This is a genomic window from Robbsia andropogonis, from assembly GCF_000970345.1.
In the GTDB taxonomy this organism is placed as follows: domain Bacteria; phylum Pseudomonadota; class Gammaproteobacteria; order Burkholderiales; family Burkholderiaceae; genus Robbsia; species Robbsia andropogonis.
Genome location: NZ_LAQU01000019.1, coordinates 1 through 98,583, shown reverse-complemented (window position 1 = coordinate 98,583; position 98,583 = coordinate 1). Strand labels below are relative to the sequence as shown.

77 protein-coding genes, 2 tRNA genes, 6 pseudogenes and 1 riboswitch are annotated in these 98,583 nt (G+C 60.2%); of the genes and pseudogenes, 43 read left to right on the top strand and 42 right to left on the bottom strand.

Going from position 1 to position 98,583, the window contains the following annotated elements:
* From WM40_RS17195 to WM40_RS17180, 4 genes are all read left to right on the top strand, one after another.
* Window positions 1–229: MaoC family dehydratase (locus tag WM40_RS17195; RefSeq protein WP_046153463.1), on the top strand; the 229-nt coding region annotated here is incomplete at its 5' end.
* A gap of 203 nt (window positions 230–432) precedes the next feature.
* Complete coding sequence (locus WM40_RS17190; protein ID WP_046153462.1) at window positions 433–1,266, top strand: ABC transporter substrate-binding protein; 834 nt, start codon at window positions 433–435, stop codon at window positions 1,264–1,266.
* A 95-nt stretch (window positions 1,267–1,361) separates the two neighbouring features.
* Window positions 1,362–2,039 (top strand): amino acid ABC transporter permease, encoded by a 678-nt coding sequence (locus WM40_RS17185; RefSeq protein ID WP_036008058.1) that lies wholly within the window; start codon window positions 1,362–1,364, stop codon window positions 2,037–2,039.
* A 132-nt stretch (window positions 2,040–2,171) separates the two neighbouring features.
* Window positions 2,172–2,261, top strand: a tRNA-Ser gene (locus WM40_RS17180).
* Window positions 2,262–2,275: 14 nt separating this feature from the next.
* Here the strand turns inward: WM40_RS17180 and WM40_RS31530 are convergent.
* The 4 genes from WM40_RS31530 to WM40_RS17165 all read right to left on the bottom strand — a co-directional run bounded on the left by WM40_RS31530 (window position 2,276) and on the right by WM40_RS17165 (window position 4,868).
* Entirely contained in the window at window positions 2,276–2,455 is a 180-nt protein-coding gene (locus WM40_RS31530; protein ID WP_157685830.1) for a hypothetical protein, read from the bottom strand.
* A 132-nt stretch (window positions 2,456–2,587) separates the two neighbouring features.
* Complete coding sequence (locus tag WM40_RS17175) at window positions 2,588–3,331, bottom strand: SDR family NAD(P)-dependent oxidoreductase (RefSeq protein WP_024902319.1); 744 nt, start codon at window positions 3,329–3,331, stop codon at window positions 2,588–2,590.
* Between the two features lie 8 nt (window positions 3,332–3,339).
* Window positions 3,340–4,086, bottom strand: coding sequence for an SDR family NAD(P)-dependent oxidoreductase (locus WM40_RS17170; protein ID WP_024902320.1), 747 nt, complete (start codon window positions 4,084–4,086; stop codon window positions 3,340–3,342).
* A 296-nt stretch (window positions 4,087–4,382) separates the two neighbouring features.
* The gene (locus WM40_RS17165) at window positions 4,383–4,868 is read right to left on the bottom strand and encodes a RidA family protein (RefSeq protein WP_046153461.1); all 486 of its coding nucleotides are present in this window, start codon (window positions 4,866–4,868) and stop codon (window positions 4,383–4,385) included.
* A gap of 1,013 nt (window positions 4,869–5,881) precedes the next feature.
* On the opposite strand from WM40_RS17165, the gene WM40_RS30195 reads away from it, so the two are divergent.
* Window positions 5,882–6,175: a hypothetical protein gene (locus WM40_RS30195; protein WP_157685829.1), complete on the top strand. Its 294-nt coding sequence runs from the start codon at window positions 5,882–5,884 to the stop codon at window positions 6,173–6,175.
* Between the two features lie 98 nt (window positions 6,176–6,273).
* On the opposite strand, the gene WM40_RS31525 is transcribed toward WM40_RS30195, so the two are convergent.
* Window positions 6,274–6,555 (bottom strand): hypothetical protein, encoded by a 282-nt coding sequence (locus tag WM40_RS31525; RefSeq protein ID WP_236693568.1) that lies wholly within the window; start codon window positions 6,553–6,555, stop codon window positions 6,274–6,276.
* Between WM40_RS31525 and WM40_RS31520 the strand changes: the two are divergent.
* Both WM40_RS31520 and WM40_RS17150 read left to right on the top strand, forming a co-directional pair.
* Window positions 6,491–6,930 (top strand): annotated as a pseudogene (locus WM40_RS31520) (chemotaxis protein CheB); the annotation flags it as partial. The gene WM40_RS31525 and the pseudogene WM40_RS31520 overlap by 65 nt on opposite strands.
* A complete protein-coding gene (locus tag WM40_RS17150; RefSeq protein WP_236693566.1) occupies window positions 6,922–10,479 on the top strand; it encodes a CheR family methyltransferase in 3,558 nt (1,185 codons plus the stop codon). The pseudogene WM40_RS31520 and the gene WM40_RS17150, both read left to right, overlap by 9 nt.
* A 48-nt stretch (window positions 10,480–10,527) precedes the next feature.
* Here the strand turns inward: WM40_RS17150 and WM40_RS17145 are convergent, their stop codons facing one another.
* The 11 genes from WM40_RS17145 to WM40_RS17095 all read right to left on the bottom strand — a co-directional run bounded on the left by WM40_RS17145 (window position 10,528) and on the right by WM40_RS17095 (window position 30,307).
* A complete protein-coding gene (locus tag WM40_RS17145; protein ID WP_024902326.1) occupies window positions 10,528–10,803 on the bottom strand; it encodes a hypothetical protein in 276 nt (91 codons plus the stop codon).
* Window positions 10,804–10,929: 126 nt separating this feature from the next.
* On the bottom strand, window positions 10,930–11,289 hold the full coding sequence (locus WM40_RS17140) for a hypothetical protein (RefSeq protein WP_024902327.1): 360 nt from the start codon (window positions 11,287–11,289) through the stop codon (window positions 10,930–10,932).
* 44 nt (window positions 11,290–11,333) lie between these two features.
* On the bottom strand, window positions 11,334–14,108 hold the full coding sequence (locus WM40_RS17135; RefSeq protein ID WP_157685828.1) for a bifunctional acetate--CoA ligase family protein/GNAT family N-acetyltransferase: 2,775 nt from the start codon (window positions 14,106–14,108) through the stop codon (window positions 11,334–11,336).
* Between the two features lie 144 nt (window positions 14,109–14,252).
* Window positions 14,253–15,005 carry a ligase-associated DNA damage response endonuclease PdeM gene (gene pdeM / locus WM40_RS17130; RefSeq protein ID WP_269083094.1) on the bottom strand — a complete coding sequence of 251 codons (753 nt, stop codon included), beginning with the start codon at window positions 15,003–15,005 and terminating at the stop codon, window positions 14,253–14,255.
* Window positions 15,006–15,020: 15 nt separating this feature from the next.
* Complete coding sequence (locus WM40_RS17125) at window positions 15,021–17,603, bottom strand: DEAD/DEAH box helicase (RefSeq protein ID WP_051504238.1); 2,583 nt, start codon at window positions 17,601–17,603, stop codon at window positions 15,021–15,023.
* Window positions 17,600–19,489, bottom strand: a complete 1,890-nt coding sequence (locus WM40_RS17120) for a cisplatin damage response ATP-dependent DNA ligase (RefSeq protein WP_082102879.1) — start codon at window positions 19,487–19,489, stop codon at window positions 17,600–17,602. Before WM40_RS17120 ends, WM40_RS17125 begins: the two co-directional genes overlap by 4 nt.
* Entirely contained in the window at window positions 19,486–20,613 is a 1,128-nt protein-coding gene (locus WM40_RS17115) for a ligase-associated DNA damage response exonuclease (RefSeq protein WP_036007977.1), read from the bottom strand. Before WM40_RS17115 ends, WM40_RS17120 begins: the two co-directional genes overlap by 4 nt.
* A gap of 116 nt (window positions 20,614–20,729) precedes the next feature.
* Complete coding sequence (locus WM40_RS17110; RefSeq protein ID WP_082102888.1) at window positions 20,730–22,046, bottom strand: NAD(P)/FAD-dependent oxidoreductase; 1,317 nt, start codon at window positions 22,044–22,046, stop codon at window positions 20,730–20,732.
* A 187-nt stretch (window positions 22,047–22,233) separates the two neighbouring features.
* Window positions 22,234–25,596, bottom strand: a complete 3,363-nt coding sequence (locus WM40_RS17105) for an efflux RND transporter permease subunit (protein ID WP_046153458.1) — start codon at window positions 25,594–25,596, stop codon at window positions 22,234–22,236.
* Window positions 25,593–28,802, bottom strand: coding sequence for an MdtB/MuxB family multidrug efflux RND transporter permease subunit (locus WM40_RS17100; protein WP_082102877.1), 3,210 nt, complete (start codon window positions 28,800–28,802; stop codon window positions 25,593–25,595). Before WM40_RS17100 ends, WM40_RS17105 begins: the two co-directional genes overlap by 4 nt.
* Window positions 28,799–30,307, bottom strand: a complete 1,509-nt coding sequence (locus tag WM40_RS17095; RefSeq protein ID WP_024902334.1) for an MdtA/MuxA family multidrug efflux RND transporter periplasmic adaptor subunit — start codon at window positions 30,305–30,307, stop codon at window positions 28,799–28,801. Before WM40_RS17095 ends, WM40_RS17100 begins: the two co-directional genes overlap by 4 nt.
* A 518-nt stretch (window positions 30,308–30,825) precedes the next feature.
* Here WM40_RS17095 and WM40_RS17090 point away from each other — a divergent pair.
* The gene (locus tag WM40_RS17090; RefSeq protein ID WP_024902335.1) at window positions 30,826–31,290 is read left to right on the top strand and encodes an Lrp/AsnC family transcriptional regulator; all 465 of its coding nucleotides are present in this window, start codon (window positions 30,826–30,828) and stop codon (window positions 31,288–31,290) included.
* Window positions 31,291–31,318: 28 nt separating this feature from the next.
* Here WM40_RS17090 and WM40_RS17085 read toward each other — a convergent pair whose 3' ends face one another.
* From WM40_RS17085 to thiC, 4 genes are all read right to left on the bottom strand, one after another.
* Complete coding sequence (locus WM40_RS17085) at window positions 31,319–33,949, bottom strand: FUSC family protein (RefSeq protein ID WP_236693565.1); 2,631 nt, start codon at window positions 33,947–33,949, stop codon at window positions 31,319–31,321.
* A gap of 142 nt (window positions 33,950–34,091) precedes the next feature.
* Complete coding sequence (gene arfB / locus WM40_RS17080; RefSeq protein WP_024902337.1) at window positions 34,092–34,511, bottom strand: alternative ribosome rescue aminoacyl-tRNA hydrolase ArfB; 420 nt, start codon at window positions 34,509–34,511, stop codon at window positions 34,092–34,094.
* A 169-nt stretch (window positions 34,512–34,680) separates the two neighbouring features.
* Window positions 34,681–34,941: a glycine zipper 2TM domain-containing protein gene (locus WM40_RS17075; RefSeq protein WP_157684930.1), complete on the bottom strand. Its 261-nt coding sequence runs from the start codon at window positions 34,939–34,941 to the stop codon at window positions 34,681–34,683.
* A gap of 248 nt (window positions 34,942–35,189) precedes the next feature.
* Window positions 35,190–37,136: a phosphomethylpyrimidine synthase ThiC gene (gene thiC, locus WM40_RS17070; RefSeq protein WP_024902339.1), complete on the bottom strand. Its 1,947-nt coding sequence runs from the start codon at window positions 37,134–37,136 to the stop codon at window positions 35,190–35,192.
* A 330-nt stretch (window positions 37,137–37,466) separates the two neighbouring features.
* A riboswitch (TPP riboswitch) is annotated at window positions 37,467–37,573 on the bottom strand.
* A 324-nt stretch (window positions 37,574–37,897) separates the two neighbouring features.
* Between thiC and WM40_RS17065 the strand changes: the two genes are divergently transcribed.
* A complete protein-coding gene (locus tag WM40_RS17065; RefSeq protein ID WP_024902340.1) occupies window positions 37,898–38,083 on the top strand; it encodes a hypothetical protein in 186 nt (61 codons plus the stop codon).
* Window positions 38,084–38,279: 196 nt separating this feature from the next.
* Here the strand turns inward: WM40_RS17065 and WM40_RS17055 are convergent, their stop codons facing one another.
* Complete coding sequence (locus WM40_RS17055; RefSeq protein WP_024902342.1) at window positions 38,280–38,420, bottom strand: entericidin A/B family lipoprotein; 141 nt, start codon at window positions 38,418–38,420, stop codon at window positions 38,280–38,282.
* Between the two features lie 440 nt (window positions 38,421–38,860).
* Between WM40_RS17055 and WM40_RS28860 the strand changes: the two genes are divergently transcribed.
* From WM40_RS28860 to WM40_RS17040, 3 genes are all read left to right on the top strand, one after another.
* Window positions 38,861–39,037 carry a DUF1328 family protein gene (locus WM40_RS28860; protein ID WP_024902343.1) on the top strand — a complete coding sequence of 59 codons (177 nt, stop codon included), beginning with the start codon at window positions 38,861–38,863 and terminating at the stop codon, window positions 39,035–39,037.
* 123 nt (window positions 39,038–39,160) lie between these two features.
* On the top strand, window positions 39,161–39,763 hold the full coding sequence (locus WM40_RS17045; protein ID WP_024902344.1) for a ferritin-like domain-containing protein: 603 nt from the start codon (window positions 39,161–39,163) through the stop codon (window positions 39,761–39,763).
* A gap of 164 nt (window positions 39,764–39,927) precedes the next feature.
* Entirely contained in the window at window positions 39,928–40,560 is a 633-nt protein-coding gene (locus tag WM40_RS17040; RefSeq protein ID WP_024902345.1) for a response regulator, read from the top strand.
* A 10-nt stretch (window positions 40,561–40,570) separates the two neighbouring features.
* On the opposite strand, the gene WM40_RS17035 is transcribed toward WM40_RS17040, so the two are convergent.
* Both WM40_RS17035 and WM40_RS17030 read right to left on the bottom strand, forming a co-directional pair.
* Entirely contained in the window at window positions 40,571–42,046 is a 1,476-nt protein-coding gene (locus WM40_RS17035) for an MFS transporter (RefSeq protein WP_046153457.1), read from the bottom strand.
* Between the two features lie 191 nt (window positions 42,047–42,237).
* Window positions 42,238–42,322: transfer RNA gene (locus WM40_RS17030), tRNA-Leu, on the bottom strand.
* 86 nt (window positions 42,323–42,408) lie between these two features.
* Here WM40_RS17030 and WM40_RS17025 point away from each other — a divergent pair.
* A complete protein-coding gene (locus tag WM40_RS17025) occupies window positions 42,409–43,071 on the top strand; it encodes a hypothetical protein (protein ID WP_024902347.1) in 663 nt (220 codons plus the stop codon).
* 25 nt (window positions 43,072–43,096) lie between these two features.
* Here WM40_RS17025 and WM40_RS17020 read toward each other — a convergent pair whose 3' ends face one another.
* The 4 genes from WM40_RS17020 to WM40_RS17005 all read right to left on the bottom strand — a co-directional run bounded on the left by WM40_RS17020 (window position 43,097) and on the right by WM40_RS17005 (window position 48,200).
* A complete protein-coding gene (locus tag WM40_RS17020) occupies window positions 43,097–44,068 on the bottom strand; it encodes a Csu type fimbrial protein (protein WP_024902348.1) in 972 nt (323 codons plus the stop codon).
* Complete coding sequence (locus WM40_RS17015) at window positions 44,065–46,533, bottom strand: fimbria/pilus outer membrane usher protein (RefSeq protein WP_162199088.1); 2,469 nt, start codon at window positions 46,531–46,533, stop codon at window positions 44,065–44,067. Before WM40_RS17015 ends, WM40_RS17020 begins: the two co-directional genes overlap by 4 nt.
* A 214-nt stretch (window positions 46,534–46,747) precedes the next feature.
* Window positions 46,748–47,641, bottom strand: coding sequence for a fimbrial biogenesis chaperone (locus WM40_RS17010; protein WP_081764805.1), 894 nt, complete (start codon window positions 47,639–47,641; stop codon window positions 46,748–46,750).
* 79 nt (window positions 47,642–47,720) lie between these two features.
* Window positions 47,721–48,200 (bottom strand): Csu type fimbrial protein, encoded by a 480-nt coding sequence (locus tag WM40_RS17005; RefSeq protein ID WP_236693567.1) that lies wholly within the window; start codon window positions 48,198–48,200, stop codon window positions 47,721–47,723.
* A 649-nt stretch (window positions 48,201–48,849) separates the two neighbouring features.
* Between WM40_RS17005 and WM40_RS17000 the strand changes: the two genes are divergently transcribed.
* From WM40_RS17000 to iscX, 11 genes and pseudogenes are all read left to right on the top strand, one after another.
* Window positions 48,850–49,032, top strand: coding sequence for a CsbD family protein (locus WM40_RS17000; RefSeq protein ID WP_024902352.1), 183 nt, complete (start codon window positions 48,850–48,852; stop codon window positions 49,030–49,032).
* Between the two features lie 476 nt (window positions 49,033–49,508).
* Complete coding sequence (locus WM40_RS16995; protein ID WP_024902353.1) at window positions 49,509–51,047, top strand: MATE family efflux transporter; 1,539 nt, start codon at window positions 49,509–49,511, stop codon at window positions 51,045–51,047.
* A 30-nt stretch (window positions 51,048–51,077) separates the two neighbouring features.
* On the top strand, window positions 51,078–51,818 hold the full coding sequence (locus WM40_RS16990) for an MlaC/ttg2D family ABC transporter substrate-binding protein (protein ID WP_024902354.1): 741 nt from the start codon (window positions 51,078–51,080) through the stop codon (window positions 51,816–51,818).
* Window positions 51,819–52,171: 353 nt separating this feature from the next.
* A complete protein-coding gene (iscR, locus tag WM40_RS16985; protein WP_024902355.1) occupies window positions 52,172–52,705 on the top strand; it encodes a Fe-S cluster assembly transcriptional regulator IscR in 534 nt (177 codons plus the stop codon).
* Window positions 52,706–52,855: 150 nt separating this feature from the next.
* Entirely contained in the window at window positions 52,856–54,148 is a 1,293-nt protein-coding gene (locus WM40_RS16980; RefSeq protein ID WP_390173989.1) for an IscS subfamily cysteine desulfurase, read from the top strand.
* 16 nt (window positions 54,149–54,164) lie between these two features.
* Complete coding sequence (gene iscU, locus WM40_RS16975) at window positions 54,165–54,590, top strand: Fe-S cluster assembly scaffold IscU (RefSeq protein ID WP_024902357.1); 426 nt, start codon at window positions 54,165–54,167, stop codon at window positions 54,588–54,590.
* A gap of 19 nt (window positions 54,591–54,609) precedes the next feature.
* Window positions 54,610–54,933: an iron-sulfur cluster assembly protein IscA gene (gene iscA, locus WM40_RS16970; protein WP_024902358.1), complete on the top strand. Its 324-nt coding sequence runs from the start codon at window positions 54,610–54,612 to the stop codon at window positions 54,931–54,933.
* 112 nt (window positions 54,934–55,045) lie between these two features.
* Window positions 55,046–55,576 carry a Fe-S protein assembly co-chaperone HscB gene (gene hscB / locus WM40_RS16965; RefSeq protein WP_046153471.1) on the top strand — a complete coding sequence of 177 codons (531 nt, stop codon included), beginning with the start codon at window positions 55,046–55,048 and terminating at the stop codon, window positions 55,574–55,576.
* Between the two features lie 58 nt (window positions 55,577–55,634).
* Window positions 55,635–57,516: pseudogene (gene hscA / locus WM40_RS16960) on the top strand (Fe-S protein assembly chaperone HscA).
* A gap of 1 nt (window position 57,517) precedes the next feature.
* Window positions 57,518–57,859, top strand: coding sequence for an ISC system 2Fe-2S type ferredoxin (gene fdx, locus WM40_RS16955; RefSeq protein WP_024902361.1), 342 nt, complete (start codon window positions 57,518–57,520; stop codon window positions 57,857–57,859).
* A gap of 76 nt (window positions 57,860–57,935) precedes the next feature.
* Window positions 57,936–58,133 carry a Fe-S cluster assembly protein IscX gene (gene iscX, locus WM40_RS16950; RefSeq protein ID WP_046153456.1) on the top strand — a complete coding sequence of 66 codons (198 nt, stop codon included), beginning with the start codon at window positions 57,936–57,938 and terminating at the stop codon, window positions 58,131–58,133.
* A 164-nt stretch (window positions 58,134–58,297) separates the two neighbouring features.
* Here the strand turns inward: iscX and WM40_RS16945 are convergent, their stop codons facing one another.
* The 5 genes from WM40_RS16945 to WM40_RS16925 form a co-directional block, all read right to left on the bottom strand.
* Window positions 58,298–58,939 (bottom strand): glycine zipper 2TM domain-containing protein, encoded by a 642-nt coding sequence (locus WM40_RS16945; RefSeq protein WP_024902363.1) that lies wholly within the window; start codon window positions 58,937–58,939, stop codon window positions 58,298–58,300.
* Window positions 58,940–59,179: 240 nt separating this feature from the next.
* On the bottom strand, window positions 59,180–60,718 hold the full coding sequence (lysS, locus tag WM40_RS16940; protein ID WP_024902364.1) for a lysine--tRNA ligase: 1,539 nt from the start codon (window positions 60,716–60,718) through the stop codon (window positions 59,180–59,182).
* Window positions 60,719–60,812: 94 nt separating this feature from the next.
* Window positions 60,813–61,938 (bottom strand): peptide chain release factor 2 gene (gene prfB / locus WM40_RS16935; RefSeq protein WP_096335527.1). Its coding sequence is split into 2 segments (ribosomal slippage): window positions 60,813–61,856 and window positions 61,858–61,938, totalling 1,125 coding nucleotides; the frame shifts between segments, so codons are not numbered across the junction.
* Window positions 61,939–62,029: 91 nt separating this feature from the next.
* Window positions 62,030–63,793 carry a single-stranded-DNA-specific exonuclease RecJ gene (gene recJ, locus WM40_RS16930; RefSeq protein ID WP_024902365.1) on the bottom strand — a complete coding sequence of 588 codons (1,764 nt, stop codon included), beginning with the start codon at window positions 63,791–63,793 and terminating at the stop codon, window positions 62,030–62,032.
* Between the two features lie 150 nt (window positions 63,794–63,943).
* Window positions 63,944–65,407 carry a hypothetical protein gene (locus WM40_RS16925; protein WP_024902366.1) on the bottom strand — a complete coding sequence of 488 codons (1,464 nt, stop codon included), beginning with the start codon at window positions 65,405–65,407 and terminating at the stop codon, window positions 63,944–63,946.
* A 286-nt stretch (window positions 65,408–65,693) separates the two neighbouring features.
* Between WM40_RS16925 and WM40_RS16920 the strand changes: the two genes are divergently transcribed.
* The 8 genes from WM40_RS16920 (at window position 65,694) to ftsB (ending at window position 76,858) form a co-directional block, all read left to right on the top strand.
* A complete protein-coding gene (locus WM40_RS16920; RefSeq protein ID WP_024902367.1) occupies window positions 65,694–66,947 on the top strand; it encodes a lipoprotein-releasing ABC transporter permease subunit in 1,254 nt (417 codons plus the stop codon).
* Window positions 66,940–67,710 (top strand): lipoprotein-releasing ABC transporter ATP-binding protein LolD, encoded by a 771-nt coding sequence (gene lolD, locus WM40_RS16915; RefSeq protein WP_024902368.1) that lies wholly within the window; start codon window positions 66,940–66,942, stop codon window positions 67,708–67,710. The genes WM40_RS16920 and lolD overlap by 8 nt, the downstream gene beginning before the upstream one ends.
* A gap of 142 nt (window positions 67,711–67,852) precedes the next feature.
* Entirely contained in the window at window positions 67,853–68,758 is a 906-nt protein-coding gene (locus tag WM40_RS16910; protein WP_036008123.1) for a TatD family hydrolase, read from the top strand.
* A 36-nt stretch (window positions 68,759–68,794) separates the two neighbouring features.
* Window positions 68,795–71,707 carry a DNA internalization-related competence protein ComEC/Rec2 gene (locus tag WM40_RS16905; RefSeq protein ID WP_052738378.1) on the top strand — a complete coding sequence of 971 codons (2,913 nt, stop codon included), beginning with the start codon at window positions 68,795–68,797 and terminating at the stop codon, window positions 71,705–71,707.
* A 511-nt stretch (window positions 71,708–72,218) separates the two neighbouring features.
* Entirely contained in the window at window positions 72,219–73,922 is a 1,704-nt protein-coding gene (locus tag WM40_RS16900) for a CTP synthase (RefSeq protein WP_024902370.1), read from the top strand.
* Entirely contained in the window at window positions 73,909–74,772 is an 864-nt protein-coding gene (gene kdsA, locus WM40_RS16895; protein WP_024902371.1) for a 3-deoxy-8-phosphooctulonate synthase, read from the top strand. The genes WM40_RS16900 and kdsA overlap by 14 nt, the downstream gene beginning before the upstream one ends.
* A gap of 162 nt (window positions 74,773–74,934) precedes the next feature.
* Complete coding sequence (gene eno / locus WM40_RS16890; protein ID WP_024902372.1) at window positions 74,935–76,227, top strand: phosphopyruvate hydratase; 1,293 nt, start codon at window positions 74,935–74,937, stop codon at window positions 76,225–76,227.
* Window positions 76,228–76,402: 175 nt separating this feature from the next.
* The gene (ftsB, locus tag WM40_RS16885; protein WP_024902373.1) at window positions 76,403–76,858 is read left to right on the top strand and encodes a cell division protein FtsB; all 456 of its coding nucleotides are present in this window, start codon (window positions 76,403–76,405) and stop codon (window positions 76,856–76,858) included.
* Window positions 76,859–76,936: 78 nt separating this feature from the next.
* On the opposite strand, the gene WM40_RS16880 is transcribed toward ftsB, so the two are convergent.
* From WM40_RS16880 to WM40_RS16870, 3 genes are all read right to left on the bottom strand, one after another.
* Window positions 76,937–77,410, bottom strand: coding sequence for a hypothetical protein (locus tag WM40_RS16880; protein WP_157685827.1), 474 nt, complete (start codon window positions 77,408–77,410; stop codon window positions 76,937–76,939).
* A 61-nt stretch (window positions 77,411–77,471) separates the two neighbouring features.
* Window positions 77,472–78,410, bottom strand: a complete 939-nt coding sequence (gene hslO, locus WM40_RS16875; RefSeq protein WP_024902375.1) for an Hsp33 family molecular chaperone HslO — start codon at window positions 78,408–78,410, stop codon at window positions 77,472–77,474.
* Window positions 78,411–78,437: 27 nt separating this feature from the next.
* Window positions 78,438–78,962 (bottom strand): gamma carbonic anhydrase family protein, encoded by a 525-nt coding sequence (locus WM40_RS16870; protein ID WP_024902376.1) that lies wholly within the window; start codon window positions 78,960–78,962, stop codon window positions 78,438–78,440.
* Between the two features lie 330 nt (window positions 78,963–79,292).
* Here WM40_RS16870 and WM40_RS16865 point away from each other — a divergent pair, with 330 nt between their 5' ends.
* The 8 genes and pseudogenes from WM40_RS16865 (at window position 79,293) to WM40_RS29605 (ending at window position 86,068) form a co-directional block, all read left to right on the top strand.
* Entirely contained in the window at window positions 79,293–80,174 is an 882-nt protein-coding gene (locus WM40_RS16865) for a ferritin-like domain-containing protein (RefSeq protein WP_024902377.1), read from the top strand.
* 4 nt (window positions 80,175–80,178) lie between these two features.
* Window positions 80,179–81,024: a 3',5'-nucleoside bisphosphate phosphatase gene (locus tag WM40_RS16860; RefSeq protein ID WP_024902378.1), complete on the top strand. Its 846-nt coding sequence runs from the start codon at window positions 80,179–80,181 to the stop codon at window positions 81,022–81,024.
* A gap of 12 nt (window positions 81,025–81,036) precedes the next feature.
* Window positions 81,037–81,696: an L-threonylcarbamoyladenylate synthase gene (locus WM40_RS16855; protein WP_024902379.1), complete on the top strand. Its 660-nt coding sequence runs from the start codon at window positions 81,037–81,039 to the stop codon at window positions 81,694–81,696.
* A gap of 166 nt (window positions 81,697–81,862) precedes the next feature.
* A pseudogene (locus WM40_RS16850) lies at window positions 81,863–82,524 on the top strand (site-2 protease family protein).
* A 124-nt stretch (window positions 82,525–82,648) separates the two neighbouring features.
* A complete protein-coding gene (gene dapA, locus WM40_RS16845) occupies window positions 82,649–83,587 on the top strand; it encodes a 4-hydroxy-tetrahydrodipicolinate synthase (protein WP_046153454.1) in 939 nt (312 codons plus the stop codon).
* Between the two features lie 22 nt (window positions 83,588–83,609).
* A complete protein-coding gene (bamC, locus tag WM40_RS16840) occupies window positions 83,610–84,749 on the top strand; it encodes an outer membrane protein assembly factor BamC (RefSeq protein ID WP_046153468.1) in 1,140 nt (379 codons plus the stop codon).
* A 67-nt stretch (window positions 84,750–84,816) separates the two neighbouring features.
* Window positions 84,817–85,593: an MBL fold metallo-hydrolase gene (locus WM40_RS16835; protein ID WP_046153453.1), complete on the top strand. Its 777-nt coding sequence runs from the start codon at window positions 84,817–84,819 to the stop codon at window positions 85,591–85,593.
* 160 nt (window positions 85,594–85,753) lie between these two features.
* Window positions 85,754–86,068 carry a hypothetical protein gene (locus WM40_RS29605; RefSeq protein ID WP_052738382.1) on the top strand — a complete coding sequence of 105 codons (315 nt, stop codon included), beginning with the start codon at window positions 85,754–85,756 and terminating at the stop codon, window positions 86,066–86,068.
* Window positions 86,069–86,610: 542 nt separating this feature from the next.
* Here the strand turns inward: WM40_RS29605 and WM40_RS16825 are convergent.
* Window positions 86,611–87,828, bottom strand: a pseudogene (locus WM40_RS16825) (cupin domain-containing protein); the annotation flags it as partial.
* Between the two features lie 185 nt (window positions 87,829–88,013).
* Here WM40_RS16825 and WM40_RS16820 point away from each other — a divergent pair.
* Window positions 88,014–88,562: an FKBP-type peptidyl-prolyl cis-trans isomerase gene (locus tag WM40_RS16820; RefSeq protein WP_024902386.1), complete on the top strand. Its 549-nt coding sequence runs from the start codon at window positions 88,014–88,016 to the stop codon at window positions 88,560–88,562.
* Window positions 88,563–88,569: 7 nt separating this feature from the next.
* Here WM40_RS16820 and WM40_RS28020 read toward each other — a convergent pair whose 3' ends face one another.
* The 4 genes and pseudogenes from WM40_RS28020 to WM40_RS16800 all read right to left on the bottom strand — a co-directional run bounded on the left by WM40_RS28020 (window position 88,570) and on the right by WM40_RS16800 (window position 95,690).
* Window positions 88,570–90,423 (bottom strand): hypothetical protein, encoded by a 1,854-nt coding sequence (locus WM40_RS28020; RefSeq protein WP_052738374.1) that lies wholly within the window; start codon window positions 90,421–90,423, stop codon window positions 88,570–88,572.
* Window positions 90,424–90,530: 107 nt separating this feature from the next.
* Window positions 90,531–93,620: pseudogene (mutS, locus tag WM40_RS31515) on the bottom strand (DNA mismatch repair protein MutS); the annotation flags it as partial.
* A gap of 293 nt (window positions 93,621–93,913) precedes the next feature.
* Window positions 93,914–94,819 (bottom strand): bestrophin family protein, encoded by a 906-nt coding sequence (locus tag WM40_RS16805; RefSeq protein ID WP_024902389.1) that lies wholly within the window; start codon window positions 94,817–94,819, stop codon window positions 93,914–93,916.
* Between the two features lie 103 nt (window positions 94,820–94,922).
* Window positions 94,923–95,690 (bottom strand): carbonic anhydrase, encoded by a 768-nt coding sequence (locus tag WM40_RS16800; RefSeq protein ID WP_024902390.1) that lies wholly within the window; start codon window positions 95,688–95,690, stop codon window positions 94,923–94,925.
* 920 nt (window positions 95,691–96,610) lie between these two features.
* Here WM40_RS16800 and WM40_RS16795 point away from each other — a divergent pair.
* On the top strand, window positions 96,611–96,856 hold the full coding sequence (locus WM40_RS16795) for a hypothetical protein (RefSeq protein WP_036008133.1): 246 nt from the start codon (window positions 96,611–96,613) through the stop codon (window positions 96,854–96,856).
* 72 nt (window positions 96,857–96,928) lie between these two features.
* Here the strand turns inward: WM40_RS16795 and WM40_RS16790 are convergent, their stop codons facing one another.
* The gene (locus tag WM40_RS16790) at window positions 96,929–97,279 is read right to left on the bottom strand and encodes a transcriptional regulator (RefSeq protein ID WP_024902392.1); all 351 of its coding nucleotides are present in this window, start codon (window positions 97,277–97,279) and stop codon (window positions 96,929–96,931) included.
* Window positions 97,280–97,623: 344 nt separating this feature from the next.
* Between WM40_RS16790 and WM40_RS16785 the strand changes: the two genes are divergently transcribed.
* Entirely contained in the window at window positions 97,624–97,902 is a 279-nt protein-coding gene (locus WM40_RS16785; RefSeq protein ID WP_157685826.1) for a hypothetical protein, read from the top strand.
* 335 nt (window positions 97,903–98,237) lie between these two features.
* Here WM40_RS16785 and WM40_RS16775 read toward each other — a convergent pair.
* Window positions 98,238–98,583 (bottom strand): annotated as a pseudogene (locus WM40_RS16775) (2-aminoethylphosphonate aminotransferase); the annotation flags it as partial.

Below are 98,583 nucleotides of genomic sequence, written 5' to 3'. Positions count from 1 at the left end.
GCTGTACGACAACAGTTCGATTGCGTCGCTAGGCTGGCAGGACGTGAAGTTCGTAAAGCCTGTTATTGCGGGCGATACTGTCCATGTACGTTTCACCTTCACTGACAAGCGTCCGACTTCCAAGCCCGGGCGCGGCATCGTCAACGAGTCGCTGGAATTGATCAATCAGCGTAGCGAGGTTGTGATCTCCGCAACGCACACTTCCTTGCTGTCCTGCCGCGGCCAGTGAGGATTTTCGCTTCGGCCGACTGTGGGCCGTGGTGTTCGGGCGGGCGGAATACGACAATGTAGTAGACCAAATTTTATTGTATCAAGCAGTATCCAGGCAGTTTTAGCAAGCAAGCGGGGCGCAATTTTAATACGGTGTCAGGCCCCAGGGAAATGTAGGGGTAGGCGCTGGGGACTCTCACCACACGTAGAAGGGAAGCAAACATGAAAGTCAGCAAGTTGTTGGGTTCCATGCTGCTGGGACTGGCTTTGCCGTTCGTCGCGCATGCGCAAAGCTGTGCGCCGAAAATCGCCTCGGATCACCTGGTCAAGGCTGGCGAGTTGCAGATGTCAATCAATCCCACATTGCCACCCCAGCAGTATGTGAATGACAAGGGTGAGCTGGAAGGACTGAACGTTGAATTGGGTAACGCGATAGCGAAAGCGCTTTGCTTGAAGCCGACCTATCTGCGGATGGATATGCCACCGATGATCCCGGCGCTGAAGACCGGCCGTTTCGATGCAATCGATACCGGCTTGTTCTGGACCGAGGAGCGTTCGAAGATGTTCTATATGGTGCCATACGCGCAACAGGCGATCAGCATCTATACGCTACCGGGCAGCAAGCTGGTCATTCATGGTTTCGATGATCTTGCGGGGCGTAAAGTGGGGGTTGAAATTGGTACGTATCAGGAACGCAAGGCCCGGGGTATCAGCGACGACATGGTGAAACGTGGCTTGCAGCCGATTCAGTTCCTGACTTTCGAGACGGTGACGGACACGTCACAGGCGTTGCTGGCCGGTCAGGTCGAGGCGGGGCTGAATATCGATGAAACGGCGCGATCGCTGGAAGATCGCAAGCTGGTCAAGGTCTGGGTAAGGGGGCAGCAGGGCACGGATATCACATTTGCCTTTCGCGACAAGGTCGTCGCGCAGGCAGCGGCCGATGCGATCACGAAGCTGAAGGCGGACGGTACTTATGACAAGTTGTTTGCGAAGTTCCGCATGACGCCATTGAAAGAAACCACGTTCTCGATCCGCGGTACGGGGCCGAACTAAGCAAGCATATCGGGCGATTGGTCATTGCGATTGAATGAGTGCGCGCTGGCGATAAGCGCACGGGTGGTAACGATCTAGGCAACACGGGAGCCGAGATGAGTCTGTTCAATGTGCCGGATTTTCTAGGCTATCTGGTCAATGTTTTTTTGATGGAGGGCGCGTTAATCACCCTCGCGCTGACAATCGCCACGGCCGTCGGAGGCATGATTGTCGGCATGGGGGTCGCCCTGCTGCGCATGTCTTCCAATCCGGTGCTGCGCGGTCCTGCGGCCTTTTATATTTGGGTCATGCGTGGTACGCCGCTACTGGTGCAATTGGTGATTGTCTTTACCGGATTGCCGCAGTTCGGAATTCGCTTGAACGTGCTGGAATCGTCGCTTTTCGCCTTGATCCTAAATGAAGCGGCGTACCTGGCCGAGATCATTCGTGCCGGTTTTCTCAGCGTACCGCAAGGGCAGCGCGAAGCCGCTGATGCGCTGGGCTTGCCCCGGTGGGTCAAGTTGTGGAAAGTGACGTTTCCCCAGGCGTTCCGCTTGATGATTCCGTCGCTTGGTAACTCGGTGAACGGCCTGTTGAAAGCGACGTCGCTCACGTCGGTGATCTCCATGGAAGAGTTGATGCGTCGCAGCCAGATGCTCATGCAGGCGAAGTTCGAGGTGTTGGAGGTATTTTGTGCAGCGGCTATCTACTATTTGCTGATGACCACGGCATGGGGCTTTTTTCAGCAGTGGTTGGAAAAGCGCTATAGCGCTGGGTTTGGGACCCGAAAGTAGGCGTGCCCGGTATGGGTTGATGCCCGTATTGATTCTTCCAGGGGGACGCGAAACGCCGATGAGACGTGGCTTGCCAAGTACTTCGGAAAAAACTCCCCATTCCTCAAAAGCTTCGCTATAATAGCCGGCTCCGGAGAGATGGATGAGCGGTTTAAGTCGCACGCCTGGAAAGCGTGTATAGGGTAAAACCTATCCGGGGTTCGAATCCCCGTCTCTCCGCCAGAATACCTTCACATTCAACTAGTTACGAATGCCAGCGTAATGACAGGGTGTGTATAAGGGGACAAAAAGGCGTCTAAATGACAGCTTTTTTGCCCCTTTTTCTTGTAATCCCCGAACATGGCAACCGCTTTGCCGCCTGCCGCTAGTGCAGCTTTTGTGATCCATCGCCCGTACCGCTCTTCCGGCATCTTCATCAAGGTAAGCGTCCATCGCCGGCATCTTGCGGGATGTGTCGTTACGGTGTGTGTCGGACTGTTGATCAGCGGCACGGCGGAAGTGCCTATTTAAAAAGTAGGTGCCCCCTAGAATAGCGACATCTTGCTCGATTATTCGAGGAAATTGCCTGCGTGGCGACCGGCAGTCCAGCCGCCGTCACATGTTAAAACACTGCCCGTGACCAGCGAAGCGTCGTCAGAGAGGAGAAACGCAACGACGGCCGCGATTTCTTCTGGACGGCCTCTTCGATTTGTCGCGTGAAACGACGTGATCTCGTCTCGCAAGAATTGCAACTCCGGCTGATTCAGATGACTAACGCCTTCTGTTTCGATGTATCCGGGGCATATCGCGTTAACACGAATGCCAAGCCGCGCATAATCAAGGGCCATTGTCTTGGTGAGACCTATTACGCCAGCTTTGGACGCGGAGTACTGCGTTGCTCCAGTCAGCGTCTGCAGGGCAACGACACTGGATAAGTTGCAAATGGCGCCAGAACGCTGTTCGACCATCACTTTGAGACAGTGCTTCGAAAGCAGAAAGGTGCCGGTCAAGTTCAAGTCAATAATCTTCGACCATTCGCTTAATTCCAACTGATGAGCATGGCCGCCACCGCCACGGCCGGCGCAGTTCACTAGTCCGTCAATTCGCCCGTACTTCTCAAAGACTTCCGCTACGCCCTTCGCCACTGAGGCTTCGTCCGTTACATCTACGGAGACATAATCGGTGGGCCGGTCTGGCGCCGGAGTGGTCAAGTCAAAATTGATAGCGCGCGTATTCTCAATCGCATTGAAGCGGTCCACGCATGCTTTTCCGATGCCGGAACTACCCCCGGATACAATGATAATCTTTTCCATTTCGCTCCTTAACGTGCACTAAATCCGCCGTCGACCATGACATTTGTTCCCGTGACGAATGTCGCATCGGATGCACTTAGCCAAAATACTGCACTCGCAATCTCATCCGGGCGTGCAATCCTTCCTAAAGGATGGCTTTGCGCCAGACTGGCCTCAAGATTTGGATCGTTTGCAATCATCTTTTCTTGCATTGGCGTGTACGTCGCACCGGGACTGACACAGTTCACTCGCACGCCGGCCGGCGCGACTTCGAGGGCAGCCGACTTGGTCAACCCTATCAAGGCGTGTTTGCTGGCGACATATGGCGCGATGCCCGGCATTCCGACTACGCCGCCGATTGACGAACAATTGACGATAGATCCGTGACCCTGCGCAGACATGATCCGCATTTGATGCTGAAGGCAGAGGAACGTCGCGCTCAAATTGACGTCAAGCACACGGCGAAGTTCAGCCAGCGATTGATCGGGGATATTTGCGGGCGTACCAAGAATTCCAGCACAGTTGAAGGCAGCGTCTAAGCGTGAGTACCGCGATGTGATATCGCCGAAAACTTGCGTGACTTGTTCCGGATCAGTGAGGTCCGCTTCATAGAAACTATGGAAGCCGCCGCAGCTGTTCAACTGGCCTTCGATGCGTTCGCCAGCCACTGCGTTGCGGCCGATGATTGCAACATCCCACTCGCGCTTTGCGAAATAGAGCGCCGTTGCTTCGCCGATGCCTGACGTCCCGCCTGCTACAACTAAAACGTTTCTCATTGCATCTCGTTTGAAAATATAAAGCCGGATTCAGTTAGCCTGCCTGTCGGCGTTAAATCTTATCGGTTTTCAACCCTGGTGTCGCGGTATTGAGAACGGTGGCGCGCAAACGCTCCCGACTTCCATTTGCGAAATGCTGTGTATTTATACAACATCATTCACTTCTTCATGCACATTTCGAATTTGCGATTGCTGGTCCGGCTTGGTTGGACAGGGACGCGTGACCGCGTGCGGTTTAGTGCGCACGGCGCGCGGGGACGACGATGACACATTGATCCATATCCGCAAAGTTTGATTTAGGCTGTGCACGAGCCGATCTTGAAAATACAGTCCACTTCGACCGAGGCGCCCTTAGGCAATTGCAAAACGCCGATAGACGTCCGTGTGTGCACACCCACGTCGCCCAGAACGGAATGCAGCGCGTCAGATGCGCCATCGGCGACTTCGCTTTGCATCGTAAAGTCCGGCGCGCTACGGACGCATACTGTAATACGTGGCACCGCGGATATCGCATCGAGCGTCCCCAAGGCTGCTTTTACAAGTGCGAGCGCCCGAAGCGTTGCCGTAGCGGCTGCCCGACGAGCGTCATCAAGCGAGATTGATTCGCCGACGATGCCAACAAAGTGAACGACGTCACCTATCCGAGGTATTTGACCGGCGACATAAGCGACGTTCCCATCGATCAACACCGGTGTGTACTTTCCCCCTACCTTGATTTGCTCCTTCAAATCGAAGCCAAGTTCGATTGCTAAAGCTTGTAGCTTTTCGTCTCTCGTTTTCACTTATCGTGTTCCTTTTCACACGCAAATAGAATGTTCCTGGACTTGCACGCGTGCCTAGACTGTTGTCGGCGGCCTGTTGACGGTCAACTATAACCGAAATCCCATAGCAATTCTGATCTGGCCGGCTGCGTAAGACCATTCAGCGCCAACAAGGGGATGGCTGCAATCACACATAATGGATGGCAGATTTAATTGCAGGAAGCGATTGCCGCGACAATGCCTCTCGTCTATACCGTGGGTGAATGCATCGATCTGCAATCGTCAACGCCAACCGTGTCATGACTTCGTTGCCGCTGGCTTGCCGCGTGGTCAAAGCACTTTTCTGAGGCCGGGTAGAGGACGTCAGCCGCAATTTGAAAGCATGCTTTGGCATGCCCAAAAACACCCATTGCGTGGAACCCGGTTCCATAAAAGGAAAGCCTATTTATCGACAGATAAGAATCGGAGCGATGATCGAAGAACTCAGCAAGTCGTGGTGAAAGAGGGATACGCATTTTGTCGAATTGGTACAAGACTGCTATTTCAAAAGCATTGTGGCATTAATGCTGCGTACCGGTGACGCAGCACCTATTAGCGAGCTATTTTGGGACGATGCGCCCAGGTTTGATTTTCGTATGCTTCGGTTCGTTGAGAATATGAAAGCGCTCAGTCTGTGTTAATGCAATGAAGTGATACACTTGCTTTGCATTACACGCGTTATCACAGACCAGTATAAGCGGCGGATAAACGGCTGCATCATCCGGAACATACCCCGCGTCACGGCGAGTAGATACATCTATCGCGCGATCCTGCGTGCCATCGACGGAGAATAATGCATGTTGCAACAGTCGCGGTTCTTCATACGTGCTGCGTTTATTGGAATAAACGCGGCATCTGCGATTACCATGGCGACGGCACAAGCCGAACCCATGAGTGCGTGGCGTGCATTTTCTGGTTCGGGGGTCGCATTTGTCTTACCTCCGACAGGCTCACGCCCCATCTTGCTGACGGCATCAGAGGGATCGAAAGGTCCGTTGATCTCGCTGTTGAATCTGGAGAGCGCACTTTGTGTCGCGCATGCCGGATCGTCTACTGCTTTGCCACCATTTTCGGTAAATGGTACTTTGTTGCCTTTCGTTGAGGACTGCATCAATGGTTCTACCGTCGAACGACCGGCAACCGATCAAGGTGAAGCGTTTTTGCGTGGCGCTGCTCGTAGCGGGGAGGCCATTACAGTTGACGATGGGCAGGGCGCAGTGTTGCATTACCCGCCAGCTGATTTCGCGCCTGTACAGCAGGAACTTCAGTTGCGAGCCTACGGATTCTAATCGCTTACCCTAACGTCTCGACATCCCTCTAGCAACACTTGCCGGTCCAATTTTTTGCATTGGACGATCTAGGCTGGTCGACCCTGCGTAAAGATTCATTAATCACCATAGCGGTATTGCGCTTGATACCGTTTCAGCGCATTCTGACCCCGCAGTTCAAAGGGTGTGCAATGACTATGTTCGTATTCGTTGCGCTTCGGCATCTCTTTCATGTGGTCATCCTCGATGAACGAATCTTCCAGAGAGGTCGATGATAGCGTGGCATCGTTAGCCGCGCCACACATCGTTGTCATCGGTGGTGGATCGGCCGGCGCGATGAAGTCGCTGAGCCTCTTTTTCCAGATATTCCCGATTACACGACAGGATTTTGCATTCGTCATTGCCTTTCATTTTGGTGCCGATGCAGAAACACAGATATCCGAATTATTTTCGATAAAAACGACCATGCCGTTGCAAATGGTGTCGGATGGCATGCCACTTCGCCCGGGAAACATCTACGTCTTGCCGCCCGACGTTAGGGTAGAGATGCACGAGGCAATATGCCGCTTGGTGTCGGACGAAGGGCCGATGTCAGTGACAACGTTTATAGATCGATATATAACATCACTCGCCAGCGATCAGCGTGAGCGCGTGATAGGCATCGTCATGAGCGGCGCCGATGGCGACAATACGGTGGGGCTTCGTGCTATCAAGGCGGAAGGGGGCTTGTCATTGCACAATCTCCAAATAGCGCGGAGGATCCCATCATGCCTCAAACGGCGATTGAGTCGGGATTGGTCGAATTTGTATTGCCTGTGCAAGACATGGCCGCCGCGGTGTTGGACTACGCGGATCAACTTCAGGGGTTGGCGCTACCTGAGCATGCTGCGCATGCGACGCCCGAAGCGGACGATCAGGCAGATGTGCCCGCGATGGATCTGGAGCCAGTTTTCAATGCTCTGGCAGGAGCTGGCACCGAATTTAGAGGCTATAAACACTGCACGTTGAGGCGTCGCGTCGCACGCCGGATGGCGGTCAACCGAATTGATCGTTTCGAGAAGTATTGCCAATTGTTGAGCACGCAGCTAGACGAGGTAGAGGCACTGAGTCAGGAAATGATGATTGGTGTGACCGCATTCTTTCGGGATGCGGAGGCATGGGATATGCTCGCGGAACGTGTATTGCGACCGTTACTCGATGCGCCCGAGGTGGCGCAGCCGTTGCGTATCTGGGTCCCGGGTTGCGCCACCGGGGAAGAAGCGTATTCGATCTCGATGCTGTTGACCGAGGAGATTGAAAAGCGCAAAAGCGGTCGCAGCTTCATGATCTTTGCGTCAGATGTCAATCGAACAGCATTGACGTGTGCGCGCCTTGGTATTTATTCCCCGGATGTTGCATTGCAATTGGGAGAAGCAAGGCTCTCGCGTTTTTTTCAGCCGTGCGAGCACGGCTATCAGGTGCGTCGGGAACTTCGCGAGTCGATCTTATTTACCTCTCAAAATTTGACGGCCGATCCGCCATTTTCGAGTGTGGACTTGATCAGTTGTCGCAATTTGCTGATATATCTGGAGCCGCTGGCGCAACAACGCGTTTTCACGCTCTTTCACTTCGCACTCAACCCAGAGTGCTATCTGTTCCTCGGACGTGCCGAAAGCAGTACTCCGGATGCAACGCATTTCCAGGAGGTATCCAAGAAATGGCGCATTTATCAACATGCACCGCTCACCATGCCAAGTGCGTCGATTCATCGCCATACATCGCGAAACGGGGGGCGCGGCGATTTCCCAAACGCAGGGCGGGTTGGCGGTCGTAATAAAGGGTATGCGGAATTAGTTAACGCGGCGTTGTTGTCGCATCATCAGGCCGCGGTTTTGGCCAATACCGCCCATCAGGTTATCTATGTTAGCGGCGCCGTAGATTGCTACTTGGGGCAGTCTGAGGGCGAGCCGACAAATAACATTCTGGACATGACCCGCGAAAGATTGCGAATGAGGCTGCGGATCGTCTTACGCCGCGCGTCTCAGAATCCGTTCGGTGATGCGGTAAGTGAAGCCGTGTTGGGCGACGGCGTGCCTGACGTGCAGATCACGGTTTCCCATATTACCGATCAGATCTATGCGGGTAGCTTGCTGTTGATCCTGTTTTCGCAATTACCATTCGTACAACGAATTATATTGCCACCGGTTGCAGAAGGAGGTGATTCCGATCTATGGCACCTTGAACGTGAACTTCGTACCACCCAGGCGGCATTGGGGTTCACGATCGGCGAATTAGAGGAAAGTAACAGCGAATTGCGCGTATCGAACGAAGAAATGCTGTCGATAAATGAAGAATTACGCTCGGCAAACGAGGAGCTGGAAACGTCGAAGGAAGAGTTGCAAGTCGTTAATGAGCAGTTGAATCAGGTCAATTATCAGCTAGAACAGAAAGTCCTGCAATTAGAGGCCCTGACGGACGATTTCACGAGTTTGCTCGCCAGTACTGAAATTGCCACCGTGTTGATTGACCGGCATGGTTTGCTGAAACGCTTCACGCCAAGTGCGGCGGCGATATTCGGTCTGGGGCCGACAGACATGGGACGTACGGTGCGGGAAACCCTGGTTGCACCGCTTGGCGATACGATGATGCCGGATGTCGAGCGCGTCTTGTCCGGCGCGATCGAGCAGGCGGAGAAGGAAGTCAAATCGGCATCGGGGCAGTGGTATGTCCGTCGCATCACGCCGTATATCGCCATTGTCGGCCAGTTTCCCGCCGGCACGGTGGTGACCTGGACGGATATCACACATATCAAGAAAGTAGACGAGCGTGCAGGGCGCCTCGCTGCCGTCGTGCAGGACTCCAATGATGCCGTCACGGTCTTCGATCTGAATGGGCGGTTTCTTGCCTGGAACAATGCCGCGACTGTGATGTACGGTTACACGGAGGCAGAAGCGTTATGCCTGTCGGTTTCGGATTTGCTGCCACCTGGCGCGCGGGAGGATCATCACGATTTCATTCTCCACGCACTGGATAACCAGGCACTGCATTCCTATGAAACGCGGCGCGTTGCCAAAGATGGTCGTGTATTGGAAATCTGGTTGTCAATGTCGATCCTGCTGGACGAGGCGGGCAACGCCGTGTCCGTGTCGTCGACGGAACGGGACCTGACGGACCGTGGCCTCAGCACGGCATTCCTGCGTCAACGTGCAGACCAGTTGGCGTTGGCGGATAGACGGAAAAACGAGTTCTTGGCGATGTTGGGACATGAGTTGCGCAATCCCCTCGCGGCACTGATCTCGGCTGGGCATTTGTTTTCGCTGTCATCGGTGGACGAAACAAAGAAGTCTTGGGCGGCAGGGGTGATACAGCGCCAAGGACGGGCCATGCTGCACCTCGTCAACGACATGCTCGATATCGCTCGCATCGCGGCCGGACAAGTGGAATTACATCAGCAGACGGTGGCGCTGAAGACCATTGTGCAAAGTGCTATCGATGTGTGTCAGCCAATCATTCAGGAGCGTCGACATCGCTTGTCGGTATCACTACCGGAGACCCCTGTGTATCTAAACGCCGACCCGACTCGCTTGTCTCAAGTGATGGAGAACATCCTGATCAACGCGGCGAAATTCACCGCTCCTGGAGGGTTGATCTCGTTGCACGCAGCCACCTCCGCCGCGCAGCGATTGACCGTGCGGATCAAGGACAACGGCCGGGGCATTTCCGCGGGCATGTTGAACCAGATCTTCGATATGTTCGTCCAGGCGCCTACATCCGACGGCCAACGATATAACGGACTAGGCGTGGGATTATCGGTCGTGCGCCGTCTCGTGGAGTTGCACGGGGGAACGGTCCGCGCGATGAGCGACGGCCACAGCGGGAGTGAGTTCGTGATTGACTTGCCACTGGAGACCGGTGCAATTCCGGCGAGTGTGATAGCAGACTTTCCCATGCCGGTAGTCACGCCGTGCAAGCGTATCCTGGTCATCGACGACAATCGGGATGCGGGCGAAGCGCTCGCGCTGCAATTGGCCCATGAAGGTCATGATGTACGGACTGCCTCTGACGGCAAGTCGGGGCTAACCATCGCACAGGCCTTCGTGCCGGAGGTTGTCTTGCTGGATATCGGCATGCCGGGGATGGATGGCTATGCGGTCGCAAAAGCCTTGCGCCAGTCCGATGTCACGCGCGGCGCCTGTCTGATCGCCATTACCGGATTCGGCATGCCGTCGGATCGCCTCCGCTCCGCCGAGGCGGGTGTGGATCAGCATATGGTGAAGCCGGTCGATCGCAACAAGCTATTGCACCTGTTGGCGGCCATTCCGGAGCGTCCGGCGTTGCCGGGGTAATCCGGGTGCGGAGATATCCGACAGCGCCATGTACGCGCTTACATTTATTTACGCACTACGGGCGCCCTGCAGTACGGGAATACACCGTTTTGCCCACTCAAGGCCCCCTTCGAGCGCGAAGTCGGCGCTTGCATAGGGGCCGCAAGGACTGATGCAGTTGCGAACGTCGAACGATACGTCGTCGCCGATGATTGGAAAGCCATCGGCGCGGGTGATGATTGCATCGAAGCCGAAACCGTCAAGTCCCGACGGCGCGACGCCCAGTACTTGTGGGATCGGTGTGACACTGACTAAAAAATCCTCGATTGGATAATTTTTTAGCATGACGATTCTCCGTGTGATGCAGTTAGTATAAACACGGATAGGGAAGACGTGTACCGCAAAAAATTTGCTGATTTTCCGATTCTGTTACAAATTTATTCAGGCTGCCGTACGGCTGTGGCGGGTGGTCTAGTCGGCGAGTGATGCCTCGCGAAGCAGTCGACCGCACTCATCCAGCAAGTCCATGGCGACCGGTGATGCGTGATTCGGGTCCAACGATTGGTTCATTTCGTGCGCCATGTAAAGTCCTGCCTCACGAGAAAGGCTATCGGCCAGTGTTTTGGCGAATTGTCCGCTGAGTTGCGCCAATTCCCGTATCAGCCGCGGCGGTCCGACCAGGTCTTGGCGCATCAGCCAGACTTTCGCGGTATCCAGTGCGCGATTATCGTCCGGCCAGACATCATGCTCGTAATACACGCTTAGCCGTTCGGAGGTCAGCGCGAACAGCAGGGCCTTGCGATTGTCGAAATTCAGGTCTACGTGTGTCATCGGAGCAGGAGGGAGCGAAACGGACAAGGGAAGCAGCCGTCATTCTACAAAATGGTGGCATCGATGGGCTGCAGCACCAGACGCAAGACGCGAATATCCGGTTCGTCGCTGCGTTCGACAACAAACCCCAGGGTACGGGCGAGCTTGATCATGCGGGTATTCTCCGCCAGTACTTCGCCAACAATGGCGCGCGTGCCGCGTGCCCGGCAGTAAGCGATGATCCGCTGCATCAAAAGCGCGCCCAGCCGCAGGCCCTTGCGGTCAGAGCGCACCAGCACCGCGAATTCTGCTGTTTCATTGTCGGCGTCGGCAACGGCGCGTACGACGCCCAATGTGACGCTCGTTGGCGCCCCACCATCGGCTTGCGCGATCTCGGTGGTGGCAATGAAGGCCATTTCACGGTCGTAGTCGATTTGCGTCATCCGCGCCAATTGACTATGTTCCGGCGCGTTCACCGCACCGAAGAAGCGCATCCGTAGATCGTCGTCAGTCATCGACTCCACCAGGATGCGATGCGTGTGCTCGTCTTGCGGACGAATGGGCCGTACGGTGATTGCCTGACCTTGCCAATGAACGGTGGATTCGAGTTCCGCAGGATAGGGACGCACCGTGAATCGATATCGTGCGCGTGGCGCATTGGTATCGGTCGACGCACCCGTTGTCGACAATCGGGCAAGGGAATCCGGTGCCGTGACGCGTAGTGTACAGTCGCGCATTACAATGCCGTCGTCATGCCGATGCGCAGCGCGCAACGACAGCCCCGCGATTTCAGGTACGGCAACGATCACATCGGACAGGCGCGCCAGAAAACGCGTGAACGCACGGAACGAGGCATGGCCGTGCGTTGGCGCGCTGGGAAGTCGGCCGACCAGGTCGCCAGACAGGACGGTGTTGATCGGCAGAATGGTCCATTCGGTCTGCTGCGTGGGTGCGCCGGGAAACGCACCGGGCGGTGTGACGCCCAACACCATGCCGAAGTGGAGATCCCGCTTGACCGTCAGCGCCATGAACGGACCGGTCCGTTCGTCGTTGCCCGTTTCTCTCGCCTCGGCAGAGCGGCTGGTAAGGTCCGGTGCGTGCGGCAGCAACGTCGCCAGTAATGCAAACGCGTCGTCATGCGTCAGCATATCCGATGGCGCACCCGACGCCAGGCGTTGTTGCAGGCCGGCCCTCGCGGCGGCGATCGCGTCCGCCTGGAGTTGGCCGATCGATTCCGGTGTTTCCGCCAGCAATACCTGGTTGCGTTGATATTCGCGCATTGCGGCAAACGCGCGGGCCAGGCGTTGTGGTGTGGGGAAGACCGCGATCTTATGCTGATGCAGCAGTGTGCGGACCGCGGGATCGAAATCACCGAGCCAGCAGGTCATTAGCGCACGCGGCCAGCGCGCGGCATGCGCTGCCACCGTCCGGGCCAGCGGCAGCGCGGGCGCATGGACGCTGGGCGTGTGGACGACAAAGAGCGCACCCGTCGATGATTGTGGCGCCAACGCGCGAATGGCCGCATCGTAGGCCGACGGATCGGCTGTTTCCCCGAGATTGATCGGGTTGCGGCCGTTGCGCCAGGGCAGCGCTTCCCTCGCCAGGGCGGGAGTGCTGGTTTCGGACGTCGATGCCGGCATGGCCTCGGGCTTGCCGCCATCCCGTACGGGATCATGCATCACTGCAAGGCGACCGCCAGCCGCATGGAGCGCATCCGCGGCCAAGGCACCGGTGAAACCGCCGTTTGACAGGATGGTGGCTGCGTCGCTGCCGGCGAAGCGGCCCACATGCAATGTCTCGATGGCGTCGAGCAGGTCCTCTATCGATTCCACCCGTACCATGCCCGCGCGTCGAAATGCCGCGGTGAAGAGGGCATCGTCCGCCCGTTCATGGCGGGCGCGCAGGACCAGCACCGGCTTATTGCGCGAAGCGGCGCGGGCTGCCGACAGAAACTTGCGCATTGCGTCCGGTGCGACGAAATCCATCGATAACGCAATTGCGCCGGTCTCGCCGTCGCTTGCCAGATAATCGAGTAGATCGGCGCTGTCGATGTCGGCTTCGCGCCCGCTTGTGATGACCTTCGAGAAACCGATGTGACGCGCGCTCGCCCAGGATACGGCGGCGTTGGCGAACGAACGCGATTGTGAAATCAAGGCGACCCGTCCTTCCAGCGCTGGTGTGTCGCCGGTACTCGCATGCAGTTTCGCGCGGCTCGACACAATGCCGCTGCTGGACGGGCCAAGAACGCGCAGCATGCCGCGGCGCGCGCGGGCGAGGACCTGGGTCATCAGTGCATCACTTGCGATGTCACCGCCGACGTCCGTGCTTGTCGTCTCGTCCAGGCGTCGATGCGGATCGCCATACAATACCGCCGCGCGCACGCCGGCATCCACCAGGGCGTCGATGACACTCGGCCAATCTTCGGGGGCGGTACAGACGAGTGCCAGATCGCAGTGCGCGGCGGTCGTCCGTAATGTGGCGGCATGGGCCACGCCAGGATGATCGCGAAATGCATCGCCATCGGTCGGATCGCCGTGCATGCCACCCTTTGCGTGGGCGTGGCGGCGCGCCTTTTCCATGCCGTCGCTGTCGATGCCCGGCAGAAACGCGTGCCGCCGTACCTGCGTGCCATCGGCGACAGAGCCGCCTTGCACCAATCGTGTCTCAAGCAGTGAAGCGGTATAGGAGAGGATCGCCGGTTGCCCTGCGATGATTTGGCCAACGGCGTCCGCATCTGATGTGGCGCGACCGCGTGGCGGCGTGTTGCCGGCCCCTGCGGACGGGGCCACGATCACGACGGAACGCGGACGAAATAAAGCATCCAGATGACGTATCGACACCAATCTCTCCGTGGACGGCACGCGCCGCGCGCGGCACGGCAACCCCTACAGCATAACGGCATGTAGTGACGCTGCCTATGTCGGGCGGTACAGGCATTGATCTGACCCCAGGTGTTGCGTCGACGGATGGGATGGATCGATCGGTCAGCGGTCGCCACGCGGCAGATCGAGCGTGTCGGCGATGACGGCGGATACCCGTTCACGCCTTGGACCGTGCCGTACCGGGACGGCCAGAACACGATCCTCTGCGATGACAAAGATGCGCTGACGCGCGCGACGCACGGGATGACCACCGGTGAAATCGCCGAACGCCGGCAAGACGCCGACATCGGCGCCAAAATGAAAACACGGCAGCCGCACCGCATCGGCGCCGGTGCGAACGGTGAACACCGGATGTTCATGGCCCGCGAGTGCATAGTGTCCGGGCGTTTGCATCGGATAATGACAACATGCCCACGGCGCGATCAGCCAAGGTTCATCATGTACGGCGATACCAAGCGATGTTGGCGGTAGGCCCGCATGCCGGTCATGGTTGCCGGTGATCAACACGACTTCCAGGGGGGCGTGCGCATCGCGCCAGAGCCGCATCGCATCCAGGATTTCGGGAGATTGCGCCTCACGGGCGTGCAGCAGGTCGCCTAGGAAAACAAGTCGTCTGGCCGGATACCGCAGCAACAGATCGGTCAACCGCGACAGCGTCGACGCGCTGACGCCGCGCGGCACCGGCACGCCGCGCGCGTGGAAAACAATCTCTTTGCCCAAATGCGCGTCGGCCACAAACAGCGTCGCGCTGTCGGGATCGAAAACTGCGCGTTCCGGGCAAAGCATCAACGGATGACCGGCGACATCGATGGTCAGCGGCTCCGGCGCATGGAGTGGAATGGACGTGGATGCCAAGGGTGGATAATGTGCTCAGGCAGAGGGGCGCCGATGATCCGCGGCGCGTTCCAGTGTCTTAAGCATACGCTGTACCCGCTCATGTAACCGCTCGCTACTGATTCTTTCCCTCAACCGGGCAATCATCAACGGAAAGGCGAAGGGGGTCGGCTTGGGGGGGGTCGTCTGAACAATCCGTCCACCATTGATGCGATGCAGCGCCAGACGCAAGCGGTCGACATCGAGTTCCTGCAACAGTACTTCGTCCCGCGCCTGCTGCAGCAGCCGGTTGTCCGGCTCGTGTTTTGCAAAGACCTGGTAAAAGAGGCCGGCCGACGCTTGCAATTGACGCGCACTGCGCTTTTCTCCTGGATGGCTTTGAAAGATGAGGCCACTGATACGCGCAATCTCACGGAATCGGCGCATCGCCAGTTCCGATGCGTTGAGGCTATCCAGGATGTCCTGCTCCAAGCCCGCTAGCGCGAAAATGCCGCTATCGATGAGCGCTTGCCAATCCAGTCGTTCGGGCGTGAGTAATTCGAAGCCGTAATCGTTCACGGAAAGCGACACCGTCAATGGACGGCGTTTTGCAGCGCGCCAGGCGCACAAGGCAGCCAGTCCGATATGCGCCGTACGGCCTGCAAACGGGTAACAGAAGTGATGCCAACCCTCGCGCGTCTTGACCGTCTCCAGCAGCAGGGCGTCTGGACGCGGTAACGCCGACCAGTCCCGCTGTAGCGACAGTAATGGCATGACGGCCCCTATCTCAGCGGCACGGATGGTACCGGACGCGGTGTCGGACGCATCGCGCATCGGAAGACATTTTTCATCGAATTTCAGGGCAACGGTTTCGAGCACATCGAGCATGGCGTCCGCCAGTTCCGACGACAACGGCATGCGTCCCCCTTGCCACTGCGGAATCGCGCCCCGCGCGCTATCCGAGCGGCGGACATAGGCGGTCATGTCCTTGATGCGGACTAGCGCGACAGTTCGTCCGGCAAAGGTAAACACGTCACCAGGGCGCAGGCGTGACACGAAGGATTCTTCAATCGTGCCGATACAGCCGCCACTGACCCATTCGATGCGCATCGCGGCGTCCGAGACGATCGTGCCGATGTTGGCGCGATGTCGCCGGGCCAAATCGGCGCGTGGGGCATGGTAGCGTCCATCGGCGGCGCGGGCGACGCGATGATATGTGGGATAACCCTGCAACGCGTTGCCGCCATGCTCGACAAAGGCGATGGCCCAATCCAATGTCGCGCGGTCCAGTGCCTGATACGACCAGGCCTGATGCAATTCATCAAGAAGAGAGGGGCCGGCGTCGAAGCCGCCACCCAGGGCCAGGGTCACCAGATGCTGCACCAATACGTCGAGCGGGCGTTCCGGCGGGCTACGAGATTCGATGTGGCCCGCGACGGCAGCATTGCGCGCCGCCACTGCTTCAACGAGTTCGAGCGCGTGCGTTGGGATCAGCGTCACCCGCGACGGGCGCCCGGGCGCGTGACCGGATCGCCCGGCACGTTGCAGTAATCGCGCGATGCCTTTCGGAGACCCGACCTGGAATACGCGCTCCACCGGGGAGAAATCGACGCCCAGGTCCAGGCTGGACGTGCAGACCACGGCCTTGAGCTTGCCTTCCCGCAGCGCATCCTCCACCCAGCGGCGCACGTTCGCGTCGAGGGAGCCGTGATGTAACGCGATCAATCCCGCCCATGCCGGACGGGCGGTGAGAAGCGCCTGATACCACAGTTCGCATTGCGCGCGGGTATTGGTGAACAGCAACGCGCTGCCGGCATCGTCGATTTCCCGGGCCACCGGTTCCACCAGGCGCGTGCCGAGATGACCGGCCCAGGGGAATCGTTCGATGGCGTCGGGGATCAGTGTATCGATCGTTACCTGTTTCGCCGTGTGCCCCTGCACGGTCCGGCGTCGCCGCTCCGGAACAGCGTGCAGCAGGACATCCTGTGCGAGCGCGAGGTTCCCGAGCGTGGCGGACAGTCCCCATACACGCAGGGCACGGTCGTCGCCGTATGAAGTGCGATGGCCTTCGCACGCGACAGTCGCCGGAGACCGCGCATTGGTGCGCCATCGTGCCAGACGGGCCAGTGCCAGTTGTACCTGCACGCCACGCTTGTTGCCTATCATCTCGTGCCACTCATCGACGACGATGGTATGCACGTGTTGCAACAGGGTTGCCGCGTTGGCGCGGCTGAGGAGTAGCGACAAACTTTCCGGTGTGGTGACCAGTGCGGTGGGTAGCCGCCGATCTTGACGTGCGCGCTCCGTGCCGGGCGTGTCGCCCGTGCGCAGGCCAAGGGTCCAATCTGGCCGGAGTGACGCCATAGGCGCGGACAAGGCGCGAAAGGTGTCCGCGGCCAGCGCGCGCATCGGCGTGATCCAGAGTATCGACAGCGGCGGTCCATGGCGTTGCTTGGGCTCGTCGTTGCCTTCGTTGCCGTTGCCTAGAATGCCGCCCCAGACGGCGAGCGTTTTTCCAGCGCCAGTGTTTGCGTGCAATAGTCCGCTGTCGCCAGCTTGCATGTGCGCCCAGACGGTTTCCTGGAACGGGAAAGGACGCCAGCCGTTATCGTTGAACCATTGTTTCAGCCGTGCGCTCATGTCTGGGGCCGGCGCGGTTCATCCGGACTGGCAGGCGATGGCGTGTCTTCGGCGCAAGGCAAGGCTACGGCGTCCGGCAACAGGGCTTGCAAGCTGGCCAGCGTGTCACCTTCCTCGATGGGTTTATCCTCTCTCCATCGCAGCATTCGCGGAAAGCGTACGGCAATACCGGACTTATGCCGCGGGCTGCGGGCAATGCCTTCGAAGGCGATTTCAAACAGCAATGTCGGACGGACGCTGCGGACGGGCCCGAACTTCTCGATGGTGGTGTTACGGACGATCGCGTCGACGCGCTTTATTTCAGCATCGGTTAAACCGGAATAAGCCTTTGTAAAAGGCACCAATGCACGACTGGGCTGTTCGGGCGGCCCATCCCACACGGCGAACGTGTAGTCAGTGTAGAGATTCGCGCGTCGGCCATGTCCGGCCTGGGCATACAGCAGCACGGCATCCACGGTATAGGGCGCAACTTTCCATTTGTACCACTCGCCATCGGCTCGCGTGCGTCCCACGCCGTAGCGGCTTTGGCGGTGCTTCAGCATCATGCCTTCCACGCCGCGGCTTCGGCTTTCCGCACGGAGCGCCGCAAGCGCCGCCCAGTCTGGCGCGGTCACGACAGAAGGCAGTGCGATGGCCCGTTGCGAGGGGCCGGCGGCGCGGCCGTCGGTCAGTAAAGCGGCCAGCAAGGTTTCCAGGGCTGCGCGGCGCGTGGCAAGCGGGACTTCTCGCAGGTCTTGCCCCGATTGTTCCAGCAAGTCATAGACGAGATAGCGTGCTGGCGCATCAGTGAGAATCTTCTTGCTGACCGTCTTACGGGTAATGCGCGGTTGCAATTGCGAGAATGGCGCTGGGCCGGGGGCATCGACCGCCCAGGCGACGATTTCGCCATCGAGGACCGTGCCATCCGGCAGTGCATCGGCCGTGGCGGTGATCTCGGGAAAACGATCGGTGATCAAGTCTTCACCGCGCGACCACAACCACGCTTGCCCACCGCGCTTCACCAGTTGCGTGCGGATGCCGTCCCATTTCCATTCCGCCTGCCAATCCGCGCGCTCGCCGAGCTTGCCCGCCACCGACTCCGGCGTATCGATATCACCCTGCAACGGTTGCGCCAGAAAGAACGGATACGGCAGACCCAGATCTTCCGCTGCAATGGTTTGAACGGGGGACGCCGACGGCACCAAGGCCAATATCGATTGTGTCGCGCCAGACGGCGAGCCGGGATGGCCAGTGTCAGCAGCGGCTATTGTATTCTCGTCATATTCATCGCCAGCGATGTCCTTATCGAGAACGGCATCCTTTGCGATCAATGCAAGAAAACGCGCTGCGGTAGGGGTGCGTTTGGTGTCTGTCCATCCCACCATTCGATGGGCAATACGCTTCTGATCGATCCCGGCGATATCGGCAAGCGCGCGGATGACCAATTGTCGTGACACGCCGACGCGAAATCCGCCGCCGATCAGCTTGGTCAGTAAAAAGCGGCCAGACCAATCGAGGCTATCCCAGTAGCCGAGCAACGCCTGTTCAATCGTCTCCGGCGCGGCGCCACGCAGGGGCAGCAGCCGATCGGTGATCCATACGGAGAGAGGCGTGTCGTCATCGGAGGTCGGTGGGGGGAGGACATGGGCGATTGTTTCGGCGAGGTCGCCCACGGTGTGATAACACTCGTCGAAAAGCCATTCCGGCAAGTGCGCGCGTTGTTGCGCGAGCGTGCGCAACACGCGGGTAGGCACCACTTGGCGTGGCTTGCCGCCGGACAGGAAGTACGCTGCCCATGCCGCATCGGCCGGGGCAGCGCTATTGAAATACGCACGCAAGGCGTTGTGCTTGTCGTGGGTAGCGGTACTGGCATCCAGCGTGGTATACAGCGTTGCGAAGGCCTTCATCGGTGCATCGTTCCGATGCTCGGCGCGGCGCCCTCGGGCGGTGCGGCGTCGTTGCCAGTGATGTTCGCAGTAGCCAATTGAGACTCCGTGCCATCCTCACCCTCATCGCCGGTATAAGCCGTCTCAAAGTTACCCGCCTCGTAGCCATGCTCCGTCAGCCAGCGCACCAAGGGGGCGGTATGGCCGTGCGTGACGATCACGCGGGACGCGCCGGTCGCATCGATCGCTTGCAAAAGGCCGGGCCAGTCGGCGTGATCGGATAATACGAATCCGTGATCCACGCCGCGTCGCCGTCGGGCGCCGCGCAAGCGCATCCATCCCGACGCAAAGGCGTCGCGATAGGCGCCGTGTTTATTGAATCGACGTAGCCATGGCGTACCGGCCGCAGAGGGCGGGGCGACGACTAACGCGCGTGACCAGTCGCTGGTTGACGCGTTCCTCGGGCTACCGGCGTCGGGCGGCTGCACGCGCTGCGTTGGCGGCAACACAACGCCGCAATCGCGATAGACCTTATTGAGGTTTTCCACGGCGCCATGGCAGACGATCGGGCCGATGGATGCATCGACGGACGCCAGCAACCGCTGTGCCTTGCCGAACGCGTAGCAAAACACGACAGACGGCCGTCCAGCGGCCGCGTTCTCGGCCCACCAGGCGTTCACGCCGGCAAAGACCCGATCCGGGCTGTCCCATCGATAGATCGGCAAGCCAAAAGTCGATTCAGTAATGAATGTATCGCATCGCACTGGTTCGAATGGCGCGCATGTCGGATCGGGTGCGACCTTGTAATCGCCGGAGGCAACCCAGACGTTGCCGCGATGGGCGATACGAACCTGGGACGCGCCCAGCACATGACCCGCAGGATGGAACGACAAGTCCACCGCGCCGATGCGAAGCGTTTCACCGTACGGCAGCGTTTGCAAGTCGATGTCGCCAAGGCGGGCGCGTAATACGCCGGCCCCTGCTTCACTTGCAAGATAGTGCCGGTTGCCGGTGCGGGCGTGATCCGAATGGGCGTGCGTGATGATTGCCCGGTCCACGGGCCGCCACGGATCGATATGAAAATCCCCGGCAGGGCAATACAGGCCACGCGATGTGGCGATGATAAGGTCGTCGGACAATCGCAGGCGGCTCCCCGTACGTTAGGCCGCGGCCGGTGGTAGTAACGCACTTGTTCCATTGCTGGCGAACGCGTTCCGATTCACGTCGATGCAAAAAACATACCCGATTTCAATTCAGCGCGCTAGCGTGTGGACATGCCTGTGGCGGGTGCGTCCTTCTGCTGGATGATGGCCGCGAGCCGCGCGTCATAGCTCGAGTGGATGTGGGTCCGTGTCTTTTCCGGGCGGGCATGGCGATAGGCGTGTCGCAGTGCCAGTGCGGCTTCGTGAAAACCGGAAAGAATCAGTTTCTGTTTGTTGCCGTAGCCGGCGATATCACCTGCCGCGTACACGCGAGGTATCGATGTTTGGAAATGCAGCGGATCGACGGTCGTCCGGCCGCCTGCGATGTCGAGACCCCAATCGGCGATGGGGCCGAGTGCGGCAACCAGCCCGTACAGCACCAGCAACTGGTCCGACGCAATCGTATGATCGCCGTCGCGTTCCTTCAAGGTGATGGCCGACAAGATCTGGGCGGTGTCACTGGTATTGCCAGTCTCGGAGGGCTCCGCTGGTGCCGTATGCAGATTGCCGATCGTACCAATCCGCAATGCGATATCACCGCGCGCGACGGCCGCGCGCAGCGCCGCAACGGACGCGTCGGCAGCCCTGAACGTGTCACGGCGATGGACGAGCGTCAACGTACTGGCCACGTCGCGCAAGGCGAGAGCCCAGTCAAGCGCTGAATCGCCGCCTCCGGCAATTACCACGCGCTGACCGCGAAAACGCGCGATATCGCGGACCGCATAATGCACGGCGTGACCTTCCAATGCTTCCGCGGTCTGTGCGGCCGGCCCTGATATGCGTTGCGGCACGAAGGCGCCATTCCCCGCGCAGAGGAGCACTGCCGCTGCGTGAAAGGTCAGCCCACGGTCGGTCTGGACGACGATGTGATGTGTGCCGGCGATTTCCGTCAGTGCCGGATCCGCTGCAGTGGACGTGGCGACAGGGGGCGTGGCTGGCACGGCCTGCAAGGTCCGCGCTTGCTGGCCGAGATGAATGGCGGCGCCGAAAGGGCGCGCTTGTTCCAACAAACGCGACACAAGCTCACGCGCCGTGCAGATGGGGAGCGCGGGGATGTCGAAGATCGGTTTGTCCGGATACAGCTCCGTGCATTGGCCGCCCGGTTCATCCAACGCCTCGACGATTTCGCACGACAACCCGAGCACGCCCGCCTGAAACGCGGCGAATAGACCCACCGGTCCTGCGCCGATGATCAGGATGTCGACGCAACGCGGCACGCTGGCATGCGCCGGCTCGCCCGATGGATCGGCAACTTGACGTGACGCCGCGGCGGGTGGCAGTGGCGATGCCTCCGGTACGCCGGTGGCATGGTATGGGTCTGGCCGGTTGGTAGGAAGCGAACAAACTGCCTGGCTGGTGCTGGGGGCGGTGCTCATCGATTCGATCGTCCTGTTGCGCTCGCCCGCCGCGTCATGCCGCGTTGACGGCGTCGCGTGGCGACGATCGACGCTGCGGTCCCGCGCGGGCTGAGGGAATAGCCGCATTGTCGCTCGAAATCGCAGCCGATTGCGTGACGCGCGCGGTTAGCCCTTTGCGCCACACGGCTTTAGAAACGTGATCGCGTCAGTCCGACGCCAGCATGTCGCGACGGCGCTGATCCCGTTTGCGGCGCCGACGATCGCGCCAGGCGTGTGTGCGTGCCTTGGCGCGCTCCAATACCAGGTAGACCACCGGCGTGGTGTACAGCGTCAACACCTGACTGACGATCAGGCCGCCGACGATCGACACGCCCAGGGGCTGGCGCATCTCCGAGCCTTCCCCCAGCGTCAGTGTCAATGGCACGGCGCCGAGGATGGCCGCCAAGGTGGTCATCATGATCGGCCGGAATCGCAGTCGACATGCCTGGTAGATGGCGGTCCGGGCATCGGTGCCTGGAATGCGGGCGGCGCTGATGGCAAAGTCGATCATCATGATCGCGTTCTTCTTGACGATGCCGATCAGTAGAATCACGCCGATCAACGCGATGATGCCGAAATCGATATTGAAAAGCCGCAACGCGAGCAGCGCGCCAATGCCCGCTGACGGCAGCGTCGACAGAATCGTCACCGGATGCAGATAGCTCTCGTAGAGAATGCCCAGCACGATATATACGGCGGCGATGGCGGCCAGAATCAGTAGTGGCATATCCGATTGCGACTGTTGCGCCGTCATCGCCGTTCCGGCAGCCGACCCCTGAATCGTCCCCGGCACCCCGATTTCCTGCATCGTCTGCTGTATCAAGGTGATCGCATTGGCCAGGTTGCCGCCCACCGGCAAGTTGAACGAGATAGTGGTCGCCACGAATTGGCCCTGATGATTCACCGACAAGGGGGTGTTGCCGATGCTGAAGTGCGCGATCGCGGACAACGGCACCATCGTTTCCTTCGACGTACTGACGGCTGAGCCGGTGGACGAACTGCTGTTACCCGTCGACGTGATCGAATTGGTCGCCTGGTTCTGCACGGCGCTCGCCAGCGCGGTCTGTTGCGAGGTGATCGAATCGGCACCGGTCGTGCTGCTGCTTGACTGTGTCGAGGCGCCGGATGATGACGACGTTCCGGTCGAGTCCAGCGTCGAGTTCGTGCTGCTGGTTCCGCTGGTGTTGCCCGATGTGCTGATATAGATCTGCTTCAGGATGTCAGGGCTTTGCCAATATTTACTGTCGACGGTCAGGATCACGTGATACTGATTCATCGCGTTGTAGATCGTGGATACCTGGCGTTGCCCGAACGCGTCGTACAGCGTGTTATCGATCTGTGCCGGTTGAATACCGAAGCGTGCGGCCGTAGCGCGATCGATCGTGATGTCGCTCTCGAGCCCCTTTTGTTGCAGATCGGAATTCACGTCCGCGAGTTCCGGCTTGGCCTGTAGCGCCGTCACGAGCTTATTGGTCCATGTGTACAGCTCCGTGGTCGAGTCGCCGAGCAATGTGTACTGGTACATGGCGTTACTCTGACGGCCGCCCGTGCGGATATCCTGCGCCGATTGCAGGAACAGCCGGATACCCGCGACCTTGTCCAGCTTGGGCCGCAGTCGCGCAATGACTTCGCTTGCGCTGACGTCACGCCGCGCGCGGGGCTTCAGCTCGACAAATACGCGGCCACCGTTCGTCTGCGATCCGGTGCCACCCGTGGAGCCCACGACATTGAGCACGGCGGGGTCCGCCTGGACGATTGCCATCACTTCCCGGAATTTACCCTGCATCGCCTGGAAGGAGACGTTCTGGTCGGCCTGGATGCCACCGATCAGGCGCCCGGTATCTTCATCGGGGAAGAAGCCTTTTGGTATCTTCACATACATATAGAAATTCAGGCCGACGGTGGCGACCAGGATCAGCAAGATCGTTTTCCGGTGATCGAGCGACCAGATCAGCGTCTCGGCATACCAATCGACGCACTTCGCACCCCAGCGGTTCAGCGTATTGCCGCAACGTCGCCAGAATCCCGGGTTCTCTTGCTCGCCTGGCTTGCGGTGCGAGATCAGCAACGCGCACATCATCGGCGTGACGGTCAGGGAGACCAGCATGGAAATGCCAATCGATATCGCCAGCGTGACCGCGAATTCGCGGAAGAGCCGACCGACGATGCCAGACATCAGCAGTATCGGTAGGAAGACAGCGACCAGGGACAATGTGATCGACAGCACGGTCGGTCCGATTTCCTGCGCCCCGAGCAACGCGGCGGCGCGTCGCGGCATGCCGCGTTCGACATGCCGCGCGATGTTTTCGAGAACGACAATTGCATCGTCGACAACAAAGCCGGTGGCGATCGTCAACGCCATCAGGGACAGAAGGTCGAGCGAATAGCCGAGCAGGTACATCGCACCAAACGTGCCGATGATCGAAATCGGCACGGCGACGGCCGGGATGACCACCGCGCGCCAATCCTGCAGGAAGGCGAACACGACCAGGACCACCAGAATGACGGCGACGATCAGGGTCAATTCCGTATCGTGCAACGACGCCTGAATCGTCGTGGTCCGGTCCTGCGTGACCTTGACATCGACGTCGCTCGGGAGCCCCGCGGTCAGCGACGGCATCCGTTCGCGGATGCGTTTCACCGTGTCGATCAAATTCGCGCCGGGCTGCGGGAAGACGATCAGGATCACCGCGTTGCGGCCATTCGACATCCCGAGATTATTGACATCCTCTACCGAATCCACCACGCGACCGAGGTCACTCAGCCGGATTGGCGCATTGTTGCGGTAGGCCACGACCATGTCCCGATACTGCGCGGCCTTGGTCGCCTGGTCGTTCGTATAGACCTGATAGCGCTGCGCGCCGACATCGAAACCGCCTTTTGGGCTGTTGGCATTGGCCGCGGCAAGCGCGGCGCGGACGTCCTCGAAGCTGATGCCGTAATGGAATAGCTTCTGCGGGTCCATTTCGGCGCGCACTGCGGGCAGGGCACTGCCGGCAATGTCCACATCGCCCACGCCCTCGATCTGCAGCAACGCTTGTGCAACCTCGGTATCGGCCTTGTCGTATAGCTGGCCGGCGGACAATGTGTTAGACGACAATCCCACCAGCAGGATCGGCGCCGACGCGGGATTGAATTTCCGATACGTCGGATTCGAGCGCAGGCTCGTCGGCAGATCGGCGCGCGCGGCATTGATGGCGGCCTGAACATCACGCGCCGCGCCATTGATGTCGCGGCTCAAGTTGAACTGCAGGATGACGCGCGTCTGGCCGGTATTGCTCATCGACGTCATTTCGGAGACATCGGCAATGGCGCCCAACCGACGTTCGAGCGGCGCGGCGACGCTGGTCGCCATGGTTTCCGGACTCGCACCGGCCATCTGCGCCTGCACGACGATCGTCGGCATGTCCACCTGCGGCAATGGCGCGACCGGCAGCTTCAGGAACGCGAACATCCCGGCCAGCGCGATGCCCAAGGCTAGCAACGTCGTGCCGATCGGCCGCATGATGAAAAGCCGCGACATGTTCATCGTGCGTCCCGTCCACTCGGGAAGTCGTCATTGCCGCTGCCGTCCCGACCCTGCTTGCGCATGCCGTCTTGATAGTCATGCTTGCCGTCGGCCCCGAAGCGGCGGCGCAGGCGCACGCCGATCCGGTCGAACCACAGATAGATCACCGGCGTGGTGAACAGCGTCAGCAACTGGCTGACGATCAGGCCGCCGACGATCGTCACCCCCAGCGGTTGCCGCAATTCGGAGCCCGAGCCGGAACCAAGCATCAACGGCAGGCCGGCAAGCAGTGCGGCCATCGTCGTCATCAGAATCGGACGGAAGCGGAGCAGGCAAGCGCGATGAATGGCTTCCCGCGGGCTCAAACCTTCCTCGCGTTCGGCATCCAGCGCGAAGTCGATCATCATGATCGCGTTTTTCTTCACGATCCCGATCAACAGCACGATGCCGATGATCGCGATGATGTCGAGGTCGTTGCCGGTCAGCATCAGTGCCAATAGCGCGCCGACACCGGCCGACGGCAGCGTTGACAGAATTGTGATTGGATGAATGAAGCTTTCATACAACACGCCCAGGACGATATACATCGCGACAACCGCTGCGAGTAACAGGAACAGCTCGTTACCCAGCGACGACTGGAACGCCAGTGCCGCACCCTGGAAATTCGTTGTGAACGAACCCGGCAGGTTCAGTTCCGACTCGGCTTGCTTGATCGCCTTCACCGCCTCCCCAAGGGATGCGCCCGGCGCGAGGTTGAACGCGATGGTGGCCGCCGGGAACTGTCCCAAATGGCTGACCAGCAGCGGCGCATCCTGTTCGCGGAAGGTCGCGATCGCCGACAGCGGTACCTGCGAAGTGCTGCCGCTGGACGAGGGCAGGTGCAAGGAACCCAACGCGGCGATGCTGGTTTGCAGCGATGGCATGGCCTCGAGAATCACGCGGTACTGGTTCGACTGAGTATAGATCGTCGAGACGATACGCTGGCCGAACGCGTCGTACAGCACGTTGTCGACGGTGGCGGGCGTGATGCCGAACCGCGCCGCGGTGGCGCGGTCGATATCGATATAAACTGCCTTGCCCTTTTGCTGCAAATTGCTGCTGACGTCGGCTAGCGCAGGCGAGACCGCCAGCTTGTCGATCAACTTGGGTACCCAGGTGTCGAACAAGGCCGCGTTCGTGTTCTGCAAGATGAACTGGTACTGGGTCAACCCGCTGCTCGACTCGATCGACAGATCCTGCACCGGTTGCATATATAGCGAGATGCCGGCGACCTGAGCGGCGGCGGTGTTGATACGTCGGATGATCTCGGATGCGGTGGCGGTACGGTCGTCGCGCGGTTTCAGGTTGATCAGGAACCGGCCGCTGTTCAGTGTGACGTTGGTGCCGTCCACGCCGACGTAAGAAGAAAGATTCTCGACATCAGGATCTTTCAGAATCACATCGGCCAGGGCCTGTTGTCGTTCGGCCATCGCCTGAAAGGAGATCGACTGGCCGGCGACCGATGTGCCCTGGATCTGCCCGGTATCCTGCACCGGGAAAAACCCCTTCGGCACGACAATATACAAAATGACGGTCAGCGCCAGCGTCAATACCGCGACCAGCAGGGTCAATGGCTGGTGATCGAGTACCACCTTCAGCATCCGGTCATAGCCACCGATCATCCGATCGAATGTGCGATGCGACGCTTCCTCGAAGCGCGAACGCCGGCGCGGTAACGGGGCGCCATCGGCATCGCGGTCATGGGAGGGCGCCGGCCGCAGAAGCTTGGCGCACATCATCGGCACCAGCGTCAACGACACGATCGCGGAAATGACGATCGTCACGGCCAGCGTCACTGCGAATTCATAGAACAGGCGGCCGACGACGTCGCCCATGAACAGCAGCGGTATCAGCACCGCGAGCAACGACACCGTCAGCGAGATGATCGTGAAGCCGATCTGCCGCGCCCCCTTCAGCGCCGCGTGCAGCGGGGTGTCTCCCTCTTCGACGAAGCGTGCGATGTTCTCGATCATGACGATTGCGTCATCGACGACGAAGCCCGTGGCAATCGTCAATGCCATCAACGACAGATTGTCCAGCGAAAAGCCGAACAGGTACATGACGCCCAGCGTGCCGACCAGCGACAACGGTACCGACAAAGACGGAATCAGCGTCGCCGTCACACTGCCGAGGAACACATAAATCACGGCGACGACGAGGAGGATCGACAGCAGGAGTTCGTACTGCACGTCCCGTACCGAAGCCTTGATCGACCCTGTCTGGTCGCTGAGCACATGCACATCGATATCGGCGGGCAGCGTGGCCTTCAGTTTGGGCAGCAGCGCCTGAATACCCTGCGCCGTCTGGATCACGTTCGCGCTCGGCTGGCGCTGGATATTCATGATGATCGCCGGCGTGCCGTTCATCCAGGCGCCTAGGTAGCGATTTTCCGGACCGGACGTGACGGTGGCCACGTCGCGCAGCATCACCGGGCGGCCACTACGATAGGCGATCACGGACTTGTCGTATTCGGCCGGATCGCGCAGTTGATCGTTTGCATTGATCGTGTAAGAGCGGGTGGGGCCGTCGAACGACCCTTTTGGCGTATTGACGTTCAGGTTTGCCAGCGTCGTGCGAAGGTCATCGAGGTTCAGGCCGTAGGCGGCCAGCGCGCGCGGATTGGCCTGGATGCGGACTGAGGGACGCAGCCCACCCCCAACGCTGACCAGACCGACGCCGCCTACCTGCGAGATCTTCTGTGCCATTCGCGTGTCGGCCAGATCTTCAACCTTCGATAGCGGCAGCGTCTTGGACGTCAATGCCAGGGTCATGATGGGCGCGTCGGCCGGATTGACCTTCGCGTAGATAGGGGGCGCGGGCAGATCCGAGGGCAACAGGTTGTTGGCGGCGTTGATGGCTGCCTGGACTTCCTGTTCCGCGATGTCGATCGGCAGGTCCAGCGCAAACTGCAACGTGATCACCGAAGCGCCCGCGGAACTCTGCGAGTACATCTGGTTCAAGCTCGACATTTGGCCGAACTGGCGTTCCAGCGGCGCTGTCACCGAGGTGGTCATCACCTCGGGACTGGCGCCGGGGTAGAGCGTCTGGACCTGGATAGTCGGGTATTCGACTTGCGGTAATGCCGAAACCGGCAGGAAATGCAGCCCGAGGAGGCCGGCCAGCATGATCGCCGCCATGAGCAGCGCGGTGCCGACCGGGCGCAGGATGAAGATGCGTGACGGATTCATGCGTTACGGCGTGACAGCGTATCGGCGGGCGCGGTATTGGCCGCGGACGAATCCGACGCGGCGTGGCGATGACGGTGCGCGGCATGCGTGCCGGAGGCCGCCGATGCGGTCGCCGCGTCCGACGCCGTGGCGGCCCCGGATGCGCCCGATGTTGACGCGCCGCCGCTGAGGTCGCTCGGTGCGACCTTCGCGCCTTCGCGCAAGCGGTCGACGCCATCGGTCACGACCGTGTCGCCGGGCGTTAGGCCCTGTGTCACTTGCGTGCGTTCCCCGTCCACCTGACCGATCGTGATCTTGCGCACGGTAACGGTGTCGTCGGGCTTCACCAGATAGACATAGGAGCCGATCGAGCCGGTCTGCACCGCCGAGCTGGGAACGATCGTCGCATTGCGGATGACATTGACCAACAGCCGGATATTGACGAACTGGTTCGGGAACAGTTTCTCGTCCTGATTGGCGAACATGGCGCGTAGTTTGACAGTGCCCGTGGTGGTGTCGATCTGGTTATCCAGGGTTGCCAGTGAACCCAGCGCGATCTGGTGCGAGTCCGTGCGATCGAAGGCCGACGCGGACAGCTTGCCATCACGCGACATACCGTCCATCACCGCCGGGATGTTGTCCTCCGGCAGCGTGAAGATCACGCTCATCGGCTGGGTCTGCGTGATAACGACCAGGCCATTCGTATCACTGGTCGTCACGTAGTTGCCGATGTCGACCTGACGCAAGCCGACGCGACCCGAGACGGGCGCCGTCACGCGGGCATACACGAGATCAAGCTTGTAAGTGTCGACCGATGCCTGATCCGACTGCACCGTGCCTTCGTACTGCTGAACCAGGGACACCTGGGAGTCATAGGTCTGACGCGCGACCGAGTCCTGCTCCACCAGTGTCTTGTAGCGCTGCAGATCCAGCCGTGCCTGGCGCAGCAGCGCCTGGTCCTTGCGCAGCGTGCCTTCCGCCTGGCGCAATTGGATCTCGTACGGGCGTGGATCGACCTGGGCGAGGAAATCGCCTTGCTTGACGTGCTGTCCTTCGGTGAAGCCAATCTTCATCAGATTGCCCGAAATCTGCGAGTGCACCGTGACGGTCGCCAGTGGCGTGACCGTACCGAGGGCATTGAAAACCACGGGGATTTCCCCAATGGTGGCTTTTGCCACGCGAACCGCTTGCGTCTGGTTCGCCGCCATCGGACCACCGTGTCGCCCACCACCCGGGCCGCCAGGCCCCGGACCACCCGGCGGACCACCGGGTGGTCCAAGCGCATCAGGGCCGCCATGACGGCCATGTGCTCCCCATGGGTGCCAGACGATCAAGGCGATGACGAGTACCAGCAGCGTCCCGCCGATAATCCAGCCGATTCGGCGGCGGGAGGAGGTGGGGGGGCGATCGGGCGGCGGCGGCGGGAAAGATCCCTCGGAGATACGTGGCGCAACCTTGGGAGGCAGCGACGAGTCCGGTGAAGCGACGGGCCGTTGAGGGTTCGGATCAGGCGTTTTTTCGTCCATCGCAAATCGTGTTGTTTATTTCTTTTGGCGCTTGACCGCCGGTCAATCAATCGACTATGTCGGGCGAGCACGCGACCCTTGCTTTTTCGCGCAGGATGCGGAAATCCGCATGCAAACCACAAATCCTACGGAACTCTAACTGGATCGTCCATTGTTCCCCCTTTGCAATAAATTACAGTGAAACCAGGGCAAGCGTGATGACAGCGATTAAAAACGCCGTTCCGCGGCACAACGTCTTATGGCGGCAGTGACATCGTGCGTGGCGAGACGGTGTGCAGATAAAGTGATTCCTATCCATTTTTAAGATTGTGCAGCATCGGCAGCATTTATTTTCAATTATCTCTAATAAAGAAAAAGAAAAACGATGTTATTGCGGCATTTATCAGCAATGACATCGCCGCGGAATCCTGTATGCGCTTCAGTGCGTGCAATTCCGACGGGTCCCAAATGGAGCAAGGGCTTCCTCCAAATAACAAGGTTTGGTAAAAAATGTTCACATCAAACAAGGGGATGAGGCGATGAGATTCGATGCCACGGATAAACGCATTTTGGAATTGCTGCAACGGGATGCGTCTATGCCCCTGTCGGAGCTGGCACAGCATGTGTGCCTGACGCAGACGCCGTGCTGGAAACGCGTACAGCGCTTGAAACGCTCCGGTGTGATCCGGCGCCAGGTGACGTTATGCGATGCAAGTGCCTTGGGCGTCGGGACGACTGCGTTCGTCAATGTCTCGAGCGATCGTCATTGCGCCGAATGGGCCGAAAAATTTATCGCGGTCATTGCGCAGGTGCCCGAGGTGGTGGAGGTCTATCGGATGACGGGCGACAGCGATTACCTGTTGCGGCTCGCCGTGGCCGGCATCGATGATTTCAGGAAAATCTTGGCCAAACTCGAAGACGCGATTACTGTGCGTAGCATGACAACACATTTTGCCATCGAGCAGATCAAATATTCGACCGCGCTGCCGGTGCGTGAGACGTAGGCCGCTTACGACGCGACGTTCATGGCGCTCAGCGCGGGGGAATGACTGCCGGCGGTTGCATGGTCGTCACGGCCGGTGCCGCCGTTTCGGCGGCGTCGATCGACTCGACGGCCCTCGTCGACGCGCGGGCCGGGGGCGAGTCACCGGGGCCGCCGGTCGCGACGGACGCCACGGGCATCGGCGCCTGTTCGGATGGTGTTTCGAGAGGCGGCATGTCCGTTGTAGCCAGCGGCAGGTGGATGGCCGCCGCATTACGCCGCAACAGCAGCGCCGCGCGTAGCATCTGCTTGGTTTGATACACCAGCAGCTTGATGTCGTTGACCCGTTCCTCGGTCATCGCGGGATCGACCCCGCTGGCCTCGATCGTGTCGGCCGCCACGCCCATCTCGTCCAGTGCCCGGCTGATTGCCCGGTTTGCCTCGGCATCCACGCCGATCGGCGGCACGCCCGGGAGCCTGGGCGCCGGCTGTTCCAGGGTTGCCGCCTCGGCGGCGGCGAGGTGATGGCTGATGGCGTCGAGTGCCGCGCGCAACGCCGGCGGCTCCAATGACACGGGTGTCGTGCTGGTCTCCCCACTGATGGCGTCCTTGTCCGCATCAATGGTCCCGCGCGCACGTTGCGATGCCGCACGCTCGGACAATGTGTGACCTGACCCCGCAGGCAACGCGGCAACGCCGGCGCTCGCCATCAGCGGCGCCGCGGCGGTGATATGCGATGCCAGCGTGTGACACTGGACAATCAGGTCATTCAGCTCGGCCACATAGATCCGCTTCGATTTTGGTTCACGCATCATGCGGCGAAACGCCTGGCCGAGGTTTGCATGCGTCGTGTGAACAACCTTTCGGGCCAGGCGGAATTGATAGTCACGGTCCAACGCTTGCGCCTGGCGCTGAGTGGATGTGAGGTCCGGCGCCCGCAATTTCGCATTCGCTTGGCGCACCGCATCCAGGTAGTCACGGATCGCTTTCAATGCCGCCTTCACGGTCGGCCCCATCAGCCGATACTCCCAATTGGCGAACAGGTAACTGATGCCAACGGCTATCATGCATCCGACGATCGTGTCCACCGCGCGTTCGCCGATCAGACGCATGCCTACTGGCGCCAATAAGTGGTAGAGCAGTAACACATAGGACGAGATGAAGACGACCGCGGCGGCGTAATTGATCAGCAGCAGCGAGTAAGCCATGAGCATGCAGGCGAAGGTGACCGCCAGAATCAACGGAGGGCTATGGAAGAAATGCAGGAACAAGACGCTTGCGGTACATCCCAGAACGGTGCCGAAGATCCGTTGCGTATTGCGTTGCCGGGTCAGCGAGAAGCCCGGCTTCAGAATGATGACGGTGGTGAGGACGATCCAGTAACTGTTGGTCAACGGGAGGAGCGCCTGCATCAGCTTGCCCAGCGCGAGTGCCGCGGCCACGCCCAATGTCACCCGCAGCGCGTGGCGAAATGGCGGGGAGGTCATGTTCAGGTTCGACAGCAACTGCGCGGCCGTTATCCGGCGGCTGTCGAGAAAGCGCGACAGCGTCTGGTCCACCCGCATGACCGTTTCGTTCTTGTCGCCGTCCTCGGTTTCTCGCGTGCGGCGATGCAGGCGGTCGATCATCCGCGCGACGGTCCACACGCGACGGAAGCTGGCGGAGATGGCCGCGTAGGCTTCGGAATCGCGTGCCGGAAAGTTCCGGCGTCGCATCTTGTCGATCTCGTATTCAATCGCGCGCAATTCGGCGCGGTTTCGCACCCGTTGCACGGACGCGCGGTCCTGCAGGATCGCTAAACCAATTTCCTGCAAATCGTCCGCGCATTTCTCCAGCAAGTCGTGGAAAAAGACCAGGAGATCGGGGTTGTCGTCACCAAACGTATTGCGCAGCAACGCATAGTCGGTGTGGGCGCTGATGGCGGTCTCGTGCAGGTCGACCGCATCGATGAACAGGTTGAACAGCCTCACACGGCGTGGATCGCCATCGCTACGCTTCAGGCGGGGCAAGCGCCGCAAGACGATATCGCGCGCCGCGTCTTGTTGCTCGACCGTGGCGATCTGCTTGTCCACCAGATCCGAATAGGCATCTTCCAGACTGCTGGACGCGTCATAAAACCTGGCGCGTGCCCGCAAGTACTCGGCGATCGAGAATATCGACTCTCCCAGAACCTGGCGTTCGATGCGATCGATCTGGAGCCGACTCAGCGAATAGCTCCAATAGGTATACCAGAGGCTACCAGCGAGCATCCACGATGCATTGACCAAGGCGCCGAGCGGCGTGAGATGCTGCTCTAGCGTCGTGATCATCATGTATAGGGACGCAAAACTGATCTGCGGGCCTTTCGCTCCCAGCATGACGATCATTGACAACACGAACGTCAGCGGTACCACCGTTAGCCAGAGCGTCAGCGGGTTGGCGGTCGCGATGCCGGTCACAAGGGCGGACAGGAAGCCCAGCACCGAGCATGCCAGCATTTCGTTATGCTTGTACTTCAGCGGGCCGGGCAAGTCCACGACGCTGGCGGCAATGGCGCCGCTGGCCACTGTGAACGCGAGGGCCTGCGCGTCGAAGACGAAAAGCATCACGATGCCGGGCAGGACGATGCCGAGCGATATCCGTAATCCGCTGAACAGGTGCTGACTGTAGAGGAACTTTCTTATTTCGACCGAATAGCGCATAGACCAGGCAGTGCCGCAATGCATCATCGGGCAAGGGCGCGATGTCGCAGCATTCTCTTTGCGCAAGTCTAAAGCATTTCGTCTTGACCGGGCACCGCTGGATCAGCATTGAGACAATGTGAGCCGATCTGGCAAGGGGCGCTCAGTCTAGAGTGACTTGTCCGCGTTGCGCCTTTGTCTTCGCGCGGTGGGTCTTTTCTTCCAGGCGGCGCCGCACGCTGCCATGAGAAGGTCGAGTGACGCGGCGTGGTGTTGGTGCATACCAGACCGATGCGATCAGCGCGTGCAGGCGGTCAAGCGCGTCGATCCGATTGGCTTCTTGATGGCGCTGCGTTTGCGCCTTGATCAACAGCAATCCGTTGCGCGTAATGCGACGATCGGGTAATTCGAGCAACCGCCCCTTGACGGCTTCGGGTAGCGACGATGCAGAAATGTCGAAGTGCAGGACGACGGCGCTGGAGACTTTGTTAACGTTCTGACCGCCGGCGCCTTGCGCGCGAATGGCCGTGAAATGATAGTCAGCAGGCGCCAACACGATACGAGGTGGAGCGGAGGAAGACATGGCAGCGAACGTGAACCGCTCAATAATAAAGGGCGGCAAACGCCGCCCCTCCCAGGAAGTAGGACACTGGGTCCACCGGATAGCCACGCCGTCCGGTGGACCCACCCCGCAGATCTTACCTAAATACGGCAGGCCTCCAACACTTCCATTGTACGCCGATGGCGCCTGCTTATTTACCGACTTGGTTGCCGATAAAGCCGCCTGCCGCCGCGCCACCGACGGTACCCAGCACGCCGCCGCCCAGCGCCGCTCCCGCCGCGCCGCCGACGCCTGCACCAATGGCGGTGTCACGCTGACGTGTCGTCATGCCGCCGCAGGCCGTCAAACTGGCAATCAACGTCGCGGCAACGATTCCAGCGGCGATCCGCCGCGCGCTGCGTGCGCCGGCCTGTTTGTTCTGCTGTGCGGCATCAACATTGGCGTGCGCCATCGGTTCAACGATGACCGTCGAAGCCGCGCTGTCTGGATGTACTTTCATCTTCCACTCCTGTCTTCCTGACGACGATTTTTAATTTGATTGTGTCGAGGCCGTCCAGACGGATAGTGGACCGTTGGCTTGTCAAAGTGGCGGGCGATTGCCGATGCACCTGGCGAGACGCAGGTCGACCAGACGCGGTCGTCCTCACACACAGATGCATAAGCAATAAATGGTCCTGGATATAGAGTCGTATATTTTGCTCAGGTAGCGTGATAAATCTCACTCCCCTTGCGGACGAACTCAATTGCTTTCGTGGTCATGCCTTGCTGCAGTGCGTCCTGATCGGAAAGACCTTGCTCCGCGGCATAAGCCCGCACGTCCTGAGTGATCTTCATCGAACAGAAATGGGGGCCGCACATCGAGCAGAAGTGGGCGACCTTGGCCGAATCCTTTGGTAACGTTTCGTCGTGGAACAACCGCGCCTTGTCCGGATCGAGGCCCAGATTGAACTGATCCTCCCAGCGAAATTCAAATCGTGCCTTGGACAAGGCATTGTCCCGGATCTGGGCGCCGGGATGCCCCTTCGCAAGATCCGCCGCATGGGCGGCGAGCTTATAGGTAATGATGCCTTCCTTGACATCTTCTTTATTCGGCAGCCCGAGGTGTTCCTTGGGCGTGACGTAGCACAGCATCGCCGTGCCGTACCAGCCAATGTTCGCCGCGCCGATACCCGAGGTGATGTGGTCGTAGCCAGGCGCGATATCCGTCGTAAGTGGCCCCAAAGTATAGAACGGGGCTTCATGGCAGGCCTCCAGTTGCAGGTCCATGTTTTCCTTGATCAACTGCATCGGCACGTGCCCGGGGCCTTCGATGATGGTCTGCACGTCATGGCGCCAAGCCACTTGCGTCAACTCGCCCAGCGTACGCAGTTCGCTCAGTTGCGCTTCGTCATTCGCGTCGTAGATCGATCCCGGGCGCAGGCCGTCGCCGAGGGAGAAGCTGACGTCGTACGCCTTCATGATCTCGCAGATGTCCTCGAAGTGTTCATATATAAAGCTTTCCCGGTGATGCGCGAGGCACCATTTGGCCATGATCGAACCGCCTCGGGAAACAATGCCCGTCATGCGCGACGCCGTCATCGGAACATACCGCAACAGCACGCCCGCATGAATGGTGAAGTAGTCGACCCCTTGCTCGGCCTGTTCAATCAGCGTGTCGCGAAAAATTTCCCAGGTCAGCGCCTCTGCCTTGCCGTCCACTTTTTCCAGCGCTTGGTAGATGGGCACCGTACCGATGGGTACCGGACTGTTACGCAGAATCCATTCGCGCGTTTCATGGATGTGCTTGCCGGTGGACAGGTCCATCACCGTGTCTGCGCCCCAGCGGGTCGCCCATGTCATCTTGTCGACCTCCTCACCGATCGACGACGTCACCGCGGAGTTCCCGATGTTCGCGTTGATCTTTACGAGAAAGTTTCGACCGATGATCATCGGCTCACTTTCCGGGTGGTTGATGTTGTTCGGCAGGACGGCTCTGCCGCGTGCGATCTCGTCACGCACGAACTCAGGCGTGATGGCGCGCAGGCCGCCAGGGAGCGCAGCCGGTCCGCCCACGGCGGCCGCGCCGAACGCCTGACCGGGATGTTGGCGACCAAGCAACGTTGCCATTTTTTCACCGGTCGGCCCCGCCGCCCGCAGCGTGGCGAGGTACGCTTCGCGATTCTGATTCTCCCGGATGGCGACGAATTCCATCTCGGGTGTCACGATGCCCTGGCGCGCATAGTGCATCTGCGTGACGTTTGCGCCGGCCCGGCCGCGTCGGGGTTGACGTTGGAGACCGGGGAATCGTAGGGCGGTGGTGCGGGAATCGGCTGCACGTTCCCGACTGAAGACGCTCGACAGGGCGGTAAGCCATTCAGTGTCACCGCGTTCTTCGATCCAACCGGCGCGCAGCGCCGGCAAGCCTTGGCGTACGTCGATCGGAATAGTCCCGTCGGTGTAGGAACCGGATGTGTCATAGACATAGATCGGAGGATTCGGCTCTGCGCCAAAGCTGGCGGGGGTATCCGACTGGCTGATCTCGCGCATCGGCACACGCAGGTCGGGGCGGGAGCCTGTCACATAAATCTTGCGTGAATTTGGCAGCGGCGCAACGGCTGCCGCGTCGACGTGGGCGTCGGCGGAATGAAAATCGACTTTGGCGTGCATCGTGAGGCTCCGTTCTATGCAAGGTACGCCGACGATGCCGTCGGCGTCGAATCGGTTGAGCGACGCTGACAGGCGCGGACGAAGCGGATGCGCTCGAACGCCGGCAGCGTTTTTCGCGGCGCGACTGAACGCAAGAATGCGTCAGGCGGCCGCACGCGGCGCGGGGAGAGACGTGGGGATCGAATTGACCGCGGTGAGGGCCGAGAAGGGCGCGCGGTGGACGGGAGGGGCGTGGTGCCCGTGCGGGTTGAGCGCACGATGCGATGTGCGGCGCAAGGAGAACCCAACTCGCTCGACCCGCTCCGTTCTCACCGTCCGTCACTGCCACTTTTCCTCGACCAAAGCGCTTCCTTCGCTGGCATTACCCAGATCAGGTTCGAAGGGTATTTCTCACCGTCGGCCAGTTTAGATTGGCCGCAGGACCCCTGCGCGTTGTTACGCAGACAATACACAAACGTCTGCGTCGCGGCAAGCCGAATGCCGTATTTGCGGGCTCCGGGCCTCGACGATGACCTTCCGTAAGACCGTACTGAATGAAGCCCGAGACAGTGACGAAAATGCACCGAAGCGCTTGCCAGGAAGAGGAAAGACGTCAGGAAAACCGGCTAACATCGCCGTACAAGGTGTCATTACTGTGTAGCGGACAAAAAACAATGTTACAAAACAGAGGGTGGATTGTCTGGGTCAGGATGAGTCGAGCGATAGGGAATACCCTATAATAGGGTTAACCCTGAATAAACGGTACTGACCTGGAACCTCCCATGAAACTGTTGGATCAACTTGTCGCGCTACTGTTTCGCCGTGCCGCGGTCCGACGTGAAGCGCGCGAGGCCGCATACCTATCTGACGCTGCGGATTTGAACGAATTGGCGTTGCGGGTACAAGAATTGGAGCGCCATGCTGGTCGCGTGCGTCGGCCGCGGAAAGGGGATGCAGCGCCGGCTTGATTTGCCTAATGGGGCATCGCCTGCCTCGATCAGGGCGGAAGCAACGGCATCGGTCTGCCACTGCTTCTTGTCAGGCGTTCAGAAAAAAAAGCACGCCGTGGCGTGCTTTTTTCATCTGCGTCCGGTGAAATCGAAGACGCATCTGCCAATATTGTCGCGTGATCCGATGATGTACCGCCCGCGAAACGGCAGGTAATTACTTGCTCTTCTCTGCCGAATTTGTCAGCGCGTTTCCACCAGCTGAAATATCCTGGCCAGCGCCAGCCATGGTATTGCATCCGGCCAGCATGGACATAGCCGTAGCGGAGAGCAGCAGTAGGGCGACGATACGCTTCATGATGAGTTCCTCTTCCTGTTATTGTTGGTAAATCAACGATCCCTGAATCTTGGAGAGACGCATGGGTCCGCGTTGTCGGCAGCCGACCTTTTGATCGTTCGAGGGTCATTAAGAGGGGCTTCGACCTCAAACCACAACACATCCAACCGTTCAGTTCCGCGATTTAAGCAAGAATCGTGCGCAGATGAATGTAAGTAAATCGTATAGTAAAGACGTGGGATGTGCTGTCGGTTGCCGCTGATATCCAGGTAAGAAGATTCTTACTATTTTTCAACGTACCGCCTTATTGCCTGCGTGGATAGCGAGCGGCGGATTGTCTCGCTGTCGGCGTATTCCCACATAAGAACTGGCAAACGGCCGATTTTCGCAACGTCTCATCCTGCTTAAGATGAGCGCATTGTTCGAACAATCGATCAAAAAAACCAATAAGGGGGTACACGATGCTGAAATGGGCATTGATATTCGCTGTCATCGCCTTGGTGGCTGGGGTCTTCGGTTTCACCGGGATTGCAGCGGGGGCCGCGAGCATAGCGAAATTCCTATTTGTATTGTTCTTGGTGCTGTTTGTTATCTTTTTGCTGCTCGGTTTCACGGTGGCCAAAAAGATTGTCGATTAGCGCAGCATGTCATTGCGGTTTCTGAGCAGGCGCGTTGCTTGCTCAAGTGTTACCAGGCCGCACCCGGCGGGTTCAACCCGGGAGCGTCGGATAACGGAATACCGACAGAGTCGAGGAGAAATAATGGTTAGCGCACTGAAGCAAGTAAAGCAGGCCAGCCCCACACAACCGGGCAAAGACGATTTTTCGATCGATTTGGACACGATTCGCCGCCGGGCGCGTGAACACATCAAGAATGGCGCCGTGACGGAGTCATACGCTGCGAACCGTGAAACGGTCTTGAAGCTGCTGAATGAGTCGTTGGCGACGGAAATCGTTTGTACCCTCCGTTACAAGCGCCACTACTTCATGGCAAAGGGCATTCATGCTGAACCGGTTGCTGCTGAGTTTCTAGAGCATGCAAACGAGGAGCAAGAACACGCTGACATGCTTGCGGAACGCATTGTCCAATTAGGAGGTGAGCCGAATTTTTCGCCAGAAGGCCTGTTGACACGTTCGCATTCGGAATATGTCGAGGGTGAGTCTCTGAACGATATGATTCGTGAAAACCTGGTTGCCGAGCGTATTGCAATTGATACGTACCGGGAAATCATTGCTTATCTGGGTGAAAAAGACCCGACTACACGTCGCGTGTTTGAAACGATCCTCGCTGTAGAGGAAGAACATGCGGATGACATGGCAGACTTTCTCGACCCGGATGACGGTGCGAAGGAAAACCACCACTGACAGCCATCTGACGTGATGTTGTCGGCACGTGAGGTCGGATAATTCTTTTATGTCAATGACCGGTGTGGCGATTGCCACTGCCGGTTTTTGCCGTTTCGACGGTCCGGGCAAAGCGGACGATGACGCGTTAGAATGGGTGTCTATCCACCGGAATGGCGCCCTCGATGATTGAGATCCTGATCGCAGATGATCACGCGATCGTACGCAGCGGTCTCGCGCAAATCGTTTCCGACGAGCCGGATATGCGGGTCAAGGCGGAAACGGCGACGGGCGACGACACGATCGCACGGGTGCGCGAAACCTCGTTCGATGTCGTGCTGCTCGACATTGCCATGCCTGACAAGAACGGCATCGATACACTTCGTATCATCAAGCAAATTCGTCCGGACATGCCGGTCCTGATGCTATCGGGTTATCCGGAAAAACAATACGCCATCAGCCTGTTGCGTGCGGGCGCGAACGGCTATGTCGCGAAAGATGTGCCGCCGTCGGAGATTTTACGAGCAATCCGTACGGTCGCCCGCGGTCACCGCTACCTGTCGGAATCTACTGCGGATGCCCTCGCGCGAAAGCTCGAGCAGCCAAACGATGCGTTGCCGCATGAAACGTTATCGGAGCGCGAATTTCAGATTTTTTGTAAATTATCGCAAGGTCGCCTTCCCACCGAAATCGCCGAGGAGCTCCATCTTTCTGTCAAGACCGTGAGCACCTATCGCTCACGCGTTCTTGAAAAGATGGCGATGACGACCAATGCCGATCTGACCTACTACGCGATCAAGAACCGGCTGATCGACTGACGGCTGCCCATCACCCTGCCGGCTTGGCACGCAGCCGCGTCAGGCTGATGACCGTTGCGACCAGCCCCGCGCTGGCCGCGATCAGCAACGACAACTGCATCGCGTGCGCGTCCTGCCGCGCGGCATCAAGGTCCGTCAGCGATGGGATGCCCGCGGCGGAATGTGCATCATGCGGGCGCGGCGTGGTGTAAATCGCCAGTACGATCGCCACCAAGGCGGCTCCCAGACATTGCCCGAATGTTCGAACCACCGCTAGTACGCCAGACGCGTTGCCGCTGAGGGCGCGCGACACATTTCCCAGCATCTCGCGGTTATTGGGGCTTTGGAAAAAGCCAAAGCCCATGCCACACAGGAGCGCCCGCCAGCCAATGTCCCACGGTGTGGCATGCATTGGCAGCAGCGAGAGTAATACCATGCCGATCGTAAATACGAAAAGGCCCGCCGTGGACAGCGCCGCCGGCGGGTAGCGATCGGCCAGTCGGCCTGCATGCGGTGCGGCAAGGACGATGCCGATTGGCCAGGGCGTGAAAAGCAGTGCGGAGATGAAGGCGTCGTAGCCGTAAGCGTTCTGGAAAAGGAAAGGCAGCGCGATGAAGGTAATGCCCTGACCGGTGAACGAAGCGAGTGATGTCAGTGCCGCGAGTGAGAACCGTGAGGACGCAAACAAGTTAAGCGGTAACAACGGCTGTAGGGCACGACGTTGCCGCAAAACAAACAAGATGCCGCAGACGATGGCCAAGCCGGCATAGCCGCCGGCCGTGGCAACGGTGTGCATGTACGTGGCGGGCTCGCCAAGACGCGCGCAGGAATCCGTTGCCATGATTAACGCGCCCATCGCTACCGCTGACAATACCGCACCCGCGACATCGAATGGCGCGCTCGTCGGCGTGCGGTTATCCGGGATCGCGCGCAGTGAAAGCAGTATCGCAATGGCGCCCAGCGGCACATTGATGGCGAACAGCCATTGCCAGCCCAGCACCGTTAATAATGTGCCGCCCAGCGTCGGGCCGATCGCCGTGCTGGCGGCTACCAGTAGCGCGTTGAGACCAAGTATGCGGCCTAACAGACGAGTAGGGAAGACGACACGGTACACCGCGGGGCCGATGCTTAGCATGGCTGCGCCGCCAAGGCCTTGCAGCAAGCGCATGGCGGTTAGCACGTCGAGCGACGTCGACAGGGCACAGCCAAGCGATGCCAAGGTGAAGACGGCCAGTCCGCCGCTGAACAACGCGCGAAATCCGACGCGTGAGGCGAGGGCGGCGAACATGATCAGCGTCATGGCGGCGGTAAGCAGATAGCCGTTGGCGACCCATATCGTGGCGGCAGGGCTGACATGCAGCGCGCGGCCGATCGAGGGCAGCGCGATATTGACGATCGAGCCGTCGAGCACCGCCATGGCGGTAGCGGTCATGACGGCGATCATTGCCAGGCGACGTTCAGGTCCCGGCAGTCCTTCGTCGTATGGTTGTTCCGAAAACAATCCCATTCTGTTTTCTCCACGGCGCCATTTTCATTCCATCATGGCGGTCGAACTTACCGGCAAATCGCAATGTCTTCGCGTCGGTATCGACGCATCGAACGCCAGCAATCAATGCCGTGTCAATAATATCAAGGGAAAATACCTGCTGTGCGCGATAGGAGGTGAAGATGCGTCGCGCTAGGTCGTTGACTTTGCTGTGGTGCCGGGGACGGGACTTGAACCCGTAAGCCTTGCGGCGGCGGATTTTAAGTCCGCTATGTTTACCAATTTCATCACCCCGGCGAGCAAGAGCGGCATTCTAACACTGGTACGGGAATCCTCGCAAAAATCAAGAACGGTCATTTTGTGCCGTTATCCTAGGTAAGCCCATGGAAGTCGTCGCTGTCGTGGGTGTTGCATGGCTGGCAGGTCGGCCGCCTTCCCGCGCTTTTGCGACGAGGATTTCTCTGCCGATTGCAAACATGATTCCCTTCGCCTATCGCCGCAAACGCGCTATTGTTTTATCCGTTGTGGGTCCAACGCGACCTGCGACGCGTGGTGCCGCACCCCGGGCAGTGCTTCAGGCGCGCCCGGCCTTCGTGACCTTGACATGGTTTCATGCGACTGCGGCGGTTATCGTGGTGGCGGCTTTGTTGCCTCAGCGCAGCCATGCTCGTGCGGACGGCAGCGTGATGACCACGAGCGTTCAGGTGTCGTTGAAGATTCAACAAAGCTGTCAGATCGATTCTGCCGATGCATCCGGCGCCATCGCCGCCAGTGGCGCGGCAAGTACCACGAGCGCATCAACGGGCGCCAGTGGCGTTGCCGTGGTTGCTAACCCGCCGACGTCGGGCAATACGACTTTGGTGGCCTCCAGCAAGTCGGCCAGTAGCGGAACAGGGCAAGGCGCCGATGCGGCGCCTAAGGTAAGCTGCCAGTTCGACGAACCCTATGGGATTGTCACTACGACCTCAGCGGACCCCACGGCTCGCGCTGCCGTTGCTCCCGACGGTACAACGCCGTTAGCACGGTTTTGGACAGTCTTGTTCTGATGGATATCGCGATACGGGCGGTTTGTCAGAACACAATGGTCGCGGTAATCGTATCGGTATAACTACCCGGCGGTGGCGCGGTCTGGGCAGGGACGACGCCATAGACGGGAACGGTCTGCGCCAGCCCCGTCCCGACGGCGGTATAGGCGGACCCGGTGGTGCCGTCTCCCCAGATCACGGTGCGCGCCGCATCGGAATACAACTGATAGTTGATACGGTTGCCCGCTGTCGATTGCATGACGCGCGCACCGATATTGCCGCTCGTCCCTGCATTGAGCGAAATCCGGTAGGCATCGTTATTCGTGCATGTGACGCTGAGTGAGCCGGTGGTGGTCAATGGCGTTGTCAGTCCGGTTGCAGCCGCAAACGCGACGTTGGTCGTTGCGATCGTGCAGTTGTTGACCACGGGGGCGGATACGGTGAAACCGAACGTACCGCTGCTGGCCGCAGTGCTACAGGACGGCGCGCCTAACAGATAGAACCCTGCTCGCAATGCCGTCTGCCCGGCCGTGATCGTTTGGGAATAGGTTGTCGTTGCATCATTCAGTGTCGGGACGGTAGGTTGATTACCGGTCACCTGCCCGTAGTAGGTCAGCGTCGCGGACGCGGTCGTACCGTTGCTCGGCTTGGCCAGCGTGACCGTCAGCGGCGTCGTATTCAATGTCGACGCGCCCCACGGGATCGTCCGCGCGTTGTCCGTATAAAGACCATACGCCAAGGTATTGCTGCCCGCGCTCAGCGTGCGTGGCAAGGGTGCCGTCAAGTCCAGGCAGACGAGAACCGTCGGTGTCAGGGTCACGCTATTCCATGTGCAACTTACCAGGATCGAGCCCGTGCCATTCACGGAGGCTTTCGAGATTGGGCTGACGTTGGAAAATGTCAGGTTGGTCGGCGTCGCCGTACAGGTCTCCGCCTGCGCCACGCGCGGCAACAGGCCGCACGCGAATAAGACGATCAGCGTAGCGATGACAGTCGTCCAATCGCGGCGGGGCGTCATCGTAATGCTCCACGCACGCTGAGCGGTATCTCACTTCGTGGCGTCATTGTCCGCACGGCAGGGCTGTCATCCTGCTTTTCCGCTTGTGCCCCGGTCGGGAGTCCGGCACGAGGCGTCTTGCCTACGCCGCCGCCACATACCAGGGGGCCAATTGCCTGCAATCCCCCATTAGTGGCGCGTTGGTAGTCGAAACGTACCTCGCAACTGCGCTGACCATCGGTAATCCGCAGACGATTGGTCGGTCGCAGATCATCCACGAAAGTCTGACCGTCGTATCCGACGATCGTCTCCTTGCCGTTGTCCTCGTTGATTACTCGTAGGCCCGGTGCGATCGGCAGGCGATTCTCATCGACCAACGTGATTGATGCGGCGTCGTAGTGCCCGATCCCGAAACGCCCGAGTACGCCGGTGCGTGATTCCGGCACCAGATCCAGGGCCGTGCTTGCGACCCTGGCATCAGCGGGGAGCTTCATCGCATCGATGCTGACTTGATTATGCTGGTATGCGTTGAGGTCTGGAATCAGCAGCAAGCCACGTGAATTCGTGTTGCCGATGACCCTGTTCTGATGCAGCACCGGGATGTCCTTCACGCCATCGGTCGATACGAGTGCGAATGCATCATCGATACGGCGCGACATCAATGCGGCGCCGTCCATGAATACGACCGCGCCTTGGAGATCGAGCGACGTATTGACCTGCCCCTGGAACGATTGCGCCACCGCAGTGACCTCGCCCGGATTACCGATGTACGAGACCTGTCCTTGATCATAACCCAGCGTGCCCGCGCGGCCGTGCTGCACTGCCCAGCCAAACCCGCCGGCGTAATCGGATGGACGGCTCGCGCTGACGTTGTATGAATTCGCGCCATTCTGACGTCCCATTGTCGTGTTGATCGAGGTTCCGGTGCCGCCGCCGCGACTGCTTCCGAGACCCACGTTCACTGAAACGAAAAAGCCATTGGTGGGTTGGTCGCCGAAGTCCTTGAACAGCGAAAGATTCACGGAGCCGATCGTGCCGATGTTCACCACGTAGGAGAGGGAGCCGATCCGCGAGCGTGGTCCGGTCCTTTGCCGCAAGCCGATATAACTCAATGCCAGCGACTGTCGTTTCAGAAATGGAAAGGAAACGGTCGCGCGGTCCTGTGCGGTCGGCACGACATCGCCTTCTCGGGCGGCGATGTCGCCGTAATTGGCAAGGGTGCGGATCGTTTCCGCGTTGATCGAGAAATTCGGTCGAATCAGTTGATAGCCGAGATCCACCTGCTGGCCCGCATAGCGTCCGGCGCTGAATGCCAACGCGCCGTTGAGCACCCCCGCCTGTCCGAGTCGGACCAGGCCACCGGCCCCCACCACGCCTTGCCCGGTCGACACTTCCGCATGGCTGTTGAGCGTGATTTCCGAGGTGTAGCCATAGGCGGTGGTTTCGCTGATCACGGGCCGCGTATCGTAATCGAACGATGACAGTCCGTAATTCCGCCGGAGAAAGCCGGCTTCCACCGAATAGCTGGTCAAGCCGGTGGCCAGCAGTCGGGTGTCGACATACAGCGGCACCGAGGTGGTAACGGATCGTCCAAGGGCGTCGCGGGTCACGACAGTCGCCACGCCCGCGCCTGTAATACCGGGCACCTGGTTCAGGACGAACGGGCCGGTAGGCACTTGCGAACTGAACTGCCGGATGTCGTTGATATACAAGTCCACCGACGACGGTACCGCGGTCGTACCGCGCAGGCTTGGAATCGGATACGTGACGAGATCCGGACGCAGTGCGAAATTACGCCGCCATTGGATACCTCCCATCCGTACTGATCGCGACCACCCCAGTGATGATGACAACGTGTCGCCCATCAGCAAGGTCGACAGGCTGTCTTGTTTCGAGCGCGTCCAGGAGGTGTCATATCGCGTGAAGCGGGTCTGGCCACCGTTGATGTCGAGGATGCCGGTCAGACTGAAGACGCCGGACGGTGCGAAGTACCGAAATTCGTCGAACATCGACGTACGCCAGCGCGGTGTGGCCTCGCTGTAGATATCGTAGTTGACGACGAGCCCCCGCTGCGACGTAGCGGTCGGGGGCGCCGATATACCGCGAGCGTTCAGGGTATTTGGCTGACGCAGCGCGTCGGGCACCTGCAGAGACACGCTCTGGCGTGCCGCATCGAATGTATAGCGCAGCCCGATGATCGTATCGAGCGAGACGTCCGGCTGTGCGGTCAGGCCAAGGCGGTCCGTCAGAATACCGAGGTCGCGCAAATCACGTCCGCTGGCGGAGAGTCGCCCGTGGCGCGACACAAAACGCGCGATCAGGCCCGTGGCCTCGCCGTTGATCGTGACATCCAGATAAAGCTCCTGCGGCGTGGCCGATCCGTCCGCGGCGCTTGCCGATGGCGAGATGCCTCCGCCGAGGTCCAGACCGCTGGCCTCCGCGCCACCGCCGCGTACGGAGCCTTCGGCTGGGGCACGTGTCGGCATCGGAGCGCCTGGACCGGCCGGACTAGCAGGCGCACGCGATGCCGGTGTCGACACGGTCGTGGATGACGCCGGTAAATGCGAGCCTGTCGGCGAGGTCGATGACGTGGACGGGCTGGTGGGCATGGAGGTTTGCGCTTCCGCATGCGTTAACACGACGGACGCGCCAAGCAGCGGGAGGGCAGCCAGCGCAGCGGTGTACCTGCAAGGGGCTCCGCTACCTCGACGCATGCGCCAGCGCCGGCATTGCCTTACCGGACGAGTTTCGCAGCGATACCGCCGATCCCGGTGACACGCTGACGATTGCCTCGCTGCTTGTCGCGTTGATCATTGCCTGCAAGGGCTCCGTCGGACGCAAGCGCGCATCCTCTGGAATCGGCACTTCCCATTCTCGCGCTTGCCCCGCCAACGCATAGCCTAGGAGACCTTTGTTGATTTCGTAACGATGCTGGCCGTCACCGATATGAACGTTGGCGATCTGTGCGCGACGCACACCGCCATTTGCGGCGCGCAGCACCCATTTACCGTTACGTCGAAAAAGTCGCCAGTCCAGCGGCGGAATGGCGGCATTCATGGCGGCGGCACCTGGTCCGGTACTCGCGCCATTTCCCCCTGCCGCGCGCGCGGCCTGCTCCAGGGTGCCGGCAGTGCCGGCGATGAAAACGGGGACCGAATAGCGGAGTCGAATCGTGACGCCACCGGATGGGGTATCGCTTGGTGTCGGCAGCTCGTCTATCAGCAATCGATAGCTTTGCTCGGTCGCGGACGCGCGCACATTGCGCCGGACCAGACGCACCAATTGCTCGGAGCGTGGCGCGATTTGGATCAGGGGCGGGCTGGCGATGAGGTCGTCGGTGGCCGATAGCGCATCCTGTCCTTCGGACTGATTCCACGAGAAGACCCGCACCTGGCCGTAAAGTGGTTGATCACCCGGATTGCGTAAAGTCAGGCCGACCGCATTGGTCTGAGTGTCAAACTCGACGGTGACGGGAGAAATCTGCAGGCTGGCGGACCACGCCTGTCCGCCCGCCGATAAAAGGCCTGCCAGAACGCTGTACGCCGCCCAACGCACCCAGGTTCGAATTTGATGCGACCCGCGCGTTGTCTTCATGTTGCTACCCTTATCCGCCAGCATGCTTCGGGTTACACGCGAGGCGACCCTCGCTATCGCGTGCGGCGGTAACGGACGATCAGAAGTAGACCGTCGCCGTGACCGTCGTTTGATACGTGTCGGGTCGCGGTGTGGTGTTTTGGGTGGGCACCTGGCCATAAACAGTAAGTGACTGTGTCGCACCGCTACCCGTTCCCGCCACGGTGTTGGTTCCTTGCGTGTTGCCCCACACCGTCGTGCGACCGGTATCTGAATACAATTGGAAAGGCACCGTCGCCGTATTGCCCGTCGCGGTACCCGCCATCAGCCGCCCCGCCACGGTCGAGCCGGATACCGTGCCCGCGTCCAGGCCGACGTTATATGGCGTCGTGTTGGTGCAATTGACCGTCAATGACGACTGCTGGTTGATCGCGGCGGTCAGCACCCCACTGGTACCGAAGTTCAATGCGGTTGCTGCAATCGTGCAATTCGCCTGAAGTGTCAATGAAACCAGGAAGGTGGCCGTTGCCGTGCCGTTCGTATAGACCGCCGCATTGGATACGGTGGGCACGATGGCCAAGGTGGAAGCGGCAACAAAGGCGACAATTGCTGTAGCAGGATGCAGAAACTTTTTCACGATCAACTCCGCGCCATCGCAGATAAAACAGCCAGGAAGCTGACTGTACCCGCCGTCATAAGCGTCGCTTGCATGCAAAAGACATTCGCTATCGTCGGCTGAAATGGAGTCTACGTCTCCCGCATTCCCGTCGACAAACAGAATATCGCATTACGGTATTCGATTTGTATTATAGCGACAGATTATGGTTATTAGAATAATGCAATGCAATTTTTATTGAACGATTGTTTAAATTAATCGTTAAATATAAATTGATTTAAAGTAAATTCATCCGCTTTTCATAAAGAAATTTATCAATATTCATCTCGATATAATCCTTCCTGTTCGTGCCGTCGGCGTTGTGCGGAGGGAGGAGCGTTGCCCTTGTTTCCGCGTGGCGTGTGTCTTCTTTGGTAAAAACCATTTACGGGAACACGATACCGGTCTATTTGTAAGACGCGTCCTACTCGTGAATCGTCCACTGACGGATATTCGACGGAACGAGCGGGCGTGATACTGCACACGCGCCATTGATCTGGCCATGCGGGTCGAATTCGGTCTATGGCGTAGCGCATGTTAACGCATCAGACGCCCGAGGGCGGAAGGAGGCGAGATGAACAAGGACCAGATCGCTGGCCGTGCGAAAGAGCTGGCTGGCAAGGCGAAATCGATGATTGGCCAAGCGACGGGCAAGCCCAGTACTGAGGCGAAGGGGCGAGCACAGGAACTCGGTGGGAAAGCTCAGGCGGCGTTTGGTGATATGAAGGATAAGATGAAAAAAATCGATACGCATTGACGTGCCGGTTTGAAGAACAAAAGGCAAGTTGGGGACGGAGTGAGGTAACCGGCATTAGACCGGCGGAGGGCGACTTCTTGGAAGTCGCCCTTTTTCCTTGCGCACTGCCTGTCATGTGATGGCGCTTTTCCCGTGCATCGTCAGCCATTGCGGCCAACAAGCAAGGACCAAACCGCCCAGTGATCGGTCCCCGGCTGATCTCTTGCGCCACTTCGGTAATTTGTCCGGGTTTGACGCGAATGAATAGCGTTGCGCCGATTTGGCTGTTATTCTCGAACTCCTCCTGCTGGCCGCCTTCCGCTTCGCGGATCGACGCGTCACGTCGTGGTACCTGCACTATCCGCTGTACACGCGCCTGCCGCTCGATTCCAGTTGGCGCGCGTTTCGATCTTGAGTTTGTCATGTCGTATCCCAATCGCTTTCCATGCGCTCTTGCGCGTCTGCTTTGTCTTCCGTTTGCTGGCTTGGCGAGGTTCTTGCCGCCCTTCCTTCGATTCGACGCCGCTGATCGACGTGCCGAAGTGCGGGCGCTGTTGCCGTTGGCATTGCCGTTGATTGCAACGCAATTGGCTGGCATGGCGATGAATGTCGTCGACGTGATCTTGGCGGGGCATCTCGGTCCCGCCGTGCTGGCGCCCGTTGCAATCGGGGCGGGCGTATGGGGATTGGCGTACATCGCCATCAGTGGTTTGATGTCGGCGTTGCCGGCGGCCGTAGCGCATCTTGTTGGCGCTAAACGGCTGGAGGAAGTCTGGCCCTTATTTCGTCAGGCGGCCGTGATGGGTATCGTGTTCGGTGCCTCGCTGTCAGTGGTCCTGTGGTTCGGTGGTCCGGTGGTGATCAATGCATTTGGCGTGACACCCGACCTCGCGCGCGACGCGGGCTATTTCCTGCATGCCATTGCCGCGGGGGCGCCCGCCTTGGGGTTGTATTTCGTCTGTCGCGGTCTGTCCGAAGGACTATCGATGCCGCGACCGAGTTTGGCGTTTGGCTTGCTGGGCCCGATACTGCTGGCGCCTGTTGGCTACACGTTGATGTATGGTGCCGGACCCATTCCGGCAATGGGCGTGGTTGGCTGCGGACTCGCGACCGCGATCGTAGAGTGGTGTATCGGGTTGGGCTTTGCTTGGTATATCGTTTCAAATCGTCGCTATGCGTTCGTTCGGGACGTTGCGGTCACGCGAGCGGGAACCGTTGTGGCAGCGGGGCCGTTTGCCGATGTGAACACGGTTGGAAAACAGCAGTCAGGCGATGGGCCGCTCTCGGACGTCTCCCATCACGCCACTATCCCGGCAAACGCGCCATCCCGAATTGAAACGGCGACCTGGCGTGACCTGATTCGAAATGGTCTACCAAGTAGCGTTACCTGGTTGATGGAAGGGAGCTTGTTTATCGCGACGGCGCTGGTGATCGGGCGGCTCGGCGACACCGCGGTGTCGATGCACCAAATCGCGCTGAATGTGGCTTCGCTGACGTTTATGATTCCCCTGGGGATGGCGATGGCGGTTTCGGTGCGCGTTGCCGGTGCGCGCGGCCGGGGCGATGCCGAGGGGGCGCGGATCGCGGGGCAAGTCGGAATAGCGCTTGCGCTTCGCGTGCAACTCGTCCCGATCCTGATGATGCTGCTGCTGCCGGTACCCATCATCGGGCTATATACCGGAGATGCGACGGTGGCTGCGGGCGCGGTGGTCTTGTTGCGACTGGCAGGCCTGTTCCAGTTGTCGGATGCCCTGCAAGTAACCGCCAATGGCGCACTGCGCGGCTATAAGGACACCCGAATGCCAATGATCGTCACCTTGTTTGCTTATTGGTGCGTCGGGATGCCCGTGGGCATCTGGCTATGCCTCGATATGGATTGGGGCCCGGCGGGAATGTGGTGCGGTCTGGTGGCGGGGTTGAGCGTTGCGGCGGTGCTGCTGACGCGCCGCTTCATCCGTACGAGCCGTGCCGACGTTCGCGCCATGGCCGCAAACCCCGATGTCGCGTCGTCACGAGACCATCGCGTGCTAACCTGAGCGTTTGGCACGATAAGAAAAGGAAATGCGATGCGAGATACCGTGACTGTGGCAATACATGGGCCGCGCGCGTCCCGGCGCACGCGGTGCGCGCTGGCGGCCGTGCTGTCCGTTAGTCTGGCGTGTGGTCTCCAGGGCATCGTGCGAAGCGCGGCAGCTCAGACGACGATGGCGCAAGTGCACGCAACGGCAAAAGCGGGCACCAGCGTCGACGACAGCACGCCGCAGTCGTTGATTGAAACGCTATCGGCGTCGATCTTGCATACGATCAAGGCGGACCCACAAATCAAGGCGGGCGATACACATCGCATTGAACAGGTCGTCAATACGCAGTTGCTGCCGTATACGGATTTTCGCAAGACCACGCGCTTGGCCCTGGGTCCGGCCTGGCGGGATGCGACCGAAGCCCAGCGTGATGATCTGGTGCAGCAGTTTGAATTGCTGCTGATCCATTTGTACGCGGGTGCGGCGGCCAAAGTGGGTGATCAGACGGTCAATGTAAAGCCCGTGCGGGTTGCCGCCGACGCCACCGACGTGGTGGTGCAGACCGACGTCATCAGCGGAGGCCAGCCCTATCCGGTGGCCTATCGGCTTGAAAAGGGCGCGAATGGCTGGCGGATCTATGACGTCAATGTCGCCAATCTTTGGCTCATTGCAGCCTATCGACCGCAGTTCACCTCGAAAGTACAGGCCTCAGGCGTACAGGGCTTGATTGCATTCCTGCAGCGCCGCAATAAAGAACTGGCGCAGCAGGGGGCGGGTACGCCGTAATTTAATTGCCCCCAGCGGTCGAGGCAAGGCCGTGTGCGAGACGCCGTGCGCTGCAGAAATAGGCCAAAAGGCGGAGAATGACGTCTCTGGCCTAGTCGAGTGATATTGCCTATTGCTTTCCGGCATGATTTCAGGGCGGAAGACCGGGCGAAAACTTGACTATTTTGCTAGGGGATTTATACTTGACGAAAGTTGTCGGGATTGATGCGTTTGTCGCGCTACCCGGCTTTCCGACGAAAAGGCAGGACGTTGCCACACGGTAGGAGTAGGCAGGTCCGCATGGTCGAATGGCAAGATCCGACCCGATTCATGCCTTGGCAGTCGAAACACTCACTTGAATGCGAGGCTCCCTGATGAGACTCACGACAAAAGGCCGTTTTGCAGTAACCGCGATGATCGATTTGGCGCTCCGCCAGGACCAAGGTCCGGTGACGCTCGCGGGCATCAGTCAGCGCCAGAAAATCTCTCTGTCGTACCTGGAACAATTGTTCGGAAAATTGCGCCGACATGAAATCGTCGAAAGCGTGCGGGGGCCGGGTGGCGGATACAATCTGGCCCGCCGTGCGGCGGACGTGTCGGTAGCGGACATCATCATCGCTGTCGATGAGCCGATCGATGCAACGCAGTGTGGTGGCAAGGGTGAATGTGAAGGCGCGAAGCAGCCGAGCGGCCATTGCATGACGCACGAGCTATGGTCGACACTGAATCGGAAGATGGTCGAATATCTGGATTCCGTCTCGCTGCAGGATCTGGTTGACCAGCAGGCAAAGGATCAGCCGGCGACCGTGGTGCGCGAGCGTCGTCAAACCACCCAGAGCACGATCGAACCGCCAGCGCGCGTTGTGCCACGTGGGCCGAATTCGGTGTTCAACCTGGCGCGTTCGTGACGCGTTGTGGTGGATGCGCAATGATGCCGATGTCACGACTGGCGCGGTATCGAGCGTAGCGAGTCGTGTTTTTCACGCGACGCAACGGTTTCACGGGATGGCCGCGCTTGACTGCGCGGTGTCCTTCAAGATGGTGGAGTACCCAAGATAATGAATAACGACATTCCTCACCTGCAAACGGATTTGGCCACGTTGAAGTCTCGCCTGAATGTAGACGTCACGATGCCGATCTACATGGATAACAGCGCGACGACGCCGACGGACCCGCGCGTTGCCGATGCGATGATCCCGTTCCTGTATGGGTCGTTCGGGAACCCGGCCTCGCGCAGTCACAAATACGGTTGGGATGCCGAGAAGGCTGTCGAGCTGGCGCGCGAGCAGGTGGCATTGCTGGTTAACGCAGACCCGCGAGAAATCGTTTGGACATCAGGGGCAACGGAGTCGGACAACCTTGCCATAAAAGGGGCCGCGAATTTCTACAAGGGCAACGGCAAGCACATCATCACGGTCAAGACCGAGCACAAGGCCGTGCTTGATACGGTGCGTGAGCTTGAGCGCCAAGGTTTCGAAGCGACCTATCTGGATGTGCTGGACAACGGCCTGATCGATATGGCGGCGCTGGAAGCGGCCATTCGCCCGGATACGATCCTGGTGTCGATCATGATGGTGAACAACGAGATTGGCGTGATTCAGCCGATCGCCGAAATAGGTGCGATGTTGCGCGCGACGGCGAAAGCCCGTAAGACGCCGATCATTTTCCACGTCGATGCGGCGCAGGCAACGGGCAAGGTCGAGATCGACCTGGCAAAGCTGGATGTCGACCTGATGTCGTTCTCTGCGCATAAGACCTACGGTCCGAAGGGTATCGGGGCCTTGTATGTGCGCCGTAAGCCACGCGTGCGGATTGAGGCACAAATGCACGGCGGTGGTCATGAACGCGGCATGCGTTCGGGCACGCTCGCACCGCACCAGATTGTCGGCATGGGCGAGGCGTTCCGTTTGGCGCGTGAAGAAATGGTCAACGAAAATGCCCGCGTCGGCGCGTTGCGCGACCGTCTGCTGAATGGCCTGAACGAACTCGAAGAAATTTACGTGAATGGCGACCTGACGCACCGGGTCGCCCACAATCTGAATATCAGCTTCAACTACGTTGAAGGCGAATCGATGATTATGGCCGTGAAGGATGTTGCCGTGTCATCGGGCTCTGCCTGTACGTCGGCGTCGCTGGAACCGTCTTACGTGCTGCGCGCCTTGGGCCGCAACGATGAATTGGCGCACAGCTCGATTCGTTTCACGCTTGGCCGGTTCACGACGGAGAAGGAAGTCGACTTCGTTATCGCTTTGATGAAGAGCAAGATCAACAAGCTGCGTGACCTGTCGCCTCTGTGGGAAATGTACAAAGACGGCATCGATCTGAATTCGATCCAGTGGGCCGCGCACTGATTCAGGAGAATGTGAAATGGCATATAGCGACAAGGTCCTCGACCACTACGAAAATCCCCGCAATGTCGGGTCGTTTGACAAGAACGACGATAGTGTTGGAACCGGCATGGTTGGCGCGCCGGCGTGTGGTGACGTGATGAAATTGCAGATCCGCGTGGGCGCCGACGGCATCATCGAAGACGCGAAGTTCAAGACATATGGATGCGGTTCCGCCATCGCGTCCAGTTCGCTGATCACGGAGTGGGTCAAGGGCAAGACGCTCGATCAGGCAGCGGCAATCAAGAACGCGGAGATTGCTGAAGAGCTGGCGTTGCCGCCGGTCAAGATCCATTGCTCGATTTTGGCGGAAGATGCTATCAAGGCGGCAATCGCCGACTATCGCGCGCGGCACGGCGCGGCAGGTGTCGAGTCGACGGCGACGTCGTCGGCTGCGGCCGCTTGAGAATAGAGACAGGAAGGTCATGGCAATCACGTTGACGGAAAAGGCGGCGCAACACGTATCCAAGTTCCTGGTTCGCCGGGGCAAGGGTGTGGGTTTGCGCCTGGGCGTGCGGACCACGGGTTGTTCAGGGCTCGCCTACAAGCTTGAGTACGTGGATGCGTTGGAAGCGGAAGATCAGGTCTTTGAGAGCCACGGCGTCAAGGTCGTGGTGGACCCGAAGAGTCTTGCGTATATCGATGGCACCGAACTCGACTTTGCACGGGAGGGCTTGAACGAAGGGTTCAAGTTCAATAATCCAAATGTGAAAGACGAGTGCGGTTGTGGCGAATCCTTCCGTGTCTGACGAGATGCGTGCTGCGCGCACGGTGACGAGTCGCGCGAAGATGCAGGCAGGAGAACAGGGGGTGCCGGGCGCGGAGGATACGCTCGATGCTGTCAAGCAGGCGGCACCGGCATTGGCGCGCGCCGACGCCGACCATTTCGATTTATTCGGTCTCCCACGTCAATTCGCTGTCGATGCCGACGTGCTGGCGCAGCGCTACCGCACGATTCAATCGCAGGTGCATCCAGACCGCTTCGCCTCGGCGGGCGAGGCGCAAAAGCGCATCGCGATGCAATGGGCCACGCGCGCCAACGAGGGATATCAAACGCTGCGAGATCCGCTGGCACGGGCCTTATATTTGCTAACGCTGCGCGGTATCGACGCGAGCGCCGAGCGCAATACCGCCATTGCGCCGGCATTCCTGATGCAACAGATCGCGTGGCGCGAAGCCATCGAGGATGCCGCGGCGGCGTCGAACGTCGGCGCCTTGGATGCGATGCTGCGCGAGTTGCAGGACGCCAGCCGACAACGGTTCGACAAACTGGCGGGCTGGCTCGATAGTCAAGCCGACCAGCCCGCGGCGGAAACGGCGCGGGAATTGCTCTTTATCCAGAAAGTGGCGGACGCCGCGCGCAAGCAGATCGAGCGGCTCGAAGACGCATAGCAGGCCGTTTCTGCCGCGGGTGTACGTATCCCGCCGCAGCCGTACCGGAATATCACACATGGCGTTACTACAAATTTCAGAACCCGGGATGGCGCCGGCGCCGCACGAGCGCCGTATCGCCGTGGGAATCGACCTGGGTACCACCAACTCGTTGGTTGCCGCCATGCGCAACGGCGTCGCGGATGTGCTGCCGGATGAGTCGGGGCATCCGCTGTTGCCTTCGGTTGTGCGCTACCTGTCCGACGGCACCCGTCGCGTTGGTCTTGCCGCCAAGCGCGAGGCGGCACAGGATCCCAGAAATACCATTATTTCGGTCAAGCGTTTCATGGGGCGGGGGCTGGCCGATGCGCAACGCACGCACGCGCCCTATACCTTCGTTGATGCGCCGGGCATGGTCAAACTGGAAACGGTGCAGGGTGTCAAGAGCCCCGTCGACGTGTCCGCCGATATCCTTGCGGTGCTGAAGCAGCGTGCCGAAGCGACGATGGGTGACGAGATCGTCGGCGCGGTGATCACCGTACCGGCTTATTTCGATGAAGCGCAACGTCAGGCCACCAAAGACGCCGCGCAGTTGGCCGGACTCGAGGTCCTCCGTCTGCTGAATGAACCGACGGCTGCCGCTATCGCCTACGGGTTGGATAACGGCGCCGAAGGCGTCTACGCGGTTTATGACTTGGGCGGCGGCACGTTCGATTTATCGATCTTGAAGTTGACGCACGGCGTATTCGAAGTGTTGGCCACCGGTGGCGACACGGCATTGGGTGGCGATGACTTCGATCATGCGGTGTTGACTGCATTGTTGACTGAGGCCGGCCTTTCCCTGGACAGCCTGCCGGCGGAGGACATCCGCCTGTTGCTCGATCGGGTGCGGGCTGCCAAGGAAAGTCTGTCTGGCGCCACGGATACTGCATTCAAGGCACGCGTGGCATGCGGTGCTGTCGTCAGGGCAGACAATCGACTTCGCCTTCACGGAGGCGCAATTTGGCATCTGGGTGGACGCGCTGGTCAAGCGCACTTTTGCTCCGACGCGGCGCGCGCTGCGCGACGCGGGCCTGACACCGCAAGACGTCAAGGGCGTCGTACTGGTGGGCGGCGCGACACGCATGGCCTGTGTGCGGCGCGCCGTGGAGGCGTACTTTGGCCAGGCGCCGCTGACCGATATCGATCCCGATCAGGTCGTGGCAGTGGGGGCGGCGATCCAGGCGGACTTGCTTGCGGGTAATCGCAGCGATGGCGATGACTGGCTGCTGCTCGATGTCATCCCCTTGTCGTTGGGCGTTGAAACAATGGGCGGGCTGGTCGAAAAAATTATTCCGCGCAATTCCACCATTCCCGTTGCCCGCGCGCAGGAATTCACGACGTTCAAGGACGGGCAGACCGCCATGGCCATCCATGTACTGCAGGGCGAACGCGAGTTGGTCGACGATTGCCGTTCATTGGCACGCTTTACGCTGCGCGGTATACCGCCCATGACCGCGGGTGCGGCGCGCATCCGCGTCACTTATCAGGTGGACGCGGACGGATTGTTGTCGGTAACGGCACGTGAGGACCTGTCGGGTGTGGAGTCACAGGTGTCGGTCAAGCCATCGTACGGCCTCGGCGACGAAGATATCACGCGAATGTTGCAGGACAGCTATACCAGCGCTGCGTCCGATATGAAGGCAAGAGCGTTGCGCGAGGCGCAGGTCGATGCGGGCCGTTTGCTGGACGCAACGGCGGCGGCAATCATCGAGGACGGTGCGCTGTTGAACAATGAGGAGCGGAAGACCATCGAGGCGAAATTTGCCGCGCTGCGAGCAGTGCTCGAAGGCGATAATCTCGATGCGATCGACGCCGCATCGAAGGCACTGTCGGCAGTCACCGACGAATTTGCCGCTCGTCGAATGGATCAGAGCATCCGACGGGCATTGGCTGGCAAGGATATCCGGGAAATCAACTGAAATGTCTCACATTGTCGTATTACCCCACGCGCATCTGTGTCCTGACGGCGCGGTGATCGACGCGGATGTGTCGAAGTCTATTTGTGACAATCTGCTCGAACATGGCATCGAGATCGAACACGCATGTGAGAAGTCATGTGCCTGCACGACCTGCCACGTTGTGATCCGCGAGGGTTTCGATGATATGACGCCCTCCGAGGAAGACGAGGACGACATGCTGGACAAGGCCTGGGGGCTGGAGCCGACGTCACGTCTGTCATGCCAGGCATTTGTCCCGGCAGATACCGATGTCGTTGTCGAGATCCCGCGCTATACAATCAATCACGCGAAGGAAGGTCATTGAGCCCGCGGGGGCGCGATGGAGGCCTGGAAATCGAACGCGACGACCGGGCAACGTCAGGGCAAACAGGAGTAACACGATGAAGTGGACCGATACGAACGACATTGCGATCGCCTTGTCCGAAGCCATGCCGGATCAAAATCCGACGCTGGTGCGCTTCACCGATCTGCACAAATGGGTCATTGCCCTTGACGGTTTCGACGACGCGCCGGACCGTTCCAACGAGAAAATTCTCGAAGCGATTCAGGCGGCATGGATCGAGGAAGCGGATTATTGATCGGCCTGAGCGCTGAGAGCCGGATACAGCGGAAATACGGCTGTTGCCTACGTCTGCGACGTCGTTTCGGCAGCGGCAAGTGAAAAAGCCCCAGCCGCATGCAACGCATCGCCATGCGGTAGGGGCTTTTTCCAACACGTCATGCGGGCAATAAGGGCAGCCGCTTACCCTGCACGTAACACGCCATTCTCGACATGCACGCGCTGACCTTCGGAGACTGGCGGCGAGCTGGCGTACCGGAAGGTGCGATAGCTGCCATCCTGCATTCTCACGGTCACCCGGTAGTTGGTGGTGCTACGCACATTGCGCTCGATCGCATTGCCTGCGTAACCGCCCCCCGCCGCGCCCAGCAGCGTTGTCGCAATCCGGCCATGACCGCCACCGAACGCCGAACCCACCAGGCCGCCGGCTACCGCACCGCCTACCGCTCCGAGACCTGTGCCATGACCTTCCACCTTATAGGCGTTGATCGACGTTACAGTGCCGCAGCTATGGCAGATGGCCGGTGCGGGTGACGGCGGCGGGGTATTTTCGGCGACGCGTTGCACCGGCGGTGGTGCGGCCGGCGCCGTTGCTTGCGGTAGAACCTGTCCGGTGGGCGCGGTATTTTGTGCATACTGCGCGGTCGCCGGTGTGGGCGGCACCGCGTTCGCGGCTGTTTGACCGCCCGCACGGGGCAGGACACCCGTCATTGCCGCGACGCCTACGCCGCAGGCCACGATGACCGCGCCTGCTGCCGTGGCCACCAGCGGGTGAATTCGTGACCTATTTACCAGGCCGTGTGCGCGTTGATTGACCGGTTCCATGATGCATTCCTCCGATTCACTTTTTTTACTGATTTATTGTGTAATAAGTATCGGTGATCCCATGCACGTCGGGCGTTTCATAATGTAAGCAGTTGCGAGCGTTTGTACGTCGCGATGGTGCTGTCTGCTCTGCTGGACGCCCGACGGCTGATCGGAGTAAAGCAAAATTGACGCCAGGATGGGTCGTTTTTCTGTCGGCCGCGCGAGTGCGGCGCATAGCGCTCCCGTGCGACCCGGCAATCACTCTTCCTTGCGTAGATGCGGGAACAGGATGACATCGCGGATGTTCGCACTGTCGGTCAGCAGCATTACGAGGCGATCGATGCCGATGCCGCAACCGCCGGTGGGCGGCATGCCATGTTCCAATGCCCGAATGTAGTCCGCATCGTAGAACATGGCCTCGTCATCACCGGCGTCCTTTTGTTCAACCTGCTTGCGGAAGCGCGCCGCCTGATCTTCCGGATCATTCAACTCGGAGAAGCCATTGGCAATTTCGCGGCCGGTGATGAACAACTCAAATCGTTCGGTGATTCCCGGATCCGCGTCCGATGCACGCGCCAAGGGCGACGTTTCCACCGGATAGTCGATGATGAACGTCGGCTCCCACAGCTTGGATTCCGCGGTTTCCTCGAACAGCGCCAATTGCAATGCACCAATGCCGGCTGTTTTCATCGGCCCCGACTGCGTATCCACGCCGAATTTTTTCAGCTCGGTGCGCACTACGTCGATATCATCGAGTTGCGCGTCGGTGTAATCGGTGTGCGCCTGAATCGCCTGCTTGATCGTCAACCGATGGAACGGCTTCGTGAAATCGAGCGCCCGACCCTGGTAGGAAATCGACGCATTCCCCAACGTGGCGATGGCCGCATCACGGATCAAGGCTTCGGTGTAGTCCATCAACCAGCGATAGTCGGTGTACGCGGCGTAGAACTCCATCATCGTGAATTCAGGATTGTGGCGTGGTGACACGCCCTCGTTCCGGAAATTCCGGTTGATTTCGAACACGCGGTTGAAGCCGCCGACGATCAGCCGCTTCAAGTACAACTCGGGCGCGATACGCATATACATCTGCATATCCAGCGCATTGTGATGGGTCACGAACGGTTTGGCGCTGGCACCGCCCGGAATGGGGTGCAGCATCGGCGTTTCCACTTCGAGGAAGCCTGCATCGCTCATGTGCGACCGCAGCGCCGCGATGATCTTCGTCCGGTTGACAAAGGTGCGACGTGCCTCGGGTGTCACGATCAAATCGACATAACGCTGGCGATAGCGCGTTTCCTGGTCCGCCAGGCCGTGGAATTTGTCCGGCAACGGCCGCAGTGACTTGCTCATCAGGCGCAGTGTCGTGCAGCGTACCGACAGTTCACCGGTCTTCGTCCGGATCAGCGTTCCGCTGGCCGCGACGATATCACCCAGATCCCATTTCTTGAATGCCGCATAGACGTCTTCACCCAGGTCGTCACGCGTGACAAACAACTGAATCTGCGCCCCGTCGTCCTGAAGGGTCGCAAAGCTGGCCTTGCCCATCACGCGTTTCAGCAGCATCCGGCCGGCGATAGACACGGTGACCGGCTGCGCTTCCAGCGTCTCCTTGTCCTGTGTTTCATAGGCTGCTTGCAGCGCCGCGGCGTGATGCATCGGCGAGAAGTCGTTTGGATAGGCCTGGCCTTGCGTACGCAGCGTATTCAGTTTCTCACGGCGTTCCTCGAGCAGTTTGTTCTCGTCGAGTGCCGGTGCGGTGGCGGCGCCGTCCGCGGCCTGGGTGGGCTTGTCAGTCATCTTGTCGTTTCTAGGCTACGGTAATGCTGCAAAAAAAGCGTCGAGCGGGGGAGACGCCGCGCCGCATCGATCTTAGCGCGGCACGGCACGGGTGTCAGACGTCCGGGCGGGTCGACGTGACGCCCATTTTCAGGCTGGCGCTGATGAATTCGTCCAGGTCACCATCCAGCACCGAGCGGGTATTGCTGATTTCGACGTTCGTGCGCAGGTCCTTGATCCGGCTTTGGTCGAGCACATACGAGCGAATCTGGTGACCCCAGCCCACATCGGTCTTGCCCGCTTCCAGCTTGTCCTGCTCGGCCTGACGCTTGCGCAATTCGGCTTCGAACAGTTTCGAGCGCAGCATCGCCATGGCTTCGGCGCGGTTCCGGTGCTGTGATCGATCGTTCTGACACTGCACGACGATATTTGTCGGGATGTGCGTGATCCGCACGGCCGAGTCGGTCTTGTTGATGTGCTGCCCGCCGGCGCCTGACGCACGGTACGTATCAATCCGCAGGTCTGCCGGATTGATGTCGACTTCGATCGAATCATCCACTTCCGGATACACGAACACGGAACTGAACGAGGTATGGCGACCGCCCGACGAATCGAACGGTGATTTCCGCACCAGACGATGCACGCCGGTTTCGGAACGGAGATATCCGTACGCGTATTCGCCCTCGATCTTGATCGTGGCGCTCTTGATGCCGGCGACGTCACCATCCGATTGTTCGAGGATTTCGACCTTGAAGCCCTTGCGTTCCGCGTAGCGCATGTACTGGCGCATCAGCATGGACGCCCAGTCACAGGCCTCGGTGCCGCCGGCACCCGATTGGATGTCGATGAAGGCGTTGCTCGGATCGGCCGGGTTGCTGAACATCCGACGGAATTCGATGCCTTCGACGCGCGCGCGCAGTCCGTCCACGTCTGCGGCGACGGCCTCGAGGGTTTCTTCGTCGCCTTCCTCGCGCGCCAGCTCGAATAACTCAGCGGTGCCCGCCAGGTCTTCGTCGAGTTGGATGATCGTGGTCACGACCCCGTCAAGGAGTTTTTTCTCCCGGCCGAGCGCTTGGGCGTGCTGCGAATCGTTCCAGACGTTCGGATCTTCGAGTTCCTTATTGACTTCGATCAGCTTGGCTTCCTTGACATCGAAGTCAAAGATACCCCCGTAAGTCGGAGGCACGAACCCGCAGATCGGCGATGGTCGAGTCGATTGCGTTCAAACGTTCCGCTTCCATGTGTCTTTCCAGTAAGGCTTGAGATGAATCGTGGAATTATAGCTGATCGGCCCGCCATGCTCGGGGCTTCACGGGCCGAAACGGGCCATTCCTAGTTGCAACCGTGCGCATGCTCGACGATCATCTGCACGCGGGTGACGCCGTTATAAGTGTCACGCGATAGCCGGTAAGCGACGATTGCCTGATCCGGCAGCGTCTCGGTGCGATTGAACCAGATGGCGTCGTAGCGTCGGTTGCCGCGGTACAACTGCAGTTTCAAATGGCGTTCCTTGACCAGCGACTGTGCGCGAACGTCGAAAACGCCGGAGAAGACCGGTGCGGGAAACCCTTGCCCCCAGATGCCTGCCTCGAGCAGTTCGACGAACGTGGCGGTGAAATAAGCTTCCTCCAGTTCTCCATCGGTTTCGACGACACGCTGCAGCGCGTGAGCGGGAAGCCATTCGCGACCAACCGCTTCCAGCGCGTCCGTGAAGGTTGGGAGCGCGTCCGCGCGCATCGTCAGGCCCGCCGCCATCGCGTGGCCGCCGAATTTGTCGATCAACCCGGGGTGCCGCTTGCTGATCAGATCCAGTGCGTCGCGCAAATGGAAACCGGGGATCGAGCGCCCGGATCCCTTGATCAATGCGTCCGGCGCGCCTTGTGCGACGGGATCGTCGGTGGCCGGCGCGAACGTGATCGTGGGACGGTAGAACTTTTCCTTGAGCCGCGACGCCAGAATGCCAATCACGCCTTGATGCCACTGCGGATCGAAGATGGCCAGCGTCGTGCGTGCCGGGTCGACATCGGTGAGGGTCGCCAGCGCCTCGGTCTGCATGCCGCTCTCGATATCGCGGCGCTCGCGATTCATGCCGTCGAGCAATTGTGCCAATTCCCAGGCCCGGCCGTCATCGTCGCTCAGCAGGCATTCGATTCCCACCGACATATCGGCGAGACGCCCGGCGGCGTTCAGGCGCGGCCCTACGGCGAACCCCATGTCCTGCACGCCGGCACGTCGCGCCTCGCGGCCGGCCACACGGAACAACGCGGCGAGACCCGGCTGCATCTTGCCCTCGCGTATGCGTTTCAATCCCTGGTCGACAAGGATGCGGTTGTTGGCATCCAGGCGGACCACGTCGGCAACGGTGCCCAACGCTACGAGGTCGAGCAAGGTGGCCAGATTGGGCTGGCGTGGGAGATCGGTGCCGGATGGCGAAGCGGGCATCTGGAAGCGTCCGCGGTCTCGCATGACGGCGCGTGTGGCCAGCAGGACATAAAACATGACGCCCACACCTGCGATGTGCTTGCTTGGAAACGTGCAGCCCGGCTGGTTCGGATTGACGATGGCGCAGGCGTCGGGCAGCGTATCTCCCGGGAGGTGGTGATCTGTGACGACGACGTCGACCCCGGCGGCGCGAGCGGCCGCGACCCCGTCGACGCTCGCGATGCCGTTGTCGACCGTGATCAGCAACTCGGGTGTGCGGCGCGGGTGCGACATTGCCAGCGCCACGATTTCCGGCGTCAGGCCATAGCCATACTCGAAACGATTCGGCACGAGATAGTCGACATCGGCGCCGAGCATCCGCAGGCCGCGCACGGCGACGGCGCACGCAGTGGCGCCATCGCAGTCGTAGTCGGCGATGACCAGCAGGCGGCGGCGGTCGTCGATGGCATCGGCGAGTCGCGCGGCCGCCTGCTCGATGCCCATGAGCGCCGCGGGCGGCAACAACCGGTCGATGCCGGTTTCGATGTCATCCGCCTGCTCGACGCCGCGCGCCGCGTAAAGGCGGGCAAGCACCGGATGCAGCCCGGCGCGAATCAGTGCGTCGACATGCAAGGGAGGACAGGTGCGGGACTGGATCGTGACCGTTTGGGACATACGCGTGACGGACTCTGCAAGGAATGACGAAGAATCAGGAGAAGGGCGGCTCGCGGTGCCGCGGCGATTACCCGCGCTCGTGGCCAGGGGGGCGCGACCCCTTGTGCGGTTGCGTGCATCGAAGAATGCCCCCGCCGGCAGGGCGCGCCGTCACGAGAGCAATCCCGCGAAGGTACGCCGCCGCCAGAATGCCAGGAGATCGCCGCGGCGTATCGACAAGGTCTTGGCCGCCTGCTCACCGCACGGCGTCAAGCGAATCTCGTCGATGACATGCTCGCGAAGCGCTTGCAGTGCCGGCGCGAACCAGGACTGATCCAGGGCCGCGAACGCGTCCAGCCACGACCGCCAGTCTTCATCGATCATTGGCAGCGACAGGGCGTCGGTCTGGATCAGTATCGTTTGCGGTGGGCTGTCGCCAGCGCCGCCTTGCGTTCGGCGGGCTTCATCCGGGTTCGGCGTGTCGGCAACGTGGCCGCTTTCACGGAGACCCGCGCATAGCGCGGCGAAATTGGCCGGCAATGGGCGCGCCGGCCGCCCCGCGGCGATCGACAATCCACGCGCGGCGGCCGCATCGGCAAAAGTAATTGAAAAAGGCGCATCGGGGATGGCGGGGGGGGGCCAGGTACCGCGGCCATGCAGCCAGACCGCGTTGACGGCGCGCGCCCCTCGCGCCTCCCGCATCGTATTCACCGGGTGTGCGTGCCAGGCCATCTGCAATTCGGTCTGGAAACCCATCCACCGCGATGAGCGGGGCGCGACGCCCTCCGCATCCGCCTGCGTCTCGTCGACCGGCAACCAGATATCAATACTTCGGCCCGCGGCGCGTAGCGGCGATGCGCCATGCAAACCGGCCAGCAACGTGCCGCGACGCTCGCCCAGGTACCAGCGCGTGGGTGACGGCGCCACGAAATACAGGCCCCGGGCGGTGGCCGATGTGGCGATCTCTTCGGCGAGGTGGGTCGCTTCCGTCGCGTCGATGCCGAGTGTCTGCGGATGCGCGAGAACGAGGCGATCATGCGTGACTTCGATATGCGCCGGTTCCAGACACGCCCATTGCACGACGCCGCCCGATGCCATGGCGCCGGCCTCGTCAATGGTGCGGTCAGGATCGGCCGCCATTGCGCTTGGGTCGAGTCCGTCTGCGAGCATCATGAACGGGGCCAGTGGCGCGTCTTGCGCCGCATGGATCGGCGGCAGACCGTACCGGCGTGAAAGCCAGCGTTCGTGCGGCAGACTGCGCTGGTAGTCATCGCCGGTATCGCTGTCGATGAGACGTGCCCGCCGTAACAATGTATCAAAAGCGGGTGTCTCGCGTGCCGTCAGCAGCGCGCGTAGTGCGCGCTCGGCGCCTGCCAGCGCGGCGGCGGTGTCCGCCTGGGCACGCCGTGCATCGTGTGCGGGCGATCCGACGCCCGGTACCGCCAGGTCGCCGGTGTCGTGGACCGTCGCGGCGTCCGAGGCAAACGAGACGGTGCGGGACGAGCTTGTATCCTCGGCGTGCGCGTCGTATGTTGCCGCATCAGCGAATGCCGCCCCGCCATCCGGGGCATGAGGCCGCGTCGGCAACGCGAAAGGCAGCAGGAAATGAAGGGTGGCGCAAAGACGTTTCGGCATGGTGGAACGCATTGTAGGCCATATCCGAATCGGTCGAGGCGTCCGCGCCTGTTACCGCCACGGCGCATCCCGTGCGCTGGTCGCCGCCACGTCTGCCGCTACATAAAGCGCGACGGCAGGCGAACCGATGCCAATTTGTGGCAAACTTGCCGGCTGGTGCACCGCGGGCCGTGGGTCGGTCATGTGGTCGGGCGACATGCCGCGAGAACCGAGCCGGAAGTGGCTGCCGGCGTCGCGTTGATTTGCCCGAGGCTTTGCCGCACCGCTTTTTCCAGGACGGGCCCCGTTGAAACTTCCCTTTGAATGGCAGATCGGCCTGCGTTATACGCGCGCCGGCAAACGTACTACCGGTAACGGCTTTATCTCGTTCATCTCGATGATCTCGATGACCGGGATCGCGCTGGGCGTGGCGGCGTTGATCATCGTGTTATCCGTGATGAACGGCTTCCAGCGAGAAGTGCGCGATCGCATGTTGTCCGTGTTGGCGCACATCGAGATCTATTCGCCAACGGGCCAGATGCCGGACTGGCAATTGACCGCCAAGGAAGCATTGCGCAACCGTGAGGTCGTCGCGGCCGCGCCTTATGTCGATGCGCAGGCATTGTTGACACGCGGCGAGACGGTTACCGGCGTCGCGCTGCGTGGCGTGTTGCCGGAGCAGGAATCCAAGGTTGAGGATATCGCCAAGGAAATGGTCGACGGCAAGCTGGATGATCTGAAGCCAGGTGAATTCGGTATTGTCCTGGGGCAGGCTCTCGCGGCGGCGTTGGACGTGGAAAGAGGCGACAAGGTGACGTTGGTGGCGCCAGAAGGCACGATGACACCGGCTGGACTGCTGCCACGGCTGAAGCAGTTTACCGTGGTAGGTGTTTTTTCATCGGGACATTACGAATACGACAGCGGGCTGGCGTTGATTGATATCCGCGATGCGGAGGCATTGTTTCGCAAGACCGCGCCGACCGGCGTGCGCCTCAGGCTGACCGACATGCAGCGAGCGCCCGAGGTCGCGTATGCGTTGTCCCGGACACTTTCCGGCGATCTGTATGTGCGAGACTGGACGAAGCAGAACCAGACTTGGTTCTCCGCGGTACAGATCGAAAAGCGGATGATGTTCGTCATCCTGACGCTGATCATTGCCGTGGCGGCATTCAATCTGGTGTCGTCGCTCGTGATGACGGTGACGAACAAACAGCCCGATATCGCGATTCTTCGGACGATTGGGGCAGGCCGCGGGTCGATCATGAAGATCTTTTTTATCCAGGGAGTGACCGTCGGTTTTATCGGCACGGCGCTGGGTGTTGGCTTCGGCAGTCTGATCGCGTACTACATTCCGGTCATCGTGCCATTTATCGAACATGTATTCAACGTGCAGTTCCTGCCGCCCTCGGTCTATTTCATCAGCGAGTTGCCATCACAGCTCGAACCGGGCGATGTCCTTCGTATCGGCCTCATCGCCTTCGTGATGGCCGCATTGGCGACGTTGTATCCCAGCTGGCGCGCATCGCGCGTGAAACCCGCGGAGGCGCTTCGTTATGAGTAATGCAATCCCTGTCCGGGCGGCAACACCGCTTCATGATGACGGCACCGACCTTGCCGTGCTGCGCGCGACCGAGGTCACCAAGCGCTTCGATCAGGGTCGCGCCAGTGTCGAGGTACTCCGTGGCGCGTCGATGATGGTGGGCCGCGGCGAAAAGGTTGCCATCGTGGGGGCATCGGGCTCTGGCAAAAGCACCTTGCTCCATGTATTGGGTGGCCTTGACGATCCGAGCAGTGGCGAGATCGCGGTGCTCGGCCAGCCTTACTCGCGTTTGAGCGAAAAAGCGCGCGACGAGGTGCGCAATCGCTCATTGGGCTTTATCTACCAGTTCCACCATTTGCTGGCCGAGTTCAGCGCCTTGGACAACGTGGCCATGCCATTGCGGATCCGTCGGGTCGCCGAACGCGATGCAAGGCAAAAGGCGCAACAATTGCTCGACCGCGTGGGCATGGGGCATCGCGCCCACCATCGTCCGGGTGAATTGTCGGGCGGCGAGCGGCAGCGCGTCGCCATCGCGCGGGCCCTGGTCAATGATCCTGCCTGTGTGCTGGCGGATGAACCCACCGGCAACCTGGACGGTGAAACGGCAGACGGCGTGTTTGCGCTGATGATGGAGTTGTCGCAGACGTTGGCGACGAGCTTCATCATCGTGACCCACGATCTCGATCTGGCCGGTCGATGTGATCGGGTGCTGCGGCTGAAGGGCGGCAAGTTGGAGGAAGATCCGAGCGTCCTGGGCGCCGTTACGGGATTGCATGGCGGTTGAGCCAGCGCGGCGCGAGGTCGTAATATTGGCGGAGCCCTTCCTGGTTATTCGCATGGCGCGACGACGGGCGGTGGCAACGGTGCCAGGGGATCGCGCCGCGCGGTCAGCGTACGAAGCGGCATAACGAGCGGGAGTCTCGGACATGTGGATCGACACGCACTGCCATCTGGATGCGCGTGAGTTCGACGCCGACCGCGCCGAACAGGCGGCATTGGCCCGCGCGGCAGGCGTGTCGACGATCGTCGTCCCCTCGGTCTGCCGTGCCAATTTCAATGCCGTGCGTGCCCTCGCGCATGCGCGGCCAGGTATCGCCTACGCACTAGGAATACACCCTTTATTTACTGCCGACGCTACTGACGAGGATCTTGCCGCGCTTCGTGTCCAGGCCGAAGCCGCCCGCGACGATCCTTGCTTTGTCGGGATCGGAGAAATCGGTCTCGACTATTTTGTTCCAACGCTCGACGACGCCAAGCAACGCGCCATCTTCGAAGCGCAATTGCGCTTGGCCCGCGACCTTGATCTGCCGGTGATCTGCCACGTGCGACGATCGCAGGATCAGGTATTGGCAGGGCTGCGTCGATTCGGCATCCGTCAGGGTATCGGCCATGCCTTCAACGGCAGTCGGCAGCAGGCTGACAACTATATCGCGCAAGGCTTCAAGCTTGGCTTTGGCGGTGCCATGACGTTCCCGCGCGCATTGCAGATTCGACGGCTGGCGGCTTCGTTGCCGTTCGAAGCCATTGTGGTCGAGACCGATGCGCCGGATATCCCGCCGGAATGGCTCGTAACGCCCCTGTCCGAACCGTCGGTCGACGACCGGCATGCCGACGATGGGGCGGTCATGCGTAAAGGCGAACCGTTGCCGCGCGCGGATCCTGTCATCCGCCCTGGCGGCGGGAGCGTACGCCGCCGCAACCAGCCAGACCAGATCCCCCGTATCGCCGAGACACTTGCCGAACTGCGTGGCATGACCTTAGACCAGGTGGCTGTCGGCACGACAGCCAATGCGCTCGTCGCGTTGCCCCGGCTGGCCCGGCTGCCGCGATAATCGATCGCAACGTCATAGGCGATGCGGTGAGGTGGGATGCGATCGATTGCACTGGGCTTCGCCGCGGGCGCGTGGTGGCTGCACCGCGCGATGCAACTGCCGGAGGTCATGGCGATGGGTTGCGTGGCCATCACCGGTGCGCTGCTGCTGGTGTGTCGTCATGTATTGGGTGCAGTGTATTTCAGGTCCCCGGTGTACGCAGTGCGGGCCGTGCCCTATGTCCGCTGTGGATTGCTGGTGGTCGCAGCCGGCCTGGCGGGCTATGACTGGGCGGCGTGGCGGGCACATCGACATATGGTGGCGGTGTGGCCCACCGCGTGGGAGGGACGCGATGTTGTGCTAATCGGCCGAATCGAGACGATGCCGGTGCGTGTTCCCACTGCCTCGACATGGCCGAATCGACCGATTGACAAGATGCCTGCGTCGTCCGAATGGCGTGTGACATTGAGCGTCTTGCACGCGATGTCGGCGACGGGTGTGCCCCGCGCGCAAGCGGGGACACACTCGACCGCGCTTCTCGCCCGTGGGGCCGCCGGGGAGGGGAATGACGAGAGAAAGCGCGACCAGTTTGTCGGGCTGGTACAACTACGGATCGGGACGTCCGCGGCAAAGGCGGCCGTGCCCCAAGCCGGGCAAGTCTGGCGGGTAGTCGCGCGGTTGCAGCGACCGCATGGGGCGGCGAATTTCGGTATGCCGATGCGCGAGGCGGTTTTATTCCAGCGTGGAATACGCGCGACCGGATATGCGCGCTCGGCGGCACCGCTTCACGTAAAGCAAGCGGCGCGGCGCGCCGGCGATGGCGTTTTCGGCGGTATCTGGCAACTGCGCCCCGCGGTCGAGCGGGTTCGCTCCCGCATCGACGATCGGATTGAAACAGTACTCGGCGGCATGCCGCATCGCGGTGTGATATCCGCGCTGGCGCTCGGACTGCAGTCTGCGATTGCCGCCGATGACTGGACGCGTTTCACCCGTACCGGCACCAATCATCTCGTCGCGGTATCGGGCCTGCATATCGGATTGGCCGCAGGTTGCGCAGCCTGGGGAGCGGCCGTGTTGCTGCGCCGCCGTTGCATGACGCGGTTGCTGCTGATCGTGCCGCGACAACGCCTCGTGGGTCTGGTGAGTCTGGTAGCCGCCGGTGCGTTCGTCGCGTTGTCCGGCTTCGGGATCCCCGCCCAACGCGCTTTCTGGATGCTGACGGCATATTGTGTATGCGGCCTCGACGGACGTCGCGTAGGGGCAACGGTGATGTGGTGCCTGGCATTGTGGCTGGTGGTGTTGGTCGATCCGTGGGCCATGCAGTCGGCGGGCGGCTGGCTGTCGTTCGGTGCTGTCGGGGCCATTCTGTATCTGGCAGCGGCCATGCCCCGGCCAGTGCGCCCGCCAGGTAGGGAGGGCATCAACCGGAATCGGGTGCCGGATGACCATGATGTCAACGGACGCCGGTTCACGATGCCTCATCATCCCGGTGAGTGGCGCCCGCTTGCGCCACCGCGTTCGGAACAGGTCGGGGTGATGGCCACCGCGTGCACGAACGGTAAACCGTCGAGCGGCGGGGATGCGCGCGAGCGTGCCGGCGACGTTGCGTTCATTCGGCCACCGCAATCCGCGTGGTCTCGGCCGCCATGGCGTGCATGTCCCGCAAGGCTGTGGTGCGGGGTGTGGATGACATGCCGGCTCCAATTGGCCTTGTCGCTGGCGCTGGCGCCGGCGACACTGGTCTGGTTCGGTGAAACCTCGCCGATCAGCCCGATTGCGAATCTGCTGGCCATACCTTGGGTGAGCTTTATCGCGGTGCCAGCGGTTTTCTGCGGCCTGGTGTTGCCCGCGCCACTCGATGCGATGGCATGGCACGTCGCTCACGGTGCCGTCGCGTGGCTGCACCAGGGCCTTGGCTGGTTGATTGCGTGCGCTTCAGCGGTGTCGTCCGCGCTTGGCGTTGCGGACACGATCCGGGTGCCCGCGCCGAGCCCGCTGGCGCTCACGTGCGCATGCATTGGCGTCTTGCTCTTGCTTGCGCCGCGTGGTGCTTGGCCGGCGCAGCGGGTTATTGCATCTCTGCTATGTCTTCCGCTGTTTCTCTACCGGCCCGCATTGCTTCCGGCAGGCGGGTTTCGCATCACGATGTACGACATTGGTCAGGGCAATGCGGTACTCGTCGAAACGCAGCGTCATCGGCTTTTGTACGATACCGGTCCGCCCTATGGCGCGAGCGGCGATGCGGGATCGCAGGTCATCGTGCCGTCGTTGCGGCGAGAAGGCGTATGGACGCTCGACGCCCTCGTCATCAGCCACCCGCACGATGACCACTACGGCGGCGCGCTGTCCGTCATGGCGCACATTCCGGTGCGCCATTTGCTGGCGTCCTGGCCGTTGCCGGTGCGCGCCGCAGCGGGCGAGGGCCGTCATGCAGCGTCGTTGCCGCCGCTTTGGCGCATTGCCGGCGCGCGGGGCACTGTCCGACGGCGATGCCGCGCGGGCGACACATGGTCGTGGGACGGCGTGCGATTCGACACCGTATGGCCGCTGGACCCGCTGCGCCGTGCGCCGCCGAATCACGTCAGTTGCGTGTTGCGGATATCAAACGGCGTGCACGCGGTGCTGCTCGCAGGGGACATCGAAGCGCCACAGGAAGAGGCACTGCGCAAAGCCCGTATCCCCTTACGCGCGGACGTGCTATTGGCACCGCATCACGGCAGCGCCACGTCGTCGACATCGCCGTTCATCCAGGCTGTGGCGCCACGCCACGTCGTGTTTCAGATGGGCTTTCGCAATCGGCATCGTCATCCGTCCACGGGGGTCGTGCCGCGCTACACCGAGCGTGGCGTTATGACGCATCGCAGCGATACCGACGGCGCAGTGCGGTTTATCAGCCGCAACGCCGATATGACGGTTGAGACACTGCGATATCACAGGCGTCGATACTGGATGACAAATATGTCCGATTGAGCGGGCCGGTATGGCAGGTCTGACGCTCAATTGCCCATGGGAGGCGTGCCAAACAGCAGGACGCTGCCGATACCGGCAATGACCAATACGAGTTTCCAAAGTAGGAAAGCCATCATGGCTGGGTTCGTGACGATCATGGATAACCTCCAATGAAATGCCAAATCAATCAATGGACGGGCTGGCGGCATCGTTCGGGATGCAGCGGGCTTCGTCTTGAATCCAGCCTAGGTCGCCGCGAAGCGGATGACTGGCGCTTGCTTCGCCTTGATGGTCAATATTGCGGTGCATGTGGCAAAAATGGCCGAATCGCCGCGATGTGGCTTCGTCCGGTATGCGTCGCGCGTTGCCTCGAGCGAAGTGGGAGAGTGTCGATTTTTGAAACCTATTAACGGTTCGTGTCAAGCGCGGGTCGGACGGTGGGGCGGTTGCATCGAAAAATTTTCGCCCGATCCGGGGGGCGTGGCAGGCCGCTTCTACGGTATAATTCCGCTTTCCCGCGAGCATTCCTGCGATGACCAAATATGTGTTCGTCACCGGCGGAGTCGTTTCCTCACTCGGAAAAGGCATTTCCGCTGCGTCCCTTGCCGCGATTCTCGAATCGCGCGGCCTGAAAGTCACCCTCCTGAAGCTGGACCCCTACATCAACGTCGATCCCGGCACGATGAGTCCATTTCAGCATGGGGAAGTGTTTGTCACCGAGGATGGCGCCGAGACAGATCTTGATCTCGGCCATTACGAGCGCTTCATCAGTACAAAGATGCGCCGTGCCAATAATTTCACCACCGGGCAGATCTACGAAACCGTTTTGCGTAAAGAGCGACGCGGTGAGTATCTGGGCAAGACGGTCCAGGTGATCCCCCATATCACCAATGAGATCCAGGCATTCGTCGAGCGCGGCGCCAAAATGGCGACGTGCGGCGAGCCGGATGTCGCCATCGTGGAAGTCGGCGGTACCGTCGGTGACATCGAGTCGTTGCCGTTCCTGGAGGCGGCGCGACAGATGAGCTTGCGCCTGGGGCGCAATCAGGCGTGCTTCGTCCACCTGACGCTGGTGCCGTATATCCCGTCGGCCGGCGAGTTGAAAACGAAGCCGACCCAGCACAGCGTGCAGAAGTTGCGCGAAATCGGTATTTCGCCAATCGCGTTGATCTGCCGTGCCGACCGTCCGATTCCGGACGACGAACTGGCGAAGATTTCCTTGTTCTCGAATGTACACAAGGAAGCGGTCATCTCGGTGTGGGATGTCGACAGCATCTACAAGATTCCGCAGATGCTGCATGACCAAGGGTTGGATTCGATCATCGTCGAAGAGTTGAAGCTTGATGCGAAGCCGGCTGACCTGACGGTATGGTCGGGCCTGGTCGATGCGTTGCAATCGTTCGAAAACGAAGTGACTATCGGCATGGTCGGCAAATATGTCGACTTGACGGAGTCCTACAAATCGTTGATCGAGGCATTGCGCCATGCGTCGATTCATACGAAAACCCGCGTCAATATTCAGTACATCGACTCCGAGGAAATCGAGAAAGAGAGCGGCGGTGCCGCAGCGGCGTTGTCCCATCTCGACGCGATCCTGGTGCCGGGCGGTTTTGGTCAACGCGGTACGGAAGGCAAGATCGCGGCAATCCGCTTTGCGCGTGAATCTAAGATACCGTACCTGGGTATCTGTCTCGGCATGCAGCTTGCGGTGATCGAGTTTGCACGCAATGTCGTCGGCCTGGACAAGGCCAACAGCACCGAGTTCGATCCCATGACGCCGGCGCCTGTGGTGGCGCTGATCACCGAGTGGTTCAATCGTGACGGCCGCGTTGAAAAGCGTAGCGACCAATCGGATATGGGCGGCACGATGCGGTTGGGCTCACAGCGTTGCCCGGTGAAATCCGGCACGCGTGCGCAATCGATTTATGGCGACGATGTCAACGAACGTCATCGCCATCGTTACGAAGTGAATAACCATTACGTACCGCAACTTGAGCAGAAAGGCCTGGTGATCAGCGCCCGCACGCCCACCGAAGATCTGCCTGAAATGATGGAATTGCAGGACGGGTTGCACCCTTGGTTCATGGGCGTGCAGTTCCATCCGGAATTTACGTCGACCCCGCGTGATGGGCACCCACTGTTCTCAGCCTATGTGCGTGCCGCGTTGGCCCACAAGCAAGCTGCCGGGGAATCCGGCAACCCGTCGAAACGGGAGACAGCGCATGAAACTCTGTGATTTTCTTGATACCGATGTCGGGCTGGACAAGCCGTTTTTTCTGATCGCGGGAACCTGCGTCGTCGAGTCGGCGCAAATGACGATCGACGTCGCAGGGCAACTGAAGGAAATTTGTGGCAGTCTGGGAGTACCATTCGTCTACAAGTCCTCGTATGACAAGGCGAATCGCAGCTCGGGTAGCAGCTTTCGGGGACCGGGCCGGGATGCGGGTTTGCGCATTCTGGAGGAGGTACGGCGTCAATTGCAGGTGCCGGTGCTGACCGATGTTCATACCGAGGCGGAAGTGCCCGAGGTGGCAGCCGTGGTTGATATTCTGCAAACGCCGGCTTTCTTGTGCCGCCAGACCGATTTCATCCGGGCGGTGGCGCAGTCGGGCAAGCCGGTGAATATCAAGAAGGGGCAGTTTCTGGCCCCTCATGACATGAAGAATGTCATCGACAAGGCGCGCGCGGCGGCCAAGGAAGCAGGGCTGAGCGAAGATCGGTTCTTTGCTTGCGAGCGTGGTGTTTCGTTCGGTTACAACAATCTTGTGTCCGATATGCGATCACTTGCGATCATGCGGGAGACGGGCGCGCCGGTCGTGTTCGATGCCACGCACTCGGTGCAGTTGCCGGGCGGTCAAGGCACGTCGTCGGGCGGTCAGCGTGAGTTTGTCCCGGTGTTGTCGCGTGCGGCGGTTGCCACCGGCGTGGCGGGGCTGTTCATGGAGACGCATCCGGACCCGGCGTGCGCACTGTCCGATGGGCCGAATGCCGTGCCGTTGCGACATATGCGTCGTCTTCTTGAGACGTTGAAGACGCTGGATGATGTCGTCAAGCGCCAGCCGTTCCTGGAAGACGATTTCCAGTAAGGGCCGTGCGGCGGCGGTAGAAACGGTAGCAACATGAATTGCGCAACAGGCGCGGCGTGGCGAGTTGGGTAAGCGCGTTACCCGCGGCGCGTGTTGTAGCGCGGCCGTCGACCGATGTCGACGGGATCGCAAGCGGTTTCTATTTGAACTATCGAGAGAACCATGAGTGCAATTGTTGACATCATCGGCCGCGAGATCTTGGACTCGCGTGGCAATCCGACCGTCGAGTGCGATGTGTTGCTGGAGTCCGGGACGATGGGGCGGGCGGCAGTGCCGTCGGGCGCATCCACCGGCGCACGCGAAGCCATCGAGCTACGCGATGGCGACAAGAGCCGCTATCTCGGCAAGGGTGTACTGACCGCGGTCCAACACATCAACACCGAGATTTCGGAAGCGATTCTGGGGCTGGATGCGGCTGAGCAAGCGTTCCTGGACAAGACGTTGATCGAACTGGACGGTACAGAGAACAAGTCACGGCTTGGTGCGAATGCGATGCTGGCGGTATCAATGGCTGTCGCGAAAGCGGCCGCCGAGGAAGCGGGCTTGCCGCTGTACCGATATTTTGGTGGTTCGGGCGCCATGCAATTGCCGGTGCCGATGATGAATATCGTCAATGGCGGCGCGCATGCGAACAACAACCTGGACATCCAGGAATTCATGATCATGCCAGTCGGGCAACCGACTTTCCGTGAGGCGCTGCGCGCAGGCACGGAAGTGTTTCATGCGCTGAAGTCCTTGTTGGCGGAGAAGGGGCACAGCACGTCGGTCGGGGATGAGGGCGGTTTCGCACCGAACTTCGCTTCGAACGAGGAGTGTCTCGGCACGATCAGCCAGGCGATCGAGAAGGCGGGTTATCGCGTGGGCGAGGACATCCTTCTGGCGCTCGACTGCGCATCGTCCGAGTTCTACAAGGATGGCCGCTATAAACTCACCGGCGAGGGCCTGGAGTTGTCGTCCCAGGAATTCACGCACTATCTGGAAACGCTGGCCAACAAATTCCCGATCGTGTCGATCGAGGACGGTATGTCCGAGAACGACTGGGACGGCTGGAAATACCTCACCGATGTGCTGGGCAAGAAGGTTCAACTGGTCGGGGATGATCTCTTCGTGACGAATACGAAGATCCTGAAGGAAGGCATCCAGCGCGGTATCGCCAATTCGATTCTGATCAAGATCAACCAGATCGGCACGCTGACTGAGACGTTTGCCGCGATCGAGATGGCCAAGCGTGCAGGCTATACCGCGGTTGTGTCGCACCGTTCGGGAGAAACGGAAGACGCGACGATCGCTGATATTGCGGTCGGTTTGAATGCGGGGCAGATCAAGACGGGCTCATTGTCGCGTAGTGATCGCATCGCCAAGTACAACCAGTTGTTGCGTATCGAGGAAGACTTGGGCGATATTGCCAGCTATCCAGGTCGTTCGACGTTTTACAATTTGTCCCGGTTGGGTTAAGCCTTAGCACGGACGCGCGGCATCATTGCGCGTCCCGCCCTGCAGGTGCATTGCGCCGGCGAGTGCTTCTGTCTTTTGGCGGGGGGGCTCGCCGGCGTCTGCTTAAGCGGTATCTCAATAAATTGGATTGGCTATCACGGTACGGGTATGCCCGCCGGGATTCAGAAAATAGAGTATGCGGCTCGTTACCGTCGTTTTGATCGCGCTGCTGGTGCTGGTCCAATATCCGCTGTGGTGGGGTTCGGGCGGGTGGCTGCGCGTGCATGATCTGCAGCAGCAGCTTGCAAACCAACTGCAGAAAAATGCCGATGCAAAGGATCGGAATGATCGTCTTGCCGGCGAAGTCGACGACCTGCAGCATGGTACGGCGGCTGTGGAAGAGCGCGCGCGCTATGAGTTGGGGATGATCAAGCAGGACGAGGTCTTCGTTCAATTCGTTTCGCCAGCCGAGCAGATGAAATTGCCACAGAACACGCAATCCGATTTGTCGACGCGGGGCGTGATGTCGACGACACCGCTTTCCGTCGTGCCGGAGCCGCCGGCCCGTGGCCGTGCGCAGACCAAGCGCCTCGCGGATGAGGCGGCCCGACGCAAGGATGCCGTTGAAAAGCGTCGCAGCCGTCATGATTGATGATGCGTAATGTCATGCCTTGAGCCCATGCGTGCTACACACGCCTTGCATGGGCAAAGGGCCTGTCATGGTGACGCGCTACCATCCCCATCCCCAGCCATTTCCCCCGCCCCACCCGTTCCAACCGCCGTAGCCACCATAGCCGCCGTAATAGGGCGTTGCATAGACATTGTTGCGACGCGCCGCGGCGGCAGCAATCGCGGCGGCTTCTTCGGCGCGGAACACCTCGTCCTGTTCACGTAGTGCTTGCCGATCCAGTTCGTCATAGCGCCGTGCTTTTTCTTCCGCGCTTGGCTCCCGCTCCGGCGTGAAGGTTGCGGCACCTGGCGTTCCGGGCGGCAAGCGGCTCAGTATCGTACCTGCAGGGGCGGTGATTCGGGCGCCGGCTGGAGGCGTGGTGCATGCGCCAAGCAATAGCGCGGAACAGCAGGGCAGCATCAACGCGCACGTATACCGTCGCGTGAACGCCCGCCAGATGCAGGCGGATATCATTAGGTGTGCAATCGATTGCTTGCGCGTTCCTGGCCGATTCTGCCGGGAAGTGACGGGCATGATGATTTCTCCGGTGGTGCGGATTAAATCCGCCAGCGTCACGCCGGCGGTACAGCGCACATCAGTGGCGTTGTTCCGGCGCGGGCGACACGTCGCCAGGTATCGGGGCCGTGAATAATTGCACGGCATCGACGCGATCGAATACGTAGCGCTCATTGCAAAATTCGCAATGGACCTCGACTTCGCCGGTTTCGTCGAGGATATCGTCCACCTCGGCGCGTCCGAGCATGGTTAGCATCCCGCCGACTTTTTCGCGTGAACAACCGCAGGCGAAGCGCGTTGGCTGGCTGTCCGCATGCGCGCGCCGTTCTTCCCAGAACAGGCGATGCATCAGTGTGTCGCCCTCGGTCGACAGCATCTCATCCTGTTTCAGCGTGCCGGCGAGCGCGCAGACGCGGTCCCAGGTATCGCCATCGTCGCTGGCCAATGCATGCCCGCCGGTACCCGGCATCTTTTGCAACAGAACGCCTACCGCGCGTTCGCTGTCGGCAGCAAGCCAAAGCCGCGTATCCAGCTGTTCCGAGTGCTGCATGTAGTATTCGAGCGCGCCGCCGATGCTGGTGATCGGCCCATCGTCATCGGATAGCGGAACGATGCCTTGGTAGGGCTGCTGTCCCGGCAGTTTTTCGCGCGGGTCCAATGTGATCGCGCATCGTCCCTGCCCGTTGAGATTGACGAGTTCCGTCATGGTCGCGTTCTCTGGCAAAGACGTCACGTCGACTGCCAGTTTCGCGGTGGCGCGCATCGACAAATCCGAATTACATTGGACCACGAGCATTTTCACCGGGCCATCGCCGTGGATCTGCATGACGAGCGCGCCGTCGAATTTGAGGTTGGCCGATAGCAGGGCCGATGCCGCCATCATCTCGCCAAGCATCGCCCGCACTGGCGCTGGGTAGTCGCGGCGGTCGAGCACGTCGCGCCACGTCTTTTTCAATGAGACGTATTCGCCTCGAACGGGTCCCGCCTCGAACATGAAGCGTTCTAACTGATCATTCATTGCCGATGTACCTGCAGTGTTCAAACCTTACCCCACACGGGCCAGGTTTTCCTTGTAAAACGCACAGCGTGCGGCATAACTTCGCGCGCTGTCGCGTAGTTTCTCTATTTCCTCCGGGCGTAACGTCCTCACGACCTTGGCCGGTGATCCCAGCACCATGACACCTGGTCCGAAGTGCTTGCCTTCCGTGACCAACGCTCCGGCGCCGACCAGCGTATCCGGTCCGATTACCGCATCATTCAAAATGACGGATTGAATGCCGATCAACGCATTGTCCTCGATCGTGCAGCCATGCAACGTCACTTGATGCCCGATGGTCACACCGCGACCAATGCGCATCGGATGGCCCGCATCCACATGCAGCACCGATCCATCCTGGATATTGCTGCCTTCGCCCACTTCAATGACGTCGTTATCGCCGCGTAGCACCGCGCCCGGCCATACACTGACGCCGGGGCCCAGCGTCACCCGCCCGATCACGGTAGCGCCGGGCGCAACAAAAGCAGTTTCATCGATAATAGGGACATATTCCCCTAGGCGGTAAATCGTCACGTTGTCTCCTGGCCGCGTGGAAGCGCGTCGGGCAAAGGGATAGGGCGGGGCCATGCTTGGGCCGACACGCACCCACGGAGACATGAGGCCGGATGCCCTATGAAATGGGGTCGCATCGCCGGGTATCAAGCGCCGACGCCGCGGTTATGAGACCACGGGCGCCGCGAATGACGTTCGCGTCGACTTTCTACAACCACCGCGCGGGATAGATAATGGCGGGTGGCGGACCGTGGGCGCGTATATCCGCTATTGTATCCGACTGTAACGGCAGTCCCGTTGACTACACGGCCCGGGTACTGGATGGGGGCGGTAAAAAAAGGAAGCAGTGAAATGAAGTCACGGCTGATGACGGCGCATGCGCTTTCGCGATTACGATGGGCGGCCCGGGACGCGCTGCTCGTGGAAGCGCCGAGAGAAAAAGCGGCAATGGCGCGAGCGTTGCAGGACGGCTTATCCACGGCCACCCCGGAAAGCGGCGCCAAGGCCGGCAACGACATGGCGACCGACAGTGGTGTGCATCCGCCGCCGGACGTGCCGGGCCGTCCCGTGCATCCGCGACTTGTCGATCCTCGCGATCTGGCGCGCAGGAATGTCGCCACGCTTGAGGGCCGTTGCGTGATGCTGCATGCAATTGCACATATCGAATTCAATGCGATCAACCTGGCGCTGGATGCGGTAGCGCGATTCGATGGCATGCCTCTTGATTTCTATCGGGACTGGATCAAGGTGGCCGCGGAGGAAGGCTATCACTTCACGTTGCTGGCGGACCATCTGGCGTACCTGGGCAGCGCCTATGGCGCATATCCCGCGCACGACGGCTTGTGGGAGATGGCCTTGCGGACGAAAGACGATGTGCTGGCGCGCATGGCGCTAGTGCCGCGCACGCTTGAAGCCCGCGGGCTGGATGCGGCGCCGCCGATACGCGCCAAACTGGCCGCGGCAGGCGATACGGTTGCTGCCGGCATCCTCGACATCATCTTGCGCGATGAGGTCGGCCACGTCGCCATCGGTAACCGCTGGTACCGTTGGCTGTGTACCCGTAGCGGAAGGGACCCCGTGGGTTACTACGCCGTGCTGGCCCGGGATTACCGGGCGCCGCGGCAACACGGTCCTTTCAATATCGCTGCGCGAAAGGCTGCGGGTTTCGACGACGCCGAAATCGCGGCACTGACACAGATGGCCGAGGCAGGCGGCGAGTCTGCGATAAAATGATGCAATGAATGCTTACTTCGTCAATGCCGATCTTCACTGCCACTCCACCGTTTCGGACGGCACGATGTCCCCGGAGGACGTCGCCGCGCTGGCTGCGAAAGGAGGCGTCACACTGTGGTCATTGACCGATCATGATGAAATTGGCGGCCAGGCCCGGGCCGCTGCCGCTGCCGAAGCGCATGGCATTCGCTATGTGAGCGGCGTGGAAATATCGGTGACATGGGCCAAGCGAACCCTCCACATCGTAGGCCTCAATGTGGACCCCGAGCATCCCACCTTGGCGCGCGGGCTGACGAGCATTCGCGGCGGACGCCAATCCCGTGCGCGTTTGATAGGCGACAAGCTTGCCGCAATGGGGATCGATGGCGCGTATGACGGCGCGTTACGGTATGTGTCGAATCCGGATTTGATTTCCCGTACACATTTCGCGCGCTTTTTGGTCGAGCGCGGGGTGGCGGCCAACACCGCGGATGTTTTCAGGCGCTTCTTGTCGGAGGGCCGCCCAGGCTACGTGGCGCATCGTTGGGCCTCCCTCGGCGACGCGATGGCATGGATTCAGGCGGCCGGCGGTACTGCAGTCATCGCCCACCCGGGACGGTATCAGTACACGGATCTGGAATTCGCCGCGCTGTTTGATGAATTTCGCCAACGTGGCGGCGATGCGATCGAGGTCATCACCGGCAGCCACACCCCCGATCAATATGTGGCGTATGCGCGGGTGGCTCGGCAATACGGCTTCCGGGCATCGCGCGGTTCGGACTTCCACGGCATGGATGATGGCCGCAACATGCCTGGGACCTTGCCACCGCTGCCGACGGATCTGGTGCCGGTGTGGAAAGATTGGATTTAAGGAGCGGTTTCGATGGCGCAGTATTTCCGTATGCATCCCGTGGACCCGCAGCCGCGACTGGTGCGCCAGGCGGTGGAAATCCTGAATAACGGCGGTGTTATCGCGCTACCCACCGATTCCAGTTATGCCCTGGCGTGCCATCTCGACGATCGGGCCGCCGTCGAGCGTATCCGACGTCTTCGCGGTCTGGACGAGCGGGCACTGCTATCCCTGTTGGTGCGGGACTTGTCCGAACTATCGAATTTCGCGATCGTCGATAATCAGCAATATCGCACCTTGAAGGCCGTGACGCCGGGACCCTATGCATTCATCCTCCAGGCAACGAAGGAAGTGCCGCGACGGCTCTCGCACCCATCGCGCAAGACTATCGGGTTGCGTGTCCCGGCGCACGCGTTGACGCTCGCGGTCCTGGAAACACTGGGGCAGCCGCTGATTGCCTCGACGTTGATTCTGCCACCGGACACGCAGCCGTTGAACGACCCGGAAGCCATTCGCGTCCGCCTCGAAAAGCAGATCGACCTCGTCATCGACGGTGGCGCGTGTGCGGCCCAACCGTCCACCGTGATCGATCTGACGGGGCCGGCCCCGATTCTGGTGCGCGTCGGACGCGGCGACCTCGCGCCGTTCGGGCTGTCCGAGGATGACGTGGTGGCCGATTCCGCGGTCCGCTAGATCCGGGCAAGGCGGACGCCATTAATACCATCCTATCGATCGCTAGCGGGCGTGCCTCGGTGGTTCCGAGGGCGTGTGCCGACGTCATGAGGCGGTCGATTCTTCCGCAAAAAATAGTCGGCGGTGGCGCGACGGGCCTCGCGTGTTGTTACAATAGCGGCCAAATATGGATACCCTCATTCAAACCATCGCGGTCTACGCGCTTCCCGTCCTGTTCGCGATCACGCTGCACGAGGCCGCCCATGGCTATGTCGCCTATCTTTTCGGGGATCGCACCGCCTATGTGCTAGGTCGCGTCAGCCTGAATCCGTCGCGACATATCGACCCCATCGGCACGATCGTGATGCCGCTGATCCTTTATTTCGTGACCAGCGGGGCGTTCCTGTTCGGTTTCGCTAAACCGGTGCCCGTGGCGTTCGGCCAGCTTCGCAATCCGCGCTGGCATGGCTTGCTGGTCACGCTGGCCGGACCGGGTTGCAATTTCGTGCAGGCGCTGATTTGGGCGATTACGTCGGTGCTGCTGCAGGTGTCGGGCGTCGTGGAACCCTTTTTCCTGCAGATGGCGCAGGCCGGGCTCATGGTGAATCTGGTGATGTGCGTTTTCAACCTGTTTCCGCTGCCGCCGCTCGATGGTGGTCGGATCCTGGTCGCACTGCTACCACCCAAGCAGGGTTACGCATTTTCCCGGATCGAGCCCTACGGGTTTTATATCGTGATGGCGCTGGTGCTCACCAGCCTGTTGCAACGTTACTGGTTATCACCGCTGATCGATGTTTTTTTCAGGTGATCCGCTTCATGCTGCTTCCGTTGCTCGCCCTGGTTCGGTAAAAATCACCCGTAGGGCCGCTGTCAGGCCCGCTGCAACGTATTGAAACCTTTGCCGATAGGTGTGCGGGCCTGAATCCGTTACAATCGCGCATTACCGTTTCGAATCCTCGAATTTCAGAGTGCCATGAACCTTGCTTCCACCGTGCGCGGATCCGACAAAGACGGCGTCGCGCGACGTTCCATTCAGGGCAGCATCGTCGCGATTGTTACGCCGATGCGCGATGACGGCGCCCTCGACCTGCCGGCTTTTTGCGCGTTGCTCGATTGGCATGTAGCCGAAGGTACCGATGCCGTCGTCGTCGTCGGTACCAGTGGTGAATCGCCGACATTGCCGGTGGACGAACACCTGCTGATGATCGATGCCGCCGTCAAGCATCTGGACCGACGGATTCCGGTCATTGCCGGCGCCGGCGGAAATTCCACCAACGAAGCGATAGCCTTGACGCGCGAGGCGCAACGCCTTGGCGCGGACGCCACGTTGCAAGTGGTACCGTACTACAACAAGCCGACGCAGGAAGGGATATACCGGCATTTCAAGGCGATTGCGGAAGCCGTCGACCTGCCCTCCATCCTGTACAACGTTCCGGGTCGCACCGTTGCTGACATGAGCAACGAGACGACGATTCGTCTGGCAGCGGTGCCCGGCATCATTGGCATCAAGGACGCCACCGGCAATCTGGACCGCGCGGCGGGCCTTTTGCGCGATGCACCCGAAGGATTCTCCGTGTTTAGCGGCGACGACCTGACGGCGGTTGCGTTGATGTGGCTCGGCGGTCACGGCAATATCTCCGTTACCGCGAACGTCGCGCCGCGTGCCATGCATGACTTGTGCAAGGCAGCGATGGCCGGTGACATTGCAACATCCCGGGCGTTGCATTTGAAGTTGCTTGCGCTTCATCGCGCGCTGTTCGTCGAGGCAAATCCTATCCCGGTCAAGTGGGCGCTGCAGCAGTTGAACAAGATTGCCGGCGGCGTCCGCCTGCCGCTGACACCGTTCGACGCGCGCTTCCACGCCGATATGCGTACCGCCATGCGGGACGCTGGCCTGTTGTCGTCTATCTGAGAAGGACCGTATGGAATCGCGTATGAATTTGAAAGCGTATCGTCCTGCCATGGCGCTATTGGCGTTGTCGACGGTTGCGTCGTTGTCGGGGTGTGCCGGATTGAAGGACAAGCTGGCCGGGGATAAGGTCGATTATTCACATGCGACGTCGGTACCGGATCTGAAAGTACCGCCCGGTCTCGCGCAGCCGCAACTCGACTCGAAGTATGTCGCGCCGCCGGTGGCGGTGGCAAATCCCGGTCCGCAGATGAGCATTACGCAGGATGGCGCCAAGACGATAGGGCTTCCCACGCCACAAGACCCATTGGGCATGCATGTGGTCAAGGACAGCAATCAGCAATGGCTGATCGTAGATGGTCGCTCACCGGAAGAGTTGTGGCCAATCCTGAAGACGTTCTGGGCGGACAACGGTTTTGACATCGCACTCGATTCCCCGACAACCGGTGTGATGGAGACCGATTGGGCAGAGAATCGCGCCAAAATCCCGAACGACTGGTTCCGCCGCACGTTCGGCAAGCTGGTAGACGGCATTTATTCTTCCGGGACGCGTGACAAGTTCCGCACGCGGCTGGAGCGGACGGCGGACGGCGGGACCGCGGTATACATCACGCAGCGCGGCATGGTGGAAAAGGATGTGGGCACCGGCAACACCGCCACCACCACGCGTTGGGAAGACAGTCCGCGCAACCCGGAACTCGAGTTGGCTTTCATGGGCAGGCTGATGGAGCGTTTCGGCCTGACAAATGCGCAGACAAAACAGCTGATTGTCAGCGCACGTCCGGCGGATGCCCGCGTGGTAACGCTGGACACCACGAGCGGTGCGCCGATCCTGCGCGTCAATGAACCGGTTGATCGCGCGTGGTTGCGTGTTGGCCTGGCACTGGATCGAAGTGATTTCCTTGTCGACGAAAGCAATCAACAAACGGGGACGTTTATTGTTCGATATGCGAATCCGGTCAACGACAATGCTCGGACGTCCGGAATATTCGGCAAATTATTCAAGGGGCCTGCGACAAAGGGCAGTGGTGCACCGTTACACGTAACCGTCCGTGCAGATGCCGCGGGGAGTGCTCAAGTGATGGTGCTCGACGTCAACGGACGCCCGGATGGTTCGCGTGAAGCGCGTCGTCTGGTGACCTTGTTGAAAGCGCAATTGAGCTGATGCCGGTTGCGTTTGCGCGGCTACTTGTCGTCGGGGCGATCCATTCCGATCGCCGGCTGGTGGGCTGATGCGATTTTCCAGCCTGGGAAGTGGTAGCGAGGGCAACGCCCTCGTTGTGGAGCAGACGAGCGACACCACGACGACCCGCATCTTGCTTGATTGCGGCTTCTCTGCCAAGGAGATCTCCCGCCGTCTGGAGCGGGTAGGTCTGTGCGTCGAGGATCTCGATGCCATTCTTATCACCCATGAACATTCCGATCATATCGGCAGCGCGTTGACGTTGTGTCGCCGCTTCAGCATTCCGCTCTACACCAGTTGGGGTACGGCGCAAGCTATGGGTGCGGTCGGCGATGCGCGAATCGCATTGCATCTGCTGCAATGCAGTGTGCCGCTCGCATTGCGAGATTTTCAGATTCGCCCTTACACGGTGCCACACGATGCACGTGAACCGTTGCAATTCGTGTTTAGCGATGGCAGTAGGACCTTGGGTGTGCTGACGGATGCCGGATGCGGTACGTCGCACATTACGCAGGCGCTACAGGGTTGCGATGCGTTGGTACTGGAATGCAACCATGATCGTTCGATGCTGGCGAACAGCCGCTATCACGCTGCATTGAAAGCGCGAATCGGGGGCACGCTGGGGCACCTGGCGAACGATAGTGCGGCCGAAATTCTGGGTTCGCTCAATCACAGTCGCTTAAGACATCTGGTGGCCGCCCATCTAAGCAAGGAAAACAATCAGGCTGCGTTGGCGCGGACGGCAATAAACGCGGTCTGGGGCAGGGCGGACGAGGATGTCATCATCGCTACCCAGGATGAGGGTTTCGCGTGGCTGACGCTATAGGGCGTTGCGTCGACGTACGCCTTCGCCCCTTACATGTCATTGTCTGACATCGATCAATGATTGCGCATCCATTTGACATGTAAAAATGAAAAACCGGCTAAAAGCCGGTTTTTTGCATTTAACACATATCGCCCGTTCGTGCCATGAACGATCGGGCAATATGAATCACATGACTTACTGGCTCGCGCCCGAAGCTGCCATGGCTGCCGAAGCTGCCGTCGACGATGCTGCAGCTGCGCTCGAAGCGGCATCTGCTGCCGACGCTGACGCGTCGCTCGCCGTTGCCGATGCGCTCGAAGCGGCGGCCGTTGCGCTCGATGCAGCGGCCGAAGCCGACGCTGCCGCGTCGCTTGCCGCGCTCGCGTTGCTCGTGTCTTCCTTCTTGCCGCAAGCGCCCAGTGCCAATGCCAATGCCAGCGAACCAGCAACGATGAGAGTCTTGTTCATGATCACGTCCCTTTTATGGTTAAAGTAAGCTACTGCTAAACGTCCGTTCGTGTGTACTACTGCACGCGGCCCCGCATTCCGTGATGACAGAAAAGCGGTGGCATCGTGCGTAATCCTTTACGACAGCACAACACAAAATTATATGCATTTTGCGCCGCACCGTCGACACAATGCAGGTAACTCAGCCGGTTTCTTCCGCTCAAGGCCTGCAACGTCGTATCGACGACGCTGCTGTGGCATACCACGCTGCCACGACTATCGATCGGATGCAACAGCCAACCGAATCCAGCCCGCAAGATACCACTCGTGCCACGCCGATACTATCGGAGAATCGTGAGAGAGTGTTACAAAATCGTCAGGCTGCAACCACCGCTGATCAGCCAGTTTCATCAGGCTGTCACGCAGCATTCGACGGGCTTTTTTGACGGTCAATCGTCGTATTACGATTGGCACGGATGCGGTCCGCCTTGTGATGTTCGACCGCAGTGCGACCCTCGCTTGTGACGACGTTTCGCGCGTTGAAGCCTCTCTTGATTCTCCGGCGCTTGCCAACATCTCCGACCAGTGATCCAAAGGCAATGTCTCACCATTCAGATATACGCCGTAATCGTCGTAAAGCATCCGTGAGCGCTTATCTAGATGCAAGCCCTGTGCCAGCAGCCGTTTGACAAACGTTTCACGGGACATGCGTCGGGTTGGCGCATCGAAGAACACGTTTGCCTTCGGCTCCGTCAAATACGTGCCGAGGAAGCGACCGACGGTTTTGCCGTCCCAGGTGACACGTGAAAGTACTTCCTGGGTATGGGCAATCAGTTGCGCCGGCAGGGCTGCGGGTTTTGAGACCGCTGGTTGATCCGGATCGCGATATAGGCGGTGGACCGGTCGACCGGTGCTTGCCGGTTCAGTGCTCCGTGCATGCCCGCGCCGCGGGGTCTTGGCGACAGTTGTTGCCGGCTGTATCGGCGCGCGATCCGCTTGCGCTCGCGCATCGGCAATTTGTTCCGCGAGGGTGTGCAAAAATTGCACGGTGAGTTCCGTTTCGTCGGCGGCGCGGAAACCTATCGAGCAGGTGATGCTTTCGCCAATGGCGATGCCGTCGTGGGCAATATGCGGGGGCAAATACAGCATGTCGCCTGGATTCAACACCCATTCCTCATCGGGGACGAAATGGCGCAGGATCTTCATCGGTTGCGCGGGGTCGAGACGCAGGTCGGTCTGAGCGCTGATGCGCCAGCGACGCCGTCCTTCGGCCTGAAGCAAGAAGACGTCGTAGGAATCGAAGTGCGGGCCGACGCCGCCGCCATCCACCGCATAGCTGATCATGAGGTCATCGAGGCGCGCATCCGGAATAAATCGGAATCGCTGTAACAATGCCGCCGCGTCGTCATCGAAGAGATCGACGCCCTGGACCAGCAGGGACCAGTCCTTGTCGCCGAGTCGGCGCGGCACAGCAGAGCGGTCGGCAGGGCCGCGTCGATGCGGGGCCGTGGTATGTTTCGCGAAGTTGCCTTGCCAGTCACCGTTTTCCGTGACGGGGTTGGGGTCGCGCGGATCATGTTCGAATGGTCCCGGGGTCAAATGCCAGCGTCCGCGACGGCGTTCGACCAGCCGAGATTCGACATCGTGATCCTGCGCCAGATCGAACAGGTCATCTGGGTGAAACTGGCCGGCGATCTCGGGAACCGCCTGGCGGATCAGCAGTGGCTTGCGCTGCCAGTATTCGCGCATGAACGTGATGGGACTCAAACCGCCGAGCAAGGCAAGGGGATGTCGGAGAGACTTACGCATGATGTCTGGAAAGCTGGTCGCGGTAGAGGACTGGCCACGTTGTCGTGGGTGGCACGGGGTGGGGCAGCCGCGGTGCGAGACACTCGATTGTCGCGTGCGGTGCATGTTTTGTTGCGACGCGGGGAACGCGAACGCGAGAAAGCCGGTCGGGCATCGTATAATGGGGGCGAAAATCGGAGAACCGAATGAAAATCGCGAAGAACACCGTCGTCGCGCTGAAATACACGCTGTCTGACGCGCAAGGCAATCTGATCGAAGAAAGTGATGAGCCACTCGTGTATCTGCACGGCGGCTATGATGGCACGTTCCCCAAGATCGAGGAAGCGCTGGACGGGCAGGAGAATGGTTTCGAGACGCAGATCCAGCTCGAGCCCAGCGACGCGTTTGGCGATTACGATCCGGAGCTGGTGAAGGTGGAAGCCCGTACCCGTTTTCCGGAACCGTTGGAAGTCGGCATGCAGTTTGAGGGCGCACCCGATGAAGCGGATGAAGCTAGTGAAACCCTCATCTATACCGTCACTGATCTGGCGGAAGACAAGGTTGTGCTTGACGGGAATCACCCTCTGGCCGGCATGGCACTACGGTTTGCCCTGACGGTGACGGAAGTCCGCGAGGCGACCGAAGACGAAATCGAGCACGAGCATGCGCATGGCATCGATGGTCTTGAGGTCGTTGACGAGGATGAGGACGACGAGGACGACAGCACGCCGCCCCCCAAGCCGACGCTGCACTAGTCGGGGGTTATCGGGCAGGGGGAAGGGGTAGCATTTCTGGCCTTGTAATACCGTTCAACGCTGATGTCCCGCTGTGGTCGGCATCATCGCCCAAACCAGTTTCAACCGGGTCCGCCGGCTCTTCCGGTTCGCCCGGTAGTGGCGAATCGTCCAGCGCGCCGGTATTTACGGCGGGAGTGTCTTGCGTTGGCGCATGATGAGTCGCTATGCCTGACGCAGTCGAAAGCACGTCGTAATCCGACGTGCTTTTTGCATTGGATGCAAGACCGCTTTGATACGGGCCTGGCCTGGCGGTGGGAATGCCTTGCGCCTCGTGTTCGCGGGATGTGCCGGCCGGATTCAGGCGGAACGCGTTGCCGGGCCAGGGCGGTAATCCCATGCCATTGGCGGGCGCTCCGGCAGGCTGCATCGGGCTGGCGGGGCGCGTCGTCGATGGCGCGCTCGACGGTGTATCCGGCGACGCGTTCGATGGTGCTGGCGGAGGCGGCGCGGTGCGAGATGCCGTCTCGAAAGCGGCATCGTCGATCCGCTCTACTCGGATGTGAAATCCTGACCCTTCTTCGCTCTTGCGCCTGTGCGCCGAGCCGTGGACCGTGCGCGCCGGCCGCGTGGTCGTTCGGTTTTCCGTTGCGGTGGGCAACGTAACACGTAGCCATTGCCGGGACCCACGGGGATTGTCCACCATCACCTGTTGCACATCATGCAGGACGGGACCGTCAGGTACGCGAGTCAGTGTCTCCAAGGCAACCACCGGCGGCAGCGTGTTATCGAGTACGCGTACACCGCGCTTCTCATTGCTTGCTTCGTCGCGTTTTTCTTGTTTCGCCGTTTGCGCACTTCTGCCATGGGTTGAATCGCTTGCGCGAGGGCTTTTACGCGATGCCTTTGCGCGTTGCGTGTCACGTCCATGGATGATCAGGACGGGACCATTAAAGCGCGCCACGGCCTGCAGCAGGTCGCGACGCAAGGACGCATAGCCATCCCGTTCGTGCGGACGGCGAAACCACCAATCGAACGGGGCGGCCCAGTGGGTGCCCGCGGCATCGCGTTCATTCCCGCGCGCGCCCGTGGCGTTGGAGGCAAACCCGGGATCGCCGGCGAACAGGAACACGAGGCCGCGGGCATGGCGCCGCTCCGCATCGGTGACGGCGTGATCGATCCAGTTTCGATTGGCCACTTCGCGATCTTCATATTCGCCGTTGCGTCCGCCTCCGTCGAGAAAATGATTATTGCCGCCTGGCACGTTAAGCGTGGCGAAGACCACACCGTCATCGATCCATCGCATGTTCTCGCGATAGGGAATGAAAGCCGGCAGTTCCGACTGCCGGATGACGCGCATCGCCGGGGTGCCAAGCGATTGGTTGCCGGATAGGAAGGCATCACGGATCGCGTCGAGTCGTTCGACGGGATCGAATCCGCCGGCGCCAGGGCGGGCGCAGTCGACCCAGTCGCGCATGCCTGGCACGAATACCACCGGCGCGGGGACGGCATCGAGCAACGCCCGTCGTCGCGCAAACAGGGCGTCGCTACATGATTCGTCGGCGCCTCGAATGTTGCCGAGATCGACGATGAAATGGACACCTGCGGCATGGGCGATCGATTGCAGCGTGATTTGCGTGTCTCGTTCATCATCCGTCGACGATGGCATGTTGGCGAGGACCGCAAACGACGTGCTGTCGTCTGGTGTCACGGCCGATGCGTGCGATGCACCTGATGTGGCTGTCCGACCGGCTATGGCCACTGACGCGGTGCGTGGCGCAGAGGCCGCGAACACGGTCGTCACCACGGCGTTTGTCTGCGCCGTCGCGCCACTCAGGGCGAGAAGGACGATAAGCCGTGCGGTCCATGGCCCGTGGGCCATTGATGGGGCGGGTGGGCGCACGGTTGGCCAGATCACGGTGTGATCGGGTTTCCCTGTGCTCGCGGCAGCGAGGCGCCTTTCGGTCCAGGAGCTGGATTGGCGGCTGTATCGGCTTCACTGTCGTAGAGCGCGCGCAACTCATACAAGAGATCGAGTGCTTCCTTGGGGCGGAGATCATCCGGTTGCATCGCGGCCAGTCGCGCCAGTAATGCGGCGTGTCGTGCCGGTTGCCTTGCATGCTGATCCGGGTCGTCGCCATGATCGTCAGACGCCTTCGACGCAGCACGCCCTTGCGGCATGCCGGGAACGCGTGTTTGAGGCGCATGGCGATTGCCGTTTCCGGATTGTGCGGGATAAGCCGCGCCAGGCTCCGCCGCTTCCCACTCGACGCGATCCCATTCCGCTTCTTCCGCTTCCTCTATTGGACGCGCCGCGAAGAGGTCGAGTTGCGGCACGACCTGGCGCGTATTGCCCGCGGATTGGCGTTCGAGTTCACTCAGGCGCTTGCGTGCGGCACGAATCACCGCAGGCGGGACGCCCGCCAGTTGCGCCACCTGCAAGCCATAGCTCTGACTTGCGGGACCTTCCGAGACGGTATGAAGAAAGACAATGCCCTTGTCGTGCTCGACTGCGCTCAGATGCACGTTGGCTGCTTGCGCGAACTGTTCCGGCAACTGCGTCAGTTCGAAATAATGCGTGGCAAACAGGGTGAAACAGCGATTGTGCGAGAGCAGGTGCCGGGCGATCGACCATGCCAGCGCGAGTCCGTCGAATGTCGACGTTCCACGGCCAATTTCGTCCATCAGGACAAGGCTATGTTCGCTTGCGTTGTTCAGTATGGCGGCTGCCTCGGTCATCTCGACCATGAAGGTCGAACGTCCACCAGCAAGGTCATCGGATGCGCCGATCCGGGTGAAGACGCGATCTACCGGGCCGAGCGTCGCGCGATCCGCGGGTACGAAGCTACCAACATAGGCGAGCAGCACGATGAGCGCTGTTTGCCGCATGAACGTGGATTTACCGCCCATGTTCGGGCCGGTCACCAGCAGCATGCGCCGTTGATCTGAGAGCAGGCAATCGTTGGCGATGAATTGCTCGATCTGCGCCTCGACAACGGGGTGCCGCCCAGCAACGATGTGGATGCCCGGCGCGTCGACCAGCGACGGCGCCTGCCAACCCAATGTGCGCGCGCGTTCCGCAAACGTCGCAATCACGTCCAGGTGCGCCAGCGCATCAGCCACGCGCTGGCATGCCGGGATATGCGCGAGCAGGGCCGAGAGCAGCCTGTCATACAGCAACTTTTCGCGCGACAACGCGCGTTCCTGTGCCGACAACGCTTTGTCTTCGAATGTCTTGAGTTCAGGCGTGATATAACGCTCGGCATTTTTCATCGTCTGACGTCGACGATAATCGTCCGGTACCTTGTCCGTCTGTCCGCGCGTGACTTCGATATAAAAGCCGTGGACGCGGTTGTACTCGACGCGAAGGTTCGCGATCCCGGTACGGGCGCGCTCTCGCGTTTCGAGATCGATCAGGAATTGCGAGCAGTTTTCCGAGATGTCTCGCAGTTCATCGAGCTGTGCATCATAACCGCGCGCGATGACGCCACCGTCGCGAACCATGGCTGCCGGCTCGTCGGCCACGGCATCGCGCAGCAGGGCGATGGTTTCCAGCGGCGGTGCAAGCGCGCGCAGCAACGCGGCAAGCAAGGGGCGATCGAGCTTGTCTTCAGCACCGTTGCCTTCCTCATCGGCGCGACGCGATTGTGTATCGCAGTCGATATGACCGGCGACATCCGTCGTTCCCTGGTTGTCGGCATCGAATGCGTCATCGCCATCGGTGCCTGCAAGGGACGTCGTCGTGACCGTGTGATCTTGCTGCTCGCCGCGTGCCGCCGACCAGTGTTCCGGTGCGACAAAGCCTCGCAGCACGTCTTGCAATACCGGCAGTGCGGCGAGCGTCTCACGCAAACTGGATAAGTCGCGCGGCCGAGCGCTTTGCAGTGCGATGCGTGCGGTAATACGCTCGACATCGGCGATGCGCGCCAGCGTCTGCCGGATCGTGCCGAAAGCGGCGTGCTCGCCGATGTGCGGATCCGGGGTGGCGCCGATGCGTTGCGGATCGAGAAACGCCTGTACCGCGTCGTGGCGGAATCGCGCGATTCGCTGGTCGCGCGGCGCATGATGCAGCCAATGGCGCAACAGGCGGCTGCCCATCGATGAACCGCAGGTGTCAAGTAGTGACATCAGGGTCGGCGAATCGGTGCCGCGTAGTGTCTCGGTCAATTCGAGATTGCGCCGGGTGGCCGGGTCCAGACCGATGAATTCGGCGTCATGCTCGACCTTCAGGGTTTGGATGTGCGTCAGGTCTCGGCCTTGCGTCGCATTGGCATAGATCAGCAATGCGCCGGCGGCGCCGGCGGCCGCTTGCATGCGCTGTGCATTGAAGGCGTCCAGCGAAACGACTCCCAATTGCTGGCAGAGCCGTTCCTGCCCGTTTCGGGCCTCGAAATGCCAGGCCGGTACGCGGGTAACCTTGCCGGCACTGCTCGTCCCCCCGGTTGTACCGCTGTTGTTCGCGACGATGGCGGCCCATTCGGGCGGCAAATCGGCGTCCGCGACCAATGTTTCGGCGGGCCGTACCCGTTCCAGCAGCGCGCCTAATGCCGAGGGCGCCACTTCGCTCAAGCGCAAGGCACCGCTCGCCAGATTGAGCCAGGCAATGCCCAGGACCGCGCTCTGGCCGCGTTTGGGGCTGATGAACGACAACGCCATCAAATAGGCATCGCGCTTGTCCGCGAGGAGTGCGGCATCGGTCAACGTACCGGGGGTGACCACACGGACTACTTTCCGCTCGACCGGCCCCTTGGATGTCGCCGGGTCGCCGATCTGCTCGCAAATCGCGACCGATTCACCAAGTTTGACCAGCTTGGCCAGATATTGCTCTACGGCGTGGTGCGGCACGCCGGCCATCTTGATCGGTTCGCCGTTCGAATTGCCGCGTTGCGTCAGGGTAAGATCGAGCAGACGCGCCGCCTTGACCGCGTCTTCGTAAAACAACTCGTAGAAGTCGCCCATCCGATAGAAGAGCAAGGTCTCCGGGTAGCCCTGTTTCAGCGTCCAATATTGACGCATCATCGGCGTGTGGCCAGCGAGGGTGTCCGCGCAACCGCCTTGATCTGTCACGTTTTTTGCCATGAAGCCTTTATACGTCTGTCGTCTGCGGGCGGGGAATCAATTATCACCCGCCACGAATCTCGACATGGTACATCAGCAGCAGACTATGCCGAACGATCGAAGGCAATGCTGGCCAGAAGGCTGGTCATCGGTCCAAGGATGCGCGGCCCGCGTCCCTCTGCAGGCTTTCTCATTCGCATGCGTGCACTATCAAGCGCCAGCAGCAATGCCGCCTGGTGCCCGTGCATGACAGGAAGCACAATAAGGTGCTGCACGCTATTGAAAAAAGCATGCACCGCGCCACGGCAGCCATGTCACCACAGCACGCCCTTGACTGATTTCGCCGGCGACGGTGCACGATCGCCGATGGATTCAAGCAGGTCGATCTGAATAGTGCGGCAGATCGATGCCATGGGCACGTCGTGCACGTTATTGCTGAACGGGTCCTGTAAATCGTGTCCCATTTTCTCCATCGTCATCAGCATGAAGCCAACGAGTGTGGAAGCCAGCGGCGTATAGATCCCCAGGCTGTCCACCAGCCCCAATGGCATGATCACGCAGAATGCCGAGACGAAAAGCTTTGGGTACTGAGCATATTGCTTCGGAAGGGGCGTGTTGCAGATCCGTTCGAGACCCCCTTGCGCGTTCGACAGATCCACCATTGTCGATTCCAGGCGCACGCGGTCGAATCGATTCATCCAACCGGCACGCCATGCCTCGGAGACATCCTGGCCGTGACGCGTCAGGATCGCGTTGGGCACATTGGTATGGGCGGTCAGGTGACGTTGCTCTTCGATATCCAGGCCGTCGATATTCGCTAGCATGTCCGGGGACCGCTTCTTCAGCAAGTGCAGTCGCAATGCGCTGGCATAGGCGATTTGCCGTATGACGAGTGTGCGCCTTAGTTCTCGGCTTTCCGGTGTATCGGCGATCAAGGTGAGCGCTTCTCGCGCAAAGCTGCGCGAGGAATTGACAACGGCGCCCCATAAGGTGCGGGCTTCCCACCACCTTGCATAGGCGGCGTTGTTGCGCAGGCTCAGGAACAGCACCAGCGCCGAGCCGAACAAGGTCACCGGTAACGCGGGCAGGCGCACGCCGATATCGTCGGCATAGAGCGTGTACATTATCACGACGAACACGTCCCATATGAACAGCGATGCCAATTGCCACCCGACATATTGAAGCAGCGAGGGCAACCGGGAATTTTGCAAGATCACCATGATCGATTCCTGCTTGGTAAGCATTGTGCGGCCCCTGGCATGGCGCCCGCGCAAGGTCGGGCGGCGGCGTGCATGCCAAGTCGCCTCGGATCAGCGCGGGCGTTCAGCTCGCCGTCTCGATTGCCGCCACATCGGATGTGCTGCCGCGTATATCGCTATGCCAGACGCCGTTGTGGTCACGGACCGCGACGCGGGGGCCTCCGATATTGAAGACCCACCCATGTATCTGCAACGAGCCATCCGCAAGCCGCGCCGCAACCGACGGATGGGTGCGCAAATGCGTTAACTGTGTCGACACGTTCTCAAAGGCAAGGGCATCATGGTCGGTGATGGCTTCCTCGCCGTGCGTTGCCATCAAAACGGAGCGCGCCGACTCCGCATTGCGCAGCCAGGCACGAACGGTCGGCATTGACTCATTCAATAAATGCGGACCGGCGCTCAATGCCTTCATTGCGCCACAGTTCGTGTGACCGCATACGACGATGTGCTTTACTTTCAGCGCCAGTACCGCATATTCGATCACGGCTGATACACCCCCTAACATCTCACCGTACGCCGGCACGATGTTGCCGATGTTGCGACAGACGAATATTTCGCCGGGGCGGGCACCGGTGATCAGCTCCGGGGCCACGCGACTATCGGCACAAGTGATAAATAAGGTATGTGGCGCCTGACCTTCCGACAATGCTTCGAATTCCGCGCGTTGCGAAAGAAAGGTGTCGTTCTGAAAACGCGCGACCCCGTCAAGCAAGGACTCGATGGTATGGTCCGCGCCGCAGTGACAGGCACCGTTCGTGGTGTGCGCCGGCGCGGCTGCCGTCCTTGAAGACGCCTGGCCGCCGCTTGATGTATCTGTTTCAGCAGAAGACATCAGGGCTGAAAATCTCGGTTTACCAATATGTAATGTTTTCACGTTCGCTCCTTCGACAAATGATTGAGTGGGGGGCGAGTTGATGCCATCCATTGCCATGCCGTTTGCATGAAGGCATCACGGCGCTGTCGCAAATTCTCGCAAGAGAGGCGTCGATTGCGTGCCGCATGCGAACTGCGCTGTGGCGACGTCTCAACGATGTCTCAGTGAGTCTCAATATTAACCGCGCTTCAAAAAAACTGTCAGCCATTCGTAAGAAATCTACCAAGGGTTCCTTGACAGAGATATGAGATTGGGTCGCGATCGCCTCTTGTTTCCGTAAGGTGTGCTTTTTATAAGACCAATCCGGCGCACATGCGAATTGACATACAGAATTCACAGTGGTTACGTCGTTGCTGCCACCCTCGTACCAAGCATGCAGCGATCTCGTCGTTCGGCCTCTGCCTTGGGAGCACGCGGCATCCTGGAATCGGACGCGTTCCACGTGGGGCCGCGCATTACGCGATACGAAGCATGCTGACCTGCTAGTGCGGCCGGGCACGGAAATCGCTGTAACACCGTCGATGCCGCGGAGTTTGTTTCTTACCGGTGATCCTGTGCACGTGGCGGTTGCCCGTTGCCAGGGATGCCCTTTGTTGCACGCATGCCTTCGCCTCGGTTTCGATGCTCTTCCAACGCATCTCATTCTAGCGTTAGTTGATCTGGCGTGCTTCTAAAAAGAGGCGATAACGGTGCGATCATGCTCGAAATATTACGTAAATCTCAGTGATATGACGGCATCGTATTTTTTGTTGAACGGGGTTCGAGGTGGGATGACGTAGCGCGCGACGTGCACTGCGTTCGTGGTGATGACAAACAAAGCATTCGGTGTCACGCCGAATAATCAGAGGTGCAACGAGACATGGAGAAGGAAACGCATCATGCGAGAAATACCTGTTCCCGCCGATCAGCAGCAACACTTTGCCGAACACTGTCATAAGGATGGTTTGCACCCCGATGGTTTCGACGTACGTGCCTACAGTGAAGACGAACGCGCGGAAAGTCTCGAAATGGCAGTGTGGATCAATTCGCGAGAATATAAGTACGCGACGCCATTGCGCCAGTACGAATGGATTCCCCGCTTTTTCGCCGACCTGAATCGCGATACACGAAAATGGGATGGCTGATATGCCCGAACGGCACGGGCTTATCGACGCCCGACGGATTGCGCCCACGGATGCCCGACAGGCGCATGGGTGTCAGGCTTGCTTTCCGACAGCCTGGACCAGGCATTGGGACAAGGAGTCGAGGTGTTGCATCGCCGCCGGTGTCAGCGAGAGTTGCTTGCGGCGAGTGTCTTCCGTATCAAGCAACATGATCCAGCCTTTCGCGCGCATCGACTTCAACCGACGATGCAGCATCGTCGGTGAGCCGAACTCGCTCAATGCGATCATGTCGCGTACGGACAGGCGCTCTCGGGCATCCTGGCGACGCGCAATCAATTGCAGGATGCGCTCCTCCAGCGGATCGAGGGCTGGCAAGGACGGCAGTCCCTTGATGGCTTCCGCGAGGCGAAGGAAGCGTAAGTAGATGTCGGCGGGGCGGCTCAACGTCGTAATCTATAAAAACGTGAAAAGAAGTGTTACGGTATGTAACTTTTGAGATTGGCGTTGAACGTGCGCCGTGAGGTTTGCGTTCGTTACCAAACATGCTGGCACTACATTGACCGCAAGGGTCTCGCCGAGCCCTGAGATTCTACAACGACGAACAGCAATCGTCGCGTGTTCATGACGTCGATTTTTGCCTGGGCCGTGCTCGATCTCGCGCGGTACGGTCTAAATGTTCTGACATTTGCGCCCCTTTTTCTTGCTTCTCGACAGCGAGCGATTAGCACTCTCTGCTGTACACGGCTTCTCGTGGCTTTGACGTTCGGGACGGTTGGCCTGGTCGGATGATGGCCAGAAACCGGAGAGTCTTCGCGACGCGTCACACCCGTGCACATCCGTGCTGGGTGTTCTTCCTTGGCGTCGTTCCCGATAAGACATTGCCCAGCGCACGCCGTCTGGCGGCCATCGGCGTACGGCGGGACCACTTCCTGATGGGCCTTGCGCGATATGGCTTCATCCGCCTTATCGCCGTCAATGCGGCACTCGGCTCCTTGCCTCGCCCTCGTTTTGTATCTGCTCCGGCGATCTGGCCTATCTACCGACGCGGCTTGGTGACATGTCCGTAGGAGATCTCATCGCTCGCCTTGTGGTCGTCCATGCCATGAAAGCAATGTTGCATGGATGGCCCTTTCGAGGCGTACTGAATCCCTCGTTGCACGGGTGCGCAAGTGACGGGAGTGCACGTTAAAACAACAAAAAATAATTTTTCGTGACCTGTTTTTTTATTTAGAGAAATGACAGGGTGCGTCGAAATGACGCGGCATGACGGCGCTGATCAATAACGCTGCCATGTCCAATGTGAACGCGCTGCCGAGAGGAGGATTGAAAGACGTGCCTCGCGCTTCGCTCCATGCCTCGTCGGGCCGCGCGGCGCACGGGCATGCGCGAGGAGCGGCACCACTCATGCGGTGCGATTTTTGGCTTGCATCAGGATGCGCGCCACGGCTTCGATCAAGCGCTGCATGTCTTCGATTGTCAGCGCGCCCATTGTCGAGATACGGAACATCGTCCGGGAGAATGCGCCTTGGCCCGCGTAAATCACGAAACCGGCCGCTTTCAAGCCATCATGCAGCATGGCGTAGTCGACCCCTTTGGGCAGTCGAAAACTGCGCAACACGACCGACGACTGTTCGGCGGGCAGCAACGCCTCGATGCCCAATGCGGCGAAACCGTGGCGTACGTGCTCGGCGAGCGTCGCGTAGCGTGCATGACGCGCCGGCACGCCACCGTCCTCATCGAATTCGCGC

What these genes read in the sequence shown, in the direction of transcription:
- WM40_RS17085 (WP_236693565.1), bottom strand. Translation starts at nt 33,949, where the DNA reads ATGCGCTATTCGGTCGAAATAAGAAAGTTCCTCTACAGTCAGCACCTG.
- hslO (WP_024902375.1), bottom strand. Translation starts at nt 78,410, where the DNA reads ATGAATGATCAGTTAGAACGCTTCATGTTCGAGGCGGGACCCGTTCGA.
- WM40_RS17125 (WP_051504238.1), bottom strand. Translation starts at nt 17,603, where the DNA reads ATGAGCGCACGGCTGAAACAATGGTTCAACGATAACGGCTGGCGTCCT.
- kdsA (WP_024902371.1), top strand. Translation starts at nt 73,909, where the DNA reads ATGAAACTCTGTGATTTTCTTGATACCGATGTCGGGCTGGACAAGCCG.
- WM40_RS16980 (WP_390173989.1), top strand. Translation starts at nt 52,856, where the DNA reads ATGAATAACGACATTCCTCACCTGCAAACGGATTTGGCCACGTTGAAG.
- WM40_RS16805 (WP_024902389.1), bottom strand. Translation starts at nt 94,819, where the DNA reads ATGGTGATCTTGCAAAATTCCCGGTTGCCCTCGCTGCTTCAATATGTC.
- lysS (WP_024902364.1), bottom strand. Translation starts at nt 60,718, where the DNA reads ATGACTGACAAGCCCACCCAGGCCGCGGACGGCGCCGCCACCGCACCG.
- WM40_RS16925 (WP_024902366.1), bottom strand. Translation starts at nt 65,407, where the DNA reads ATGCCGAAACGTCTTTGCGCCACCCTTCATTTCCTGCTGCCTTTCGCG.
- WM40_RS17110 (WP_082102888.1), bottom strand. Translation starts at nt 22,046, where the DNA reads ATGAGCACCGCCCCCAGCACCAGCCAGGCAGTTTGTTCGCTTCCTACC.
- dapA (WP_046153454.1), top strand. Translation starts at nt 82,649, where the DNA reads ATGAACCTTGCTTCCACCGTGCGCGGATCCGACAAAGACGGCGTCGCG.
- WM40_RS16800 (WP_024902390.1), bottom strand. Translation starts at nt 95,690, where the DNA reads ATGTCTTCTGCTGAAACAGATACATCAAGCGGCGGCCAGGCGTCTTCA.
- WM40_RS17145 (WP_024902326.1), bottom strand. Translation starts at nt 10,803, where the DNA reads ATGCTAAAAAATTATCCAATCGAGGATTTTTTAGTCAGTGTCACACCG.
- WM40_RS16910 (WP_036008123.1), top strand. Translation starts at nt 67,853, where the DNA reads ATGTGGATCGACACGCACTGCCATCTGGATGCGCGTGAGTTCGACGCC.
- WM40_RS16900 (WP_024902370.1), top strand. Translation starts at nt 72,219, where the DNA reads ATGACCAAATATGTGTTCGTCACCGGCGGAGTCGTTTCCTCACTCGGA.
- WM40_RS17045 (WP_024902344.1), top strand. Translation starts at nt 39,161, where the DNA reads ATGGTTAGCGCACTGAAGCAAGTAAAGCAGGCCAGCCCCACACAACCG.
- WM40_RS16880 (WP_157685827.1), bottom strand. Translation starts at nt 77,410, where the DNA reads ATGCCCGTCACTTCCCGGCAGAATCGGCCAGGAACGCGCAAGCAATCG.
- WM40_RS17140 (WP_024902327.1), bottom strand. Translation starts at nt 11,289, where the DNA reads ATGACACACGTAGACCTGAATTTCGACAATCGCAAGGCCCTGCTGTTC.
- lolD (WP_024902368.1), top strand. Translation starts at nt 66,940, where the DNA reads ATGAGTAATGCAATCCCTGTCCGGGCGGCAACACCGCTTCATGATGAC.
- iscX (WP_046153456.1), top strand. Translation starts at nt 57,936, where the DNA reads ATGAAGTGGACCGATACGAACGACATTGCGATCGCCTTGTCCGAAGCC.
- fdx (WP_024902361.1), top strand. Translation starts at nt 57,518, where the DNA reads ATGTCTCACATTGTCGTATTACCCCACGCGCATCTGTGTCCTGACGGC.
- WM40_RS17100 (WP_082102877.1), bottom strand. Translation starts at nt 28,802, where the DNA reads ATGAATCCGTCACGCATCTTCATCCTGCGCCCGGTCGGCACCGCGCTG.
- WM40_RS17120 (WP_082102879.1), bottom strand. Translation starts at nt 19,489, where the DNA reads ATGAAGGCCTTCGCAACGCTGTATACCACGCTGGATGCCAGTACCGCT.
- WM40_RS17065 (WP_024902340.1), top strand. Translation starts at nt 37,898, where the DNA reads ATGAAACTGTTGGATCAACTTGTCGCGCTACTGTTTCGCCGTGCCGCG.
- WM40_RS17025 (WP_024902347.1), top strand. Translation starts at nt 42,409, where the DNA reads ATGGAAGTCGTCGCTGTCGTGGGTGTTGCATGGCTGGCAGGTCGGCCG.
- WM40_RS16835 (WP_046153453.1), top strand. Translation starts at nt 84,817, where the DNA reads ATGCGATTTTCCAGCCTGGGAAGTGGTAGCGAGGGCAACGCCCTCGTT.
- WM40_RS16820 (WP_024902386.1), top strand. Translation starts at nt 88,014, where the DNA reads ATGAAAATCGCGAAGAACACCGTCGTCGCGCTGAAATACACGCTGTCT.
- WM40_RS16905 (WP_052738378.1), top strand. Translation starts at nt 68,795, where the DNA reads ATGCGATCGATTGCACTGGGCTTCGCCGCGGGCGCGTGGTGGCTGCAC.
- WM40_RS17015 (WP_162199088.1), bottom strand. Translation starts at nt 46,533, where the DNA reads ATGCCGACACGTGCCCCAGCCGAAGGCTCCGTACGCGGCGGTGGCGCG.
- arfB (WP_024902337.1), bottom strand. Translation starts at nt 34,511, where the DNA reads ATGTCTTCCTCCGCTCCACCTCGTATCGTGTTGGCGCCTGCTGACTAT.
- WM40_RS31525 (WP_236693568.1), bottom strand. Translation starts at nt 6,555, where the DNA reads ATGACGAATGCAAAATCCTGTCGTGTAATCGGGAATATCTGGAAAAAG.
- WM40_RS17175 (WP_024902319.1), bottom strand. Translation starts at nt 3,331, where the DNA reads ATGGAAAAGATTATCATTGTATCCGGGGGTAGTTCCGGCATCGGAAAA.
- ftsB (WP_024902373.1), top strand. Translation starts at nt 76,403, where the DNA reads ATGCGGCTCGTTACCGTCGTTTTGATCGCGCTGCTGGTGCTGGTCCAA.
- WM40_RS28020 (WP_052738374.1), bottom strand. Translation starts at nt 90,423, where the DNA reads ATGGCCCACGGGCCATGGACCGCACGGCTTATCGTCCTTCTCGCCCTG.
- WM40_RS17170 (WP_024902320.1), bottom strand. Translation starts at nt 4,086, where the DNA reads ATGAGAAACGTTTTAGTTGTAGCAGGCGGGACGTCAGGCATCGGCGAA.
- WM40_RS16855 (WP_024902379.1), top strand. Translation starts at nt 81,037, where the DNA reads ATGGCGCAGTATTTCCGTATGCATCCCGTGGACCCGCAGCCGCGACTG.
- WM40_RS17035 (WP_046153457.1), bottom strand. Translation starts at nt 42,046, where the DNA reads ATGGGATTGTTTTCGGAACAACCATACGACGAAGGACTGCCGGGACCT.
- WM40_RS17010 (WP_081764805.1), bottom strand. Translation starts at nt 47,641, where the DNA reads ATGAAGACAACGCGCGGGTCGCATCAAATTCGAACCTGGGTGCGTTGG.
- WM40_RS16990 (WP_024902354.1), top strand. Translation starts at nt 51,078, where the DNA reads ATGCGAGATACCGTGACTGTGGCAATACATGGGCCGCGCGCGTCCCGG.
- WM40_RS17000 (WP_024902352.1), top strand. Translation starts at nt 48,850, where the DNA reads ATGAACAAGGACCAGATCGCTGGCCGTGCGAAAGAGCTGGCTGGCAAG.
- WM40_RS17105 (WP_046153458.1), bottom strand. Translation starts at nt 25,596, where the DNA reads ATGAACATGTCGCGGCTTTTCATCATGCGGCCGATCGGCACGACGTTG.
- iscA (WP_024902358.1), top strand. Translation starts at nt 54,610, where the DNA reads ATGGCAATCACGTTGACGGAAAAGGCGGCGCAACACGTATCCAAGTTC.
- WM40_RS17075 (WP_157684930.1), bottom strand. Translation starts at nt 34,941, where the DNA reads ATGGCGCACGCCAATGTTGATGCCGCACAGCAGAACAAACAGGCCGGC.
- WM40_RS17020 (WP_024902348.1), bottom strand. Translation starts at nt 44,068, where the DNA reads ATGACGCCCCGCCGCGATTGGACGACTGTCATCGCTACGCTGATCGTC.
- WM40_RS17185 (WP_036008058.1), top strand. Translation starts at nt 1,362, where the DNA reads ATGAGTCTGTTCAATGTGCCGGATTTTCTAGGCTATCTGGTCAATGTT.
- WM40_RS17150 (WP_236693566.1), top strand. Translation starts at nt 6,922, where the DNA reads ATGCCTCAAACGGCGATTGAGTCGGGATTGGTCGAATTTGTATTGCCT.
- recJ (WP_024902365.1), bottom strand. Translation starts at nt 63,793, where the DNA reads ATGTCCCAAACGGTCACGATCCAGTCCCGCACCTGTCCTCCCTTGCAT.
- thiC (WP_024902339.1), bottom strand. Translation starts at nt 37,136, where the DNA reads ATGCACGCCAAAGTCGATTTTCATTCCGCCGACGCCCACGTCGACGCG.
- WM40_RS28860 (WP_024902343.1), top strand. Translation starts at nt 38,861, where the DNA reads ATGCTGAAATGGGCATTGATATTCGCTGTCATCGCCTTGGTGGCTGGG.
- WM40_RS17095 (WP_024902334.1), bottom strand. Translation starts at nt 30,307, where the DNA reads ATGGACGAAAAAACGCCTGATCCGAACCCTCAACGGCCCGTCGCTTCA.
- WM40_RS16860 (WP_024902378.1), top strand. Translation starts at nt 80,179, where the DNA reads ATGAATGCTTACTTCGTCAATGCCGATCTTCACTGCCACTCCACCGTT.
- WM40_RS16865 (WP_024902377.1), top strand. Translation starts at nt 79,293, where the DNA reads ATGAAGTCACGGCTGATGACGGCGCATGCGCTTTCGCGATTACGATGG.
- WM40_RS29605 (WP_052738382.1), top strand. Translation starts at nt 85,754, where the DNA reads ATGAATCACATGACTTACTGGCTCGCGCCCGAAGCTGCCATGGCTGCC.
- WM40_RS17190 (WP_046153462.1), top strand. Translation starts at nt 433, where the DNA reads ATGAAAGTCAGCAAGTTGTTGGGTTCCATGCTGCTGGGACTGGCTTTG.
- WM40_RS16785 (WP_157685826.1), top strand. Translation starts at nt 97,624, where the DNA reads ATGGCCAGAAACCGGAGAGTCTTCGCGACGCGTCACACCCGTGCACAT.
- WM40_RS17040 (WP_024902345.1), top strand. Translation starts at nt 39,928, where the DNA reads ATGATTGAGATCCTGATCGCAGATGATCACGCGATCGTACGCAGCGGT.
- WM40_RS16945 (WP_024902363.1), bottom strand. Translation starts at nt 58,939, where the DNA reads ATGGAACCGGTCAATCAACGCGCACACGGCCTGGTAAATAGGTCACGA.
- eno (WP_024902372.1), top strand. Translation starts at nt 74,935, where the DNA reads ATGAGTGCAATTGTTGACATCATCGGCCGCGAGATCTTGGACTCGCGT.
- iscR (WP_024902355.1), top strand. Translation starts at nt 52,172, where the DNA reads ATGAGACTCACGACAAAAGGCCGTTTTGCAGTAACCGCGATGATCGAT.
- WM40_RS16795 (WP_036008133.1), top strand. Translation starts at nt 96,611, where the DNA reads ATGCGAGAAATACCTGTTCCCGCCGATCAGCAGCAACACTTTGCCGAA.
- bamC (WP_046153468.1), top strand. Translation starts at nt 83,610, where the DNA reads ATGAATTTGAAAGCGTATCGTCCTGCCATGGCGCTATTGGCGTTGTCG.
- WM40_RS17090 (WP_024902335.1), top strand. Translation starts at nt 30,826, where the DNA reads ATGAGATTCGATGCCACGGATAAACGCATTTTGGAATTGCTGCAACGG.
- WM40_RS31530 (WP_157685830.1), bottom strand. Translation starts at nt 2,455, where the DNA reads ATGAAGATGCCGGAAGAGCGGTACGGGCGATGGATCACAAAAGCTGCA.
- WM40_RS17055 (WP_024902342.1), bottom strand. Translation starts at nt 38,420, where the DNA reads ATGAAGCGTATCGTCGCCCTACTGCTGCTCTCCGCTACGGCTATGTCC.
- iscU (WP_024902357.1), top strand. Translation starts at nt 54,165, where the DNA reads ATGGCATATAGCGACAAGGTCCTCGACCACTACGAAAATCCCCGCAAT.